Source organism: Achromobacter sp. UBA4530, assembly GCF_002388205.1.
GTDB lineage: Bacteria > Pseudomonadota > Gammaproteobacteria > Burkholderiales > Burkholderiaceae_B > Achromobacter > Achromobacter animicus.
This window is the reverse complement of the sequence record NZ_DGMA01000003.1, coordinates 1-89,781: the sequence shown is the minus strand read 5'-3', so window position 1 is coordinate 89,781 and position 89,781 is coordinate 1. Positions and strand designations below refer to the sequence as shown.

84 protein-coding genes and 3 tRNA genes are annotated in these 89,781 nt (G+C 66.1%); 54 read left to right on the top strand and 33 right to left on the bottom strand.

Annotated features, from left to right (window positions below; translation table 11 throughout):
• The first annotated feature begins 135 nt into the window (after positions 1–135).
• From B2W22_RS02375 to B2W22_RS02310, 14 genes are all read left to right on the top strand, one after another.
• The gene (locus tag B2W22_RS02375; RefSeq protein ID WP_175122095.1) at positions 136–1,305 is read left to right on the top strand and encodes a fumarylacetoacetate hydrolase family protein; all 1,170 of its coding nucleotides are present in this window, start codon (positions 136–138) and stop codon (positions 1,303–1,305) included.
• A gap of 181 nt (positions 1,306–1,486) precedes the next feature.
• The gene (gene ispB, locus B2W22_RS02370; RefSeq protein ID WP_063952160.1) at positions 1,487–2,452 is read left to right on the top strand and encodes an octaprenyl diphosphate synthase; all 966 of its coding nucleotides are present in this window, start codon (positions 1,487–1,489) and stop codon (positions 2,450–2,452) included.
• A 141-nt stretch (positions 2,453–2,593) separates the two neighbouring features.
• Positions 2,594–2,670, top strand: a tRNA-Pro gene (locus B2W22_RS02365).
• Between the two features lie 4 nt (positions 2,671–2,674).
• Positions 2,675–3,001: a hypothetical protein gene (locus tag B2W22_RS02360; RefSeq protein WP_175122097.1), complete on the top strand. Its 327-nt coding sequence runs from the start codon at positions 2,675–2,677 to the stop codon at positions 2,999–3,001.
• 401 nt (positions 3,002–3,402) lie between these two features.
• Positions 3,403–4,662, top strand: coding sequence for a nucleotide sugar dehydrogenase (locus tag B2W22_RS02355; protein WP_175122098.1), 1,260 nt, complete (start codon positions 3,403–3,405; stop codon positions 4,660–4,662).
• Between the two features lie 38 nt (positions 4,663–4,700).
• Positions 4,701–7,178, top strand: coding sequence for a hypothetical protein (locus B2W22_RS02350; RefSeq protein WP_286936065.1), 2,478 nt, complete (start codon positions 4,701–4,703; stop codon positions 7,176–7,178).
• Positions 7,175–9,232 (top strand): glycosyltransferase, encoded by a 2,058-nt coding sequence (locus B2W22_RS02345; RefSeq protein WP_286936064.1) that lies wholly within the window; start codon positions 7,175–7,177, stop codon positions 9,230–9,232. The genes B2W22_RS02350 and B2W22_RS02345 overlap by 4 nt, the downstream gene beginning before the upstream one ends.
• 43 nt (positions 9,233–9,275) lie before the next feature.
• On the top strand, positions 9,276–10,433 hold the full coding sequence (locus B2W22_RS02340) for a polysaccharide biosynthesis/export family protein (RefSeq protein WP_175122101.1): 1,158 nt from the start codon (positions 9,276–9,278) through the stop codon (positions 10,431–10,433).
• Between the two features lie 7 nt (positions 10,434–10,440).
• A complete protein-coding gene (locus tag B2W22_RS02335; protein WP_286936063.1) occupies positions 10,441–11,778 on the top strand; it encodes an ABC transporter permease in 1,338 nt (445 codons plus the stop codon).
• A 9-nt stretch (positions 11,779–11,787) separates the two neighbouring features.
• Entirely contained in the window at positions 11,788–12,504 is a 717-nt protein-coding gene (locus tag B2W22_RS02330; RefSeq protein WP_056559922.1) for a hypothetical protein, read from the top strand.
• Positions 12,505–12,625: 121 nt separating this feature from the next.
• The gene (locus B2W22_RS02325; RefSeq protein ID WP_175122775.1) at positions 12,626–13,657 is read left to right on the top strand and encodes a sugar ABC transporter; all 1,032 of its coding nucleotides are present in this window, start codon (positions 12,626–12,628) and stop codon (positions 13,655–13,657) included.
• Complete coding sequence (locus B2W22_RS02320; RefSeq protein ID WP_286936062.1) at positions 13,650–15,563, top strand: tetratricopeptide repeat protein; 1,914 nt, start codon at positions 13,650–13,652, stop codon at positions 15,561–15,563. The genes B2W22_RS02325 and B2W22_RS02320 overlap by 8 nt, the downstream gene beginning before the upstream one ends.
• A 20-nt stretch (positions 15,564–15,583) precedes the next feature.
• Entirely contained in the window at positions 15,584–16,792 is a 1,209-nt protein-coding gene (locus B2W22_RS02315; RefSeq protein WP_175122104.1) for a pectate lyase family protein, read from the top strand.
• Positions 16,793–16,889: 97 nt separating this feature from the next.
• The gene (locus B2W22_RS02310; RefSeq protein WP_175122105.1) at positions 16,890–17,822 is read left to right on the top strand and encodes a glycosyltransferase family 9 protein; all 933 of its coding nucleotides are present in this window, start codon (positions 16,890–16,892) and stop codon (positions 17,820–17,822) included.
• A gap of 99 nt (positions 17,823–17,921) precedes the next feature.
• On the opposite strand, the gene B2W22_RS02305 is transcribed toward B2W22_RS02310, so the two are convergent.
• Both B2W22_RS02305 and B2W22_RS02300 read right to left on the bottom strand, forming a co-directional pair.
• A complete protein-coding gene (locus B2W22_RS02305) occupies positions 17,922–20,018 on the bottom strand; it encodes a PhoX family protein (RefSeq protein ID WP_286936060.1) in 2,097 nt (698 codons plus the stop codon).
• Between the two features lie 174 nt (positions 20,019–20,192).
• Positions 20,193–20,588, bottom strand: a complete 396-nt coding sequence (locus B2W22_RS02300) for a SecDF P1 head subdomain-containing protein (protein WP_175139495.1) — start codon at positions 20,586–20,588, stop codon at positions 20,193–20,195.
• A 127-nt stretch (positions 20,589–20,715) separates the two neighbouring features.
• Between B2W22_RS02300 and B2W22_RS02295 the strand changes: the two genes are divergently transcribed.
• From B2W22_RS02295 to otnK, 13 genes are all read left to right on the top strand, one after another.
• The gene (locus tag B2W22_RS02295; protein ID WP_286936059.1) at positions 20,716–21,162 is read left to right on the top strand and encodes a hypothetical protein; all 447 of its coding nucleotides are present in this window, start codon (positions 20,716–20,718) and stop codon (positions 21,160–21,162) included.
• Positions 21,163–21,307: 145 nt separating this feature from the next.
• Positions 21,308–21,745, top strand: coding sequence for a carboxymuconolactone decarboxylase family protein (locus tag B2W22_RS02290; protein ID WP_175139497.1), 438 nt, complete (start codon positions 21,308–21,310; stop codon positions 21,743–21,745).
• Between the two features lie 301 nt (positions 21,746–22,046).
• Positions 22,047–22,670 carry an HAD family hydrolase gene (locus B2W22_RS02285; protein WP_175122110.1) on the top strand — a complete coding sequence of 208 codons (624 nt, stop codon included), beginning with the start codon at positions 22,047–22,049 and terminating at the stop codon, positions 22,668–22,670.
• Positions 22,667–23,548 carry a decaprenyl-phosphate phosphoribosyltransferase gene (locus B2W22_RS02280; protein ID WP_286936058.1) on the top strand — a complete coding sequence of 294 codons (882 nt, stop codon included), beginning with the start codon at positions 22,667–22,669 and terminating at the stop codon, positions 23,546–23,548. Before B2W22_RS02285 ends, B2W22_RS02280 begins: the two co-directional genes overlap by 4 nt.
• A 2-nt stretch (positions 23,549–23,550) precedes the next feature.
• The gene (locus B2W22_RS02275; RefSeq protein WP_286936057.1) at positions 23,551–23,889 is read left to right on the top strand and encodes a DMT family transporter; all 339 of its coding nucleotides are present in this window, start codon (positions 23,551–23,553) and stop codon (positions 23,887–23,889) included.
• 8 nt (positions 23,890–23,897) lie between these two features.
• Positions 23,898–25,037, top strand: a complete 1,140-nt coding sequence (locus tag B2W22_RS02270) for a hypothetical protein (protein WP_286936056.1) — start codon at positions 23,898–23,900, stop codon at positions 25,035–25,037.
• On the top strand, positions 25,034–26,185 hold the full coding sequence (locus B2W22_RS02265) for a hypothetical protein (protein WP_286936055.1): 1,152 nt from the start codon (positions 25,034–25,036) through the stop codon (positions 26,183–26,185). Before B2W22_RS02270 ends, B2W22_RS02265 begins: the two co-directional genes overlap by 4 nt.
• Before the next feature lie 146 nt (positions 26,186–26,331).
• Positions 26,332–26,970 (top strand): aldolase, encoded by a 639-nt coding sequence (locus tag B2W22_RS02260; RefSeq protein ID WP_218342639.1) that lies wholly within the window; start codon positions 26,332–26,334, stop codon positions 26,968–26,970.
• Positions 26,971–27,053: 83 nt separating this feature from the next.
• On the top strand, positions 27,054–28,376 hold the full coding sequence (locus B2W22_RS02255; protein WP_370633006.1) for an MFS transporter: 1,323 nt from the start codon (positions 27,054–27,056) through the stop codon (positions 28,374–28,376).
• Positions 28,377–28,415: 39 nt separating this feature from the next.
• The gene (gene otnI, locus B2W22_RS02250) at positions 28,416–29,201 is read left to right on the top strand and encodes a 2-oxo-tetronate isomerase (RefSeq protein WP_286936054.1); all 786 of its coding nucleotides are present in this window, start codon (positions 28,416–28,418) and stop codon (positions 29,199–29,201) included.
• Between the two features lie 10 nt (positions 29,202–29,211).
• A complete protein-coding gene (denD, locus tag B2W22_RS02245; protein ID WP_175122118.1) occupies positions 29,212–30,183 on the top strand; it encodes a D-erythronate dehydrogenase in 972 nt (323 codons plus the stop codon).
• Between the two features lie 46 nt (positions 30,184–30,229).
• Positions 30,230–31,138 carry an L-threonate dehydrogenase gene (gene ltnD / locus B2W22_RS02240; protein ID WP_286936053.1) on the top strand — a complete coding sequence of 303 codons (909 nt, stop codon included), beginning with the start codon at positions 30,230–30,232 and terminating at the stop codon, positions 31,136–31,138.
• Positions 31,135–32,388: a 3-oxo-tetronate kinase gene (gene otnK, locus B2W22_RS02235; protein WP_286936052.1), complete on the top strand. Its 1,254-nt coding sequence runs from the start codon at positions 31,135–31,137 to the stop codon at positions 32,386–32,388. The genes ltnD and otnK overlap by 4 nt, the downstream gene beginning before the upstream one ends.
• A 66-nt stretch (positions 32,389–32,454) precedes the next feature.
• Here otnK and B2W22_RS02230 read toward each other — a convergent pair whose 3' ends face one another.
• Positions 32,455–33,162, bottom strand: coding sequence for a FadR/GntR family transcriptional regulator (locus tag B2W22_RS02230; RefSeq protein WP_175139503.1), 708 nt, complete (start codon positions 33,160–33,162; stop codon positions 32,455–32,457).
• Positions 33,163–33,254: 92 nt separating this feature from the next.
• On the bottom strand, positions 33,255–34,157 hold the full coding sequence (locus B2W22_RS02225) for a LysR substrate-binding domain-containing protein (RefSeq protein WP_286936051.1): 903 nt from the start codon (positions 34,155–34,157) through the stop codon (positions 33,255–33,257).
• 172 nt (positions 34,158–34,329) lie between these two features.
• Between B2W22_RS02225 and B2W22_RS02220 the strand changes: the two genes are divergently transcribed.
• From B2W22_RS02220 to B2W22_RS02160, 13 genes are all read left to right on the top strand, one after another.
• Positions 34,330–35,655, top strand: a complete 1,326-nt coding sequence (locus B2W22_RS02220; RefSeq protein WP_286936049.1) for an MFS transporter — start codon at positions 34,330–34,332, stop codon at positions 35,653–35,655.
• Between the two features lies 1 nt (position 35,656).
• Positions 35,657–36,751: a M14 family metallopeptidase gene (locus B2W22_RS02215; RefSeq protein WP_286936048.1), complete on the top strand. Its 1,095-nt coding sequence runs from the start codon at positions 35,657–35,659 to the stop codon at positions 36,749–36,751.
• A gap of 277 nt (positions 36,752–37,028) precedes the next feature.
• Positions 37,029–37,838, top strand: a complete 810-nt coding sequence (locus tag B2W22_RS02210; RefSeq protein ID WP_175122125.1) for an ABC transporter permease — start codon at positions 37,029–37,031, stop codon at positions 37,836–37,838.
• A 3-nt stretch (positions 37,839–37,841) separates the two neighbouring features.
• Positions 37,842–38,888 carry an ABC transporter ATP-binding protein gene (locus B2W22_RS02205; protein WP_175122126.1) on the top strand — a complete coding sequence of 349 codons (1,047 nt, stop codon included), beginning with the start codon at positions 37,842–37,844 and terminating at the stop codon, positions 38,886–38,888.
• 8 nt (positions 38,889–38,896) lie between these two features.
• Complete coding sequence (locus B2W22_RS02200) at positions 38,897–39,778, top strand: ABC transporter permease (RefSeq protein WP_286936047.1); 882 nt, start codon at positions 38,897–38,899, stop codon at positions 39,776–39,778.
• A gap of 27 nt (positions 39,779–39,805) precedes the next feature.
• Positions 39,806–41,053: a metal-dependent hydrolase family protein gene (locus tag B2W22_RS02195; protein ID WP_286936046.1), complete on the top strand. Its 1,248-nt coding sequence runs from the start codon at positions 39,806–39,808 to the stop codon at positions 41,051–41,053.
• A 5-nt stretch (positions 41,054–41,058) separates the two neighbouring features.
• Entirely contained in the window at positions 41,059–42,717 is a 1,659-nt protein-coding gene (locus tag B2W22_RS02190; protein WP_286936045.1) for an amidohydrolase family protein, read from the top strand.
• Entirely contained in the window at positions 42,717–43,700 is a 984-nt protein-coding gene (locus tag B2W22_RS02185) for a CobW family GTP-binding protein (protein ID WP_286936044.1), read from the top strand. The genes B2W22_RS02190 and B2W22_RS02185 overlap by 1 nt, the downstream gene beginning before the upstream one ends.
• A 90-nt stretch (positions 43,701–43,790) precedes the next feature.
• A complete protein-coding gene (locus B2W22_RS02180) occupies positions 43,791–44,840 on the top strand; it encodes an ABC transporter substrate-binding protein (protein WP_175122131.1) in 1,050 nt (349 codons plus the stop codon).
• A gap of 191 nt (positions 44,841–45,031) precedes the next feature.
• Positions 45,032–47,128 carry a TonB-dependent receptor domain-containing protein gene (locus B2W22_RS02175; protein WP_414631296.1) on the top strand — a complete coding sequence of 699 codons (2,097 nt, stop codon included), beginning with the start codon at positions 45,032–45,034 and terminating at the stop codon, positions 47,126–47,128.
• 81 nt (positions 47,129–47,209) lie between these two features.
• Entirely contained in the window at positions 47,210–47,995 is a 786-nt protein-coding gene (gene otnI, locus B2W22_RS02170) for a 2-oxo-tetronate isomerase (RefSeq protein WP_175122132.1), read from the top strand.
• Between the two features lie 43 nt (positions 47,996–48,038).
• A complete protein-coding gene (locus B2W22_RS02165; RefSeq protein ID WP_286936042.1) occupies positions 48,039–49,010 on the top strand; it encodes a Bug family tripartite tricarboxylate transporter substrate binding protein in 972 nt (323 codons plus the stop codon).
• 184 nt (positions 49,011–49,194) lie between these two features.
• A complete protein-coding gene (locus B2W22_RS02160; protein WP_175122134.1) occupies positions 49,195–49,770 on the top strand; it encodes a hypothetical protein in 576 nt (191 codons plus the stop codon).
• Positions 49,771–49,777: 7 nt separating this feature from the next.
• Here the strand turns inward: B2W22_RS02160 and B2W22_RS02155 are convergent, their stop codons facing one another.
• Entirely contained in the window at positions 49,778–50,683 is a 906-nt protein-coding gene (locus B2W22_RS02155; protein ID WP_175122135.1) for an EamA family transporter, read from the bottom strand.
• Positions 50,684–50,735: 52 nt separating this feature from the next.
• Positions 50,736–51,380, bottom strand: coding sequence for a LysE family translocator (locus tag B2W22_RS02150; RefSeq protein ID WP_175122136.1), 645 nt, complete (start codon positions 51,378–51,380; stop codon positions 50,736–50,738).
• 203 nt (positions 51,381–51,583) lie between these two features.
• On the opposite strand from B2W22_RS02150, the gene B2W22_RS02145 reads away from it, so the two are divergent.
• A complete protein-coding gene (locus tag B2W22_RS02145) occupies positions 51,584–52,054 on the top strand; it encodes an Lrp/AsnC family transcriptional regulator (RefSeq protein ID WP_286936040.1) in 471 nt (156 codons plus the stop codon).
• Positions 52,055–52,104: 50 nt separating this feature from the next.
• On the opposite strand, the gene B2W22_RS02140 is transcribed toward B2W22_RS02145, so the two are convergent.
• The 3 genes from B2W22_RS02140 to B2W22_RS02130 form a co-directional block, all read right to left on the bottom strand.
• Positions 52,105–54,603 (bottom strand): mechanosensitive ion channel family protein, encoded by a 2,499-nt coding sequence (locus B2W22_RS02140; protein ID WP_286936039.1) that lies wholly within the window; start codon positions 54,601–54,603, stop codon positions 52,105–52,107.
• A gap of 263 nt (positions 54,604–54,866) precedes the next feature.
• A tRNA-Phe gene (locus B2W22_RS02135) sits at positions 54,867–54,942 on the bottom strand.
• 122 nt (positions 54,943–55,064) lie between these two features.
• Positions 55,065–55,140: transfer RNA gene (locus tag B2W22_RS02130), tRNA-Phe, on the bottom strand.
• Between the two features lie 334 nt (positions 55,141–55,474).
• Here B2W22_RS02130 and hemA point away from each other — a divergent pair.
• From hemA to B2W22_RS02105, 5 genes are all read left to right on the top strand, one after another.
• The gene (gene hemA, locus B2W22_RS02125) at positions 55,475–56,749 is read left to right on the top strand and encodes a glutamyl-tRNA reductase (RefSeq protein WP_056559840.1); all 1,275 of its coding nucleotides are present in this window, start codon (positions 55,475–55,477) and stop codon (positions 56,747–56,749) included.
• Positions 56,750–56,834: 85 nt separating this feature from the next.
• Positions 56,835–57,917, top strand: a complete 1,083-nt coding sequence (prfA, locus tag B2W22_RS02120) for a peptide chain release factor 1 (RefSeq protein ID WP_286936038.1) — start codon at positions 56,835–56,837, stop codon at positions 57,915–57,917.
• Positions 57,918–57,927: 10 nt separating this feature from the next.
• On the top strand, positions 57,928–58,761 hold the full coding sequence (prmC, locus tag B2W22_RS02115; protein ID WP_286936037.1) for a peptide chain release factor N(5)-glutamine methyltransferase: 834 nt from the start codon (positions 57,928–57,930) through the stop codon (positions 58,759–58,761).
• A 130-nt stretch (positions 58,762–58,891) separates the two neighbouring features.
• On the top strand, positions 58,892–59,218 hold the full coding sequence (gene grxD, locus B2W22_RS02110; RefSeq protein WP_056319914.1) for a Grx4 family monothiol glutaredoxin: 327 nt from the start codon (positions 58,892–58,894) through the stop codon (positions 59,216–59,218).
• A 7-nt stretch (positions 59,219–59,225) separates the two neighbouring features.
• Entirely contained in the window at positions 59,226–59,786 is a 561-nt protein-coding gene (locus tag B2W22_RS02105) for a UbiX family flavin prenyltransferase (RefSeq protein ID WP_175139516.1), read from the top strand.
• A 104-nt stretch (positions 59,787–59,890) separates the two neighbouring features.
• Here the strand turns inward: B2W22_RS02105 and B2W22_RS02100 are convergent, their stop codons facing one another.
• The gene (locus B2W22_RS02100) at positions 59,891–60,964 is read right to left on the bottom strand and encodes a DUF6817 domain-containing protein (RefSeq protein ID WP_286936036.1); all 1,074 of its coding nucleotides are present in this window, start codon (positions 60,962–60,964) and stop codon (positions 59,891–59,893) included.
• Between the two features lie 189 nt (positions 60,965–61,153).
• Here B2W22_RS02100 and B2W22_RS02095 point away from each other — a divergent pair, with 189 nt between their 5' ends.
• Positions 61,154–61,948 (top strand): MetQ/NlpA family ABC transporter substrate-binding protein, encoded by a 795-nt coding sequence (locus B2W22_RS02095; RefSeq protein ID WP_286936035.1) that lies wholly within the window; start codon positions 61,154–61,156, stop codon positions 61,946–61,948.
• Between the two features lie 48 nt (positions 61,949–61,996).
• Here B2W22_RS02095 and B2W22_RS02090 read toward each other — a convergent pair whose 3' ends face one another.
• On the bottom strand, positions 61,997–62,908 hold the full coding sequence (locus B2W22_RS02090; protein ID WP_286936034.1) for a LysR family transcriptional regulator: 912 nt from the start codon (positions 62,906–62,908) through the stop codon (positions 61,997–61,999).
• Positions 62,909–63,008: 100 nt separating this feature from the next.
• On the opposite strand from B2W22_RS02090, the gene B2W22_RS02085 reads away from it, so the two are divergent.
• Complete coding sequence (locus tag B2W22_RS02085) at positions 63,009–64,106, top strand: mandelate racemase/muconate lactonizing enzyme family protein (protein ID WP_286936033.1); 1,098 nt, start codon at positions 63,009–63,011, stop codon at positions 64,104–64,106.
• An 89-nt stretch (positions 64,107–64,195) separates the two neighbouring features.
• Positions 64,196–65,188 (top strand): Bug family tripartite tricarboxylate transporter substrate binding protein, encoded by a 993-nt coding sequence (locus tag B2W22_RS02080; RefSeq protein WP_286936032.1) that lies wholly within the window; start codon positions 64,196–64,198, stop codon positions 65,186–65,188.
• 11 nt (positions 65,189–65,199) lie between these two features.
• On the opposite strand, the gene B2W22_RS02075 is transcribed toward B2W22_RS02080, so the two are convergent.
• From B2W22_RS02075 to B2W22_RS02060, 4 genes are all read right to left on the bottom strand, one after another.
• Entirely contained in the window at positions 65,200–66,003 is an 804-nt protein-coding gene (locus B2W22_RS02075; RefSeq protein ID WP_286898427.1) for an SDR family NAD(P)-dependent oxidoreductase, read from the bottom strand.
• A gap of 65 nt (positions 66,004–66,068) precedes the next feature.
• Positions 66,069–66,857: a citryl-CoA lyase gene (locus B2W22_RS02070; RefSeq protein ID WP_175122148.1), complete on the bottom strand. Its 789-nt coding sequence runs from the start codon at positions 66,855–66,857 to the stop codon at positions 66,069–66,071.
• Positions 66,854–68,359 carry a class I adenylate-forming enzyme family protein gene (locus B2W22_RS02065; protein ID WP_286936031.1) on the bottom strand — a complete coding sequence of 502 codons (1,506 nt, stop codon included), beginning with the start codon at positions 68,357–68,359 and terminating at the stop codon, positions 66,854–66,856. Before B2W22_RS02065 ends, B2W22_RS02070 begins: the two co-directional genes overlap by 4 nt.
• Before the next feature lie 17 nt (positions 68,360–68,376).
• The gene (locus tag B2W22_RS02060) at positions 68,377–69,366 is read right to left on the bottom strand and encodes a Bug family tripartite tricarboxylate transporter substrate binding protein (protein WP_175139524.1); all 990 of its coding nucleotides are present in this window, start codon (positions 69,364–69,366) and stop codon (positions 68,377–68,379) included.
• 102 nt (positions 69,367–69,468) lie between these two features.
• On the opposite strand from B2W22_RS02060, the gene B2W22_RS02055 reads away from it, so the two are divergent.
• The gene (locus B2W22_RS02055; RefSeq protein WP_175122151.1) at positions 69,469–70,257 is read left to right on the top strand and encodes an IclR family transcriptional regulator; all 789 of its coding nucleotides are present in this window, start codon (positions 69,469–69,471) and stop codon (positions 70,255–70,257) included.
• A gap of 45 nt (positions 70,258–70,302) precedes the next feature.
• On the opposite strand, the gene B2W22_RS02050 is transcribed toward B2W22_RS02055, so the two are convergent.
• The 4 genes from B2W22_RS02050 to B2W22_RS02035 all read right to left on the bottom strand — a co-directional run bounded on the left by B2W22_RS02050 (position 70,303) and on the right by B2W22_RS02035 (position 74,073).
• Complete coding sequence (locus B2W22_RS02050; protein WP_175122152.1) at positions 70,303–70,848, bottom strand: DUF934 domain-containing protein; 546 nt, start codon at positions 70,846–70,848, stop codon at positions 70,303–70,305.
• Positions 70,841–72,583: a nitrite/sulfite reductase gene (locus tag B2W22_RS02045; protein WP_175122153.1), complete on the bottom strand. Its 1,743-nt coding sequence runs from the start codon at positions 72,581–72,583 to the stop codon at positions 70,841–70,843. Before B2W22_RS02045 ends, B2W22_RS02050 begins: the two co-directional genes overlap by 8 nt.
• 289 nt (positions 72,584–72,872) lie before the next feature.
• Positions 72,873–73,064 carry a DUF2970 domain-containing protein gene (locus B2W22_RS02040; RefSeq protein WP_056559812.1) on the bottom strand — a complete coding sequence of 64 codons (192 nt, stop codon included), beginning with the start codon at positions 73,062–73,064 and terminating at the stop codon, positions 72,873–72,875.
• A 73-nt stretch (positions 73,065–73,137) separates the two neighbouring features.
• Entirely contained in the window at positions 73,138–74,073 is a 936-nt protein-coding gene (locus B2W22_RS02035; protein WP_175122154.1) for a LysR family transcriptional regulator, read from the bottom strand.
• Between the two features lie 380 nt (positions 74,074–74,453).
• On the opposite strand from B2W22_RS02035, the gene B2W22_RS02030 reads away from it, so the two are divergent.
• Positions 74,454–75,788, top strand: coding sequence for a DUF3100 domain-containing protein (locus B2W22_RS02030; protein WP_175122155.1), 1,335 nt, complete (start codon positions 74,454–74,456; stop codon positions 75,786–75,788).
• A 161-nt stretch (positions 75,789–75,949) separates the two neighbouring features.
• On the opposite strand, the gene B2W22_RS02025 is transcribed toward B2W22_RS02030, so the two are convergent.
• Complete coding sequence (locus B2W22_RS02025; protein WP_286936030.1) at positions 75,950–76,531, bottom strand: hypothetical protein; 582 nt, start codon at positions 76,529–76,531, stop codon at positions 75,950–75,952.
• A gap of 87 nt (positions 76,532–76,618) precedes the next feature.
• A complete protein-coding gene (locus B2W22_RS02020; RefSeq protein WP_286936029.1) occupies positions 76,619–77,452 on the bottom strand; it encodes an oxidoreductase in 834 nt (277 codons plus the stop codon).
• A 151-nt stretch (positions 77,453–77,603) separates the two neighbouring features.
• On the opposite strand from B2W22_RS02020, the gene B2W22_RS02015 reads away from it, so the two are divergent.
• Entirely contained in the window at positions 77,604–78,512 is a 909-nt protein-coding gene (locus B2W22_RS02015) for an AraC family transcriptional regulator (RefSeq protein WP_239215003.1), read from the top strand.
• A 27-nt stretch (positions 78,513–78,539) separates the two neighbouring features.
• On the opposite strand, the gene B2W22_RS02010 is transcribed toward B2W22_RS02015, so the two are convergent.
• The 3 genes from B2W22_RS02010 to B2W22_RS02000 form a co-directional block, all read right to left on the bottom strand.
• On the bottom strand, positions 78,540–79,139 hold the full coding sequence (locus B2W22_RS02010) for a glutathione S-transferase (RefSeq protein ID WP_191578264.1): 600 nt from the start codon (positions 79,137–79,139) through the stop codon (positions 78,540–78,542).
• Positions 79,140–79,372: 233 nt separating this feature from the next.
• The gene (locus B2W22_RS02005) at positions 79,373–80,023 is read right to left on the bottom strand and encodes a carbonic anhydrase (RefSeq protein WP_105241734.1); all 651 of its coding nucleotides are present in this window, start codon (positions 80,021–80,023) and stop codon (positions 79,373–79,375) included.
• Positions 80,024–80,208: 185 nt separating this feature from the next.
• Positions 80,209–80,550, bottom strand: coding sequence for an FxLYD domain-containing protein (locus tag B2W22_RS02000; RefSeq protein ID WP_175122163.1), 342 nt, complete (start codon positions 80,548–80,550; stop codon positions 80,209–80,211).
• A 245-nt stretch (positions 80,551–80,795) separates the two neighbouring features.
• On the opposite strand from B2W22_RS02000, the gene B2W22_RS01995 reads away from it, so the two are divergent.
• Positions 80,796–81,122: a PsiF family protein gene (locus B2W22_RS01995; protein WP_175139528.1), complete on the top strand. Its 327-nt coding sequence runs from the start codon at positions 80,796–80,798 to the stop codon at positions 81,120–81,122.
• Positions 81,123–81,267: 145 nt separating this feature from the next.
• On the opposite strand, the gene B2W22_RS01990 is transcribed toward B2W22_RS01995, so the two are convergent.
• The 6 genes from B2W22_RS01990 to B2W22_RS01965 are packed head-to-tail and all read right to left on the bottom strand — an operon-like array spanning position 81,268 to position 85,123.
• A complete protein-coding gene (locus B2W22_RS01990; protein WP_175122165.1) occupies positions 81,268–82,308 on the bottom strand; it encodes a cyclase family protein in 1,041 nt (346 codons plus the stop codon).
• Positions 82,309–82,313: 5 nt separating this feature from the next.
• Positions 82,314–83,093: a 3-oxoadipate enol-lactonase gene (gene pcaD, locus B2W22_RS01985; protein WP_175122166.1), complete on the bottom strand. Its 780-nt coding sequence runs from the start codon at positions 83,091–83,093 to the stop codon at positions 82,314–82,316.
• 54 nt (positions 83,094–83,147) lie between these two features.
• Positions 83,148–83,444 (bottom strand): YciI family protein, encoded by a 297-nt coding sequence (locus tag B2W22_RS01980; protein ID WP_105240952.1) that lies wholly within the window; start codon positions 83,442–83,444, stop codon positions 83,148–83,150.
• Positions 83,445–83,456: 12 nt separating this feature from the next.
• The gene (gene catC, locus B2W22_RS01975; protein ID WP_056559790.1) at positions 83,457–83,732 is read right to left on the bottom strand and encodes a muconolactone Delta-isomerase; all 276 of its coding nucleotides are present in this window, start codon (positions 83,730–83,732) and stop codon (positions 83,457–83,459) included.
• A 60-nt stretch (positions 83,733–83,792) separates the two neighbouring features.
• On the bottom strand, positions 83,793–84,437 hold the full coding sequence (locus B2W22_RS01970) for a 3-oxoacid CoA-transferase subunit B (protein WP_175122167.1): 645 nt from the start codon (positions 84,435–84,437) through the stop codon (positions 83,793–83,795).
• On the bottom strand, positions 84,434–85,123 hold the full coding sequence (locus tag B2W22_RS01965) for a 3-oxoacid CoA-transferase subunit A (protein ID WP_056559787.1): 690 nt from the start codon (positions 85,121–85,123) through the stop codon (positions 84,434–84,436). Before B2W22_RS01965 ends, B2W22_RS01970 begins: the two co-directional genes overlap by 4 nt.
• A 193-nt stretch (positions 85,124–85,316) precedes the next feature.
• Here B2W22_RS01965 and B2W22_RS01960 point away from each other — a divergent pair, with 193 nt between their 5' ends.
• On the top strand, positions 85,317–86,099 hold the full coding sequence (locus tag B2W22_RS01960; RefSeq protein ID WP_056559785.1) for an IclR family transcriptional regulator: 783 nt from the start codon (positions 85,317–85,319) through the stop codon (positions 86,097–86,099).
• 53 nt (positions 86,100–86,152) lie between these two features.
• On the opposite strand, the gene B2W22_RS01955 is transcribed toward B2W22_RS01960, so the two are convergent.
• The 3 genes from B2W22_RS01955 to B2W22_RS01945 all read right to left on the bottom strand — a co-directional run bounded on the left by B2W22_RS01955 (position 86,153) and on the right by B2W22_RS01945 (position 89,355).
• Positions 86,153–86,881, bottom strand: coding sequence for an SDR family NAD(P)-dependent oxidoreductase (locus B2W22_RS01955; protein ID WP_286936027.1), 729 nt, complete (start codon positions 86,879–86,881; stop codon positions 86,153–86,155).
• A 27-nt stretch (positions 86,882–86,908) separates the two neighbouring features.
• Positions 86,909–88,249, bottom strand: a complete 1,341-nt coding sequence (locus B2W22_RS01950; RefSeq protein WP_175122169.1) for a short-chain fatty acid transporter — start codon at positions 88,247–88,249, stop codon at positions 86,909–86,911.
• A gap of 170 nt (positions 88,250–88,419) precedes the next feature.
• A complete protein-coding gene (locus B2W22_RS01945; protein WP_286936026.1) occupies positions 88,420–89,355 on the bottom strand; it encodes a 3-hydroxyacyl-CoA dehydrogenase family protein in 936 nt (311 codons plus the stop codon).
• Positions 89,356–89,781 lie beyond the last annotated feature (426 nt).

The window sequence follows — 89,781 nt, the reverse complement described above, 5'->3', positions numbered from 1 at the left end:
CATGGATTGCGCGTGTCGGGCATGGCAGCCCGACACGCGCAATCCATGCGACCGTGCCACCGACGCCCGGGCGGTGACCCGGCGCAAAACAATCACGCGCCCGCCGCCCGGACGGGCATCACGCGAGGAGACACCATGAACGACAACACCCTGCTGCCCGCCGACCTGCCCGACGCCCTGTTGGTGGGCCGCGTCTGGCGCCCCGATCCTGCCGGCGGACCCAGCGTGGTCGTTGTCCGTGCGGGCGAGGTGATCGATATCACCGCCACGGCGCCGACCGTATCCGACCTGCTGGACCATCCCGACCGCGTGGCCGTGGCGCGCGAGGCCAAGGGTGAGTCCCTGGGCGACGCGCACGCCCTCATGGCGGCCACGCTGCAAGGCGCCGACGGCCCGCGCCTGCTGGCGCCGTGCGATCTGCAGCCCGTAAAGGCGGCGGGCGTCACCTTTGCCATCAGTCTGCTGGAACGCCTGATCGAGGAAGAGGCGGGCGGCGACGCCGGCCGCGCGGAGGAAATCCGCGTGCGGATGCAGGCGCTGATCGGCTCGGATCTGTCCCGGCTGCGCCCGGGATCGCCCGAAGCCATCCGCCTGAAAGCCGAAATGATCGAGCGCGGCCAGTGGTCGCAATATCTGGAAGTGGGCATTGGCCCCGACGCTGAAGTCTTTTCCAAGACACCGCCCATGGCCTCGGTGGGATTCGGCGCGCGGATCGGCGTGCTGCCGGAATCGCAGTGGAACAACCCCGAGCCGGAGATCGTGCTGGCGGTCGACAGCCGGGGCGAAGTGGTGGGCGCCACCTTGGGCAACGACGTGAACCTGCGCGACATCGAAGGCCGCAGCGCGCTGCTCCTGACCAAGGCCAAGGACAACAACGGGTCCTGCGCCATCGGTCCGTTCATCCGGCTGTTCGATGGCGGCTTCACGCTGGACAGCGTGCGCGATGCCGACGTCTCGCTGCGCATCGAAGGCCCCGACGGGTTCGAGCTGGACGGCGTCAGCCACATGCGCGAAATCAGCCGCGATCCGCTGGACCTGGTGCGCCAGACTTTTGGTGCGCACCATCAGTATCCCGACGGCTTCATGCTGTTCCTGGGCACCATGTTTTCGCCCTCCAAGGACCGCAAGGGGCCGGGCACCGGCTTCACCCACGTGACCGGCGACCGGGTCGTCATCGCCTCGGAGCGCCTGGGCGCGCTGGTCAATGAAGTGCAACTAGCCACCGAAATCCCGCCCTGGACGTTTGGCGTGCGCGCGCTTTACGCCAACCTGGCCGCGCGGGGGCTGCTGCCGTACGGGCGCTGAGCCCGCCGCTGGATCCGACCCGGGGCAGGGCCCGCGGCGCCGGGCCTTGCCGCTTGCGGCATGCGCGCCCGGAATTCCCGCGCACTCCCCGTATAATCCACGGTCGAATCCCCCGCCGACCGCTGGCGGGCCCAGCGGTAAGAGCCGTCACGCGGCTCGCTTCACACTTGTCGGATACGTCTTGAATCTCCCCGCGCTCATTGCCCCCATAGCTGACGATATGAAAGCCGTCGATGCGGTTATCCGCGAGCGGCTGAATTCCGATGTGGTTCTGATCCGCACGATCGGCGACTACATCATTGGAGCGGGCGGCAAGCGCATGCGCCCGGCCATGGTGCTGATGGTGGCGCGCGCCCTGGGCTACGAAGGCACCCATCACCAACTGCTGGCCGCCGTAGTGGAATTCATCCACACGGCCACGCTGCTGCACGACGACGTGGTGGACGAGTCCGACCTGCGCCGCGGGCGCGAAACCGCCAACGCCGTGTTCGGCAACGCGGCCAGTGTCCTGGTGGGCGACTACCTGTATTCGCGGTCGTTCGAGATGATGGTCGAGGCCGACTCGATGCGCATCATGAGCATCCTGTCCGAAGCCACCACCGTGATCGCCGAGGGTGAGGTGCTGCAGCTTCTGAACGTGCATGACCCGGACGTCTCGCAAGAGCGCTACCTGCAGGTGGTGCGCTACAAGACCGCCAAGCTGTTCGAAGCCGCCGCCCAGGTGGGCGCCGTGCTGGCGGGCGCCACGCCCGAGCAGGAGGCCGCCGCGGCCGCCTATGGCCGCCACGTGGGCACCGCGTTCCAGCTGGTCGACGACGTCCTGGACTACAGCGGCGACGCCGCCGCGCTGGGCAAGAACGTTGGCGACGACCTGCGCGAAGGCAAGCCCACGCTGCCGCTGATCCGTGTCATGGAAGTGGGTACGCCTGAACAACAGCAACTGATCCGCGACGCCATCAAGACGGGCGACGCCGACTTCGCTGCCGTGGCCGCCGCCATCCAGGCCACGGACGCGCTGGAACACGCCCGCCTGGCCGCCGTGGCCGAGGCAGATCGGGCCCGTGAAGCCCTTTCGATCTACCCCATTTCCCCTTTTCAAAATTCTCTGTTAGAATTCTGCGCTTTCGCGGTGAATAGAGATCGCTAGCAAAAAAGGCGGTTGGAAATTCACTGAGGTTGTACCAACCGGGTGGTCTGAGTGATCAGGCAGCCTGTAGCGAAAAAGCAGTAAAGAAAGTGCGGTGAAACGTTTAGTGGGTCTGAGCACCGCTAAATGAGTAGTCAAGATCGGGGCGTAGCTCAGCCTGGTAGAGTACTGCGTTCGGGACGCAGGAGTCGGAGGTTCGAATCCTCTCGCCCCGACCACTTCATGTGGTCGAGAATTCAAGAAGGTGTTTCCCGACACCTTCTGGCTGAAAGCCGGTATCGCGCAAGCGCTGCCGGCTTTTTTGCATTTGCGCGGATTGTTTTTACAAGAAGTGCAATGCAAGAGGTGCATTGCAAGAAGCGCATTGCAAGAAGCGCATTGCAAGAAGCGCCGCGTATCGCACAACCACCTGTTGTCTGCCATGTTGTCCACGGCCCGGCCATTTATTACCGGGCGATGAAAACCCAGGCATGTCTCGTGCTGATAATGGTGCGTGCTGATCCAGTTTGGTGCATCTTTTTTATATTGCCTGACGCAATTACTAAATAAGCTACCGATCTGGATAATGATTTTTCAGTTTGGTTAAACCAGACTAAGAAAAACGTCTTTTCATATTTGATTACATGAAACGACCGTCTCATGTTGCGGTTTGTGTAATGAATGTAATTTTTCTAGGGATTTCCCGGGTTTATTACGGGTTGTCCTGATTTATTTCCGCAGCAATAAAAATATTTAGCAAAAAGTTTGCTGCGCGACCCCTCTACGATGCCCAGGCTCGCCAACCGGATAGTTAACCGGGTACCGAGCCAAATTCATTTTTAGCAATACGTCCGCCCCTATACGGCAAGGGTATTTCGATTTCATGTCGAAGTGCTCGCTTCGGGGCGTCGATTTCTAGTGTCTGCGACACGACGAAAACAGTGAGGTCCCCCGTGGTAAAGAGAATCGCAGTGTGTGGCCTTGGATATGTCGGCCTGCCCGTGGCAGTGGCATTTTCCAGGCGCTTTGATGTCATCGGCTTCGACGTGGACAAGCGGAGAATCGCACGGCTGAAAGAGGGTGATGACTGGACTGGCGAGATCGAACGCGACGTATTGCTTGCCTCCCCCATGCAGTTCACCGACCAGTTGTCCGAACTGGAAGGCTGCGACTTTTTCGTAGTGGCTGTCCCGACGCCCGTCGACGAGAAAAACAATCCCGACTTTTCCCTGCTGGTTCGGGCGTGCCAGGCCATCGGCCCCGTGCTGCGCCCCGGCTGCATCGTGGTCTTCGAGTCGACCGTCCACCCCGGCGCCACCGAGGAAATCTGCGGCCCGGAACTTGAGAAGGCATCCGGCCTGCGCGCCGGCGTCGACTTCAAGCTGGGCTACAGCCCCGAGCGCATCAACCCGGGAGACCGGGAGCATCCGCTGGAGAAGATCGTCAAGATCGTGTCCGGCCAGGACGAGCAATCGCTGGAAGTGATTGCCGGCGTGTACGAGCAGATCATCGACGCGGGCGTGCATCGCGCCTCCTCGATCAAGGTGGCCGAAGCGGCCAAGGTGCTCGAGAACACGCAGCGCGACATCAACATCGCGCTCATGAACGAGATGTCCAAGATCTGCGATCTGGTCGGCATCCGCACCTCGGAGGTCCTGGCGGCCGCCGGCACCAAGTGGAACTTCCTGAAGTTCACGCCCGGACTGGTGGGCGGCCACTGCATTGGTGTCGACCCGTACTACCTCACGTCCAAGGCCCAGGAACTGGGCTATCACCCTGAAGTCATCCTGTCCGGCCGCCGCATCAACGACGGCATGGCCGCGCACGTCGCCTCGCGCCTGGTGCAGCAGCTTGCACGCAACGGCCGCCTGAATGCGACCACCCGCGTCGGCATCCTGGGCATGACCTTCAAGGAAAACGTGCCCGACATCCGCAACTCGAAGATCGTCGATCTGTACCACGCGCTTGGCCAGTACGGCATCACGCCGGTTGCGTGCGATCCGATGGTCGATCCGGAGCAGATGGAGCACGAGTACGGGATCAAGCTCGTCGACCGCGGCGACTTCCGCGACATGGACGTCCTGATCCTGGCGGTGCCGCACCGCGAAACCATGGAAACCATCTGGGAAGACCTGCCGCAGCTCGTCAAGAACGGCGGCATGGTCTGCGACTTGAAGTCGGTGCTGGATGCCAAGCGCCTCCCGGCCGACCTTTTGTACTGGACTCTCTAGTTCAGGCTCGTAATCCATCAATACAGGAGAGACCCTGAATGACCGCATTTACCATCGCTCCCATCGGAACCTGCCGCATCCACACGCCCCTGCGTGATGCCGTGGGCCGCTACCCGATCAAACTTCAGCTCGGCCGCAACTACGGATTCGTGCACACGGCCGCCGAAGCCCTCCAGCAGGCGCGCTTCATGTTCAGCCAGAGCGACATCCCGGCTGACGTGCAGCGCCTGATCTTCCGTCCGTCCAATGGCGAGCAGGCTCGCCAAGGCACGCACAAGCCGGCTGACCTGTACATGGTCGAGCTGTCCTCGCGCAAGCTGCTGACGATCGACGGCCATCCCATCCAGTCGAATTACCTGGTCCGCTACTTCAGCGAGTTCTTTGCCGACCGCACCCGCACCCGCGCGTTCTGGTCGATGGCCGTGGCCGACCGCCTGGCCGAGCGTCGCGCGCAGCTGGATCAGGATCCGGTCTTCAAGAGCCTGAACAATGAAGACCGGGACCTGCTCGCCCGCGTCGTCAAGCGCGACCAGACGGACGAGGAGATCGAGCAGGAGATGCGCCAGCTCGTCGAGCTGCTGGGCCGCGACAAGGTCGTGTTCGTCACCCACGTCAACGCCCACACCCCGGACAACGTGCCGATCGAACAGCGTCAGCAGCTGATCGCCGCCATCTCCGCCGCCGCGCAGCGCATCGGCGTGCCGTGCTATGACCCGACCCCGCTGATGAACAAGCTGGGCCAGGCCGACGCCATGGAAGACGGCGGGCTGGACCTGACCCACTACACGCCGGCCTTCGCCGAGCGCCTGTACACCGACTGGTACAAGAACTTCATCCGTCCGCGCATGAGCTCCTCGACCCCGCAGGTCTCGGTGCCCAAGCTGGGCGCGGAAGAAAGCGTCGAACGCATCGAGAAGCTGTGGGACTCGGGCGAGCTGCGCGAAGCCTCGCGCCGCGTGCGCGATGTGCTGCGCCGCTACCCCAGCCTGCCGGATCACGTCGTGCTCTTCGCGCGCATTCAGGAAGAACTGGGCGACTACGAGGGGTCGTTGGCCCTTCTGGGCAGCGCCGATGCGCTGTCCTCGGGCAGCAAGGCCGAGCAGATCCTGATGCGCAACCAGTTCAAGCTGGGCCGCTACGACGTGGCGTACTCGCTGGCCGCAGGCCTGCTGGGTGACGAGATCGAAACGCCGGAAATCGTCCGCATCGCGGCGGTGTCCGCCGGCCACCTGGGCTATGTGGACGAAAGCCTGGGCAACTGGAAGCAGCTGTTCCGCATCTCCGAACCGACCGACACGATGGCGGTGGAAGCGGCCGACACGGTGCTGTCCCTGCTGCAGACGGGCGGCGACATGGAAGCGGCGATCCGCTGGGTGCACGAAGTGCGCGCGGCGATCCCGAACTACGGCCGCGGCTTTGCCGTGCTGTGGCGCGACCGCCTGCTGGCAGGCGACCGCGACGCGCTGCGCGACCTGGCGGGCGAACAGCCCAAGCTGGAAGAGGGCGACGCGCTGGAGCTGGTCAAGGAAGCCTCGTGGCGCGGTTGCATCATGGCCGCGGCAACGCTGGCAGCCTCTTGCGGCCTGGCCAAGAGCGAGAACGAAGAGATCAGCGCATGGCTGCAATCGCAGTCCGCGACGTGGGCCGAGGAAGGCAACCGCGCCCTGGAAGAAGGACGTCTGCGCGACGCCGCCGAACGCATCTGCGCGCACCGCCTGCTCAATCCCGACGCGCTGGCCGGCGCCCGTGCACAGCGCGCCTTCGAACGCGCCATGCGCCTGGGCGTGCGTGCCGCGCTGGTGGCCGGCAACCACAAGGAAGTGATCGACCTGACCAACCTGGCCATCGACACCAACGTGGACTTCCCCGAACTGCACGCCATGCGTGGCCGCGCGGCTGACGCGCTGGGCGACAAGAAGACGGCGATGCGTCACCTGGAAGTGGCCGCCTCCGGCGATGCCGCTCCGTTCAGCGCCAAGCTGCACTTTGCCCGCGTTGCCTTCAATGGCGGCTGGTTCGGTGAAGCGATCGACGCGTACAAGGATGTGCTGGGTCATTCGGGCGCCGATCAAAGCGCCAAGGACGAAGCCGAACGCCAACTCGGCCGGCTCGGCCCGCGCGCCATCCGTGGCGCTCGCGAGATCCTGTCGAACGGCGATCATCAGGCCGCTTGGAAGCTGCTGGACCGCGTCGCGCAATCGTGGCCCGGCATGCCGGAAGTGGACCACGAAAAGCGCCGCATCCTGGCCTATCTGTACGCCGAAGCGCGCGCGCTGGAACCGTCCAGCACGACCGAGCGCCTGGCGCTGGGCGAACGCATCGTGTCGCTGGTGCCGGATGATCCCATCGGCCTGCGCCTGGCCGCGGTCGGCGCCATGCGTCTGCACCGCTTCGAACAGGCCCTGCCGTACTGGAAGCAGTTGCAGGAACGTTCCGAGAACCCGGCGCAGTACGACCACTACATCGAGCGCTGCCTTGTCTGGATCGAGAAGATCAACCGGAGAAAGGCAGCATGAATCCCCCTCTGATAACCGAGCGAGTGGACGCCAAGTCCGATCTTCAGCAAGTTCAAGCGCAGTTGGAGGAAATCGTTGCGGCATCGGGGCGGGTTCAAGTCGCTCAGGACAACCTGGCGCGGGCCAAGCAGCTTGCCCGCGATTACATGGAAGACTCGAAGGTCCGCTTCCTCCTGCTCCGCCTGCAGGAGTCGGCGGGCCTGAACGAGGGCATGGCCGAGCAGTGGGCCACGCTGCTCGAGGAGTGCCCGGATGACCTGCAGATCGTGCGCTACTGCGCGACGCGGCTGGTGAAGGAACGGCACCTGGACGAAGCCATGGCGCTGGTCGACCGTCACCTGCCGGCCGAGACGACGAATCCGGACCGCCTGTTTGCGCGGGCGAAGCTGCTGAGCGACATCCGCGCGCACGAGCAGTCGGACGCGCTGTTCCGGCGCCTGATCTCGCAGCACACGGATCGCAACATGCGCGTGGAGTTCGCCAAGCGCCTGCGCAAGCGCGGCCTGCTGGCCGACGCGTGGGACGCGATCGCGCCCGTGGCCAAGCACCTGACGCCCGGCAGCAAGGCGGCCGAACTGGCCGAGGGGCTGGCCAGCGACTACGCGTTCTATCAGCGCTTCGAAACCGAAGAGGGGCTGGTGGGCAAGGATGTGCGCATCGTGTCGATGAAGCACGCGATCCTGCACTTTCGCAACCGCAAGATTGCGGAAAGTACGCCGGACAAGCCCGTGTCGGTGGCGCTGGTCACCGGCAGCCTGGGACCGGGCGGCGCCGAGCGCCAGCTGACCCGTCTGGCGGGCGAGCTGACCCGCCTGGCCGCGTCCCCGGAACTGCAGCCGCCCGACATCCTGATGCGGCCCAAGAAGGTCGAGGTGCTGGTCAAGCAGCACACCGAGCCGTCCGGGTCGCCCAAGAAACAGGACGACTTCTTCCTGCCGGTGCTCATCAAGGCGCAGATTCCGGTCACGGAGATCAATCGCCTGCCGGCCATCTCGGTGGCGCACCAATCAGTGCCCGAAGGCAACCTGGGCCGCCTGCTGGAACAGCTGCCTCCGCCGGTGCACTACGGCGTGACGCGCCTGGCGCCGGTGCTGCGCGCCAACCGCTTCGACGTGGTGAGCCTGTGGCAGGACGGCACGTGCCTCTTTGGCGCCCTGGCGGCGCTGTTGGCCGGCACGCCGACGATCCACCTGGTGTTCCGCGGCCTGCCGCCGAACATCCGCAAAGACCGTTTCCGCGAAGAGTATCCCGAGCTGTTTCAGGCGCTGGCCCTCGTGCCGGGCGTGGTGTTCGTGAGCAACAGCCGCAAGGCCGCGGAAGCGTACGCCGAGTGGCTGGACCTGCCGCTGGAACGCTTCCACATCCTCTACAACGGCGTGCCGGATCTGGCGACCGATGCCTCGGACGCCGACAAGGCCAAGTGGGAAGCCTTCCACGAGCGCACCAAGGACGCCACCGAGACGATCGGCGGCGTGTTCCGCCTGGAGCCGGACAAGCGTCCGCAGCTCTTCATCAAGTTGGCGGCGCTTTACCTGAAGGAGCGGCCGCAAGCGCGCTTTTTCCTCGTGGGCGACGGACGCCTGCGCGAGAACATCGAGGCGCTGGCGCTGGAGCACGACGTGCTGGAGCGCCTGTTGCTGGTGGGGCTGTCGAATCACGTGGGCTTCTGGTATTCGAAGATGGACGCCAGCGTGCTGTTGTCGCGCTACGAAGGCCTGCCGAATGTGCTGATCGAGGCCCAGTTGTTGGGCGTGCCGGTGATTTCCACGCCGGCCGGCGGCGCGGAAGAGTGCTTTGTCGAGGACGAGACGGGCCACCTGCTCAGCTGCGTGGATCATCCCGACATGCACGAGGCCTGCGAGAAGGTCCTGAACATGGTGGACCAGGTGCGCAGCAATGCGGACATGCGGGCAAATAGCCGCCAGCGGGCGCAGAAGCTGTTCTCGCTGGACGCGATGCTCACGAAGTTCATGAGCATCTGCATGCCCGCCATGACCGAGTCCGAGAACGACGAGCGCATTGACGTTGCGCCCAAGCGCCTGATGCAGGCGTGACGGGTAGTTGCTCTTTTTAAAAGTGCTGAAGTTGAAGGAACCTATGCTAATGAACGTCCCGGCCCTGGGCGCGCGGCGCCATGCGACGCTTGCCATGCTGCTGCTTGCAGCGCTGACACTCACGGGTTGCCAGCTCCCACGGTCCGGCCCGATGCTTAGCGAAATGACAGGGGCTCACGATGACAAGGACGTCATCGTGATGCCCGTGTCGCGCGAACTCGCGCGAAAGAGCCGGGTGCCTGATGTGGCGGACTTTCCGGTGCGCTACCGCGATCTGACGCAGGCGGGTTTCGACAAGCTGGTGCCGGGTGACGGCATCAACGTGAAAGTGTGGGAACGCGGCGGTCTCGGCGTGTTCGCCGCGGACCCGTCGGGCGTCAGTGATCTGGGTAACCAGGACATCGACAGTGCCGGCAACGTTACGTTTCCCATCATCGGGAAGTTCCGCGCCGAGGGCCTGACGCTCGGCAAGTTGCATGACGCCATCGTGGCGCGCCTGAGCAAGCTCGTGGTCGGCGCCGACGTCAGCGTCACGCGCGCGGCCGATGCGCGCGGGCAGATGGTGACGGTGCAGGGCAACCTGACCAAGCCCGGTATGTATCCCATCACGCAGACCGCCCAGCGCCTGAGCAGCGCGCTGGCGCAGGCCGCGCCCGTGCAGACCAATCCCGAACAGCTCATCATCAGCCTGCGCCGCGACAGCCAGGTGGCCTCGGTGCGGCTGGCCGACATCTACCGCAACCAGAACAACGACATCCTGTTGCGCTCGGGCGATGTGATCACCGCCTACGACGCCAAGGAATTCCTGACCGTGCTCGGCGCGGCCGGCCAGCAGGGCCGCGTGGAAATCAGCAAGCGCAATTACAGCGTGCTGGACGCGCTGGCGGACTCGCGCGGCCTGGACGACAAGCTGGCCGATCCGCGTTCAGTGTTCCTGTTCACGCCCGCGCAAGCGGGGGCTGAAGGCAAGCCGGACTTGCTGCCCGTCGTGTACCAGTTCGACCTCACGCGGCCGGAGCAGGTGGCGCTGGCCCGCGAGTTCACGGTGCATGAAGGACAGGCCATCTACATCTCGGATGCGCCGTTCACGCAGGTGCAGAAGGTGCTGTCGGCCTTCCGCGTCACGATGAGCGCCGGCTTCAGCGCCACGCGAGCCATCGACAGCGATTCGGGCGGCGGTTCGACCGGCGTTGCCCAATAACGCGTCCATGAGCAACGAGGATCGGATAAAGGGCTGGCGCTCGCGCCGGAAGGACAACAGCTACACGGTGGGGTCTGGCGTCGCCAACTGGCGGCTGGATCCGGCCGCGCTGTTCGAAGCCAAGGCCCCGCCGGGCGTGCTGTTCAAGCCGCTGCTAGCCCGCCTGCAGGGCGAGCCGCACGACTCCGTCGCGGCGCGGCGGGCGGTGTACGAGGCCGTGCAGGCGGAGCTGGACGCCGAGATCGTGCGCAGCCAGGTCGACGAGACCCTGGCGGACTTCTCCCGGCGGCGCCTGCGCATCATCGTGCGCCTGCTGGAGCAGGACATCCGCGCGGGCGTCGAGGTGTTTGCGCCGGGCTACATGCCGGTCAAGCTGGTGGCCGAGGATGAGCGGCTGGCGGTCGCGCATGCCCGCCGCGTGGAACGTCGCAAGCAGGAAGAGGCGCGTGAAGCGCGCCGCCATGCGTCACGCAACGACATCGCGCTGGAGATCGAGGTTGCGCAGAGCGAAGCGGGTGATCTCGCGATCCTGCGCGACCGGCTGCGCTCCCTGCATAAGGGGCATTCGGAGGACACCGCCGGCCATCGGCCGATCGGCCGCACGCTGATGGCGATGTTCATCTACCAGCTGCGCGTGATGCACGGCGAAAGCCGCATCGCGCTGGTGTGGGCGCTGGTCGGCCCTGTCGTGCTGCTGACCCTGATTTCGTCGCTGTACATCCTGATGGGCACGCACTACATCCTGGGAATGGACGTGCAGACGTTCTCGCTGTTGGGCGCGACGACCTGGATCATGTTCCGTCAGATCGCGTTCCGCAGCAGTACGGCGTATGTCTCGGCACGCGGCCTGCTGAATTTCCAGGGCGTCACGCCGCTGATGTGCGCGCTGGTGCAGGCCATGATCTACGTATCGGTGTATGTGGTGGTGTTTGGGGTGCTGATCACCGCGGGCCATGCGATCGGGCTCATCACGCTGCCCAAGAGCTGGGCCGGCTTCATTCTTTTTGTGGTCCTGATGGGCGTGGCGGGCGCGGCGATGGGGGTGCTGTTCGGGTCGATTGCGACCTACTGGCACTTCTTCCTGCGGCTGGCGCCGATCATCGAGCGCTTCCTGCAGATTTTCGCGGCGGTGTTCTTCGTGTCGGAGCAGTTTCCCGAGCAATTGCGGCCGTGGATGCTGTGGTCGCCTCTGGCGCACGGCATGCAGTTGCTGCGCTCGGCGTACTTCCATGCGTACGAGTCGCACGATGCCAGCCTGGGTTACTTCCTGACCTCGCTGGTGTTCATGATGGTGATCGCGCTGGTGGCAGAGCGCCTGGCCCGTCCCAACGTTCAGCCAATGTGAGGGTGAAAGATGATCCATCTCAATGGCGTAACCGACGAACCCTATTCCTTCGGCAGCAGGCAGCCGCTGCTGGCCAACGCTACGCTCGACATCCCGGCGGGGCGCTATGCGCTGCTGTCGCCCGCGCCGGAGATGCACCGCCAGCTGGTGGACGTGCTGTGCTGTCTGCGTCCGCCGCGGCAGGGCTTCGTCAAGCACGACGGCAATGTGTCGTGGGCGATCGGCCGGCAGGGCTTCATCCGCGGCAAGGCCAGCGGGCTGTCCATGATCGATTTCGTCAGCGAAATGTACGAGATCGACCCCGACGCCACGTATGAACTGGTCGCGGACCTGATCAGCGATCCGAAGATGCTGGCCAAGCCCATGGAGCATTGGCCGCTTTATGTGCGGCAGGAGTTTTCGTTCGCGCTGGCGCTGGCGCCCGCGTTCGATGTCTACGTGATCGAAGGGAGCATCCCCTTCGAGCCCTGCCGTTTCACCCGGCTCTGGCTGGCGCTTTTTGAAGAGCGCCTGGTCGGCCGGACACTCATTTTTTCCAGTTATCGCCAGAATCAGTTGGCGGATTATTGCTTCAAAGGCTTGATCTATGAACGAAGCGCGCTCAGCATCGACGACGACCTCGACCAGTGCCTCCGCAGGTATCCCCCGCGACGATCACGGAGCGACTCCGGCACAGGCGACGACGTCCTCGGAGGCGGCTTCGACGAAGGCCAACTCGGGTTCTGACGGCGGCTCCGAGATCGAACGCCGCCGCCGCGAACGGCAGTCGGCCCTGCGCGAGCGCCGCCGCCATCGCTGGATCAACGCGGTGATCGTACTGGTGCCGGTGGTGCTGGCGGTGATCTACCTGTTGATCGTCGCCACGCCGCGCTATGAGGCGGAGTCGCGGTTTTTCGTGCAGTCGGCGTCCGGCCAGCAGGGCGGTGGCGGCGCAGCCGCCAGTCTGCTCACGACGGGCAACTCGGGCGGCATGCTCGGCGGATTTGTCGATGGCTGGGCAGTTGCGGACTTTCTGAAGTCGCGCGACAGCATGCAGCAGCTGGACAAGAAGGTCGGTCTGCGCCGCTATCTGATGAACGATGGGCTGGACCCGTTCAACCGCCTGGCCGAGGATTCCAGCGAAGACGATCTGTACCGCGCCTATCAGGCGTCGGTGCACGTGTCGTTCAACGCGCTGGAGCAGATCGACGTGCTGCGCGTCAGCGCGTTCTCGTCGGAAGACGCGGCCACGCTGTCCCGGGAGCTGATCGGCCTGGCCGAGCAGTTCGTCAGTTCGATGAACGAGAAGGGCGTGGCGGACAAGCTGAAGGTGAGCGAAGAGTCGGTCAAGTTTGCCGAGGAAAAGGCGCTGGCGGCGCGCGATGCGCTGACGACGTGGCGCACCAAGCACGGCAACATCGACCCCAGCGCGACGGTGTCGATGCTGCTGAACCTGTCCAGCCAGCTTGAAGGCGAGCTGAGCACCGCGCAGATCAATCTGGACAAGATCCGCGCGCTGGATAACAAGGACCATTTCATGCTCAAGCCTGCGCAGATGCAGGTGACGGCCCTGAAAAAGCGGCTGGCATCCGTGCGTCAGCGCCTGAGCGGCGACGGCAACACGGAAGCCAAGCAACTGAAGGAATATGAGGCGCTGCGCAATGCCCAGGTGTTTGCGGATTCCAACCTGACGCTGGCGCAGCAGTCGTACCAGCAGGCGATGACGGACGCGCTGCGCCTGCAGCGGTATCTGTCGATCATCGCGCAGCCGGTGCCGACGGATCGGCCCAGCAGCCCGCGCACCGGCATCCTGCTGTTGCAAGCGCTGGCACTGGGATTTGTGCTCATGTTCATCGCTCGCGTCGCGATGGCTTTGTTGAGGGGGCTGCGTCATGGTTGATACGGTCATCGAAAGCCGCCGGCCGGACGCCGGCGCCGAACCGCAGGACGCCACGGCGCGCCTGCGCGAGGTCATCGGACAGATCCGCGCGTCGGCAGACCCGGCGAGCGGCATGGCCGCGCTGGAACCGGCGCTGCGCCCGGCCAAGGACGGCTGGCGCGAGGTCCGGCGGCTGCTGGTCTCGCCCGACGTGAAGGAGGGCAAGCTGGCCTCTGCCATCGCGGCGCTGGAAACGCTTGTTGCGGTGTATCCCGCGCGGGTGGACGACAGGCGCCTGCTCGCCAGTCTGCTCGGCCGCCTGGAGCAGTGGGACAGGGCGATCGCCGAAGCCGATGCCGCCGCCGGCATCGAGCCCGGCAATGCGTCGCTGCATGCCGCGCGCATCCAGATGCGTGTGCAGGCGGGACGCGTGCCCGAGGCGGCGGAAGTCGCCCGCACGACCCTCCCGCTGGCGCAGAGCGCGCCCGAAGACGCTTATGCGTGGATGATGGCCTTCGTGCGCAATGGGGACGTCGCCGAAGCCTCTGGCATCGCGGCGTCGCTGGATCCGGACAAGCTGCCCAATGAACGCGTGGCGACGATGGCGGTACGCGCATTGCTGGCCGACGGCCGCACTGCGGCTGCAATCCGTCTGGGCGACGGCGCGCTGCGCGCGGGCCAGGATTGCGCGGCGCTGCGATCGTCGCTGGGGCTGGCGCATCTGCGGCGCGGCACCGAAGACGATCGCAAGACCCATGCGCTGACGCACTTCGAGGCCGGCCTGCAGGCCGCGCCCGACGATGTGCGGCTGCTGACGCTGCACGGCGAAACCCTGCTGCGCGCCGGACGCTACAAGGATTCCGTGGCGCCCTTGGCGCGCGCCATCGAACTGGCGCCGGATCTTGAGCAGACGCGGGGCCTGTACGCCCGCGCACTGCGCTACACCTTGCAGTACGACGCGGCGGCCGAGCAGATGATGTTCCTGCTGAAGAAGTCGCCGGACAACTTGCTGTGGCAGCGGTCCGCCATTGGCGCGCTGTCGCAGGCCGGGCGCAAGGAAGAGGCCGAGGCGCTGTTCGAGCAATACGTCGCCAAGCGTGGCGCGCGGCTGCCGGAGACCTTCCAGGAAGCGTTGGCGCGCATGGAAGAACAGCTCGACACCGCGCCGATTCCGCAGGCGCGGCTGGACTGGGCCTGGTCGATGCGCGGCGACACCAGCATCGATCGCGCCACGTGGGAACGCCGCGCGCGTTGGGGCCACATGATCGACCATCTGCTGTTCGACTGGCTCGAATGCCGCGAGGAGCGCGTCGAAGAAGCGATGGCCATGCTGGGTGAGCTCGATACCGGCGAGCGCTTCTTCGCGCCGCTGCTTGCCGCCGGCCGCGGCGTCGTGGTCGCCACCGCCCACGTCGGGCCGATGTATGCGGGCCTGATGGCGCTGGAACTGGTCGGCATTCCGTCGCGCTGGCTGGCGTCGGCGCCCAGCATCGCCCGCAGCAGTTACGCCGAGGCGCTGATCTCGACGGCCGACCAGACCGAGGCGCAGGTCGCCAAGGCCTGCATGCGCGCGATCAACTCGGGCTTTGTGCTGTGCCTGGCCATCGACGGCGCGGCGAATCCCGCCGCGCCGCGCACGACCTTCGAAGGCCAGGACGTCACGTATTCCGGATTCGCGGCGCATCTGGCGCACCGGATGGGTGTGCCGTCGGTGTTCTACGCGCCCCGCTGGGAGAACGGGCAGGTGGCCTACACGCTGGAAATGCTGCCGGCCGCCAATCCCGGCGAGGACGCGGACGCGTACGCGCTGCGCTGGCAAAAGGCGTACTTTGAACGGCTGCGCGAGCATCTTGCCGGCCCGCCGGAGAACCTGCGGTTAAGCGGCGGCATCTGGCGCCATGTGACGGCGGCGGATCCGTCCGCGTGAAATTTGAGGGAGCGGTTGCGATGCGACTTCGAAAGACAGTGATGGTGTGGCTGCTGACGCTGACCGGCTTGTATGGCGGGGCAGCGGCAGCAAGCGGGCAATGCGCGGCGCCCGATGAACACTGCCCGTTCGTAGCCAGCTTGCTGGCGCAGCGCGAAGGATATGGCGCCAAAGCCACGGGCGGTCTGGGCGGCAAGTTCATCGAGGTGACCTCGGACCAGGACGCCGGACCCGGTACGCTGCGCGCCGCGCTGGCACAGGCCCGCAAGGGACCGGCATGGATACGCTTCGCGTCCGACATGACGATCGTCCTGAAAACCCAGTTGCGTGTTCCGTCCAACACGACCATTGACGGCCGCGGCAAGCGTGTCGCCCTGATCGACGACGGCCTGGGCGTGTACGGCGCGAAGAACGTCATCCTGACGCATCTGACAATCGACGGGCGGCTCACGCGGCTTACGCAGGCCGTGAATGTGGCCAATGACAGCCGCGATGTGTGGGTCGACCACATGGACCTGTCGCGGATGTCGGACCGCCTGCTGAACGTGAAGAACGGCTCGACCGACGTGACGATCTCGTGGACGAAGTTCCACAACTCGAACAAGGTCATGCTGCTGAACAACATCACGTCCAAGAATCTCTTCCAGAACTACGAGCGCGATTCGATTGCGCGCGTGACGCTGCATCACAACTATTTCTTCAACACCGTGCAGCGCAATCCGCGCGCGCAGTTCGGCACCTTCCACCTGTTCAACAACCTGCTCGAAAACTGGGACTTCTACGGCATGAGTTTCAGCCTGGAGGCCAAGGCGCTGGTCGAAGGCAACATCTTCAACAACGACGCGCAGCGCAAGTGCGTCGAGCCCGAGTTCTACCCTACGGTGGAAGGCATCAACGTCAACTACTGCCGCTACATCCCGATTGCGCCGGCACGCAGCGCACTGGACAACGGCGACTCCGATCGCGGCGCCTATGAAAAGCGCAAGGCGGATCACGGCTACACCCGCGATTTCAAGGCCTTTCTGCGGTTGAAGGACAACCTGTATCTGGGCGATGCCAAGCCGGTGCTCAAGGACTATCGCCCCGAGTCGGCGCCGACGCCGTCTTACTGCTACGGCTACGAGAAAGCGACGCCCGAGCTGGCCGAGAAGATTCGCAAATTTGCCGGTAATACGTCGGGCGATACACCCTTGCCGGCAACGCGCACCGGCGCGGGTTGCCCGGGCTGAGGTATGCTCGTCCCCGCGCTGATTTTGTAGTTTTCTGATTGTGCGCATTTCCACAAGAAATCAGGATTTCTTGCGTGATTTCATCAGGTGAGGAACCATGTCCGACATCGTCGTATTCGTTCGTAACAAAGCACGCTTTGGCGACCAGATTGTGGCGTTTCCTGCGCTGTACCAGGTCAAGAAACTGTGGCCGGACAAGCGTGTCCGCGTTGTCTCGCGGTTTGACGTGGAGGCCTTCTATACGCAGCTGCCATGGGTGGATCAGTTCGTCCGCGCAGAAGCATTCGGCGATCAGGTCAAGGCGCTGCCCCCACGCGCCAGCGCGTCGTTGACGCTGCATCATTCCAGCGAGCGCTTTGCGCTCATCAACCTGCTGCGCCGGCCCAAGTTGCGGCTGGGCTTCAGCAACCGCCGGCTCGGCGACTGCGTCTGGACGCACTCCCACGCCAAGGACATCCGCGAATACATCGGCCTGGCAAACCTGCGGCTGCTGTCCACGCTGCAGGAACACGATCCCGAAGCGATTGCGCGCCAGTGCTTCGTCGAAATCGGCCGACCCTGTGCGGGCAAGGTGCAGCCGGCCGACATCGTCCTGATTCCGGGCGGCGGCGCCGGGCAGTTCAAGCGGTGGTCGCTGGATCATTATGTTGCGCTGGCCGACCTGCTGCAGGCGCGGCTGGGCGGCACCGCCAATTTCACGTTTGTCCTGGGTCCGGCCGAAGCGGCCGAGCGCCAGCGCCTGAAAGACATGAATCGGCCGGACTTCCGCCTGGAATGCTCCCGCTCCGTGGCCGAGCTGGTCGCACTGATGCAGGACGCGCGGCTGATCGTCTCCAACGACTGCGGCCCTTCGCATATCGCGCAGGGGCTTTGCGTGCCCTACGTGGGCGTGTTCAACGAATCGAATCCCGAATGGTTCTGGGCGCGCGATTACACCCGCGACGTCGTGCCGGAAGCAGGATCGAAAGCGATCAATTCGATTCATCCGGGGCGCGTGTTCGAGGCGTGCATGGCGGTGCTGGCCCGGTAGCGGTCTGACGCGGCCCGCCAATGAAAAGCAGCCACCCGATCCGGGTGGCTGTTGTCTTTCGGCGTTCAGGGTGAGCGGGTCACCCCGGACGTCATGTCATCACACCCCGATCGGACCGCCGTCGGCACGACGGATCACCACCGTCGACGAACGCGGGCGGACGACGCCCGTGGTGGCGGTGGTTGCATCTTCCGTGTCGTAGGCCGGCCAGTTCACCGGGTGCTGGATGTTCAGGAAGATGCTGGTGTAGTCCGGCGTGAAGGCAAAGCCCGTGACTTCGGCTTCGTTCGGGCCGACAAAGAAGCGGCGCAGGTCGGCCTGGTTGGTCGCGTTGATGGCCGGGCCCGTGCCGGTGCTGTCGGCCAGCGCGCCGGGGATCACGGCCAGCATCTGGTCGTTGGTCGCCTTGGCCACGTTGTTGTTGCGGCCGCCGTCGATGCCGTTGTCGGTCTGGATCCACAGGATGCCGCGCGGGTCGATGCCGATGCCGTCCGGGCTGGCCAGCTGGTTCAGCGTGGTCAGGCCGGAACGGTTGGTGTCGGCGTCGGCGCCGGCGTCGGAGCCAAACACGAAGATGTCCCACTTGAACTTGGTCGAGCCCGGCTCGTCGTGCCAGCGCACGATGTGACCGTTGACGTTGTTCAGGCGCGGATTGGCCGGGTTGGTGCCGCGGCTGGCGTTGCGGCTGGAGTTGTTCGTCAGCGTCAGGTAGATGTCGCCGTTGGTCGGGTGCGTGGCCGTCCATTCCGGGCGGTCCATCGGCGTGGCGCCGACGAAGTCCGCGGCGCCGCGGGTGTTGATGATGATGTTTTCGAGGCTGCCGAACTCATCGGCCAGCGTGCGGCCGCCGGCGCCCACGGTCGTGCCGGTGAGCGCGATCCATTGGCCCGTGCCATCGGCGTCAAAGCGCGCGACGTACAGCGTGCCCTTGTCCAGGTACTTCGCGCCCACCGCGAGACGGTCGGTGCGCTCGGCGTCCTTCGGATCCCACACGGCTTCCGACACGAAGCGATAGATGTATTCAAAGCGCGAATCGTCGCCGCTGTAGAAGGCGAGCGGCTTGCCGGCTTCGGGCAGGCCGTAGGCGCAGCCCTCGTGCGCGAAGCGGCCCAGCGCGGTGCGCTTGGTGGCGATGCTGTTCTCGTTGTAGGGATCGATTTCGACCAGGTAGCCGAAGCCGTTGATCTCGTTGCGATAGTCCTGCGTGAAGTCGGCGCCGGTCTCGGTGATGTTGAAGCGCGCGAACTCGCCCTGGACTTCCAGCGGGTCGTTGGCGCCCGTTTCCCATTCGTAGCGGCCCTTGTCGTTCGGCACGCCGACGCGCTGCTGGTGCGCGGGACGCGTGCCGGTGTTCACGAAGCACGCGGCCCAGTTTTCTTCGGCCGTGATGTACGTGCCCCACGGGGTGTAGCCGTTGCCGCAGTTGTTGTTGGTGCCGCGCACCATCGTGCCGTTGGGCGAGTACGGGGTCTTGACCCAGTCCGTGCCGCCGACGGGGCCGGCCAGTTTCATCGGCGTGGCCGACGTGAAGCGGCGGTTGTAGCGCGAGTTGTGAACGATGGTCCAGCGGCCGTTCTCAAGGCGCACGTGCAGGATTGCGACGCCGTGCGCGTTGATTTCCTTGCGGATTTCCTCGATGGGGCGCTTGCCGGCGAGGGTGGTCGCGCCGTTCGGGTGCAGCGCCTTCTGGTCGATGTATTCGTGGTTGACCGCCAGCAGGCCCTCGGTGGAGCTGCCGTTGATCGGGAAGAAGTGCATGCCGTCGTGGTGCATGCCGGTGGAGTTCAGCAAGTCAGTCGAGCTGTTGTTGCCGTTGCGGTCCCACGGATTCGCGTTGTCGTTGAACGGCGTGCCCCACGGTGCGAACACATGGGCGATGTAGCCGGCCGGCACGACACAGGCGTCGGTCATGGAGGTGGGCAGGGACTCGAAGCCCAGCTTGACCGGGGCCGGCGCCGGAGGCGTCTCCGTGCCGGGCTGTTCCGGCGCGGGGTTCTGGCCACCGTTGCCGGCATCGTCGTCATCGTCGTCGCTGCCATTACAGCCGGCAAGACCGAGGCTGGTCATCGTCGCGAACGCAGCGGCGATACCGCCGCGCATCACCATGCGGCGGGACATGTTCTTTTCGAGAATCTCGCTGAACGGGGTGCTCTTGCTGGGATTGCGGACGGTCTTGTCGGAGATGGACTTGCTCATTTGAACTCCTGGCTTTGGGTCTGATGCCCGATGGGGACGAGCAATACTAGAAGTCCGAAATGAAAGGTTAATGACAGATGACTGAAACCTGTTGCGCCTGCGCCATCTTGTCCAAAACAAAAGGCTGACGCCGCGTGCGCGGGCGTCAGCCTGTGGATGCAAGGGCGGGCGTGCTTACCGGTTTTCGTCGTCCATCGTCAGCGCGCCGTCCTTCATGATGCCCTGCGCGATTTCCTCGGCGGACTTGCCCGCAAAGCCATGCTCGCCTGCGGTGATGCGCAGGCTATCGCCGTCCAGCGGGCTCATCAGCGTGGCCGAGGACAGCAGAATGCCGTTCGCGCGAAACTGCACGCGCTGGCCCACGCGCTCGCGCGTGAAGTTTGCCAGCGTCTTGACGCTGTCAGGCTTGAGCTTGATGTCGACGACGCGCGCGTTCGTGTGCGGATCGGCGCCGGGCGTGACCTGCTCGACCTGCAGCGTGACGGACTCGGCGTGGGCGGCGAAGGGCAGGGCGGCGGCGAGCGCCGCGGCTAGTGCGCTGGCCAGAACAGGATGTCGCATTGATGGCATGGGGACGCTCCTTCTGATGGACGACGCTCCATCCTATACGGATCGCGGCAGACGGGGATGACCGTCTGATATATTCCTGACGAAATTTTGCCGGCGTGCGCCACGCTGGCGCCGGTGAGGAGTGACCATGATTGCACGCGCCACCTGTCTGTTGTCCATCGTCCTGCTGGCCAGTACTGCGCAGGCCGGCTCCGCGCCCGCATCGCTGTCGTGCATATCAGAGAGCGGCAAGGTGGCGTTGAAGGGCGACATTCCTTCGCCGTCTTCCGAAGAACTGGCGCTGACGCTGACCTATGCGACGGCCACGCTGTCGTTCACGTCGGATGAGGCGCCCGGTTATGTTGTCGCCAATTTCCCGCAGTCAGTGTTCACGCTGGTCGCGCCGACGGATGGACAGGCGCTGACGCTGTATGCGTTACCGTCCACCGTGGCTGTGAAAAAGACGGCTGATGGCGACATGGCCGGCACGTTCCAGGCCCGGCTGCTGGGTCCGCGTCCCGGCGGCAACGCGGCCAGCGGTTATCCGGCGCCCCTGCAAGCCACGTTGAACTGCGACTACCGGTATTCGCTGTAAACCGCGCGCCGGCGTCATCAACCCTTCCTCGTTTTGCGTGAAGCTGCCGGATTTGACGGGCGGGATGCCGCACGCCCACAATCGGCCGAACGACCACCCGCAGGCGGATCTTCGATTTCCGCCGCCCATCCCGGAGGAACATCCCATGGCAGACGCTGACCCCAAAACCCAGACACCAACCCAAGCGGAAACCCAGGCGCTGTTCGACCAAGGTCTGGAACTGCGCCGCGAAGTGCTCGGCGCCGACTATGTGGATGGCTCGATCGCGCGCGCCAACGATTTCATGATGGCGTTCCAGCACATCACGACCGAATGGTGCTGGGGCTACACCTGGGGCCGCCCCGGGCTTGAGAAGAAGACGCGCAGCATGCTCAATCTGGCCATGCTGACGGCGCTGAACCGGCCCGCCGAGATCAAGCTGCACGTCAAAGGTGCGCTGAACAACGGTGTGACGGTCGAGGAAATCAAGGAGATCCTGCTGCAGGCCACGGTCTACTGCGGCATTCCCGCGGGCCTGGACGCGTTCAAGGTGGCCAACCAGGTGCTGGAAGAGGAAGGCGCGTTCAAGGCGCAGCAGGGATGACTCGCCCCGGCACTGGGCCGGCGCGCCCTTGAAGCTGGGGAAAAACTGAAAGCGGCGGGAAGAACGGCGGATTTCACGCGGTTCTTTCCTGCTTGCCCGCATCGGGAGCGGGCTATGATGACTTGTAATCCGATGTGTTACAACTACAAAAATTTTGAAATAACCGGCACATGTTTCGCTGCGGGCTTGCGCGCGCGGCGAGACTGCGTCTGACATCACGCGTTTGCGCCTTGGGCGCTGACGCATTTTCCGGCATAGTTTGTGACGGCAAGGCCCGGCCGGGTTCCGTCGCGATAGCAGTATGGCTACACAAACGCAGTTTCCCGCTCCCACGCGCGTGATCGCTGCCTTCGACTTCGACGGCACGCTCACTCAGCGCGACACATTCATTCCCTTCCTGGCCCACCTGTCGTGGGTCGGCTTGCTGGCGGCGTTCGTGCGGACCGCGCCGGCGCTGACGGCGTTCGCGCTGCGTCTGCGCAGCAACGAAGACGCCAAGCAGTCGCTCTGCCGCGCCGCGCTGCGCGGGCGCTCGCGCACCGAGCTGGCCCGCATCGCCCGCGCGTGGGTGCACACCATTCCGCTGCGGCCCGCGCTCATCGAGCGGCTGCGCTGGCACCAGCAGCGCGGCGACCGCTGCGTGCTGGTCAGCGCCTCGCCCGACATCTACCTCGACGACGTGGCCCGCTACCTCGGGTTCGACGACCTCATCTGCACGCGAATGGCGGTTGATGCGCAGGGCCGTCTGACCGGCGACTTTGACGGACACAACTGCTGGGGCCCTGAAAAGTTGCGGCGCCTGACCGAGCGCTACGGCGGTCCGGACCAATATGAACTGCACGCCTACGGCGACAGCCGCGGCGACCAGTGGCTCATCGACGCGGCCCAACATGCCTGGTACCGCGGGCAGGCGGTCAAGCCATGAGGGCGCTGATTTCCCTGCTGCGTCCGCAGCAATGGCTGAAAAACGGCTTCGTGCTGATCGGCCTGATCTTCAGCCACGGATGGACGAACCCCGCGCTGGTGTTTGCCGTGGGCGTGGGCTTTGTCGCGTTCTGCCTCGCGTCCAGCGCGGTCTATGTCCTGAACGACTATCACGACCGCGCCGCCGATGCGGCGCATCCCAAGAAGCGGCTGCGCGCCATTGCCAGCGGACGGGTCGGCCTGCCCGCTGCCCGCGCGCTGATCGTCGTGCTGTTTGGCTCGGCGCTCGGCCTGCCGCTCGTGTGCGGGCTCTGGCCCGTGGCGCTGGCCGTGGCCGGCTATCTGACCCTGAACATCGCCTACACCCTGAGCCTCAAGCACAAGGTGCTGGTCGATGTGTTCTGTATTGCTGCGGGCTTCATGATCCGCCTGGCTTGCGGCACCTTTGCGGTGGGCATCATCCCGTCGCGCTGGATGCTGCTGTGCAGTTTCATGCTGACCCTGTTCCTGGGTTTTGCCAAACGGCGTGCCGAGATCGCGTCGGCGCCTCTCGATGCCCCGGCATCGCAAGGCAGCACGCGCACCGTGCTGCGCCACTATTCGCCGCAGCTGCTGGACATCCTGGTGGGCATCACCGCCAGCACGACGCTGCTGGCGTATGGCCTCTATACGGTGGACGACATCACCGCCGCGTTGCACGGCACGCAGCATCTGATCGTCACGCTGCCCATCGTCACCTTCGGCGTCTTCCGGTATATCTACTTGCTGTACAAGGGCGGATCGGGCGAAGAGCCGGGCCGCGATCTGCTCGCCGACAACCAGATCCGCCTTGCGGTGCTGGCCTGGGTGGCGGTGGTGGTTTTGCTGGTAAGGACGTAGACATGGCATATCTTTGGCTGATCCTCAGCGGGGCCTGCAGCGTGGTGGCCAGCGTGGCGCTCAAGGCGGCGGGGGCCGCCGCAGCCCACGGACCCACACCGTCCTTGCTGACGCAGGCGCTGCCCTATGCGGGCGCCATCGGCGCGTACGGCCTGGGCTTTGGTTTCTACGCGCTGGCGCTGCGCCAGCTCGATCTGACGCTGGCGTATCCGTTGATGGTGGCCTGCGCGATTGCGGGCGTGTTCGTCTACGGCCTGCTGTCCGGCACGGAGACCATCACGGCCATGCGGATGGCGGGCGCGGCGTTCATCGCCGTCGGCGTCTTCCTGGTCTCGAAGTAGGCGCAGCCATGCAACGCCTGTTTCAAAGCGCGTGGTATCGCGGGTTCCTGCTGTGCTGCGCCTACGTCGTCGTGGCGGCCGCCGTGATGAACGGGTTCTACACCAAGTGGCGGCTCAACGACGGCCATGCGGCGCTCGGGCTGTCGCAGATGGTCGAGGGCACGGCCCACCGTCCGTATGTGTATCGGCAGTTCGTGCCCGCGCTGGCCAACGGCATCCAGGCGTTGCTGCCGCCGGCCACCGTGGCGCGCCTGTCCGAGCGTCTGGCCGAACCTCGGCGCGTGAACAGCCGTTCGGGTCTGGCGATGCGCTATCCGGCGTCCGAGGCCCTGCTGCCGGCAGTCACCTTGCGCTACCACCTCGTCTACTACCTGACGTTTGCCGCGCTGTTGGCTTCGCTGTTCGTCATGCGCCGCGTGGCGCAGCAGGCGGGGGCGGGTGCGGTGGCCGCGACGGCAGCGCCTGCGGTCCTGGCGATGATGGTGCCGTTCTTTTTGACCGAGGGCGGCTACTTCTACGATTTCGTCGAACTGCTGTTCATCATGAGCGCCGTGCTGCTGGCGCTGGGCGCCTCGCGCCAGACGCCGGTCCGGCTTTGCGCGCTGGTGGCGCTGGCGGGGCTGGCGACGTGGAACAAGGAAGCCTTCTTCTTTTTCACGCCCGCCCTGTACCCGCTCTTGCGGCGCAACCTGCCGCGCCTGCCGGCGGCGGGCGTCGTGGCGGTGCTGCTGCTGGTGAGCGGTTGCGTCTATCTGGCGCTGCGCATGCGTTACGCGGGCAATCCCGGATCCACCGTGGATTTCCAGCTGTGGGACAACCTGCGCTACTACGTTGACCCCCGCAACTGGCTGCTTACCGAGAACACCTATGGCGTTCTGCTGCCGCGCGGCTTCAGTCTCTTCAGCATCCTGGCCTTCGCGGGCATCGCCATCAATGGCTGGCCGCGGCTGCCGGATGCCCTGCGCGGGCACGCGAAGCTGGCGCTGGCCATCAACGTGCCGCTGTTCCTGCTGTTTTGTTCGCCCGGCGAAATGCGCAATCTGAGCATGCTGTATCCGGCGCTGCTGTGCCTGCTGGCGCTGGCGCTGGCAAAGTGGCTGGGGCCGCAGACCGCGCCCCAACCGGCCGTCTCCCTGGAAGTCCGATGATCCGTTTTTTCAATAGCGTGGGCTACCGCCGATTCCTGTTGGCGATGCTCTATGTCATGGTCGCCGCGGCGGCCTTCAATGGTTTCTATACCAAGTGGCGCCTGAACGACGGGCACGGCCCGCATTCGCTGGCGTCCATGGTCGACGGCACCGCGTACCGGCCTTACGTGTACCGCCAGTTCGCGCCGGCCATCGCCAATGGCATTCAAGACCTGATGCCGGCCGCGACCGTCGAGCGCCTGTCCGAGCGGCTGACCGACCCGCGCCGCGTGAACAGCCGGTCAGGACTGGCCATGCGTTTTCCCGCGTCGGAAGCGATGCAGGCGCCTGTGACGCTGCGCTATCACATCGTCTATTACCTGACCTTCCTGGCGCTGCTCGGCTCGCTGTTCGCCATGCGGTCGGTGTGCCTGCGGGCGGGCGCCAGCGCAGCCGCTGCCACCGCGGCGCCGCTCGTCATTGCGTTGCTGCTGCCGTTCTTTCTGACCGAAGGCGGCTTCTTCTACGACTTCTTCGAAGTGCTGTTCATGGCGTGCGCCATTCTGCTTGCCTGGCGCATTCCGGTCGAACGCCCCGTGCGCGCGGCCGGGCGGCTGGGCCTGCTGACCGTCGTTGCCGCGATGGCGACCTGGAACAAGGAGGCGTTCTTCTTCTATGTCGTCACGCTGTATCCCATTCTTCGGCTAAGCCTGCCGCGCCTCAAGGCTGCAACCGTCGTGGCGGGGCTGGTGTTCGTCTGCGGCTGCGTGTATCTGGCCCTGCGCGTGCGCTACGCGGGCAACCCGGGCGGTGCGGTGAGTTTCCAGCCGGGCGCGAATTTCTTCTACTTCCTGGACCCCGGCAACTGGTTCCGCACCGAAAGCACCTACGGCGTCGCGCTGCCCAAAGGGCTGAGCGCCGTGATGGTGTTAATGATCGTGGGCGTGGCCGTCACCGGCTGGCGCCTGCTGCCCGCGCCGTTCCGGCTGCACGTGCTGATGGCGCTGGCGGTCAACGTGCCGCTCTTTCTGCTGTTCGCCGCCGAGGGCGAGGCGCGCAACTTGAGCATGCTGTATCCATCGCTGCTGGTGCTGATGGCAATGGCCTTGACGGCCTGGATTAACACCGCCGCGCCGACCGCGGCGGGCGTTGATCGCGCGCAAGCGTAATCGGCGGTGCGCGGGTTTACCCCATACCCGCTCATCGCCAAAATTTGTATGATGACCCGATAACTTCTATTCAAGAGACATCGTCGTCATGCCTGCTTCGCCGCGTCTGCTGTTCGTTGCCCGTCCCTGCCGCCCGGGGACATTCCATGACTGAAGAAGCCCGCATCCGCGAAGAAATCTGCACCATCGGCGCAAGCCTCTATGCGCGTGGCTATACCGTCGGCGCGGCCGGAAACATCAGCGCCCGGCTGGACGACGGATGGCTCATCACACCCACCGACGCCTGCCTGGGCCGGCTGGATCCCGCCGAGCTGGCCAAGGTCGATCTGGACGGCAACTGGGTCGCCGGCGGCAAGCCGTCTAAGACGTTGCTGCTGCATCAGGGCATCTACCGCGCCAGCCCGGATTCCCGCGGCATCGTGCATACGCACTCTACCCATCTGGTCGCGCTGACGCTCGCGGGCGTGTGGCGTCCGGACGAGGTATTGCCGCCGATCACGCCCTACCAGGTCATGAAGGTGGGTCGCATCCCGTTGATCGGCTATCGCCGTCCGGGCGACCCGCAGGCGGCAGCCGAAGTCGCCGCCGTGGCGGGGCAGGTGCGCGGCGCCTTGTTCGAGCGGCTGGGCCCGGTGGTCTGGGAAAAGTCGGTGTCCCACGCGTCATTTGCGCTCGAGGAACTGGAAGAAACCGCCCGCCTGTGGCTGATGACTCAGCCGCGTCCCGAGCCGCTGACGGACGAGGCCATCGAGACCCTGCGCGCCACGTTCGGCGCCCGCTACTGATCCGCTTTTTCGTACAAAGCCTGCCGGCCGCGACAGCGCGGATCAAGGCGGCGCATTCTTGATGGAGACTGGTAATGCCCCCGATGGAACTGGCGTCCCATGCCGCGCCTGCGGCTTCGTCGCCGCCCGAGTCCCGCGAAACCGCTCGCGCGTATGCCAAGGTGTTCTGGCGGCTGGTGCCGTTCCTGATGCTTTGCTATGTCATCGCCTACCTGGACCGCGTCAACGTCGGCTTCGCCAAGCTGCAGATGTCGCAGGACCTGGGCTTCAGTGAAACCGTCTTTGGCCTGGGCGCCGGCGTCTTCTTCATTGGCTACTTCCTGTTCGAAGTGCCCAGCAATCTGCTGATGCACCGGCTGGGGGCGCGCATCTGGATCGCGCGCATCATGATCACCTGGGGCATTCTGTCGGGCATGTTCATGTTCGTCGAAACCCCGACGGGCTTCTACATCCTGCGCTTCCTGTTGGGGCTGGCCGAAGCCGGGTTCTATCCCGGCGTGATCCTGTACCTGACCTACTGGTACCCGGCCCACCGCCGCGCAAAGATCATCGCGCTGTTCATGTCGGCCATCCCCGTGGCGGGGATCTTCGGCAATCCGCTGTCCGGCTGGATCATGGAGGCCTTTCATGGCATGCACGGCTTGCAGGGCTGGCAATGGATGTTCCTGATCGAGGCCGTGCCGGCGCTGGTGATCGGCGTGGTCACGGTGATGTATCTGGACAATGGCATCGCCAGCGCAAAATGGCTGAGCGACGACGAAAAGAAGCTGCTGACGCGCGAGATCGAACAGGACCAGAAGGAGACAGGCACGCAGAAGCATTCGCTGCGCGCGGTGTTCGCCGACAAGCGCGTATGGTGGATGTGCCTGATCTACTTTGCCTTCGTCGCCGGCCAGTATGGCTTGACGTTCTGGATGCCCACGCTGATCAAGTCCACGGGCGTGACGGGGGCGTTCAACATCGGCCTGCTCAGCGCCATCCCCTTCCTGTGCGCCATCGTCGTGATGAACCTGCTGGGCCATTCCGCGGACCGCCGGCGCGAGCGCCGCTGGCACCTGATCGTGCCGGCGCTGGCGGGCGCCGTGGGCTTCTCGGCGGCGGCTTCTTTCGCCGACAACACCGTGGTGTCGCTGGTGTTCCTGTCCATGGCGGCCGCGGGCGTGCTGACCTGCGCGCCGCTGTTCTGGTCGCTGCCGACCGCGTTCCTGTCCGGCACGGCCGCGGCCGCCGGCATCGCCATCGTCAACTCCGTGGGCAACCTGGCCGGCTTTGCCAGCCCCTACATGATCGGCTACCTGAAGGACCTGACCAGTTCCACTGCGTCCGGCATGTACGTGCTGGCGGGCGTGCTGGTCATTGGCGCCATCGCGGTCTGGTTTACGCCGGCCAAGCTGGTCAACCGCTAGCGCGGCGTCCGCAATCACCTCTGCATCAAAGGAACCGACATGCCGCGCCTGGCCGCAAACCTCAGCATGATGTACACGGAACATCCCTTCCTGGAGCGCTTCGCCGCCGCGGCGCATGACGGGTTCACGGGGGTGGAATTCCTGTTTCCCTACGATTTCACGGCGGCCGAGATCCGATCGCGCCTGGATGCGCACGGCCTGACGCAGGCCCTGTTCAATGCGCCGCCGGGTGACTGGGCGGCGGGGGAGCGCGGCATCGCATCGCTGCCTGGACGCGAAGACGAGTTCAAGCGCGGACTGGACCAGGCGTTGGAATACGCAGCGGTGCTGGGCAACCGCCATCTGCATGTGATGGCAGGCCTGATCCGTCCCGGCCAGGACCACGCGGCGCACCGGGATGTCTACGTCAGGAACCTGGCGCTTGCCGCGCGCACGGCCGCCACCGCTGGCGTGACCGTGGTGATCGAACCCATCAACACGCGCGATATTCCCGGCTTTTTCCTGAACCGGCAGGACGACGCGCAGGCCATTCGCCACGACGTGGGCGCGGACAACCTGAAGGTGCAGTTCGACATCTACCACTGCCAGATCGTCGAAGGCGACATCGCCGTGAAGCTCGAACGCGATATGGCCGGCGTTGGCCACATCCAGATTGCGGGCGTGCCAGACCGTCACGAACCCGATCTGGGCGAACTGAACTACCCCTACCTGTTCCAGCGTATCGACGCGTTGGGCTATCAAGGCTGGATCGGCTGCGAATATCGCCCGCGCGCCGGAACGTCCGAAGGCCTGGGCTGGGCCCAACCCTATCTCACCCATCGTTGAGCATCCCATCATGAAGATACTGATCACCGGCGGCGCCGGATTCCTGGGCCAGCGGCTGGCGCGCAAACTGCTCGAGCGCGGCACGCTGGCGCTGGAAGGCGGCAAGCCCCAGACCATTACGCAAATCGATTTGCTGGACGTCGTGAAGGCGGATCTGCAGGACCCGCGCGTACGGTCGCTGGAAGGCGACATTGCCGACCCGGCGGTGCTGCGGCAAGCCATCGATACCGAGACGCGCGCCATTTTTCATCTGGCCGCCATTGTCAGCGGACAGGCGGAGGCAGACTTCGACCTGGGCATGCGCATCAATCTGGACGCCTCGCGCGCGTTGCTGGAAACCTGCCGCGCGCTGGGCCACAAGCCGCGCGTCATTTTCACCAGCTCCGTGGCGGTGTATGGCGGCAATCTGCCCGACACCGTGCGCGACGACACTGCGCTCAATCCGCAATCGTCCTACGGCACGCAGAAGGCCATCGCCGAACTGCTGCTGGCCGACTACACGCGGCGCGGGTTCGTCGATGGCCGTGTGCTGCGCCTGCCGACCATCAGCGTGCGTCCCGGCCGGCCGAATGCGGCGGCGTCGTCGTTCGCCAGCGGCATCATCCGCGAACCCCTGAATGGCGAACCGGCCGTGTGCCCGGTTGGCGCGGACACGCGGCTGTGGCTGCTGTCGCCGCGCGGCGCGATCGCTGCCTTGATCGCAGGCTGCGAGCTGGATGCCGAGGCGATGGCGGACCGGACGCCGATCAACCTGCCTGGCGTGTCAGTCACGGCGGCCGAGATGGCGCAGGCCTTGCGCGAGGTCGCGGGCGACGAGGTTGCCGACCGCATCAGCTGGCAGGCGGACGCGCGTGTCGAGCGCATCGTCGGCAGTTGGCCGGGGCGTTGGGACACGTCGCGCGCCACCCGCCTGGGCCTGACGGGCGATGGCAGTTTTGCCGACATCGTCCGCGCCTACATGGCCGACGACCTGAAGCGTTGAGTCGCCGCCTTTCCCTTTTGCATCCCGCTCCCGGACAACGAACGACATGATCAATTCCACAGAAACACCGCGCCGCGTTGGCGTCATCGGCCTGGGCGCGATGGGCGCGGGCATTGCCCAAAGCCTGCGCCGCGCCGGGCACGCGGTCCACGTGTACGACATTCGCGCCGACGCCGCGGCGGCCTTCGCGGCGCAGGGCGGCGTGGCCTGCGCCAGCCTGGCGGACATGGCGCAGGCCTGCGAGATCGTCGTCAGCGTGGTCGTCAACGCGCAGCAGACCGAGTCGGTGCTGTTTGGCGACGGCGGCCTTGCCGCCGCGCTGCGGCCCGGATCGGTATTCGTCATGTGCTCTACCGTGGACCCCAACTGGTCCGTGGCACTGGAAGGGCGCCTGGCCGAGCAGGGAATCCTGTATCTGGACGCGCCCATCTCCGGCGGCGCGGCCAAGGCGGCTGCCGGCCAGATGACCATGATGACCGCCGGCAGCGCGGCCGCCTACGAGGCTTGCGGGTCAGTGCTGGAGTCGATGGCGGGAAAGGTCTATCGGCTGGGCGACCGCGCGGGCGCGGGAAGCAAGGTCAAGATCATCAACCAGTTGCTGGCCGGCGTGCACATCGCGGCCGCCGCCGAGGCCATGGCCCTGGGCCTGCGCGAAGGCGTGGACGCCGATGCGTTGTATGAGGTCATCACGCACAGCGCGGGCAACAGCTGGATGTTCGAGAACCGCATGCCCCACGTGCTGGCGGGCGACTACACGCCGTTGTCCGCAGTGGACATCTTCGTGAAAGACCTGGGCTTGGTGCTGGATACCGCAAGACACACCCGGTTCCCGCTGCCGCTGGCATCCACCGCGCACCAGATGTTCATGCAGGCGTCGTCGGCCGGCCATGGCCGGGAAGACGACAGCGCCGTGATCAAGATTTTCCCGGGCATTTCCCTGCCGGAGGCCAAATGACGATCAAGCTGGGCTGCATCGCCGACGATTTCACGGGTGCCACCGATCTGGCGAACAATCTGGTCCGCGCGGGCATGCGCACGGTGCAGACCATCGGTACGCCGGGCGAGCCGCTGCGGGGCGACGCGGACGCTGTGGTGGTCGCGTTGAAGACCCGCACGCTGCCGCCCGACGAGGCCATCGCGCAATCGCTCGCAGCGCTGCAGTGGCTGCGTGCGCAAGGGGCCGAACAGATCTACTTCAAGTACTGCTCCACGTTCGACAGCACACCGCAGGGCAATATCGGGCCGGTCACGGATGCGCTGATGACGAACCTGGATACCGCTTTCACCATCGCGACGCCGGCGTTTCCCGACAACAAGCGCACGGTGTTCAAGGGCTATCTGTTCGCGGGCGACGTGCTGCTCAACGAATCCGGCATGCAGCATCACCCGCTGACGCCGATGACCGACCCCAACCTCGTGCGGGTGCTGGCGGCGCAAACGTCGCGCAAGGTGGGCTTGATCGATTACAGCGTGGTCGCGCGCGGCACCGCCGCCATTCGTGAACGCATCCAGGAACTGATGTCGCAAGGCATCGAGATCGCCATCGTCGACGCCGTTTCCAACGACGACCTGCTGGCGCTGGGCCCGGCGCTGCAAGGCATGCCGTTGGTGACGGCGGGCTCCGGCGTGGCCATTGGCCTGCCGGGCAACTGGGGGCTGGCGGCCACGGGTTCTGCCGGCGTGGCCCGCGCGCAAGGCTTGCAGGCGGTGGTGGCGGGCAGTTGCTCCGCCGCGACGAACGCGCAGGTGGCGGCCTTCATTGAAAGCGGCCGGCCCGCGCTGGCGCTGGATCCCATGAAGCTGGCCGCCGGCGAGGACGTGGCGGGGCAGGCGCTGGCCTGGGCCGAGCCGCGCATGCAGGACGGCCCGGTGCTCATCTATTCCACGGCGCAGCCTGACGCCGTCAGGCAAACCCAGGGCGCGCTCGGCGCGAGCCAGGCGGGCTCCATGATCGAAGCGGCAATCGCGCGCATCGCAGCCGGATTGGTGGCGCGCGGTGTGCGGCAATTGATCGTGGCCGGCGGCGAGACCTCGGGCGCGGTGGTGCAGGCGTTGGGCCTGGAGCAGATCACGATCGGCGACCAGATCGATCCGGGCGTGCCGTGGTGCGCCGGTTATGCGCCGGTTGCGCAGGCCGACATCAGCATCGCGCTGAAGTCCGGCAACTTCGGCAGCCGGGATTTTTTCACGAAGGCGTTTCGCTAGCGGCCTGTGCAGGCCGGGGCGGTGCAGTCCGCGGCGGTGTAGTCCGTTATAGCGCTTCAGTCCGGCTCAGCGGTGCGCCTGGCTCAACCGCTTGGCGGCATTGACCATGTGAATGCGGGCGGCTTCCCGGGCGCCGTCCACATCCTTGCGCCGGATGGCTTCGACGATGGCGATGTGTTCCTGCAATACGTCGCGCATCAGGTTTGCATGGCGCGCCTCGTTGCCGCGGGTGACGCGTGTGGCGGCTTCCAGGAACTGGCTGACGAACGCAAGGGTGGTCAGAAAGTACGGGTTGCCGGTGGCGCGCGCGATGCTGCGGTGAAAGGCCACATCTTCCTTCACACCATCTCCGCCGTTGTCCACGGCCTGCGAGATCGCAGCCAGCGCCGCGTCGATCTCCACCATGTCCTGCTTCTTGCGGCTGGCGGCGGCTTGCGCCGCCACTTCGGTTTCCAGGGCCCGGCGCAAATCCACGATGTGCAGCACGGCCTCCAGTGACGAGAGCTCGGCTGCGTCGATCCGCAGCGCCCGGTTGCCAGTGTGCCCGGTGACGAAGACGCCGCTGCCTTGCCGCGCTTCGACCACGCCATCCTGGCGCAGCCGCGACACGGCTTCGCGGATCACCGTGCGGCTGACGCCAAACTGTTCGGCCAGCGCGGATTCCGTGGGCAGCTTTTCACCGGGCAGCACGCGTCCTTCGTCGATCTCGGCGAGCAGACGTTTGGCGACCGTGTCGGTCAGGGTGGGAACAGCGGGAAGTCGGGGAAACGCCATGGACGGGGAGTGGGGGGAGAAACAAAAAGGCCCGTCTCGACGTCATCGGCGGGGCCATCGGCAATAGTAACCCGGTCTATCGGTGCGTTCGCCTAGGTGCCGTCGGCATGCGCTGCCTGCGCGTCCAGGAGGCAATGCATGAAGCATTGCGCCGCTGGCGTGGGGGGCGAGTCGGCACGCGTCAGGACCGACACGCGCGCCGCGGGCAGCGGATGATCCAGACGGATCATGCGTAACCCGCGCGGCAGCAACTGATGATCGAAAAGATTGCGCACGAAGATGCCCAGCGCGTCGCTCTCCGCAATGATAGCCAGCGCCACCGCGATGGACTGGCAGGGAATCACGTCGCGCGGGGGCGGCAACCCATGCGCATCGAACGCCAGCCGCAGCAGGTTCGCGGGGGCTTGAATATTGCCCGGCAGCAGCCATAGCGCATCGTGCAGCTCGGCCAGCGTGCGCGCACCGCGCAGCGGATGGCCCGCGCGTGCGCCCACCGCCAGCGGCAGCGTGAACAGCGTGGTCCGCGCAAACCCGTCGTCGATGTCGCCGTCGTATTCGGTCTGCACCAGGAAGTCGTAGCGGCCGGATTCCAGCTGCTCGTGGCTGTAGGGCGGCGCGACCTCGTTGAAGGCCACCGAGACGCGCGGCATGCGTGCGCGAAACGCGGCCAGCGCGGCGGGCAGGACCGTCAGCGCCGCGGAACTGATGGCCAGGTTCAGCGTGCCGCCCTCGCCGTCGCGCATTTGGCCGATCTCCTCTTGCGCCTTGCGGGCTTCCTGCAGGATCAGCACGGCGCGCTTGTACAGCGCTTCCCCGTACGGGGTCAGTTCCACGCCCTTGACGCTGCGGCGCACCAGCTCCGCGCCTACGCTCTGCTCCAGCTCCCGCAGGCTGCGGGTGGCGGCAGGTTGGGTGACAAAGAGCGCCCGCGCCGCGGCACGGATGCTGCGATGCTCGGCAATCAGCACAAAGGCGCGGAGTTGGCGCAGGTTCATGGGCAAGTCGTTCCGGATTGGGCGGGCAGGGCTATAAGCAAAAGTGCTCATCGCGACAAAAATACTGTCTTTTGCTTATCGTGTGCCATCCGTATATTCACGGCGGTGGGGCGCGCAAAGCGATCCGGACGCACGGACCGGCGGCCCTGCACCGGACATCAAGGGGAAAACAATGTCTATTGCCATCGCCGCAGGCGGCCCGGGGTTGTACACGCCGTCGATGCGCCGCCGCGTCATTGCCGGCACCACCATCGGCAACGCGCTCGAGTTCTTCGACTTCACCGTCTTCACGTTCCTGATGCTGGTCATCGGGCCGCTCTTCTTTCCCGCGGCATCCGGCTACGGCCAGTTGCTGCTGACCACCGCCACCTTCGGCGTGGGCTTTCTGATGCGGCCCGTGGGCGGCATGCTGATCGGCTCGTACGCGGACCGGCACGGCCGCCGCGCGGCCATGACGCTGACGCTGTGGCTGATGGGCCTGGGCTGTGCGCTCATCGCCCTGGCGCCGACCCACGCGCAGATGGGCGTGCTGGGACCCGTGCTGATGGTGCTGGCACGGCTGATCCAGGGCTTTGCGGCGGGCGGCGAGGTCGGCGCCTCGACCACGCTGCTGGTGGAACACGCGCCGCCCGGCAAACGCGGCTTCTATTCGAGCTGGCAGTTCGGCAGCCAGTCGCTCGGCGTGATGCTGGGCGCGCTGACCGTGGCGATCCTGACGGCGGCGCTGACTAAGGAAGAAATGCAGGCCTGGGGCTGGCGGGTGCCGTTCGTGATCGGCATTCTGACGGTGCCGGTGGGCGCCTACATCCGCCGCAATCTGGAGGAAACGCTGGAACCCGCGCCTACCGCCGGCGCCAGAACGGCCGCCGCCGGCCACCAGCCGCTGCGGCGCGTCTTCGCCGACCACAAGCTCACGATCGTCAAGGGCATCCTGCTCGTGATCGGCGGCATGGTGTGCGCGCAGATCATCGGCTTCTACATGCCGGCTTACGCCACCAAGGAACTCGGCCTTCCGGCCACGTCCACGCTGTTTGCCAGTGTCGTGCTGGGCGCGATCGGTTTCGCGCTGGCGCCGTTCGTCGGCATGCTGGCGGACCGCGTGGGGCGCAAGCGGGTGATCTTCTGGTCGCGAGCCGTCACGGTCTGCGTGCTGCTGCCGTGCTTCCAATGGCTGGTGTCGGCGCCCAGCACCGGGCGGCTGATGACGGTCATCGCCCTGCTGGCCGTGCTGCTGGCGCTGCAGACCGCGCCCGTCATCACGATGCTGCCCGAACTGTTTCCGAAGGCCGTGCGCACCACGGGCATGTCCGTGGTGTACGGTCTGGGCATCTCGGTCTTTGGCGGCTTTGCGCAATTCTTCGTGACCTGGCTGCTGCACGTGACCGGCAACCCGATGGCGCCCGCGTGGTACCTGATGGTCACCGTGACGCTTTCCACCGTGGTGCTGTTCTGGATTCAGGACCGCACCGGCCATGACATCGACAGCCAGGAGCCCTGACATGCAATCCGTTGACCGCTACTTTTCCAGCAGCTACGCCCAGGCGCGCGAACGCTTCCTGGTGGCCGCCGCGCCGCTGGCTACGCAGGTTGCGTCGTACGGCATCGCGGCCGTGGGCAGCCAGGGCGAGCCGCTGGCCACCGACGTGGCGCTGATCGGCGATGCCGACGCCCAGCGGCTCCTGATCGTGACGTCGGCCACGCACGGCGTGGAGGGCTTCTGCGGATCAGGTTGCCAGCTTGCGCTGCTGGATGACGCGCCGATGCTGGAACGCGCGCGGCAGGCGGGCGTGGCGCTGCTGCTGGTGCACGCCGTGAACCCGTACGGCTTTTCGTGGATCGCTCGCACCGACCAGGGCAACGTCGACCTGAACCGCAATGCCCAGCCCTTCGACGGCCGCGCGCTCCCGGCCAATCCAGGCTATGGCGAGATCCACGATCTGCTGTTGCCGCAGGAATGGCCGCCCACGGAGCAGAACCGCCAGGCCATCGCCCGCCATATCGAAACGCACGGCCTGGCCGCCACGACGCAGGCCGTGTCGCGCGGGCAGTACACGCATCCGGATGGCCTGTTCTATGGCGGCGCGGGGCATTCGCCGTCGCTGCTGACCCTGCGCGACATCCTGCGGACCCACGCCAGCCGCCACGCGCACATCGGCTGGATCGACGTGCACACGGGCCTGGGGCCGCGTGGTCACGGCGAGAAGATCTACGCCGGCCGGCGTGACGACACGGAAGTGGCGCGCGCGCGGCAGTGGTGGGGCAGCGATATCGCCGTGCCGTATCAAGGCAGCTCGGCCTCGGTGGACATCACGGGCCATCTCGCGGGTCTCATCTACGACGCCTGCCCTGCGTCGGAACCGACATTGATGGCGCTGGAGTTCGGCACCAAGCCTTGGGACGAGGTGGTGCACGCGCTGCGGGGACGCAATTGGCTGCGCGCGCATCCCGACGCCCGCGATGCCTTGCAACAGGACATCCTGCAGGCCACACGCGACGCGTTTTACTGCGGGCAGGAAGATTGGCAAGGCATGGTGCTGGGCCAGAGCCGCGTGGCGGTGCTGCAAGCGGTGTGCGGCCTGCAGGCTGCCGGGTAGCAGCGCGCCGGGTGACGGGTAGCACCTGCGGCAGCGTTGCGCCGCAGTGGGTTGCACCGTCATCGGAGCTACCGCAGGGATAACCCGCGAGTTTTGGCGCGACGTGGGTTATCCCTACTTGAGCGGTGCAGCAACCCGTCGATATGCTTTGGTTAACCGTAGAGACCGCAGAGTCTTCGGAGGAGTTTCAAACCAAGCCGGCAGTTGCTGAAAGGAACCGGATTTGCATAGTGCGCCTCCTTTGGACTCAGCCGTCGCAGCCTCGCGGGAAAAGCCATTGCGCGTGATCCCGTGGGCCACGTGGCTGCACCGCGTTTTCGTGGTTCTCATGTATGCGTTCATGCTCAGCCCCATCGTGCTGGTGGTCTGGCTGAGCTTCTTCAAGGACGCCATCCTCTATTTCCCGCCATCGGGCTACACGCTCTCCTGGTACGTCAAGGCGTGGGAAAACCCCGCGTTCGCCAACGGCTTCATCTTCAGCCTGCAAGTGTCGCTGGTGGCTGCGTTCATCGGCGTGACGATGGGCGTGCTGGCCGCGGTCGCGATTGCGCGCTACCGCTTCAGTGGCAGCAAGGGTGTCAACACGCTGCTGCTGTCGCCGCTGCTGATCCCCGGCATCGTCGCGGGCGTGGCCGTCTATCTCTTTTACCTGCGCGCTGAAAACGTGCTGGATCAGGACCTCGTCGGCACCTTCGGCGGCCTGGTCATTGCGCACGTGTGCCTCACCATCCCGTGGACCGTGCGGCTTGTGACGGCGGGCATGGCCGGGCTGGACGGCTCCATCGAGGAAGCCGCTCGCAACCTGGGCGCAAGCGCGCCCAAGGCATTCATGCGCGTGACACTGCCGATGCTGCGGCCGTCCATCGTCGCCGCGGCGCTGTTCAGTTTTGTCGTGTCATTCGAGAACCTGGAGCTGTCCCTGTCGCTGGTCGGCCCGGGGCGCACCACGCTGCCCATCGCGATCATGCAGTACCTCGAATTCAACCTGGACCCGACCATCGCGTCGGTGGCCTCGGTGCAAATCCTGCTGTTGGGCATCATCATGCTTGTGACCGACCGCTACGTGAAACTCAGTCAGGTGGTGTAAGAAATGGCGAAGGTCTCAATCGAAAACATCCGCAAGCAGTTCGGCGCGGCGGTCGCGGTGTCGGATTTTTCCCTGGAGATTGCCGAAGGCGAACTGGTCACCTTTCTGGGACCCAGCGGCTGCGGCAAGACGACCACGCTGCGCATGATTGCCGGCTTCATCACGCCCACGGCAGGGCGCATCCGCATCGGTGAAACCGACGTCACGCGGCTGCCGGTGCACAAGCGCGACACCGGCATGGTGTTCCAGCGCTACGCGCTGTTTCCGCACATGACGGTGGCGGAAAACGTGGCGTTCGGCCTGGAAATGCACAAGGTGCCCAAAGCCGATCGCGATGCAAAGATCCGGCGCGTGCTGGACATGGTGCGCATGACGGAACTGCGCGACCGCTATCCGCGCCAGTTGTCCGGCGGCCAGCAGCAGCGCGTGGCGATTGCGCGGGCGCTGGCGATCGAACCCAAGGTGTTCCTGCTGGACGAACCGTTGTCGAATCTGGACGCCAAGCTGCGCCTGGAAGTGCGCGAGGAAATCCGCGCGTTGCAACGGCGCTTGGGCCTGACCACCGTGTTCGTGACCCACGATCAGGAAGAAGCGCTGGCGATTGCCGACCGCATGGCCATCATGCACGACGGCATCGTGCAGCAGGTGGGCGCGCCCGACACGCTGTACGAGCGGCCCGCCAATCTGTTCGTCGCGGACTTCCTGGGCAAGATGAATGTCTTTACGGGACGCGGCCAAGCCGACGACCAGTTCGAAACCAAAGCCGGACAGCGCATCGCCGCGCCGGGCGGCGGCAATGCCACGCATGTGGGCGTGCGGCCGGAACGTGTACGCCTGCAAGCGCAGCCGTCGGGCGGCAATGCGTTGCCCGGCGTCATCGAATCGTCGTTGTACCTGGGTTCGGTGCTGGAGGTGCGGGTGCAGCTTGATGGCGGCGACCGCCTGATCAGCCAGATCGTCAATGCCGGCACGCGCGCCGCGCCGCCCGCCGCCGGCGAGCGCGTGTATGCGTGCTTCGAACCCGACGACTGCGTCGCCTTCACGCAATAGGAGGCGCGATGACGACCGCAACGCAGGACGGACACCCCAGCCGCTGGCTGGGCCCGGGGCTGGCCTTTCCGGCCTCGCTGGTGGTGCTGGTGATCATCATGATCCCCATCCTTCAGCTGGCGCGCTACAGCTTCAATCATTTCGACCCGGTCGAGATGATGCAGACCGCCTTCACGTTCGAGAACTACGCCAAGTTCTTTGGCGACCCGTACTACCGCGACATCTTCTTCACCACGCTGGGCATCGCGGCGCTGTGCACGGTGCTGGCGCTGGTGCTGGGCTTTCCGGTGGCGTACTTCCTGGCGCGCACGCAAAGCCGCTACAAGAGCCTGTTCGTGATCCTGCTGGTGTTTCCGCTGATGGTGGGCAACGTGGTGCGCGCGGCCGGCTGGATGGTGGCGCTGGGCAATGCGGGCGTGGTCAACGCCGTGTTGCAGGGGCTGGGCATCATCGATAAGCCGCTGACGCTGATGTACACGCCAACGGCGGTGGTGATCGGCACCACTGCGGTGGTCATGCCGTATCTGATCCTGACGCTGCAAAGCGTGCTGGAAGGCATGGACCTGTCGGTGGAAGAGGCCGCGCGCAATGTGGGCGCCAGCTTCTTCACCACCTTCCGCCGCATCGTGCTGCCGATCGCCGCGCCAGGCGTGGCCGCGGGCACGATGCTGGTGTTCATCCTGTGCATGAATGCGTACGCCACGCCGGTGCTGCTGGGCGGTTCCGGACTGACCATGATGGCGCCGGCGCTATACGACCAGATCACCAAGGCCTCGAACTGGCCGTTCGGCGCGGCGCTCGCAGTCATATTGGTGTGCGGCACGCTTGTCATTGCCCTCTTTTCGAACTGGCTGATTCACCGGCGCTATATCAAGACGATGGCGTCCTGACCTGGATACCCCGATAAGGAAATTCTCATGTCTGCTGTGCTGTTCAAGAATGCGAACCTGCTCGATCCCCTGCAGTCCGACCTGCTGGAGGGGCACCATGTGCTGGTCGAGGATGGCGTCATCAAGGAAGTGTCGGACAAGCCGATCAGCGCTTCCTCGGCGCGCGTGATCGACGCCGCGGGCCGCACGCTGATGCCGGGTCTGATCGACCTGCACGTGCACGTGCTGGCCACGCAGTTGAACCTGAGTACGCAGGGCGTCCTGCCGGACGCGCTGGTGATGATGCGCGCGGTGCCCATCATGGCCGCCATGCTGCGCCGGGGCTTCACCACCGTGCGCGACGCGGGCGGCGCTGGCTGGGGCCTGAAGTGCGCGGTCAACGAAGGCACGGTCAAGGGACCGCGCCTGTTCATCTCGGGCCGCGCCATCAGCCAGACCGGCGGCCACGGCGATCCGCGTCCGCGCTCCGATCACCTGCGTCCCATGAGCTTTTGCGGCTGCTGCTTCCGTGCGGGCGATATCGGTCGCGTCGCCGACGGCATCGACGACGTGCGCAAGGCCGTGCGCCAGGAACTGCAGATGGGTGCGGACCAGATCAAGATGATGGCTTCGGGCGGCGTGGCCTCGCCCACCGATCCCATCGCATCCTTCGGTTATTCGGAAGAAGAGATCCGCGTCATCGTCGACGAGGCGGCCAGCCGCCAGACCTACGTGATGGCGCATTCCTATACTGCCGACGCCATCGAGCGCGCCATCCGCAACGGCGTGCGCACCATCGAGCACGGCAATCTGGTCGACGAACGCGTGGCGCGCTTCATGGCCGAGAAGGGCGCGTTCGTGGTGCCGACGCTGGTGACCTACGAGGCCCTGGCAAACGAAGGCGCCGATTACGGCCTGCCGGCGGACTCTGTCGCCAAGATCGCGACGGTGCGCACCGCGGGCCTGCATTCGCTTGAGATCTACAAGAAGGCGGGCGTGAAGATCGGCTACGGGTCGGATCTGCTGGGCCCGTCCCAGCGCCTGCAGAGCGACGAATTCCGCATCCGCCGCGAGGTGCTGTCCGCTCAGGAGGTCATCCAGTGCGCCACCACGACCGCCGCCGAAGTGCTGAACCAGGTCGGCCAGCTGGGCCGCATCCAGGAAGGGGCGCTGGCGGACGTGCTGCTGGTGGACGGCGATCCGTACCGGGACCTGTCGTGCTTGCTGGGGCAGGGCGAGCACATCGGCCTGATCATGAAGGGCGGCGTCATCGAACACAACGAGCTGGGAGTCTAGGAGCCATGAGCGATCCCACGTTTTCGCAGTCGGAAGTCGGCGAAGAGTCGCGCGACGTCAACGCGGCCAAGGGCTGGCATCCGCCTTCGGCGCCCGCGCCGCGCGACCGCGGCCTGGGACCGTTTCCGCGGCTGATCCTGCGCGGGGCCACGATCATCGACGGTACCGGCGCGCCGCCCTGGGGGCCGGTGGACATCGTGATCGAGAACGATCGCATCACGGCGCTGGTCAACGTGGGCACGCCGCACAAGGCCATCGATCCCACGCGCCGGCCCGGTCCGGGCGACCACGAGATCGACTGCCACGGCAAGTTCGTCACGCCGGGCTTTGTGGACGCGCACGCGCACATCGGCACGCCGTATCACGCCATGAGCGGCATCGTGCCGCCCGCCGACTACATCTACAAGCTGTGGCTGGCGCACGGCGTCACCACCGTGCGCGAGATGGGCGCGATGGGCGGCCTGGGCTGGACGATGGAGCAGCGCGAGCTGTCCGCCGCGAACCAGATCGCCGCGCCGCGCATGATCGTGCATTCCGTGTTCCCGGCGGTGAACGATCGCGTCAAGACCATCCACACGCCCGAACAGGGCCGCGAATGGGTGCGCAAGCTGGCCGCGCGCGGCGCGGACGGCATCAAGTTCTTCGGCGCCCCGCCCGCCATCATGGAAGCGGCGCTGGACGAGGCGGCCAAGGTGGGCCTGCGCTCGGGCTGCCATCACGCGCAGATGGCAGTGACGCGCGTGAACGCGATGAAGTCCGCGCGCTGGGGGCTGACCAGTTCCGAACACTATTACGGCCTGCCCGAGGCGCTGTTCGAAGACCGCGTCGTGCAGTCGTTTCCGACGGACTACAACTACAGCGACGAGTATTACCGCTTTGCGGTGGCCGGCCAGACCTTCATGCAGGCCGCGCAGCCGGGGTCGGCCAAGTGGCGGCAGGTCATGGACGAGTTCCTGGAACTGGGCCACACCTTCGTGCCCACCTTCAACATCTACGACGCCAACCGCGACCTGATGCGCGCGCGCCGCGCCGACTGGCACGACGAATACACGTGGAAGGCGGTGTGGCGCTACTTCCAGCCGCAGCGCGGCGGCCACGGCGCCTACTGGTATCGCTGGAGCACCACCAACGAGATCGAATGGAAGCAGAACTACCGGCTGTGGATGCAGTTCATCAACGAATACAAGAACCTGGGCGGACGCGTCTGCGCGGGCAGCGATTCGGGCTTCATCTACCAGATCTATGGATTCGGCTTCGTCCGCGAACTTGAGCTGCTGCAGGAAGCGGGCTTTCATCCCATCGAGGTCTTGCGCGCGGCCACGTCGCACAGCGCGGCGCTGCTGGGCATCGATGACGACACCGGCTCCATCGACGTGCAAAAGCGCGCCGACCTGCTGATCCACGACCAGAACCCGCTGACCGACTTCAAGCTGCTGTTTGGCACGGGCGCCATGCGGCTGAACGACGACACCGCCAAGGTCGAATGGCAGCGCTGCCTGCAGACCACCATCAAGTCGGGCGTGGTGTACGACACCGCCGAGCTGCTGGCCGACGTGCGCGCGATGGTCCGCGACAGCTGGGCCGACGATCCGGACGGCGAGCGTCCGCCGGCCGGCGGCGCACCGTCGGGATCGCCGTGCGACACGGGCGAGGACGCACCCTGATGGCCGTCGACCTGTTCCTGTTGTGCGGGTTTCTGGGCAGCGGCAAGACCACGCTGCTGGTGGACTACCTGCGCGATCCGGAATCGCGTGACACCGGCGTGATCGTCAACGAGGCCGGCGAGGTCGGCGTGGACGGGGCCATCGTGGCCAATGACAGCGACAACGTGCCGATGACCTTGATGGCCAACGGCTGCGTGTGCTGCTCGCTGCGCAGCGACCTGGTCTACACGCTGAGCGCGCTGCTGGACGCGCCCCGCCCCGAAGGCGAAGGCCCCTTGCAACGCGTCATCCTGGAATGCAGCGGGCTGTCGCGGCCCGGCCCGATCATCGCGTCGCTCGCGGATCCCGAGCTGGCCAGCCGCGGCCTGCGGCTGACGGTGGTCTGCACCGACGATTGCGCGCGCGATCCTGATGCGCTGGCCGAGATGGACGAGGCCATGGCGCAGTTCGGGGCGGCGCATCGCATCGTGCTGACCAAGACCGATCTGCTGCCGGCCGTGCCCGGTGCGCTGGGCGCTCGTGCCGCGCGCGCCGAGGCGCTGAATCCGCTGGCCGCAGTTGTCGCGGAACCGGATCGCACCCGCGCCGTGCGGGCCGCGTTCGCGCCGTCGCAAGGCACTTCCGACCTGGCGGGGCTGGCGGCGCGGATGCTATCGGCAGGCGGGCAGGGCGCGGCGCATCCGCGCATCCGCGTCATGGCGGCGCGCGCGCAGCCCGGCATCAGCTGGACCGATTTTTCCGAATGGCTGGACAACCTGGCCGGGCTCTGCGGCGACCGCCTGCTGCGGGTGAAGGCCGTGGTGCGCGTCAGCGATTGCGAAGAACCCATCCTGATCCAGTCGGTCGGATCGACCTTCAGCCTGCCGCAGCGGCTGACGCGGCAGCCGGATGCGCGCGACGCGATCATCGTGATTGCGCGCGACATCGAGGCTGAGGAAATCCGTGCCTCCGCGCCGCATGCGCCGGTCGACATGCTGGTCTGAACACCGTTGAATCCAAGGCCGCGCGGCCAGACTGGCGTGCCGCGCGGTGCTTCGTAGCTAGTCGTCAGTTCTTTTCGATACGAGGTTGTCATGCAAGAGAAAAACCTGAATCGCCGTGGCTTCATCAAGACCGCCTCCGGCCTGGCGCTTGCGCCCGCCCTGGGCTGGCTGCCCGGCATGGCCCACGCCGCCGAAAAGGAAATCGTGGTCGGCACCTGGGGCGGCGACTACCAGAACCTGCTGCAGCAGATCATCAATCCCATCGTCGCCAAGCAGGACGTTAAGGTGGTCTACGACACGGGTAACGCCGTGGGCCGCGTCACCAAGCTGCGCGCCGAAAAGAACTCGCGCCGCGGCAGCATGGACGTGGCGCTGCTGGGTGAAGTCGACATGTACGACGCCGAGCGCTCCGGCACGCTGGAGCCCCTGGACGTCAAGAAGCTGCCCAACCTGGCAAACGCGATCGACACGCTGAAGACGCCGTACTCGATTCCGCACATCTTCAGCGCGATGACGCTGGTCTACAACACCGAGAAATTCCCGACGCCGCCCGATTCGCTGCAGGTGCTGCTGGATCCCAAGTGGAAGGGCCAGGTCGGCTTCTCCGACATTCTTTATCTCTACAACTCGGTCTTCGTGGGACTGGGCGCGGACGGCACCACCAAGGACTACGAGGGCGGCAAGCGGTTCCTGGCCAAGCTCAAGCCGAACGCGCCGCGCATCTACCCGTCCAATGAAGCCGTCGCGGCCGCCTTCAAGTCCGGCGAAATCGCGATCGCCGTCATGTGGAAGGCGCGTGCGCTGCAATGGAAGGACAGCGGACTGCCACTGGGCTTCGTGATTCCGAAGGAAGGATCGGTGCCGGTGTCGTTTGAAGCCGCCGTCGCCAAGAACAGCCGCAACAAGGACGCGGCGTGGGCGTACCTGAACGCCATGTTGGATCCGCAGGGCCAGATCGGCTTTGCGGAAAAGATGGGCTATGCGCCCACCGTCACCAACGCGTCGCTGCCCGAGGCATTGAAGCGCGTGGGCTTCTCGGATGCCGAGGTCAAGCTGCTGCACGCGTACGACCTGAAGGGATTGACCGAGAAGAAGGCGGAGATGCTGGAGTTCTGGAACAAGGAGTTCAAGGCGGGTTGATAGGGGCGCGGGGCGTCGTTCCCCGCGTTTGCGCCACTGACCGCTTCATCGAAGCGCGATTCCTGCAGGGGAATCGCGCTTTTTCGTTTCCGGACGCCGCGGCATGCGTAGTGAAATGTTATATCATTGGCCTGCTGGTTTGTAATGATATAACATCCGAGAGAGTAAAGATGAACGGTAAGAAGCTGGGGATGGGGAAAGCGCGCGGCAAAGCATCGCGCGTTCGAGCGGTTGGCCGGGCGCCCTTGAAGCCGCTGGTGTGCTCGCTGATGCTGATGGCGCCCGTCGCCCAGGCGCAGACCGAAGGCGAGACCCGCACGCAGACCGTGGCGCCGATCACGGTCTCCGCGAATCCGCTGGGGCTGGACCTGAACAGCACCACGCTGCCGGCCTCGGTGCTGGAAGGCGATGCGTTGATCGAGCAGCGCAACGGCACGCTGGGCGAAACGCTCAAGAACCTGCCGGGCGTCAACAGCGACACGTTCGGCGGCGGCGCCAGCCGTCCGGTGATCCGCGGACAGACCGCGCCGCGCGTGAAGGTGCTGTCCGATGGGTCCGAAGTGATGGATGCCTCGGCCATCTCGCCCGACCATGCGGTGACCGTCGAGCCGCTGCTGGCCGACCGCATCGAAGTGCTGCGCGGCCCGGCCACGCTGCTGTACGGCGGCGGCGCGATCGGCGGCGTGGTGAACGTGATCGACAAGAAGATTCCGACCGAAGTGCCGGAAAAGGGCATCGCGGCCGAAGCGGAACTGCGCGGCGCCACCGGCACCAAGGAACGCGCCGGCGCGGTGGGCATCACGGCGGGCGAAGGCCAGTTCGCGGTGCGCGTCGAAGGCATGAAGCGCCGCACCAGCGACTACGACGTGCCGGACTGGCCCGGCGGCAAGCTGGAAGGCTCGTACAGCGAGTCGACGCAGGGCTCGGTCGGCATGTCGTGGATCACGCCGCGCGGCTACGTGGGCGTGGCGTTCACGCACCTGCAAAGCGAATACGGCCTGCCCGGCCACAACCACGAATACGAAGGCTGCCATCCGCACGGCACGCATCTGCATTGCGGCGGCCATGACCACGACCATGGGGACGAAGGCGAGGAAGGTCACGACCACGACCATGATCACGAACATGGCGGCGTGCCCTACGTGAAGCTGCGCAGCAACCGGATGGACCTGCGCGCCGAATACCAGGATCCGTTCGCAGGCTTCGAGAAGATCCGATTCCGCGGTGGCCTGACGGATTACCAGCACGACGAGATCGAGGGCGGCGAGGTCGGCACGCGTTTCAAGAACAAGGGCTACGACATGCGGGTGGAACTGCAGCACAAGCCCATCGCCGGCTGGCGCGGCGTGATCGGCCTGCAGAACGCATACAGCGATTTCAGCGCCGAAGGCGAAGAAGCATTCCTGCCGCCGAGCAAGACGCGTTCGAACGGCGTGTTCCTGCTGGAGGAATACCAGTTGAACGACTGGCGCTTCGAGCTGGGCGCGCGTCAGGACTGGCAGCGCGTGTCGCCGTCGGGCGGCGCGCCGCGCAGCAGCCTGTCGGGCACGTCGCTGTCGGCCGCCGCGATCTGGGACTTTGCGCCGCAGTATTCCGTGGCGCTGTCGCTGTCGCGTTCGCAACGCCTGCCCAACGCGCAAGAGCTGTATGCGGATGGCATCCACATCGCCACCAATACGTATGAACTGGGCAATCCGGACCTGACGCGCGAAACGTCGCACAACATCGACTTGACGCTGCGCAAGCATTCGGGCGACACGACGTTCTCGGCCAGCGTGTTCCACAACCGCGTGAAGAACTACATCTACGCCAACACGCTGGATCGCTACGAGGACTTCCGCCTGATCGAATACACGCAGCAGGATGCGGAATTCACGGGCGTGGAAGGCGAACTGCGGCACCAGTTCACGCCGATCTTCTCGGCGGCGGTGTTCGGCGACTACGTGCGCGGCAAGCTCACGGGCGGCGACGGCAATCTGCCGCGCATTCCGGCCGGACGCGCGGGCGTGCGCGGCAACTTCAAGTGGCAAGAGTGGTCGGGCGGCGTCGAATACGCACGCGTGTTCGCGCAGAAGGACATTGCGGCCTATGAAGACACCACGCCGGGCTACAACATGGTCAACGCGGTGGTGGCCTATCGCGGCCAGTACGGCGCCACGGGCTACGAGGTCTTCCTGCGCGGCACCAACCTGCTGAACAAGCTGGCTTACAACCACGCCTCGTTCATCTCGACGGTTGCGCCGCTGCCCGGCCGCAGCGTGCTGCTGGGCGTGCGCATGACGTACTGACCCGGTTGGGTGCGGCGGCGGGCTGTGCTATTTTCGGCGGGTGCCGCTGTCCGCGGCGGCATCCTGCGCCAGGAGCCCGCCATGCTGAAGTTCGCCGCCAATCTGTCGATGATGTACACGGAACATGCGTTCCTGGACCGCTATGCGGCGGCCGCCGCCGACGGCTACGCGGGCGTGGAGTGCATGTTTCCCTATGAAGCGCCCGCCGCGTTCGTGCGCGAGCGCATGGACGCCGCCGGGGTGGCGCAGGTGCTGTTCAATGCGCCGCCCGGCATCACCGCGCAAGGCGATCGCGGGCTGGCGGCCCTGCCGGGCCGGCAGGCCGAGTTCCAGGCCGGCATCGAGCAGGCGCTTTCGTATGCCACGGCGTTGTCTTGTTCCAACGTGCATGTGATGGCGGGCGTGGCGCCGCCTGATGCCTCGCGCGAGGCGATGCTGGACTACTATCACGCCAATCTCGACTGGGCCGCGCGCGAGGCGCGCTCGGCCGGCGTCACGCTGCTGATCGAGCCGATCAACACGCGCGACATCCCCGGCTATTTCCTGAACCGCCAGGAGGACGCGCACGCCGTCGTGCAGGCGGTCAATGCGCCCAACCTGAAAGTGCAGATGGACCTGTACCACTGCCAGATCGTCGAGGGCGATGTCACCGCCAAGCTGCGCGAGTACCTGCCCACCGGGCGCGTGGGTCACCTGCAGATTGCCGGCGTGCCGCTGCGCCAGGAGCCGGACCGGGGCGAGCTCGATTACGGCTGGGTTTTCGGCGTGCTGCGCGAGTTGCAGTACACCGGCTGGATCGGCTGCGAGTACCGTCCTGCAGGTTCCACGTCGGCCGGACTGCGCTGGCTGAGCGCCGCGCGCGCCTGATCGGCAACAATCCCGCATTTGAAGTTCAAAAGGAGTGAGCGTCATGTTCCAGGGCGTGCTGCGCATGCTGTTTTCGGCGGTGCTGGCCGCGGCCATGCCGGCTGCGTCGTGGGCGGCCGATTATCCCGATCGGCCCATCCGGTGGCTGGTGCCGTTCAGCGCGGGAGGCGGCAGCGATCTGGCGACCCGCATCGTGGCCCGGCATGTCGGCCAGACGCTGGGGCAGCCGGTGGTGGTGGAGAACCGCCCGGGCGCCGCCACCATCGTCGCCGCGCAGGAGGCCGCGCGCGCCCAGCCGGACGGCTACACGGTGCTGACCGCGGGCATGAGCACGCTGGCGCTCAACCCGTGGCTGTACGACGATCTGCCCTACGATCCGCAGCAGCAACTGACGCCGGTGTCCACGCTGGTGGCGCTGCCCATCGTGCTGGTCGCGGCGCCTGATTCGGGCCTGCACACGCTGGACGACGTGAAGACCTATCTGAAGCGCGAGCCGCAGGGCAGCTATGCGTCGCTGGGCGTGGGCAGTCCGCATCATCTGGCGATGGAACTGTTCATGGAAACCGTCGGCGGCCGCGCGACGGCGGTGCCGTACAAAGGCTCGCCGCCCGCGCTGCAGGACGTCGCCGCGGGCGTGGTGCCGCTGATGATGGCGGACCTGGCCGCCGCCCGGCCGCTGATCCAGGCGGGCAGGCTGCGCGCGATTGCCGTGCCGTCCGCCAAACGGTCTGCGCAACTGCCGGGCGTACCGACGTTTGCCGAGGCCGGCGGGCCGATCTTCGAGGCGGCGGCCTGGCAGGGCGTGGTCGCGCCGGCCGGCACGCCTGCGCCCATCGTGGAAAAGCTCAGTCAGGCGATCCGGCAGGCGCTGACATCGCCGGATGTCGTCAGGCAGTTGACGCTGCAGGGGTTGGAGCCGACCGGCAGCACGCCCGATGCCTTTCGCGCGTACGCGCGGCAAGAGCACGAACGCTGGGGCGCGGTCATTCAGGGCAAGGGGCTTTCCGCGGAATAAGGGGCCGGGGTGACGCGATGCCGGGCAAGGCGTAAACGGGACTCGGCGCTGGGTGAGAAGGGTTCGGGTAGCGAAGGGCCGGGTAACAGCCGCCGCAAGGTGTAACGCCGGCGTGCACGGCGGCGGCGCGGGCGTACGATGAAACGATGCGCATCCGGCCCGGACCGCGGGCGAGGAGACTGCCATGTCTTTGATCGTAGCTGCCCGCTTCGAGGGCTTTGAAGCCGCCAAGGCCGCCGCCAGCCGCCTTGCCACCAGCGGCTTTCCCGACTGGGATATCCATACCTTCTACGTCAATCCCGCCGGCGAGCACGGCCGCTTTCCCTATGGCGGCGACCGGCGTTCCGACCCCGACGCGGGGCGCGCCGACATGGGCGCCTATCTGGGCGCGGGCGGCGTGGGGGCCGTGTTTGCGGTGTTCGGCGGATTCGTCGCGGCAGAACTCAGCGACTCCACTGCCGCAATACTGGCCGCGGCGGGTGTGGGCGCGTACCTCGGGTCGCTGTTCGGCGCGCTTTGGGTGACGGGGCACGGCACCACGCAGCACGGCCACTTCAATCCCGACTCTCATGCCGAGATCCGTCAGGCCGGGGTCATGGTCGCCGTGCGGGTCAGGCCGCAGCGCGAGATCCTGGCATGCCGCATTCTGCGCGATGCCGGTGGCGCCGACGTGGAGCACGCCAACGGCCGCTGGCGCAACAACCATTGGGAAGACTTCGACCCGCTATCGCTGCCGCAGCGCGAGCCGGGTTTTGGTTGATGGCGGATCAATCCGGCGCGGGGATCGGCGCCTTGCGGCTGCGCTGCGCCGTCGCGGCGCAGCCGGCGGAGGCGATGATGATGCCGCCGATCGCCAGCCATTGCGTCTGCGACAGGTGTTCGTTCAGCACGACGACCCCGGCCAGCGCGCCCATCGCGGGTTCCATGCTCAGCAGCACGCCGAACGTCTTTTGCGGCAGCCGCCGCAGCGCCACCATTTCCAGCGAATAGGGCAAAGCGCTGGACAGGATGCCGACGGCCACGCCCGCCAGAATCAGTTTGGGATCCAGCAGCGCCATGCCCGCGTGCGCCGCGCCGACGGGCAGGGCGACCATCGCGGCCGCCAGCAGACCCAGCGATGTCGCCTGGCCGCCATGCACGTTGCCGGCCATCTTGCCGAAGATGATGTACAGCGCCCAGCACACCGCTGCCCCCAGCGCGTACGCGATGCCTTGCGGATCGAGGTCGTGGACGGACTGGCCGGTGGGAATGAGCAGGATCAGGCCGGCCAGCGCGCAGGCGATCCACACAAAGTCGATGGCGCGCCGTGACAGCACCACAGCCAGCGTCAGCGGTCCTGTGAATTCGATGGCGATGGCAATGCCCAGCGGCAGCGTTTTCAGCGCCATGTAGAACAGCAGGTTCATGCACGCCAGCGTCACGCCGTACAGGGCGATCTTCGCGGCGTTGACGCGCGTCAGCGGAAAGCGCCACGGCCGCCAGAAGGCCAGCAGGATGATGGCGCCGATGACGATGCGATACGCGGTGGTGCCTTGTGCGCCCACTTCCGGAAACAGCGATTTCGCGAACGACGTGCCCACGCATAGCGAGGCCATGGCGCCGATCAGCGACAGGGTGGGGAGCAGGGTGGACGTGGCGCTGTGGTGTCCGTTGTTCAAGGTGGCGGCGGTCATGGAAGGCGGGGTTTGTGCAAAAACGCTTGTGTCAGGGATGTGGCGTGGACGGTCAGGGCTGCGGATTCATCGCCGTGGAAACCAGCACGTAGATCGCCAGCCCCAGCATGATCGCGCCCAGAATGCCCTGCTGCGCGCGCAGGAACCACGGATTGCGCGCGACCCAGCCGCGGATGCGCGACGCGCCGTACGCAAAGCAGCTGCCATAGGGCAGGCTGAGCGCCTTCATCGTGATGCCCAGCACCAGCATCTGGATCCAGACCGGCCCATTGTCCGGCGAGGTGAACTGCGGCAGGAAGGCGATCATGAAGAGCAGCACCTTCGGATTGAGCAGGTTGGTGATGAAGCCCTGCCAGAAGGCGTCGCGCGCGTCGCCCGGCCGGGCCGCCAGCGATACCTCGGCGGCGTTCGCGCACCGGATCATCGCCTTGATGCCCAGGTACCCCAGATACAGGCCGCCCGCCGCCTTGATGCCGACGAAAAGCGTGGGAAAGGTCCGCAGCACGGAAGCCAGGCCCAGCACCACGGCCGGAACCTGGATGAATCCGGCGGCCACGTTGCCCAGCACGCTATGGAAGGCGGGCCGAAACCCTTGCGTCATGCCGCGCGATAGCGTGAGGGCCATGTCGGGGCCGGGCGTGAGCTTCAAGGCCGCGTCGGCGGCCAGGAAAAGCAGGAAAAGCTGGAGTGACGGCATTGCAGGGTGCAGCGTGGAATTCCCGGCGGCGCGGGCGGAGGGCTCCCAGTGTAAGCAAGCGGCTTGAATAATTCCTGCGTCCGGCGGGCGCGAAATGAAGTTTCCCGTCGAATTCTCGATGGTTTGCGTCGCGGCCACGATTAGAATCGGCCGATAGCCGCATCCCGCCCGATGTTTCACCTGAAAAGCGTTCCGAGCGCCCCATGGAACTAGACGATTTCGACCTGCAGATCCTGCAAAGCCTGCAAGAAGATAACCAACGAACCAGCCAGGAGGTCGCGCAACTTGTGAACCTGTCGCCGGTGTCCTGCCTGCGCCGCATGAAGCGGCTGCGCGACTCCAAGGTGGTGACGGCGGACGTGTCCGTCGTGGACCCCGCCGCCGTGGGACGCGGGATCACGATGGTGGTGCTGGTGTCGCTGGAAAGCGAGCGCGCCGACAAGCTCGACCAGTTCAAGCGCGCCATGCAGACCGCGCCCGAGATCATGCAATGCCTGTCGGTGACGGGTGAGGTCGATTTCGTGCTGACGCTCACCATGCGCGACATGGCGGAATATGAGGTGTTCGCGCAGCGCCATTTCTGGGGCAATCCCAACGTGAAGCGGTTTTCGACGCTGGTGGTGATGAGCCGGGTGAAGAATGGGCTGACGGTGCCGGTGATGGCTGGGGAGTGAACCGGCGCGCCGAGCGGCATGGGCGCTCATGCGTGCGCGCAACCGGCCGCTCAAGCCCCTGACGGCTGGCCGCCGTCCCGGCTGCCGGTTCGCGCGGGGCCAGGCTTGTGCGGGTCGGCCGGCCAGGCCGCGTGGAGCGCACGGCCAGCTTCTTCCGAAACACTGCGCAAATGCAGGTCCCGCTGCGGAAAGGGGATCTGGATGCCCGCGTCCCGCAGCGCGTCGTACATCCGCGCCAGCATGTCGCTGCGGATCTCGATCCACCGGTCAAAGTCGTAGGTCCACGCGCGCAGGCTGAAATCCAGCGTGCTGGCGCCAAAGCCCATGAAGAGCACCATGGGCGCAGGCTCCGTGACCACGCCCGGCGTCTGCCGCGCGACGTCGTCCAGCAGCGCGAGCACCTGCCGCGGGTCGGTGCCGTAGGCCAGCCCGATGCTGATCTCGATCCTGCGGCTGCGGTCCAGCATCGTCCAGTTGGTCAGCTTGTCGGACAGCAGCGTGCCGTTCGGGACGATCACGTCGGCGCCGTCGAACGTCTTGATGCGGGTGGCGCGCATGCCGATATCCCGCACCTGGCCAGACGTGCCGCCGATCTCCACGACATCGCCGGGCTGGATCGGCCGTTCGAACATCAGGATCAGGCCCGACACGAAGTTGTTCACCACGCCTTGCAGGCCAAAGCCGATGCCCACGCCCAGGGCGCCGAACACGATGGTGAGCTGGCTGGTCTGGAAACCCGCGGCCGACAGGGCGATGCCCAAACCCAGCAGCAGCACCAGGTAGTACGACAGCGAGGCGATGCTGTTGCCGACGCCACGCGGCAGCGACATGCGGGTCAGGACCTCGTCGTGCAGGACGAGGCGCACCGCGCGCGCGGCCCAGAAGGCAATCACGACCGAGATCGCGAAGACCAGGATGTTGCCCAGGCTGATCGAGACCTCGCCGACTTCCAGCGTGTAGGACAGCACCTGCGTCACGAAGGCGTATGTGGCGCGCAGAACGCGGAAGCGGTCCATGGTGTAGACCGCCCAGCCCACGATCGCGGCGGCGCTGACAAGGCGGATCAGCAGCAGCACCAGCGGCGGCGCGTGTTCGCGCGCCAGCCGGAAGCGCGAAATGCCCTGACGGGCCAGCAGAAGCTGCAGCAGCGTGATGATGACGGTCACGCCCGCATACAGCACCAGCCCGAAGTAGCCGCTGCCGATGATGCCGCTGGTCAGCATCTCGGACAACGACACATTGCCGATGAGGTTCGCGCCCAGCGACACGCACAACAGGGCTGCCGCGCACCAGGCGACGGCGCGCAAGGCGCGCACCAGCCGCTCGGAACCGGGCGGATAGGTCTGGCGCCGTCCGCGCGCCAGCAGCCATAGAATGGCCGTCAGGGCCGCCACCGCCGCCGCTACGGTCGACACACGATAGAAGAGGGTATTGGCCAGGAACAGGAAGCCCAGCCGCTCGGCCAGGAAGAGCGCGGTGATGACGCGCGGCCAATGATCCAGATGCCGTCGGCTGGCGGGTGGAAGCAGGCGCAGTACCGGCACCGCCGCCAGCACCAGGGCGATCTGCTGCACCATCAACGGCGCGTCCGGCTCCAGGGCCAGCACGCCCATCATCGACAACAGGACCCACGTGGAGATGGGCCGCCCGAGCACACCGGCAGCGGTTTCGCTCATGACGCCGGTGCGGATGGCGTTGCGGCTTTTTCTGGCCAGCCAGATCAGCAGCGGCAGCAGCAGCAGTTGCAACGTGTGCAGCGCGCGCTGATTGCTGGCGCCGGCGGCGCCGTAGTCGCGCGCGAAGCGGACCTCGATGTCCAGACCTTGGCGCAAAAGGGTCATGGTGTCCTGGTCGGATCGTCCGGACCAGTCCAACGCCCAGAGCGGCGGCGAATCCACCCGCAGGAGCCGCGCGTCGACATAGCTGATCGCCTCCATCACCTGGCGCTGGCCCGCCTTGATCTGTTCCTCGATCGCGTTGGCCCGCTGTTCCAGTTCCACCTGGCGTGACAGCGGCACGGACAGCGCCTGGCTGGCCGCCAGCAACTGCGCGATCACCACGTCGACGCGGTCGGCCAATGCCGCCGGCAGCCCCGCCGCGCCCGGCGCGTCCTTGATCGCCTGCCAGGCCGTGCGCCGGCGCAGCAGCTCGGCGGCGTCGCTGGCGTACCAGGCGGTCGCCTGCCGCATGTCGGTCCGCCAGCGCGCCAGCCGCCGCACGTCAAAGAGCCAGTGCCGCTCCAGGCTTTCCAGCCGCATGATGGGAAAGTTGCGCAGCTGGGCCGGCTGGAATTCGTAGAGCTTTTCGTCCGCGGACTTGGCGATGGCATCGAGCGGCGGCATCAGCGCGCTCAACGGATCCGCCGTCGCCGCGCGCTGCAACACGCCCTCGGCGTATCGCAAATCCGTGTCCGCCCGCAGCGGAATCTCGGCCATCTGGATCGCGACGGGCGGCGCGGCAGGCGCCGGCGTTTCCGCTGCAAGCGCCACGCGTGCCCATCCCAGTACCAGGCCAAATAGCCAGAAGAGGATTCGTGCGCGTGCGCGCATGTTGCGACTCCGTGGTGGGGGACGGATTTGCGGTTGCTTGGGATCGACTGCGAAACGGCGGCATGTCACGATATCGCGAAATGCGGCGGGCCAGAAGGGCAATATGGATGTCGCCATTCGCAATTCGCGAATGACGAATGGCGCATGTGCTGCGAGCGCTGCCGGCGCGGGGAGTTGCCGCAAGCGTGTCTGGCGATTGGCGCGCCAGAAAGCAAAAACCCCGCCGCAGTAAATACCGGGCGGGGCTGAATGCTTGAATCTTTTGGTGGCCTGGGGCGGAATCGAACCACCGACACAAGGATTTTCAATCCTCTGCTCTACCGACTGAGCTACCAGGCCAACGAAGCCCGCCACTATACACAAAATGTCGGGACACGTGGCGGCGTGTAGCGCCGCCATCAACAAAAAACCCAGCGCAAGGCTGGGCTTTTTGTGGGAACCGAAGCTCCCGGAAATTCTTTTGGTGGCCTGGGGCGGAATCGAACCACCGACACAAGGATTTTCAATCCTCTGCTCTACCGACTGAGCTACCAGGCCAACGAAGTCCGCAACTATACACAATTTTTTGGCGTTGTGCCAGCCGGGCGGGGGAAGCGTCGCTTTTTTTCGTGACCCGGCACGCGATGTCGCCGTACAGGGGCAGCAATGCAGCCAACTGTTGCCTACAAGGCACGGTTGGGCGCCAACTGTCCGCGATTGGGGACGGGAATGGCCTGGGGATAACCCGCAGGAGTATAATCGTCAGCGGTTTTGCTGTTACAGCCGGATGCTTTCCCGCCTTTGACGCGCGACAAGCGGGCTGCGACGCATTGTTCTTATAGTGGCAGTACTTAACGCTTAGCCGCGGGTGGCTTTCCGCCATCCCTCACACATGTCGGTAGCTGTCCTTGCCTTCGGTCTGAATCACACGTCCGCGCCGGTGTCGGTCCGCGAACGCGTGTCCATGCCCGTTGATCTGGTCAAGCCCGCCCTAGAAGGCTTGCGTTCGGCATTCGGCGGCTCCGTCCGCGAAGCCGCCATCCTGTCCACCTGTAATCGCACCGAGATCTACTGCGCGGCCGACGGCCACGTGGCGGATCAGTTGCCCGCCTGGCTGGCTGAACACAACCGCCTGGACGCCGGCACGCTGCGCCCGCACCTCTATCGCCATCATCAAGACGACGCCGTGCGTCACGCCTTCCGCGTGGCAAGCGGCCTCGATTCCATGGTGCTGGGCGAAACCCAGATCGTGGGCCAGATGAAGGACGCGGTGCGCGCCGCCGGCGAAGCCGGATCCCTCGGCACGCTGCTGCACCAGATGTTCCAGCGCACCTTTTCGGTCGCCAAGGAAGTCCGGTCGCAAACCGCCATCGGCGCCGAATCCGTGTCCATGGCCGCCGCCGCGGTGCGTCTTGCCGAGCGCGTGTTCGGCAACCTGGACCAGGCCCGCACGCTGTTCATCGGCGCGGGCGAAATGATCGAATTGTGCGCCACGCACTTTGCCGCGCAACGTCCGCGCAGCATGGTGGTGGCCAACCGCACGGCCGAACGCGCCGAACTGCTGGCCAACCGCTTCTCGGCCAGCACGATGAAGCTGTCCGACCTGACCGAGCGGCTGTCCGAGTTCGACGTCATCGTTTCCTGTACGGCAAGCTCCCTGCCCATCCTCGGCCTGGGGATGGTTGAACGGGCTACGCGCCTGCGCCGTCACCGCCCGATGGTCATGATCGATCTGGCCGTGCCGCGCGACATCGAACCCGAAGTCGGCCGTCTGGACGACGTCTATCTGTACTCGGTGGATGACCTGGGCCGGCTGGTGCAGACCGGCACCGACGCGCGCCGCGCCGCGGTGGTGCAGGCCGAAGCCATCATCGAAACCCGCGTCCAGGGCTTCATGCACTGGATGCAATCCCGCGAAGTGGTGCCTGTCATCCGCGACCTGCACCAGGCCGCCGAAGACGTCCGCGCCGCCGAACTGGAACGCGCCCGCCGCCTGCTGGCGCGGGGCGAATCGCCCGAAGCCGTGCTCGAGCAGCTGGCCCACGGCCTCACGCAAAAGTACCTGCACGGCCCGCTTGCGGCGCTGAACCGCAGCGAAGGCGACGACCGCAAGCAACTGCTTGCCTGGATGCCGCGCCTCTTCCCCGGCCGCGACTCCCGCCGTTAGCGGCTCTGCCCCACGTCCCGCCTCCTGGCGGGCGTTCGCTTTGTAGGCGCCCGCTTTCTCTGTTTTCTCTTTTGGTCCTCCCCTCATGAAATCTTCCATGCGCAGCCGGCTGGAGCATCTGTGCCATCGCCTGATCGAGGTCGATGCTCTGCTTGCCGAACCGGAAACCGCGTCCGACATGGACCGCTTCCGCAAGCTTTCGCGCGAGCGCGCCGAACTGGAACCGGTGGTCGAAGCCTTTACCGCGTTCGCCCGTACCGAGGAAGACATCGCGACCGCGCAGGAGATGCTGTCCGAGCCCGACATGAAGGCCATGGCCGAAGAAGAGATCAAGACCGGGCGCGTCAAGCTGGAGTCGCTGGAAACGGCGCTGCAGCTTCTGCTGCTGCCGCGCGACCCCAACGACGGGCGCAGCGTGTTCCTGGAAATCCGCGCGGGCACGGGCGGCGACGAGAGCGCGCTGTTCTCGGGCGACCTCTTGCGCATGTACACGCGCTACGCGGAACAGCGTGGCTGGCGCGTGGAACTGATGTCGGAAAGCCCGTCCGAGCTGGGCGGCTACAAGGAAGTGATCGCGCGCATCGACGGCGACGGCGCGTATGGCCGTTTGAAGTTCGAGTCGGGGGCGCACCGCGTGCAGCGCGTGCCGGCGACCGAGGCCCAAGGCCGCATCCACACGTCGGCTTGCACGGTGGCCATCATGGCCGAAGCCGATGCCATGTCCGAGATCGTCATCAATCCCAGCGACCTGCGCATCGACACCTTTCGCGCCAGCGGCGCAGGCGGCCAGCACATCAACAAGACCGATTCGGCCGTGCGCATCACCCACTTGCCGACCGGGCTGGTGGTGGAATGCCAGGACGACCGTTCGCAGCACCGCAACAAGGACAAGGCCATGCAGGTGCTGGCCGCGCGCCTGAAGGACAAGGAAGAGCGCGAGCGCCAGAGCAAGGAAGCGGCCGAGCGCAAGAGCCTGATCGGCACGGGCGACCGGTCCGAGCGCATCCGCACCTACAACTATCCGCAGGGCCGCGTGACCGATCACCGTATCAACCTGACGCTGTACAAGCTGCAGCAGATCATGGAAGGCGACCTCGAAGAGCTGACCGGCGCGCTGATCGCCGAGCATCAGGCCGAGCAGCTCGCCGCGCTGGGCGACGATATTTAAGGCCGACGCGATGACCGCGCCCCAGATCAAGAGTCTGCTGCTCGACGCGCGGCTGCCGCGCCTGGAAGTGCGCATGCTGCTGGAGCACGTGCTGAACAAGCCCCGCGCGTGGCTGCTGGCGCACGACACCGATCCGCTGTTGCCCGAGGTGGCGGCGGCGTACGAGGCGCTCGCGCAGCGCCGGTTGGCCGGGGAGCCCATGGCCTACCTGCTGGGCCATCGCGAATTCATGGGACACCGGTTCCGCGTGACTCCCGACGTGCTGATTCCCCGCCCCGATACGGAAGTCCTGGTGGAAACCGCGCTGGAATGCATCGATGGCATCACCGGGCCGATGGTGCTGGACCTGGGCACGGGCAGCGGCGCGATCGCGGTGTCGATCGCCCTGGCGCGCCGTGACGCGCGGGTGATGGCGTCGGACGTCAGCGCGGCCGCACTGGCGGTGGCTGCCGGCAACGCGTGGGATTTGACGGCCGCGGTGCGCTTCGTGGAAGGAAGCTGGTACGACGCGGTGCCGGCCGGCGAAGGATTTGATCTGATCGTGTCGAATCCACCCTATGTGGCCAGCGACGATCCGCATCTGGATCAGGGCGACCTGCGCTTTGAGCCGCGGGGGGCGCTGACTGATGGCGCGGGCGGACTGGAAGATCTGGCGCGTATCGTCCAAGGCGCGGGCGCCCATCTGAAACCCGGCGGCTCGCTCTGGATGGAGCATGGCTGGGATCAGGCGGAGCAGGTACGGGACATGCTCCGCCAGGCGGGGTTCGCAGATGTGCACAGCCGCCAGGACCTGGCGGGGATCGAGCGGATCTCGGGCGGGCGTTTGCCGGTCGCAGGTGCCTGAGCGCAGCGCACGGCCCGACATTTGCTGTTGCATCTGCCGGATATACCGGCGCCGCGCCGGGGTAATCGGGCGGTTTTCCCGGCTGTACCTATAATTGACCCATTCCGTTTTGCCTGTCCAAGAGACCACCATGAGCGACGTTCAAGAATTCATCCGTGAAACCGTTACCCAGCACCCCGTCGTGCTGTTCATGAAGGGCACCGCCCAGTTCCCGCAATGCGGGTTCTCCGGCAAGGCCATTCAAATCCTGAAGGGCTGTGGCGTGAAGAAGCTCGTTACGGTCAATGTGCTGGAGGACGACGAAGTCCGCCAGGGCATCAAGGAATTCTCCAGCTGGCCCACCATTCCGCAGCTGTACGTGTCCGGCGAGTTCATCGGCGGCTCGGACATCATGAATGAAATGAACGAGTCCGGCGAACTGAAGACGCTGCTGGAGCAATCCGGCGCCACGGCTTAACGCCATCATGCGGCGGCTCGTCGTCGGCATCACGGGCGCCACCGGCGCGCTCTACGCGGTGCGCATGCTGCAGGCGCTGCGCAACGTCGAAGACGTCGAGTCGCATCTGGTGGTGTCCGCTTCTGGCGTGCTGAACATCAAGCATGAACTCGATGTCAGCCGCCAGGACGTCTATGCGCTGGCCGACCACGTACACAGCATTCGCGACGTGGGCGCCACGCTGGCCAGCGGCGCGTTCCAGACCGCGGGCATGGTGATCGTGCCGTGCTCGATGCGCACGCTGGCGGCGGTGGCGCATGGCCTATCCGATAACCTCATCACGCGCGCCGCCGACGTCACGCTCAAAGAGCGCCGCCGCCTGGTGATGATGGTGCGCGAGACGCCGTTCAATCTGGCGCACCTGCGCAACATGACGGCCGTGACCGAAATGGGCGGCATCGTGTTCCCGCCGCTGCCGGCGTTTTATCACCGGCCCAAGTCCATCGATGAAATGGTGGACCACACCGTGGCCCGCGTCCTGGAAATGTTCGACATCGTCGTGCCCGGTCCGCACTGGGAAGGCACTTAGCAGGTTCTCGCCTTTGCCTTGCCGCAAGGCTTGCGTTTGATGCGCGTCGTGCAACGATCACCGGCGGCCCCGCTTGAGCGGGGCCGTCTGCATCAGGGCGGTTCTTATTCCACCAGCCCCATTCCATTCAGCGCGGCCAGATTCTCCGGCCATTTGCGCGCCCGCGCATTTTGCAGTTCGATGCGCGCCCAGGCCATCCATCCGGCCCATTCAATCCGTTTATCCCACGCGGTGCCCCACGCCTGAAGCGCGGCCAGCCCAGCGGCGGCGTGCTGTTCCGCGACCTCGAATTCTCCGGCCGTCAGCGCCAGTTGCGCGAGCAGCAGGCGCGGCTCGCCCACCCAGGGGTTGTGTTCGACCGCGGCTTCCAGCATGTGCCGCGCGCTGTCCATTTCGGTCAGCGGGTGCATGCGCGTGATGACCTGCCAGTACAGCGCGCTGGCCGCCGCTTCGTCGCGCGGGCTGAGCGTGGCGCGGCAGTGGTCGAACGCGGGCGGGATGGGAATGCCGGTGTCCTGCGGCATGCGCGATAGCGGCGCCAGCAGATGGGACAGCATCGACAGGATGTTCGACGGCGGCTTGAGCGGGCCGGGCCACAGCGACGAGGCCCAGTTCGTTTTCAGGTCGCGGCGCTGCTGCTGCGGATAGCCCGCGAAGATCTCGTCCTGCCAGCTGTGCCATTGCTCGCCGATGTCGGCGGCGGACACGACGGTGAACGCCGCGACCTGGCGCGGCGTGAAGGTGAAGACCTGTCCATCGGCGCCTTCCAGCGTCAGGCCTTCCGGTCCCTTGCCCTGGCCTTGCAGGATGGCCTGCACGAAGCGCGTGCGCGGCATGGCGCAAAAGAGATTGACCCATTCCTCGGCTTCGGTGCCCAGCACGTCGCGCAGCGTGTTGCGCTCGCGTTCGCGGTCAAACAGGGTGAGGTCTACGTATTCGTTGCCGTAGACGCTGTGGAACAGGCCCAGGAGGCGCACTTCGCGCGGCTGGTTCCAGAGCGCCAGCGTGCGGTAGACGCCCAGCAGATGATGCTTGAAGGTGCCGGCCTTGTGCCAGTCTTCGCCCGCGCTGCGTGCAAACAGCAGGTCGAGCAGGACGGGCAGGTCGGCGTCGACGGCGGCGTAGTGGTCGGCCAGCAGCGCGCGCGCGTGCGGATGGAGTTCGGGGGTGGTGGACATGGTTGGCGGGTTGGTTGGATGAAAGCAGGCTCTATTGTGTCCGCATGCGCCAGCGCTGTCATCGCGGTGTTTATATCGAAATCCGCATATCAATATGAATATTCATCGCTTCCGGTTTTGAAGCGCGCTCACTAGAATCCGGGGTCATTGTTCCAATCCTCAATCGTTGAAACCTCTAGAGACTTTCCCATGCGCCTTCGCCATTCCCTCGCCGTTTTTGCCACCATTCTCGGTTTTGCCGGCACCTCGGCGATGGCGCAGGACGCCGAGCTGAAAGTGGGCGTCACCGTCGGCCCGCACGCGCAGATCGGCGAAGTCGTGCAGCAGGTCGCCGCCAAGCAGGGCCTGAAGGTCAAGCTGATCGAGTTCAGCGACTTCATCCAGCCCAACGCCGCGCTGGACGCCAAGGAGCTGGACGTGAACATCTACCAGCACAAGCCTTTCCTGGAATCGCAGAACAAGGCGCGCGGCTACAAGCTGGTGCCGGTGGCGACCGCGGTGGTGCAGCAGATGGGCATCTATTCCAAGCGCCTGAAGTCGCTGGACGATCTGCCGCAAGGCGGCAAGGTGGCCATCCCGAACGATCCGACCAACGGCGCCCGCGCGCTGCTCGTGCTGCAGGCCGCCAAGCTCATCAAGCTGAAGGACGGCGTGACGGTGACGGCGTCGATCTTCGATATCGCCGAGAACCCCAAGAACCTGAAGTTCGTCGAGATCGAGGCCGCGCAACTGCCGCACTCGCTCAAGGACGTGGACGCCGCGGCCGTGAACTCGGCGTACGCCATCCCCGCCGGCCTGTCGCCCGCCAAGGACGCGCTGGTGCTGGAAAGCAAGGACGCGCCGTTCGCGCCCGTCGTCATCGCCGCGCGCGAAGACAACAAGAACGATCCGCGCATCGCGCGCTTCATCAAGGCCTACCAGTCCGACGAGGTGAAGGCCTTTGTCGCCAAGCAGTTCCCGGGCGCCTACACGACCTCCTGGTAAACAGGCTATCGAGACTTGCGAAGCCGGGCGCGCGACGTCCGGCTTCCGTCAGCCTTCGCGTCCGCGCGCCAGCCACGTCTGCACCTCTTTCTCCAATCCTTCCTGCAGCACCTGCGCCGGCGCGCTCATGGCGCGGTCGCGCGACCACACCACCGCCAGCACCGGATCCTCCAGCGCCAGCAGTTGGCGTGTCACCAGACCCTGACGCTCGGCGTAATGCGCGCCCAGGCTTTCCACGATGGCGACACCCAATCCCTGCGCCGCCAGCGCGCAGGCGGCCGACGACTGCGCCGCCTCGATGATGGGGCGATAGGGCAGTCCGCGCGCCTCCAGTGCCTGGCGCGTCGCGCGGCCGGCGGGTAGGGCGGGGGCGAGGACAATCGGTCCCGCCTCGGCCACCTCGTCCAGCGTCAGATCGGTTCGCTTCGCCCATGGATGGTCCTGAGGCATCACTGCGTGCAGTCCCAACGGCGCGAGCCGCAGGCTGGACACCCGGTCGATGTCCGGCGGCGAGCCGATGATGATGCCCAGGTCGATGCGGTGATCCACCGCCATCTCGATGATTTCCAGCGCGGTGCCGGCGCGCACGGTCACGGCAACCGCCGGATGTGCGCGGCGTACGCCGGCCAGGGCAGGAGGCAGCAGGCTGGAGGCGGCGATAGCGACGGCGCCCACGTCCAGCCGCGCCAACGCGCCCTGGCGGATGTCGACGGCCAGCCGGTCGACGGCCTCGATGCCGGCCAGCGCATTGAGCACTTCGGGAATCAGCGCGCGGCCCTGGCTGGTCAGGTGCAGCCGGCGGTTCTCGCGGCTGAACAGCGCAAAGCCCAACCGCGTTTCCATGTCGCGCAGGAGTGCGCTGGCGGCGGGCTGCGTCATGTTGACCGAGGCGGCTGCGGCGGTGACGGTATCGAGCCGGTACATGGCGCGCAGCAGCAGGAGTTCTCGCCGATTGAACATATGAAGTTCATATGGAAATAGTCAATTCATCTATTTGACCATATGAACTGGCGGCCGCCAGAATAGCCCATCGAATTCCACATCTCGACGCCTCACTGCCATGCCCGCCAACACCATTGTTTCCGTCACCTGCATTCCTTTGCGCCTGCCGTTCCATCACTGGAGCCCGTCGCCGCTGTTCGCGGGCCGTCCGCGCGACAAGCTCGACAGCGCGCTGGTGCGGGTGCAGACCGAAGACGGCACGGTGGCCTGGGGCGAGTCGTATTGCGTGGAGCCACGCGCGTTGCCCGCAATCTTCGAAACCCTGATCGCACCGCTGGCCTGCGGGCGCGACGCGGACGACGACACGCTGCTGCCGGGCATGCAGCGCACGCTGCACAACCTGGGCCGGTCTGGTCCCGTGGTGCACGCGCTGGCCGGGCTGGACATCGCGCTGTGGGACCTGCGCGCCAAGCGCGCCGGCGTGCCGTTGTACGCGCTGCTGGGCGGCAAGCGCCGCGAGCGGGTCCGTGTGTATGCATCGCTGCTGCAGTATTACGGCAACGCCGAGCGCCTGGACGCCGTGACCACGCAGGCCCTGAACGAAGGCTATACCGAGATCAAGCTGCACGAGCGCACCGCCGACGCGCTGGCCGCCGTGCGCCGCAGCACGGGTCCCGGCGTGCCGATCATGGTCGATACGAACTGCGCGTGGCTGCCGGGCGAAGCCGAAGCCGCCATCGAGGCCATGCGCCCGCATGATCCGTTCTGGATCGAAGAACCCTTGTGGCCGCCGGAAGACGATCGCGCGCTGGCACGCCTGAAGCAGGCCTGCGGCATCCCGCTGGCCGTTGGCGAGAACGCCAGCAGCGCCACCGATCTGGAGCGCGTGGTGGACACGGAAGCCGCGCAGTACGTGCAGCCCAGCGTCATCAAACTGGGCCTGACCGCCGCGTGGCGGATTGCGCAGAAGTGCGCGGACTCAAGCGTCATCTGCGCGCCGCAGGTCGCATTTTTTGGCCCCGGCTATCTTGCCAGCCTGCATCTGATTGCCGCGCAGCAGACCGAGGTGTCGCTGGAACGCCTGTACGTCGAACTGGGGCACGTGCCGTACGGACGCACCGTGCCCATCGAGAACGGCTGGGTCAACGTGCCGGACGCACCGGGGCTGGGCGCGGATCCGGAAGCGGTACTTGCCGAGGGCCAGTACAGCGCCTGAACCCTGACCCGTAAAAAGCCAAACGCCAGACCGCCAAGAATCCACAGGCCCGCAGAGGCCGCAAAGAACACGAACCCGGAGACAAAGACATGCACCCATCGCGCAGAACCTTCCTGATCAACAGCGCCGCTATGGCAGCGGGCGCCGCCGTGTTGCCGTGGTCCTTCGCGGCACGGGCCGCGCAGTACCCGGACAAGGCGGTCCGCCTGTACATCCCGTACCCGCCGGGCGCGGCGACCGACACGCTGGGCCGCATGGCGGGTCAGGTGTACGCCGAGGCGCTGGGCCAGCCCTTCGTCGTGGAAAACCGCGGCGGCGGCGGCACCACGATCGGCACGCGCGCGCTGGCGGTGTCCGCGCCGGACGGCTACACCATCGGCATGGTCGACTCCACGTTCACCATCAATCCCGCGCTGCTGGGCGACCGTCAGCCGTACGACGCCATCAAGGATTTCGCGCCGATCTCGCTGATGGCGACGGCGCCCTTCGTCATGGTGGTGCACCCGTCGGTCAAGGCGACCGACATTGCGTCGTTCCTGGCGCTGGCCAAGTCGCAGCCCGGCACGTTGTCGTTCGGGTCGGCGGGCGTGGGCAGCGGGCCGCATCTGGCTGGTGAGCAACTGCGCCAGCAGGCAGGCGTGGACGTGTTGCATGTGCCTTACCGCGGCGGCGGCACCGTGATCACCGACCTCCTGGGCGGCCAGGTGCAGTTCGGCTTTGCCACCGTCCCGACGCTGCTTGAACACATCAAGGGCGGCAAGCTGCGCGCGCTGGCGGTCACCAGCCCGCAACGCACAAGCCAGTTGCCCGACGTGCCCACGTTTGCCGAGGCCGGTCTGCCGGGTGTGGATATCTCGCCGCTGTTCGGCGTGATTGCGCCGGCCGGCGTGCCGGAGCCGATCATCGAGCGCCTGTCGCAGACGCTGGGCGAATCCGTGCGCAAGGGCGCGCTGCGCGACAAGCTGGCCGGGCTGGGCTTTCAGCCGGTCGGCAGCACGCCGGCGGAATTCGCGAAGCGCATCCGCGACGACGTGGCCAAGTGGACCGCCGTGGTCCAGCGCGGCAACATCAAGGCCGAATAAGTCGCGCCGGCTCAGGCGTACTTGCCTGTCAGGCCGCCATCCACGAGCAGTTCGGTGCCGGTGATGTAGGACGCCTCGTCCGACGCCAGGAAGGCCACCGCATTGGCGACCTCCCATGGCGTGCCCATGCGTCCCATCGGCACCTGCTTGTCGCGCGCCGCGCGCGCGGCGTCCAGGTCGTTCGCATCGAACATCTTTGCGACATTGGCGGTGACGCGGGGGGTGTCGATCAGACCGGGTATGACCGTGTTCACACGGATGCCGTCGGCGGCGTACTGCTGCGCGGCCATGCGCGCAAAGTGGATGACCGCAGCCTTGCTGACGCTGTAGGCCAGATGCGGATAGCCGGTGTACCGGATGCCCGCAATGGAAGAGACGGCCACGATGGCGCCGCCGCCCTGCACACGCATGACGGGCGCCAGCAGGCGCGTGGCGATCAGCAGGCTGGTCACGTTCACCTGCTGGATGCGATCCCAGTCCGCGATCGAGATGTCTTCGGGGCCGCCGACCTTGCCGATGCCCGCGTTGGCCTGCAGGATGTCGATGCGGCCAAAGCGGCGCAACGCCGCGTCGACCGCCGCTTGCATCGCGTCCGGATCGGCCACGTCGGCCTGCACAGGCAGCGCGCTGCCGCCTGCCGCTTCGGCCTCATGCGCGGCCTCTTCGGCGGCGGTCAGGTTGGCGTCCAGGGCGATGATGGCCGCACCTTGGCGCGCCAGCGTCACGCAGCTTGCCTTGCCGATGCTCCAGCCGGGCGCGGACGTGCCTGCGCCTGCGACCAGCGCAACCTTGCCGGCCAGGCGCGCGCCGGACAGCGCGGCAGCGTGAAGGGGCGTACCGGCAACGGGCGTACCGGCATCGGGCGTACCGGACCCCGCGCTCACGATTGCCCGCCGTCTTGCTGATGGCTCTTGCCCTTGCCCACGTACGGAATGGCGTGGTCGATGGTTTCCCAGATGTACCGCCCGGACGGGCTCTGCTGCTCTTCTGCCACGTGCGACACCAGGCCCGCCGCGCGCGAGATCACGGCAAAGCCGCGCATCAGATCGGTAGGCACGCCGATCTCGCTGAGCAGCGCGGCCACGGCGCCGGTTGCATTGATGGTGATGTGCTTGCCGTAGGTCTCGTCGATGGCGCTGGCCAGCCAGCGCAGCGCCTGAACCGACTCGCCGCTCAGTTCGCTTTCCGCCTCGGCCAGCGCCAGCAGCTTGATCGCGCGCGGGTCGTCCGGCTTGTGCAGGTGATGGCCGAAGCCGGGCAGCGGGCTGCGCGACGCGCGGTGTTCGCGGGCAATCGCCAATGCTTCCGCGGGACCGTCGGGTGCCTGACGGATGCGGTCAAGCAGGCGCGAGCAGTTTTCCATGGTGCCCACGAACTGGCTGCCCACGGCCATCAGCCCGGACGCCACGGCGCCCTGCAGATTCTCGGGTGCGCTCATGTAGATCAGGCGCGTGGCGATCGCGCTGGGCGTCATGCCGTGCTCCATCAGCGTGACCAGCACCGCGTCCACGATGCGCATGTCCACGGGACGCGCGTCGCGGCCGAGGATCTGCATGATCATGACTTCGGTAAACGACTTCTTGCCGATCAGGTCTTCGACCAGATCGACGTCGCGATACGACATGCCGGTCAGGTGATGGGCGCAGAGGCGGGTTTCGGGCTTGTTCATGGCGTTTCCTTCATTGCGGCGTCGCGCACCGCGTTCTTCAGCACCTTGCCCACGCTCGAGCGCGGCAGGCTGTCGTGGAAATGGATGTGTTTGGGCGTGGCGACCGGACCCAGCAGCGCGCGCACGTGCGCCTTGAGTTCGTCGCCGTCGGCCTCGGCGCCCGCCTGAAGCTGGACGGCGGCGTGGACCGCTTCGCCCCACTTGTCGTCAGGCACGCCGAACACCGAGCATTCGTAGACGGCGGGATGCGCGGACAAGGCGTTTTCGACGTCCACCGGATAGATGTTGAACCCGCCGGTGATGATGACGTCGCGCAGGCGGTCCTTCAGGAACAGATAGCCGCGCGTGTCGATGAGGCCCGTGTCGCCGGTGTGCAGCCAGCCGTCGACTATGGTTTCAGCGGTCTTCTCGGGCAGGCGCCAGTAGCCGGTCATCACCAGGTCGCCCTGGACCACGACTTCGCCGATTTCGCCGCGCGGCAGCAGCGTGCCGTCGGGCGCCATGATTGCCACGTCGGACAGCGGTGTGACCCGGCCGACGGACGCGCGATTTTCGGGCGCTTCGAGATCGTCGGGGCGCAGCACCGTGACGATCTGAGGCGCCTCGGTCTGGCCGTAAGTCGTGCCCAGCACCGGGCCGAAGAAGGCGCGCGCGCGCTCGATCTTTTCCACGGGCATGGGCGCGCCGCCGTAGATGAGGTTGCGCAGATGCGGGAAGTCCGCGCGCGAGACGCCGGGCTGCGCCATGATCATGTAGATCAGCGTGGGCGGCATGAAGCTCAGCGTGCCGCCGCGCTCGCGAAACGCCTCGGTAATGGTGGCGGGCGACACACTGTCCAGCAGCAGATGCGCGCCGCCCTGCGCCAGCACCGGCAACAGATAGGTGCCGGTGCCGTGCGTGATGGGTGCGGACACGACGTAGCGGTCTTCGGCGGTGAGGCCCCAGTTGAGGATCTGGTTGACGATGCCGGCGTTCCACGCGTGATACGGCTGCATCACGCCCTTGGGCAGGCCGGTGGTGCCGCCCGTGAACTTGATGGCCTGCGTGGCGTCGCGCGGCAAGGCGTGACGCGCCGGAACGTGGTCGGCAAAACGCGCGAGCAGCGCGTCCAGCGCCAGGTCAGCGGCCGCGTCGTCCAGCACGATGCGTCGTGCTGAACCCGCGGGCACGAGCGGCGCGCCTACGTCGTCGACGATGACGATGGTCGGCTCGGTCGCATCCAGGATGCGGCCGATCTCGCGCGCGGTGCTGCGGTAGTTCAGCGGCACCCAGACCTTGCCGCTGGCCAGCACCGCGAGCAGCGCCAGGATGTGGCGCGCCGAGTTGCCGGCGCAGATGGCCACGCGCGTCTGCGGCTCGGGGTCCAGATCCTGCAGGGCGGCCGCCAGCGCACGCGTGTCCGCCGCCAGCCGCGCGTAAGTCACCTGCCCATCGGGACCGTCGAGCGCCACGCGGTCCGGGTACTGCTCGGCGGCGCGGAAGAAGAAATCAATCGGGTACACCTATGCTCCTTGGATGCTTAATTGGCCTTGAGGTTGGCGCTTTTCACCACCGCGCCCCATTTGTCGATCTCGCTGGCGATCTTCTTGGCGAAGGTCTCCGGCGTGTTCGGCGCTTGGGGCGGGAAGAAGCCGCCTTGCTTGTAGGAGGTTTGCAGGGCTGGCGTCGCGAGCGCCTTGTTCAGCGCCTGGTTCAGGCGGTCGATGACGGGCCGGGGCGTGCCGGCCGGCGCCACCAGGCCAAACCATGATTCCACGTCGAAGTCAGGCAGGCCGGACTCCGCCAAGGTGGGCACATCGGGCGTGGCCGGCAGGCGCTGGGGCGAGGTGACGCCGATGGCGCGCAGCTTGCCCGCCTGCACGTGGGGCAGGGACGAGGGCAGGTTGTCGAACATGGAGTCCACCTGACCGCCCAGCAGGTCCGCCACGGCGGGACCGCTGCCGCGATACGGTACGTGCAGGATGTCGGTGCCGGTCTTCATCTTGAAGAGCTCGCAGGATAGGTGAATGGACGAACCGCTGCCGGACGACGCGCACGTCAGCTTGCCGGGATGCTGCTTGGCATAGGCGATGTATTCCTGCACCGTCTTGATCGGCAGCTTGGGATTGACCACCAGGATGTTCGGAATGGTCGCCAGCAACCCGACGGGTTCGAAGCCTTTGACGAAGTCGTAATTGAGCTGGCTGTACAGCGTGCGGTTGATGGTGTTGGCGATCGACCCGACATACAGCGTGTACCCGTCGGGCGCGGCACGCGAGACGATCTCGGCGCCGATGTTGCTGTTGGCCCCGGTCTTGTTCTCGACCACGACGGTCTGGCCCAATTCTTCCGCCAGGGACTTGGCCATCAGGCGCGCCACGATGTCGGTTGCGCCGCCGGCCGCATAGCCGACGACAAGGGTGATGGGGCGATCGGGATAGGGTTTGGCCGCCCAGGCCGGGGCGGCGGTCATCAGCGCCCCGCTCAAGGCCACCGCCGCAGCGGTCCAGCGCTTGCCGAATGTCTTCATTGTTGTCTCCGTCCTGTTTGTCTAATAATTGGACAGCTCTTCGTCTGTCCGCCTTCATATTCGGCTTTGATGGAGGCCCTATCAACGCAAGGTGTCCAGAAATTGAACAAACCGGATTCCGAGGGTTCCGGTCCGCGCATCCTGCGGCGCGGGCTGAAGGTGCTGGGCGTGCTGCGCCAGGCCGGCGCGGCCGGCATGCACGTGGTGGACATCGCGCGGGCCGCGGGCATGCAGCGGTCCACGGTGTATCGCTACCTGGATGTGCTGGTCGAGGAGGGCTACGCGCTGCGGGAATCGGGCGCGCCGCGCTGGCGCGTTGCTGAACTGGGCGTGATGATGGCCGGCGATCCGCACGCGCAGGCCGTGCGCAGTCTTCGGCCATTGCTGCGCCAGATCAGCGACGTCAGCGGCGATTCGGCGTTTCTCATTTGCCGCGCTGCGAATGATTCGCTGTGCCTGCATCGCGAGGTCGGCAATTACCCGGTGCAGGTGCTGGCCGTGACGGTCGGGCACCGCCAGCCGTTGGGCGTGGGCGCGGCCGGGTTGGCGCTGCTGGGCGCCTTGCCGGCCGCGGAAGCCGACGAGGTGGTGATGCAGAACGAGCAGGCGCTACGCGCCTACGGCGGGATGACGGTGGCGCAGATGCGGCGGCTGGTGGAGAACACGCGCGGGCGCGGCTGGGCCGTGGTGGGCAACGCGGCGGTGCCGGGCGTGTTGGGTGTGGGCATGGCGCTGTGCGATGCGGGCGGCTATCCGCGGCTGGCGGTCAGCGTGTCCAGCCTCATCAGCCGGATGCAGGCGCCGCGCCAGCGCAGCATTGCCGAACTGATCCGCGCGCAGGTGTCGCAGAGCGGATTCGGCATGCCGCACGGGGCGGGCGAGGGGGATTGAGGCCCGCCGCGATGCCGTTCCGGCGGCGGGTGGGGGCCGTTTCGTTCAGGCCGCGGCCGGCGTCGGCACGCGGTACGTCTTCTGGTAATGCACCGTGAACGTCTTGAAGGCGTCCAGCGCCTTGTGCGGGTCGTGTCCCGGCTTGACGAGGAAGCTGTCAAAGCCCACGCGCGCCTGGTAGTGGATGGTGTCGATCATCACGTCACCGACCGCGCGCAGCTCGCCCTGCCAGTCGTAGCGCGTGCGCAGCAGCTGCGCCAGCGAATAACCGCGGCCATCGGTGTAGACCGGAAAGTCCACGGCGATGAACGCGATGCCCTCGGGATGCAGCACGCCATCGGCGTCCGCCAGGTCCGTCAGGTCGGCGTCGGGGTTGAGCAGCACGGCCACGGGATGCTTGTGGCGGCGCAGCGTGTTGCGCGAAGTCTTCCAGACGGCCAGCGGCACGATCCAGCCGGGTTCGTCGGACGGGACCTGGCCTTCGGCGGGCACTTCGGGTTCGGGGACGAACGGACGCGATGTGTCGGCCTCGAGTTTGCCGTTGCGGATGAGATGCGGGCCGGGGGCGTCGTGGGCGTAGATCTCAGACATGGGCGGGCTCCGCTTGCTGCGTGGGTTTGGCGAAGGCAGGGTCCGCGTACACGTCCTGCTTGAAGGGATCGATGCCGACGCGGTCCACCACGTCGATGAAGCGTTCGGCGTCGCTGTCGCGCAAACCCAGATACGTGCGGATCAACCGGTCCACCACGCCCGGCACCTGATGGCGCGCGAACGACGGGCCGATGATGCGGCCGATGGCCGCGCCGCCGCCATGCGTGGATTCGAGATCGGGCAGCGGCTTGGCGGCGCCGTTCTGGCGGCCGCCCACCGTGACCTGATACCACTCCTCGCCGGCCTTATCGACGCCAAGAATGCCGATGTGGCCCACATGGTGATGGCCGCAGGAGTTGATGCAGCCCGAGATGTTCAGATCGAGTTCGCCGATCTCGAACAGGTAATCCAGGTTGTCGAACTGGCGCTGGATGGCTTCGGCCACGGGAATGGAGACGGCGTTGGCCAGCGCGCAGAAGTCTCCGCCCGGACAGGCGATGATGTTGGTGAGCAGACCGACGTTGGGCGTGGCGAGGTTCAGGGCCTCGAGCTTTTGCCACAACTCGTGCAGCCGCGCGCGGCGCACGTCGGCCAGGATCAGGTTCTGTTCGTGCGACACGCGCAGTTCGCCATAACCGAAGTCGTCGGCCAGGTCGGCCACCGCATCCATCTGGTCCGCGGTGATGTCGCCCGGCGGCACGCCGGTGGGTTTGAGCGACACGGTCACGGCGGCGTAGCCGGCAACCTTGTGCGCATGCACGTTGGTGCGCAGCCAGCGCGCGAAGCGCTTGTCGCCCGCGGCCAGCGCGTCGGTGTTGTCGATGTCGGACGCGGCGGCGGCGTCGTGCTGCGGCCAGACGAAGCGCGCCTTGATGCGGTCCACGAATTCCTGCGTGATGGTGTCGGGGCCGCCCTTGATGCGCTGCCACTCTTCATCGACCTGCTGCGCGTAGACCTCGGGCGTCAGGTCTTTGACCAGGATCTTGATGCGCGCCTTGTACTTGTTGTCGCGGCGGCCATGCAGGTTGTAGACCCGCAGCGCGGCCTGCAGATAGGTCAGCAGGTGCTGCCATTCGACGAACGGATTGATGAGCTTGCCGACGATGGGCGTGCGGCCCAGGCCGCCGCCGATCCACACGCGAAAGCCCAGCTTGCCATCGCGCTCGACGGCCTGCAGGCCGATGTCGTGCACGCCCACGGCCGCGCGGTCTTCCACGGCGCCGCTGACAGCAATCTTGAACTTGCGCGGCAGGAAGGCGAACTCGGGATGCAGCGTGGACCACTGGCGGATGATCTCGCACCAGATCAGCGGATCCACGAGTTCGTCCGGCGCGACGCCGGCAAAGTGGTCGGTGGTGGTGTTGCGGATGCAGTTGCCGCTGGTCTGGATGGCGTGCATCTGCACCGTGGCGAGTTCCGCCAGGATGTCTGGCACGTCTTCCAGCTTGGGCCAGTTGAACTGGATGTTCTGGCGCGTGCTGAAGTGTCCGTAGCCGCGGTCCCACTTGCGCGCGATGTGCGCCAGGGTGCGCAACTGGCGGGACGCCAGCAGGCCATACGGAATGGCGACGCGCAGCATGGGGGCGTGGCGCTGGATGTACAGGCCGTTCTGCAGGCGCAGGACGCGGAAATCGTCCTCGGTTAGCTGGCCGTCGAGAAAGCGGCGCGTCTGATCGGCAAACTGCGCGACACGCTGCTCGACAAGCTGTTGGTCGACGGGGTCATACACGTACATGTCTACTGCCCTTGGAAGTCTTTTCGGTCTGAACCCCGGGGGCGGGGTCGGGCGCACGGCGCCGGCAAAACGGGATTCATAACCGTAACAGCGACCCGCGAACACCGTCTAAGTCATTCTGGTAATAAAGAAATAAGGGCCCCCACGCTGCGCGCGCCAGCTGCCCCCCGAGGGGGCTGCCCGCCTCCGGGCGGCCGGGCGGCCATTTTTGCGGAGGTCGTCGAAACCAGCCGCGAGCGTACGCGCATATATGAATATGCGGCTTGTCGTAGAACAAGCCCCTAAACCCCTACAACGCCGCATTCACCGCCCAGCGGGCCACGAACACCAGAATGATCACCAGGCAGGCCGCGAGTAGCAGGCCGGTGGCGATGAGGGGGCCGGGCTTGTTGTGGGCGATGTCGGCATCGTAGCCGCGGCCGCGGCGTACGCCGAAGAAGGCCCACAGCACGGAGCGGACCGTGCGCAGGAAACCGAGCATATGCGCCTCCGGGCGGATTATTGACGGCCCACTGTAGACGCTGGCGTGTCCGGCAGACAGATGCAGATTCGCGTCAGCCGACCGTATCAGATGGCGCGGCGGCGTGTGCGCCGATGCCGCGCACGATGTGTTCCAGCAGCTCGCGCGCGGCCGGCGAGATGTGGCGGCCGGCGCGGCTCAGGACGTGCAGGCTGCCCTGGTTCAGGATGGGATTGGCCAGCGGCAGGCTCGCGAGGCGCTGGGCCTGCATGTCGGCGGTGACGGCGATGGGGGGCGTGAGCGCGTAGCCGATGCCGGCCGCCGCGAACTGCCATAGCGCCTTGAACGACGAGGTGGTCAGCACGTTGTGCAGCCGGACCTGCTCGCTGATCTCGGCGGCCTGGATGTGCTGGCGCACGCCAAACCCTTCCTGCATGGACGCGCCGGGGTAGTCGGCCAGATCGGTCAGCAAGAGGGGCCGGCGCAGGCGCGTCAGCGGGTGGTCCTGACGCACGATGGCCCGTATCGGCTCGGGCCGCGAGTAATGCGTGCGCAGCCGGGCATCGTTGGGCGGCTGGAACACCAGCCCGATGTAAGCGCGGTCGTCGACGATGCGCTGGACGATTTCGGACGTGCGGGCCACGTCGATGTCCAGCGTGACTTCGGGATGGCTGCGCCAGTAGCCCGGCAGCACGCGGTCGAACATCAGCTCCACAAAGCCTTCGCCCAGCACCAGGTCGATGTGGCCGCGTTCGGCTTTGCGCAGGCTGTCGATTTCGGAGAAGAAGCTCTCCTGGATGTCCTGCTGCCGTTTTACATAGCGCGCCAGGATGTGGCCGGCATCGGTGGGCACGAGGCCACGTCCCCGGCGTTCGAACAGCGCCATGCCGCAGTCGCGCTCCAGGGCGGCGATCGCGCGGCTGACGGCGGACGGGTCCATTTCCAGGGCCTCGGCCGCGCCGCGCACGGATCCCCGGCTCATGACCTGCATGAAGTAATGGGTGCGGCGCGCGTCGAGTTGTTCGTCCATGGCGGCTGGCTCCGGGCGGAATGCGGCTGATTTTCCACGAAAGGGCTTAAGGGTTTACCCTTATTTCGATTTGTCTCGTGCAAAATTTTCCGAGGAAAGGCGAATTCGTTGCATTTTACGCAACGTTTCTCGGCGGCCCGTGTCATGGTTGCCCGCCAGAGGGGTGAGCGAAAATTGCGCAGTCCGAATCGGCCGCCCGCTGCGCGCGCCGTTCGCGCTGTATTGGCCGTTTGAATCGACAGAGCCGCTCTTCAAGCGCCGTCGCCCGAACCTTCCGAATTCGCTTGCCCCGCCGGCTCTGCCTGGACGTCCGGGCGCCGGTTTCCGGGTTCGTCCGGCCCGCCGCCACGATCACTATTCACGTCATCAGGGGAAAACCAATGTCTCATGCCAGCGCAAGCCTGGCTTCGCCTTCCATGCCGCTATCGGGGCGCGTGCGCATGCTCGCCGCCATCCTGCTGGTGGTGGTCATTTCCGAAGCGATCGGCAGCGTCACCTTCTCGGTCGGTCCGGGCAAGATCATCCTGCAGCCCATGTTGTGGGCGATTTTCATCGGCGCGGTGGTTGCGGCGTTCGGCCAGCGGCTGCCGGCAGGCGCCGGCATCGACAAGGCGATGCAGACCCGCATCAGCGGCTACCTGCAATACGCGCTGCTGCCGTTCCTGGCCAAGCTGGGTCTGATGGTGGGCGGCGCGTTGCCGCAGGTGCGCGAGGCCGGCTGGGCGCTGGTGTTCCAGGAGTTCGGCCACTTCTTCGGCACCATGGCCATCGGCCTGCCGCTGGCGCTGCTGCTCGGCATCAAGCGTGAAGCGATTGGCGCGACGTTCTCGGTGGGCCGCGAGCCCAGCCTGGCGATCATCGGCGAGCGCTACGGCATGAACTCGCCGGAAGGCCGCGGCGTCATGGCCGAATACATCACCGGCACCGTGATCGGCGCGCTGTTCGTGGCGCTGATGGCGGGCTTCATCACCAGCCTGAACATCTTCGATCCGCGCTCGCTCGCCATGGGCGCCGGCGTGGGCTCGGGCAGCATGATGGCCGCAGGCGTGGGCGCGATCGCTTCGCAGCAGACGCCCGAAATGGCGCATCAGGTCGCTGCGCTGGCTGCGGCCGCCAACCTGCTGACGACGGTGGTTGGCGTGTACTTCACCCTGTTCATTTCGCTGCCCACGACGATCTTCCTGTACGGCAAGCTCGAGCCCGTGCTGGGCCGCTTCTCGCGTGGCAAGAACGAGGCCGTGGTCGACGACAGCGTGTCGGAAGACGTGCCCGCGCACGGCTCGAAGATGGGCTTCGGCGACCGCCTGACCGCCTACGTCATCTGTGGCCTGTTCGCGCTGGTGGGCAACCGTCTGGGCTACAACGTGCCGTTCGCGGACGCACTGCCGGGCATGGCCATCATCGTGCTGCTGGTCGTCATCACCGACCTGATCCTGCGCGTCGTGCCCAAGCTGCCGGCCGTGTTCGTGCTGTCGGTGATCGCCATGACCGCCGGCTGCCCGGGCGTGCTGCCGTATTCGGATCAGATCATTGCAATGGTCGGCAAGGTCAACTTTCTGCCGTTCACGACGGTGATCCTGGCGATGGCCGGACTGTCGATCCTGAAGGACCTGCCTGCGTTCCGCAAGCTGGGCTGGAAGATCGTGGTGGTGTCGCTGGCGGCGAACGCCGGCACGTTCATGGGCGCCACGATGATCGCGGAATTCTTTCACTGATCGGCGCTAGCGTCATGAAAAAGCCGCCTGTTGTACAGGCGGCTTTTTTTGTGGGCTTGCTTGGGGCGGTGTCAGACACCCAGGGGAGATAGCCGTCGGCTTGAAACGGCGTCTCAACGGGTGTTGGACACCTAGGGCAACGGGTGTCTGACACCCAGGAATCAGGCGGCGGCGCCGGGCCGGTAGCGCGCGTTGTCGGTCACGTTTTCAGTGGGGCCGATATTCGCCACCGGGGGGATCCCGACCCCAGCGGCCTTCAATGCGACAGCCGCCTGCAATTCCACCTGCGGATTGCCCATGGCGACGCGATAGGGTTGCAGCGGCGCCAGGCCTTCGATGGTGCCCCAGTCGTTAGCGATGTCGGCGCGTTGCGCCACCGGGTCCGGCCGCGCGGCAAAGTCCTCGACCGCGCGCCGCATCCGGGCGTCCGCGTACAGGTCGCGCAATTCATCGATATTGATGGCGGGCGCGGTGAGGGCAAGGGGCGCGACGGCAGGGTCGGCTTTGTGTCTGACAGGCGGGGCGTCTGGTTCCGCCCTTGCCAACCTGTCGGCCTGGGCGCGTTCCACGCGCTGGGCGTCGCGGGCGGCCTGGGCTTGCGCGGTGCGCTGGGCCTGCCGGGCGGCGAAGTTCTGCGCGGCGCGTTCGGCTTCCCAGGCAGGGCGGTTCTCATCCAGCATCGAAACGCGCGCCGGATAAGGCGCGGCGACGTGGGGGATGGCGGAGATCGCAGAAATGGCCATGCGGGGGCTCCTTGTCGTGATTGACCTTTGGGTTGGTCTGTCCGGGGAGATGCAAGTTCACTGTAGCAAAGGCCCCGGCGAAAGGCTTTACCCATCTGTGGATTTCGTAACCGTCTCCCACGCCGTCAATTCCTCCTGCAAGGCGGCCAGCTTGCCCCGCACCAACCCGAGCGCATCGCTGCCGAGCAGCAGGTGCGCGGGAGGACGATCGGCGTCGATGACCGCCAGCATGGCGCGCGCCGCCTTGCGTGGATCCCCCAGCTGACGGCCGTTTTTCTCTTCGCGGGCCTTGCGGATAGGGTCGAAGATGGCGTCGTAGTCCGCAATGGTGCGGGGCGTGCGCGTCATGGATCGGCCCGCCCAGTCGGTGCGGAACGACCCCGGCGCCACCGCCGTCACGGCGATGCCCAGCGGCTGCACTTCCTTGCCCAGCGCTTCGGAAATCCCCTCCAGCGCGAACTTGCTGCCGCAGTAGTACGCGATGCCCGGCATGGTGATGTGGCCACCCATGGAAGTGATGTTCAGGATGTGGCCGCGCCGGCGCTGGCGCATGAAGGGCAGGACTGCCTTCATCATCGCGACCGCGCCAAACACGTTCACGTCGAACTGGCGGCGCATTTCCGGCAGGGGCGACTCTTCCATCACGCCTTCATGGCCGTAGCCCGCGTTGTTGACCAGCACGTCGATGGCGCCGACGCTGGCCTCGATATCGGCCACCACGCCGTCAATGGCGTCGAAGTCGGTGACGTCCAACACGCGACCGATGGCAGCGCCGGGAGACAGGCTTTCAAACGCGAGGCGGGCCGGTTCGGCGCGCACCGTGCCGACGACGCGGTGGCCTGCGGCCAGGGCTTCCTCGGCCAGGGCGCGGCCGAAGCCGCTGCTGACGCCCGTGATGAGCAGGGTTTTGGGGGAGGTCATGGAGGGGGCTCTGAACTCATTGGAGAATGCATGGTAGTCTTGCCAAACTGCGCGGATAAGCCGTATTCCGCTGCTTATCTTGCACAAAGCTATGAACACCAACGCCACGGCCCCCGACGACGCGGTGGGCGCCGATCCTGCCGAAAGCCGCATGGCCGCGCTGCTGCGCGGCCTGGCGCCTGATGAGGGCTACAACCTGACCGCGTTGCCCAGCGTGCGCGTGCTGCGCGCCAACCGGGCGCTGGCGCGCACGCCGGTGCTGTATGACCCGGGCATCGTGATCGTCTGTCAGGGCCGCAAGCGCGGCTACTTCGGCGATCGGCTGTACCTGTACGACGAGCAGCATTACCTGGCCGTGTCCGTCCCGGTGCCCTTCAGCATGGAGACCGACGCAACGCCCGAGCGCCCGCTGCTGGCGCTGTACCTGCACCTGGATTTCGCGCTGGCCGCGGAACTGGCGTCTCAGATCGACGCCGCCGGCGCCGCGGCGGCAGCCCAGCCGCCGCAGAGCATGTTGTCGACGCCGATGGATGACGCGATGCGCACGTCGGTGCTGCGATTCATCGAGGCCATGTCCCGGCCGCTTGAAGCCGCCGTGCTGGGACCGGGGCTGTTGCGTGAGCTTTATTTCCGCGTGCTGACCGGCCCGCAGGGCGGTTCGATGCGGGAAGCGTTGTCCTTGCGCGGGCAGTTCGGCCGGATCGGCAGATCCCTGCGCCTCATTCACGCGGAATACGCCCGGCCGCTTGACGTGACGCGGCTGGCCAACGAGGCGGGCATGAGCGTCCCCAGCTTTCACAGCCATTTCAAGGCGGTGACGCAGGTCTCTCCCATGCAGTACGTGAAATCGACGCGCCTGCACCAGGCGCGTCTCTTGATGGTGCGGCAGGACCTGACGGCCGAGTCGGCGAGTCAGGCGGTGGGCTACACAAGCCCGTCCCAGTTCAGCCGCGAGTTCAAGCGTCTGTTTGGCCTGACGCCGGCGGCGGAGGCGCGACGCATGCGCGAAGGCTTCGCTTTGCCGGCATTCGCGGACGCCACCTACGTGTCGTCACACTGAATCGGCGGCTGCCCGCCGACGGTTCGTTCAAGGCTTGGTGGCCTGCATCGACGGACGCTGGCTGAACCCTTCGAACCACTTGGCCGTGGCGGGATGCGACGCGCGCCAGTCCAGATCCGGGAAGCGGAAGTCCAGGTAGCCCAATGCGCAACCGATGGTGATGGTGCCGATGTCCAGCCGGCCTTCAAGGCCTGCGGCGTTCTTCTCGATGAGCGCGAGACCGTCGCGCACCTTGCCAAGCTGTCCTTCAACCCAGCCATCCCAGCGCAACGCCTCCGGGCGCAGCACGGTCTCATAGCGCGCCAGCAGCGCCGCACCCAGCATGCCGTCGGCCATCGCCTGCTCGGCCAGCACCGGCCAGCGGGCCTTGCCGGCGGGGAAGAACGTGCCGCCGCCCAGATCGTTCAGATACTCGCAGACGACGCGGCTGTCGAACAGCGCCTGGCCGTCATCGGTGATGAACGTGGGCACCTGGCCCAGCGGGTTGCTCGGGATGATGGTCTGGTCGCGGGCGACGGGACCGGCGGCGCTGGGCAGCTTTTCAATGCGGTCGACCAGGCCGAGTTCATGGGCGATGACCATGCACTTGCGTACGAAGGGCGAAGCAGGCGAGAAGAAGATTTTCATGGGGTTCCCTGTCGGTGAGAGGCGTCAGTGTTGCGCAGGGGGCGAACGCTGTCCAGCCTGCGTGCGGATGACCGGCGGGGACACATGAAGGGGGAATGGATGCGCTGCGCAAGGCGGCGCGAACGCTGGCATGAAGGCGATGGCGCGCGTCGGGCGACGCGCACTTTGCATGCAGACCGCGCCGGAACCGTTGCGGTCCGGCGCGCGCCGCGTATCAGCGGCTTATCCGCTGCTTATTCCGTAATACCCGTTTCCAGGCAGGGCTTGAATTCGCCGGTGTCCGGATCGCGCAGGAACAGGACGCCGGTGGCTACGCCGAAGTACGCGCCGTGCAGTTCCAGTTCGCCCTTTTCGACGCGGCGGCGGATGGACGGGAACGTCATCAGGTTGTTCAGGCTGTGCGCGACGGTGGCCAGTTCCAGACGCTTCAGGTTGGCCTGGCGGTCGCCGGTATCCGGCGACATGCCCTTGGCCACGGGTTCGATCTGCGACATCCACTTGCCGATGAAATCGCTCTTGCTCAGCGGCGTGGCGTCGTCGAAGAAGAAACGGATGCCGCCGCAGGACGCGTGGCCCAGCACGACGATGTGCTTGACGTTCAGGCCGTTGACCGCGAATTCGATGGCGGCGCTGGTGCCGTGGTACGACGATTCCGAGTCCGGGTCACAGGGCGGCACAAGGTTGGCCACGTTGCGCACGACGAACATCTCGCCGGGGCCGGCGTCGAAGATCGCTTCGGGCGACACGCGCGAGTCGCAGCATCCGATGATCAGGATTTCCGGGCTTTGGCCGATTTCGGCCAGCTTTTGATAGCGGCTGCTTTCAGTCTGGAAGCGGCCGTCCAGGAAAGATTGATAGCCTTCGGAGAGTCTTTTGGGAAACATGATCTTCACTTCCTAGTATCGAGGCCAGGCTTGCTGGCGCGCCGGCATACGCAATAAGGGGCTTCGTTTGGAAGCCCCTGTTATCGAGTCGGCAGACGCGATTTTCCCATAACTGGCCTGATAGCCACCTGTCTAAACCCTGATCACAAAAGGGTTTTTGGCGGCTGGCCGGGCGGCGGTCTGACCTAGCGTGCGGCGACGTCCAGCGCATTCACCCGGGCGAATTCCAGCGGCGTGATCGCCTTGACCACCTTGATCTGGCCGGGCGCGAACGGGCCGACGACATCTTCGCTGACCCTGCCGATCTCGCGGTTCTGCGCGTCGTACAGGACGTAAGTCAGCAGGACGCTGTTGACGTTGCGCTCCGACTGGTTGGCGAGAAAGCCCGTAATGGTGGAGACGTTGCGGGTGCTGTCGCGCACGGCCTGGACGTTGCCCAGGGTGATGCCGTAGGCAAGGCTTTGCGCGGCAGCGGCGCCGGACAGGCCGGCCAGCACGACGAGCGCGGCAAGGACGAGTTTTTTCATGGTTGTCTCCTGATACGGCCCGCGGCGGCGACGGCAGTACGGCATCGCGGCGGGGATCAGGCGTATCTCACTCCTTTCTGCCACGAGAGACAACGGGCCAGAAGGATGAATGGGTAACAGGTTGCGGCGGATGTTGCCAATGCTGGGGCTTTGTTCGATGATTGCCAAGCCGGCGCCTTGGCCGGCGGACCGTGCCGCCCGCGTCGCGCGTGCCATTGCGCGAGGGGCGCTCAAGGGAGGAACTCATGCTTTCCCGTACCAGCCAGCTGGCTTCGGCCATCCTGTTGTCCGCATGTTTTGCCGGCGCGCAGGCGCAGACCCCCGCCGCTCCCTCAACCGCCAAGACGCCCACGCCGCAGCAGCAGCGCATGTCTGACTGCAACAAGGCCGCCGAAGGCAAGAAGGGCGACGACCGCAAGACGTTCATGAGCAGTTGCCTGAAGGGCGAGGAGCCGGCCAAGCAACTCACGCCGCAGCAGCAAAAGATGAAGGACTGCAACGCGAAGGCCGCGGAACAGAAACTGGCCGGCGACGCGCGCAAGACGTTCATGAGCACGTGTTTGAAGGGGTGAACAACCGGCAAGAAAAAACGCCAGACGATGTCTGGCGTTTTTTTTTGGACCGCTGACCGATGCTGTTGGGTGTCAGACACCCAAGACGCTCAGGTGCAGCTTCAAGGCCGTCTTGTACGGGTGCCAGACACCGGCGCTCCGCGCGTCACGCCGTCGCAATCGGCGTGACCGGCGATCCGATCGCATGCGGCAGGCGCAGCGGCGGCGCAGTCAGCATGAAGTGGTGGCGGCCATTGGCAAACAGGAACTCCGCCAGGTCCTTCAAATACCAAAGCTCCGCCAGCGGCAGTCCCAGCTTGAACAGGCAGTGATGATGCAGCGGCAGCATCGGACGCGCGCCGGACTTTTCGCGGGCGGGGTAGGCCTCGACCGCGTAGTTGTCGGCGCAGATGGCGGCGATGCCGCTGTCGGTGATCCATTGCAGCAGCGCGTCGTCGGTGCCGTCCAGCGCGGCGCCGTAGGTGTGCAGCACCTCGGGGTCGGGCGTGCCGTTCATCGCGACCACGGCTTCGGCGTAGCCGGTGCGCAGCACCAGCATGTCGCCGCGCTCAATCGTGATGCCATCCGTTGCCAGCACGTGCATCAGTTCGGCGTGGCCGATCAGCGTGCGGCCCGGGCCGTAATGGCGGAACAGGTCGACCAGCACGCCGCGGCCCTGCATGCCTTTCTGCGCCAGGTTTTCAACGCCCAGCTTCAGCGCGGCAGACGGGCCACCGCTGTTGCAACCGCAGCCGGTGTGATCGCCATCATTGGGTCCCACAACGTCCACGCCCGCCTGAAAGCCGTTGTAGTAGCGCAGCTCGGGTGTGCCGTCGCCATCGGCATCGAACAATGCGCCCACATGCGCCAGCGCGTCCCATTGCGTCGAATACTGCATGGACAGCAGCACCTGGTCGTCGCTCAACACGTCGAGCGCGTCAGGGTTGACGTTTTTCAACGGGAAGTTCAGGTACGGGGTGTCCTTGAGCTTCGTGGGGCTCAATTGCGGCGGGTGGCGCCGCGGGTTGAGCACGTTGCCGCCGGGCAGGTCCAGCGGCAGGGACAGGCAGAAGGTCTTGCCGGCGCGGATCTCGCGTGCGCCCTTCAGGACTTGTTCTTCGGTGATGAGATTCAGGCGGCCGAGTTGGTCGTCGGGCCCGAAGTCGCCCCAGTTGGAGCCTTCGGGCCGATGCTTCCAGCGTTGCATGCGGCTTACTCCGTCAGGAAGTCGACGACCGCGCGGGTGAAGGCTTCCGGTTGCTCCCAGTTCGAGATGTGGGAGGTGTTCAATTCCACGTAGCGCGCGCCGGGAATGGCGGCCGCAAGTTCCTGGCCTTGCGCGGGCGTGGCAGCCAGGTCGTGCGTGCTGCTGATGACCAGCGTGGGGGCGGTGATGGACGACACCTGCTCGCGGAAGTCGGCGTCGCGCAGCGCGGCGCAGTTGCCCGAGTAGCCGGCGTCCGGCGTGCGGCGCAGCATGTCGATCAGCACCTGCGTCAGGCCCGGCTCGGCGGCGCGATAGCCGTCGGTCAGCCAGCGTTCGACCAGCGTGGGCGCCATCTTTTCGAGCGTCTGCTCGGCCACGGCGGCGATGCGGGTGCTCCAGCCTTCAGCCGAGCCGATGCGCGCGGCGGTGTTGCACAGGACCAGCTTGCCGACGAGTTCGGGTCGCGCCAGCGCCAGCCACAGGCCGGTCGGGCCGCCCATCGACAGGCCGCAGAAATGCGCGCGCTTGATATCCAGGTGGGCCAGCAATTCGGCGACGTCGTTGCCCAGCTGCTCGAAGCTGTATTCGCCTTCGGGGACCGACGACTTGCCGTGGCCGCGGGTGTCGTAGCGCAGCACGCGAAAGTGGCGGGTCAGTTCAGGGATCTGGCGGGCCCACATGTCGGCGTTGGTGCCCAGCGAATTGGAGAGCACGAGCACCGGCGCGTCGGCGGGGCCATCGATGACGTAGAACAGCCGTGCCTGGCTGAGATCGGCGTAAGCCATGTGGAATTCCTTTGGGGAGGGCGGCGGCCGCGCAAGCAGGCGGCCGCGCGGGTATTACAGGTGGCAGACGCCGTCGACGTAGGCTTTGCGCCAGCGGGTGATGGTTACGCGGTCGAACAGGTCGGCCTGCGCAAACGGATCGGCGTCGATGAACTGCTGCGCGGCTTCGCGCGTGTCGACGTCGACGATGTACAGCCCGCCGCCCGCATCCTTGCCGTCATCCTGCAGCTTGGCGCCGCACGCCAGCAGCAGCTGCTTGTTGGCGTCCAGGTATTCCAGGTGCTTGGCGCGGTGCTGCTGGCGCATTTCCTGGTGATTGGGCTTGTCGAAGGTTTCGATGATGTAGGGCATGCGAGGCTCCTGTCAGATCGCCGAGGGATGGCGCGCGAGCGCGGTGACTTCGATATCCATGTACGGGAAAAGCGGCAGCGACGACAGCAGCGTGTGCAGCTCGTCGTTGTTTTCGACGTCGAAGATGCTGACGTTGGCGTAGCGGCCGACGACGCGCCACAGGCTCTTCCACTTGCCGTCGCGCTGCAGCTGCTGCGCCAGGGCCTTTTCGTCAGCCTTCAGTTTGTCCGCGCGTTCGGCGGGCATGTCGACGGGCAGATTGACCTGCATTTGAACCATGAACAACATGATGGACTCTCCATGATGCCGCCCCGGCGCGCGGGGCGGTGTAGCGGCAATTTAGGGAATTCAGTTCGAAAATTTAAGCGGCAGGCCGGTCAGGCGCAGCAGCTCATCGGCGGTCATGTCGCCAAAGATATCGGTGACCGTCACCCCATCCTTGTTGATGTCGAACACGGCCACATCCGTGTACACGCGCGACACGCAGCGCACGCCGGTCAGCGGATACGTGCAGGCCTCGACCAGCTTGCTCTGGCCTTCGCGGGTCTGCAGTTCCATCATCACGAAGACGTCCTTGGCGCCGATGGCCAGGTCCATCGCGCCGCCGACGGCGGGGATGGCATCGGGCGCGCCCGTGTGCCAGTTGGCCAGGTCGCCATGCTGCGAGACCTGAAAGGCGCCCAGCACGCAGATGTCCAGATGGCCGCCGCGCATCATCGCGAACGAATCGGCGTGATGGAAGAACGAGCAGCCGGGCAGTTCGGTGACGGGCTGCTTGCCGGCGTTGATGAGGTCGTAGTCTTCCTCGCCCTTGGCGGGCGCGGGGCCCATGCCCAGCATGCCGTTTTCGGTGTGCAGGATGACCTCGCGGCCGGCGGGCAGGTGGTTGGCGACGAGCGTGGGCAGGCCGATGCCCAGGTTGACGTAGGCGCCTTCAGGAATGTCCTGCGCGACGCGGGCGGCGATCTGGTCGCGGGTCAGTTTGGTGCTCATTGCTGCTCCTTGGCGGCCTGCTGGCCTGCGATCTGCACGACGCGCTTGACGAAGATGCCGGGGGTGACGACGGTTTCGGGGTCGAGCTCGCCCAGTTCGACGATCTCGCGGACCTGGGCCACGGCCACGCGCGCGGCGCTGGCCATGATGGGGCCGAAGTTGCGGGCGGTCTTGCGATAGACCAGGTTGCCCCAGCGGTCGCCGCGCTCGGCCTTGATCAGCGCGTAGTCGGCGTGCAGCGGATACTCCAGCACGTACTGGCGGCCGTTGATCTCGCGGGTTTCCTTGCCGTCGGCCAGCGGGGTGCCGTAGCCGGTGGGCGTGAAGAACGCGCCGATGCCGGCGCCGGCGGCGCGGATGCGCTCGGCCAGATTGCCTTGGGGCACCAGTTCCAGTTCCAGCTTGCCGCTGCGGTACAGGCCGTCAAAGATCTGCGAGTCCGCCTGGCGCGGGAACGAGCAGATGATCTTGCGCACGCGGTTGGCGCCCAAGAGGGCGGCGAGGCCCGTGGTGCCGTTGCCGGCGTTGTTGTTGATGATGACCAGGTCCTTGGCGCCCTGTTCAAGCAGGGCGTCGATCAGTTCCATGGGCTGGCCGGCGGTGCCGAAGCCGCCGATCATGACGGTGGCGCCATCGGGGACGTCCGCCAGGGCGGCGGCAGCGCTTGCAACAGTCTTAGAGATCATGATGTTCGCTCATAGGTGGCGTGTCATAATTTGTTCTTCTTTCGAACTTTCGTTCTTCTGAAGAACATCGTTTCATGGGGAATGCGAAGGCGTCAAGGCAAGCCCGCACGCCGCACTCTCCATCGTTCGGAGTCGCCCGCAAGGGGCAACGCAGGCTCGCCGCGGCGGGCCTTTTACTCGTGGAACCAGACGGATGGCCGAGCAAGATCCCCAGCAACCCAGCGACAGTTACGTGCAGTCCTTCGCGCGCGGCCTGTCGGTGATCCGGGCCTTCGGCCCCGACCGTTCGCAGATGACGTTGTCCGAGGTGGCCGCGGTGACGGGGCTGACCCGCGCCGGCGCGCGCCGCATCCTGCTGACGCTGGAACACCTGGGCTACGTCACGGCCGACGACCGCAAGTTCTCGCTGACCCCGCGCATCCTGGAACTGGGCTACGCGTATCTGTCGGGCACGCCGCTGTGGAACCTGGCACTGCCCTACATGGAAGAAGTCGCCGAGCTGACGCGCGAGTCCTGCTCCGTGTCGGTGCTGGAAGGCGCCGACATCGTGTACATCCTGCGCCTGTCGACGCATAAGGTGATGACGATCAATCTGGCCGTGGGCAGCCGCTTGCCGGCATGGGTAACGTCGATGGGCCGCGTGCTGCTGGCGGGCCTGCCCGAAGCCGAGCTGGACCGGGTGCTGGCGATGAGCCAGATCCAGACCTACACGGCGGAAACCGTCACCGACATCGCCGAACTGAAGCGCGTGCTGGCCGGCGTGCGTGCCGACGGCTATGCCTGCGTGGCGCAGGAACTGGAACCCGGCCTGCAATCCGTGGCGGTGCCCATCATCGACCGCAGCGGCCGCGTGATCGCCGCGATGAACGTCAGCGGTCACGCCAACCGGTTTTCGCGCGAGGCGATGCTGGAAGCGTTTTTGCCGCCGCTGCGCCGCGCCGCCGACCAGATCAACCACGCGCTGCTGCGCCGCTAGGCCAAGCCTGGGGGCGGCAGAGGGATGGGTCCGGACGGACATGGCGGCCGCGCTCAGATGGGCGCGACGCCGAGCGTCGTGCCGCCGCAGACATACAGCATCTGGCCGGTGACAAACCCGTTGTCGGGCGACAGGAAGAACATCGCGGCGCGCGCGACGTCTTCGGGCGTGCCCAGGCGCTTGACGACGATGCTGTTGATGATGCGCTCGGTCTGCGGGGCCCCGGCCGGATTGCTCTTGATGAAGAGGTCGGTGGCGATGGGGCCCGGGCCGATGGCGTTGACGGTGATGCCGTCGCCGCCCAGTTCCATGGCCAGCGTGCGCGTCAGGCCCACAAGCCCGGCCTTGGTGGCCGAATAGACCACGCGATCCGGCTTGCCCAGCGCGGCGCGCGACGACATGTTGACGATGCGGCCAAAGCCGGCTTCGCGCATGGCGGGCAGCGCGGCCTGCACCAGGATGAGCGCGGTGCGCAGATGCAGATTGACGACGTAGTCCAGGTCCGCCAGCGTGGCGGTGTCGGCCGTGCCGGGCCGCGTGGCGCCGGCGTTGTTCACGAGACCGACGATGTTGAACGCGCTGGTGACTTCGCGCGCGACTTCCTGCGTGCGCGCCTCGTCGGTCAGATCGGCCTGATACGAGACCAGACCCGCCGGCGGATTCTCGGGCAGCTTGTAGTCGATGTTGACGACCTTGTGGCCGGCATCGAGCAGCATGCGGATGATGGCGGCGCCGATCCCGGCGCTGCCGCCGGTGACGAGATATGCGGTGGGTTTGGTCATATCGGTTTCCGTTCAGTGTTCAAGAACTCAATGGGTCAGGTAGCCCCAGGCGAGGACGGCGGTGATGTGGATCACGCCGACCCACAGCATCATGATGACGGTATAGCCCATCACGTCGCGCAGCTTGAGCTTGGACAGGGCCAGCGCGGGCAGGATCCAGAAGGGCTGCACCAGATCGTTCCAGGCGTTGCCCAGCATGACGGCCATGGTCGTCTGGTTGAGCGCGCTGCCGATTTCCTTGGCGGCGTCGATCATGAACGGACCCTGGATGACCCAGTGGCCGCCGGCGGACGGCGCGAAGAAGTTGATGACGAACGAGCTGATCAGGCCCCAGAACGGCAGCGTTTCGGGCGTGGCGACGTCGACGAAGACCGCGGAGATCGTGGTGACCAGACCCGAGGCGGCCATGATGGCCATGATGCCGGCGTAGAACGGGTACTGCAGGATGATCCCGGAGATGGTCTTGATGCCTTCGGTCAGCTTGGCGACGTAGGCGGCGGGCGTGCCGAGCAAGATGATGCCCAGGAACAGGATGATGAAGTTGATGAGGTTCAGGTCGAGCGAGCCGCCGTCCATGAAGTGAAAGACGACGTAGGCCACGCCGAGCGCGCCGATCAGCATGCTGAGCAGGCGGCTGTTGTTGAGCTTGGAGGCGATGGTGCCCTTTTCGAGCATGTCTTCGGCGGCGTTGGACGCGTTGGCGTCGCGGTCGATGTTGGGGTCGACTTCGACGATGGCCTCACCCTTCTTGGGGTGCAGCCAGGCGTTGAGCAGCGGCAGGGTGATGATGATGACCAGGCTGGTGAGCAGCATGGGCACGGAGAAGATGGTTTCCGACAGGGGAATCGTGCCCATCTGCGCGGCGGTGGGGTGGCCGGGCGTGGCGACGAGAACGGGGATGCTGGCGGACAGGCCCAGACCGTACATGGTGAAGCCGCTGTAGGCGGCGGCGATGATCAGGGGGTAGTGAACACCCTTGACCTTCAAGGCCAGCTTCTTGGCGACGATGCCGCCGATGACAAGACCAAAGCCCCAGTTCAGGTAGCTGCCGACGCCGCCGACGAGGGTGGCGACGATGATGGCGGTGTGCGGCTTGTGGACGTGGCTGACGATGCGGTTGAGCAGGCGGTCGGTGAGCGGTGCGGTGGCCAGCACGTAGCCCATTGCCAGGATGACGGCCATCTGGGTGGTGAAGGCCAGGAGGCTCCAGAAGCCTTTGCCCCAGGCGCGGGTGATGTCGCCGATGCCCTGGCCTTCGATGCCCATGGCCAGCAGCACGGTGAGCAAGGTGAGCGCGATCGCAAAGACAAAGGGATCGGGCAGATACTTGCGCATCAGCTCGGTAAAGAATGAAGCCAATTTATTCATGGTGCCTCCAACAACTCCGTAAGGCGGTTCTCTGATGTCCGGTGGCGCGAGTCATCGGGTGACGATGCGGGCGTGCCGGACGATTGCTTTTCTTTGTGTGGGTGGGCTCGTGGCCCGATGGCGCGGTCGGTCATGGCCGCCGCGCTTTTTGTGGATGCTTGAGAACGGACTCAGGAGCCGCTGGCTTTGCCGTTCAACCAGGCGGCCAGTTCGCCGAGGGCGGCGCTTTTCTCGCGCAGGACGCGTTCGCGGCGTTCGGGGCTCCAGGTGTAGAAGCCCTGGCCGCTTTTGGCGCCGATGTGCCCGCTGTCGACTTTGCTTTTGAGCAGGTCGGAGGGTTCGGTGCGGTTTTCGAGATCTTTGTACAGGTAGCTGGCGATGGCGTAGTGAACGTCAATGCCGTTCATGTCGCGCTGTTCGAGGGGGCCGGACAGGGCGAGGCGGATGCCCAGGCTCCATTTGACGACTTCGTCAATATCCTCTGCGCTGGCGACGCCTTTCTCCAGCAGGGAGATGGCTTCGCGGGCGAGGGCGTGCTGGATGCGGTTGGCGATGAAGCCGGGGATGTCCTGACGCACGAGAACGGGGCGCTTGCCGCCGAAGCGCAGGGTGGCCATGACTTTGGCGACGGTGTCCTCGGAGGTGTCGTCGTTGCGGACGACTTCGACGAGGGGGATGACGTCGGCGGGGGTGAAGAAGTGGGTGCCGACAAAGCGGTCGCGGCGCTGGACGGCGCTGGCGATGGCGTTAATCGACAACCCGGAGGTGTTGGTGGCGAAGAGGGTGTGCGCGGGGCACAGGGTGTCGAGCTTGGCGAAGATGCCGCGCTTGAGATCGAGGTTTTCGGGGACGGCTTCGATGACGAGGTCGCTGGTGGCGGCGGCTTCGAGGCCTGGTTCGAGGCGGATGCGCTGGATGGCTTGCTGGACTTGGCCGGGGGCGTAGACGTTTAGCTGGCGTTCGATGGTCTTCAACGCGCGCTCGAGGGCGCCTTCGACGGGGTCAATCAAAACGACGTCGAGTCCCTTCGAGGCGAACAGCGCGGCAATGCCGCTGCCCATGGCGCCTGCGCCGATGACGGCGAGATTCTTGAGGGGAGTGTCCATGATGGCTCGCTTGGTGCTTGCGGCTGCTGCTTGCAGGCGGACACGCGGGGACCAGGGGTGATGCTGTCTCGTCCGGGGTGCCTTTCTGTGCGCGGCTTGGCCAGAAAAATCTTTGTGTTCTATATACGAACATTTGTGCGTGTATAGAATTTCTGTGGGGATAGTACTAAAAGTTGCTGGGGGTGGACAAATGGGGGGTTGGGGGTGTTCGGTGGGTGGACGGTGGGTGTGCCTGAGTGTTTCGCTGGCTGCGGGCTTGCGGTGGACGGCGTTCTTTTGACGCCCGGCACGTCGTCGGCCTGGGGTGCGCGGGGCTACGATTGCGGTCCGGAGCCTTCGCTCCGGACTTCGCGTTCGTCATCTTCGTCCGCCTTCGGCTCCCTTCAGATTCCCTCGTGCTGATCGACGCGCCCCGCACCCCGCGCC

What these genes read in the sequence shown, in the direction of transcription:
- B2W22_RS02375 (WP_175122095.1), top strand. Translation starts at nt 136, where the DNA reads ATGAACGACAACACCCTGCTGCCCGCCGACCTGCCCGACGCCCTGTTG.
- B2W22_RS02360 (WP_175122097.1), top strand. Translation starts at nt 2,675, where the DNA reads ATGTGGTCGAGAATTCAAGAAGGTGTTTCCCGACACCTTCTGGCTGAA.
- B2W22_RS02350 (WP_286936065.1), top strand. Translation starts at nt 4,701, where the DNA reads ATGACCGCATTTACCATCGCTCCCATCGGAACCTGCCGCATCCACACG.
- B2W22_RS02345 (WP_286936064.1), top strand. Translation starts at nt 7,175, where the DNA reads ATGAATCCCCCTCTGATAACCGAGCGAGTGGACGCCAAGTCCGATCTT.
- B2W22_RS02340 (WP_175122101.1), top strand. Translation starts at nt 9,276, where the DNA reads ATGCTAATGAACGTCCCGGCCCTGGGCGCGCGGCGCCATGCGACGCTT.
- B2W22_RS02335 (WP_286936063.1), top strand. Translation starts at nt 10,441, where the DNA reads ATGAGCAACGAGGATCGGATAAAGGGCTGGCGCTCGCGCCGGAAGGAC.
- B2W22_RS02330 (WP_056559922.1), top strand. Translation starts at nt 11,788, where the DNA reads ATGATCCATCTCAATGGCGTAACCGACGAACCCTATTCCTTCGGCAGC.
- B2W22_RS02320 (WP_286936062.1), top strand. Translation starts at nt 13,650, where the DNA reads ATGGTTGATACGGTCATCGAAAGCCGCCGGCCGGACGCCGGCGCCGAA.
- B2W22_RS02315 (WP_175122104.1), top strand. Translation starts at nt 15,584, where the DNA reads ATGCGACTTCGAAAGACAGTGATGGTGTGGCTGCTGACGCTGACCGGC.
- B2W22_RS02310 (WP_175122105.1), top strand. Translation starts at nt 16,890, where the DNA reads ATGTCCGACATCGTCGTATTCGTTCGTAACAAAGCACGCTTTGGCGAC.
- B2W22_RS02305 (WP_286936060.1), bottom strand. Translation starts at nt 20,018, where the DNA reads ATGAGCAAGTCCATCTCCGACAAGACCGTCCGCAATCCCAGCAAGAGC.
- B2W22_RS02300 (WP_175139495.1), bottom strand. Translation starts at nt 20,588, where the DNA reads ATGCCATCAATGCGACATCCTGTTCTGGCCAGCGCACTAGCCGCGGCG.
- B2W22_RS02295 (WP_286936059.1), top strand. Translation starts at nt 20,716, where the DNA reads ATGATTGCACGCGCCACCTGTCTGTTGTCCATCGTCCTGCTGGCCAGT.
- B2W22_RS02290 (WP_175139497.1), top strand. Translation starts at nt 21,308, where the DNA reads ATGGCAGACGCTGACCCCAAAACCCAGACACCAACCCAAGCGGAAACC.
- B2W22_RS02285 (WP_175122110.1), top strand. Translation starts at nt 22,047, where the DNA reads ATGGCTACACAAACGCAGTTTCCCGCTCCCACGCGCGTGATCGCTGCC.
- B2W22_RS02280 (WP_286936058.1), top strand. Translation starts at nt 22,667, where the DNA reads ATGAGGGCGCTGATTTCCCTGCTGCGTCCGCAGCAATGGCTGAAAAAC.
- B2W22_RS02275 (WP_286936057.1), top strand. Translation starts at nt 23,551, where the DNA reads ATGGCATATCTTTGGCTGATCCTCAGCGGGGCCTGCAGCGTGGTGGCC.
- B2W22_RS02270 (WP_286936056.1), top strand. Translation starts at nt 23,898, where the DNA reads ATGCAACGCCTGTTTCAAAGCGCGTGGTATCGCGGGTTCCTGCTGTGC.
- B2W22_RS02265 (WP_286936055.1), top strand. Translation starts at nt 25,034, where the DNA reads ATGATCCGTTTTTTCAATAGCGTGGGCTACCGCCGATTCCTGTTGGCG.
- B2W22_RS02260 (WP_218342639.1), top strand. Translation starts at nt 26,332, where the DNA reads ATGACTGAAGAAGCCCGCATCCGCGAAGAAATCTGCACCATCGGCGCA.
- B2W22_RS02255 (WP_370633006.1), top strand. Translation starts at nt 27,054, where the DNA reads ATGGAACTGGCGTCCCATGCCGCGCCTGCGGCTTCGTCGCCGCCCGAG.
- otnI (WP_286936054.1), top strand. Translation starts at nt 28,416, where the DNA reads ATGCCGCGCCTGGCCGCAAACCTCAGCATGATGTACACGGAACATCCC.
- denD (WP_175122118.1), top strand. Translation starts at nt 29,212, where the DNA reads ATGAAGATACTGATCACCGGCGGCGCCGGATTCCTGGGCCAGCGGCTG.
- ltnD (WP_286936053.1), top strand. Translation starts at nt 30,230, where the DNA reads ATGATCAATTCCACAGAAACACCGCGCCGCGTTGGCGTCATCGGCCTG.
- otnK (WP_286936052.1), top strand. Translation starts at nt 31,135, where the DNA reads ATGACGATCAAGCTGGGCTGCATCGCCGACGATTTCACGGGTGCCACC.
- B2W22_RS02230 (WP_175139503.1), bottom strand. Translation starts at nt 33,162, where the DNA reads ATGGCGTTTCCCCGACTTCCCGCTGTTCCCACCCTGACCGACACGGTC.
- B2W22_RS02225 (WP_286936051.1), bottom strand. Translation starts at nt 34,157, where the DNA reads ATGAACCTGCGCCAACTCCGCGCCTTTGTGCTGATTGCCGAGCATCGC.
- B2W22_RS02220 (WP_286936049.1), top strand. Translation starts at nt 34,330, where the DNA reads ATGTCTATTGCCATCGCCGCAGGCGGCCCGGGGTTGTACACGCCGTCG.
- B2W22_RS02215 (WP_286936048.1), top strand. Translation starts at nt 35,657, where the DNA reads ATGCAATCCGTTGACCGCTACTTTTCCAGCAGCTACGCCCAGGCGCGC.
- B2W22_RS02205 (WP_175122126.1), top strand. Translation starts at nt 37,842, where the DNA reads ATGGCGAAGGTCTCAATCGAAAACATCCGCAAGCAGTTCGGCGCGGCG.
- B2W22_RS02200 (WP_286936047.1), top strand. Translation starts at nt 38,897, where the DNA reads ATGACGACCGCAACGCAGGACGGACACCCCAGCCGCTGGCTGGGCCCG.
- B2W22_RS02195 (WP_286936046.1), top strand. Translation starts at nt 39,806, where the DNA reads ATGTCTGCTGTGCTGTTCAAGAATGCGAACCTGCTCGATCCCCTGCAG.
- B2W22_RS02190 (WP_286936045.1), top strand. Translation starts at nt 41,059, where the DNA reads ATGAGCGATCCCACGTTTTCGCAGTCGGAAGTCGGCGAAGAGTCGCGC.
- B2W22_RS02185 (WP_286936044.1), top strand. Translation starts at nt 42,717, where the DNA reads ATGGCCGTCGACCTGTTCCTGTTGTGCGGGTTTCTGGGCAGCGGCAAG.
- B2W22_RS02180 (WP_175122131.1), top strand. Translation starts at nt 43,791, where the DNA reads ATGCAAGAGAAAAACCTGAATCGCCGTGGCTTCATCAAGACCGCCTCC.
- B2W22_RS02175 (WP_414631296.1), top strand. Translation starts at nt 45,032, where the DNA reads ATGGGGAAAGCGCGCGGCAAAGCATCGCGCGTTCGAGCGGTTGGCCGG.
- otnI (WP_175122132.1), top strand. Translation starts at nt 47,210, where the DNA reads ATGCTGAAGTTCGCCGCCAATCTGTCGATGATGTACACGGAACATGCG.
- B2W22_RS02165 (WP_286936042.1), top strand. Translation starts at nt 48,039, where the DNA reads ATGTTCCAGGGCGTGCTGCGCATGCTGTTTTCGGCGGTGCTGGCCGCG.
- B2W22_RS02160 (WP_175122134.1), top strand. Translation starts at nt 49,195, where the DNA reads ATGTCTTTGATCGTAGCTGCCCGCTTCGAGGGCTTTGAAGCCGCCAAG.
- B2W22_RS02155 (WP_175122135.1), bottom strand. Translation starts at nt 50,683, where the DNA reads ATGACCGCCGCCACCTTGAACAACGGACACCACAGCGCCACGTCCACC.
- B2W22_RS02150 (WP_175122136.1), bottom strand. Translation starts at nt 51,380, where the DNA reads ATGCCGTCACTCCAGCTTTTCCTGCTTTTCCTGGCCGCCGACGCGGCC.
- B2W22_RS02145 (WP_286936040.1), top strand. Translation starts at nt 51,584, where the DNA reads ATGGAACTAGACGATTTCGACCTGCAGATCCTGCAAAGCCTGCAAGAA.
- B2W22_RS02140 (WP_286936039.1), bottom strand. Translation starts at nt 54,603, where the DNA reads ATGCGCGCACGCGCACGAATCCTCTTCTGGCTATTTGGCCTGGTACTG.
- hemA (WP_056559840.1), top strand. Translation starts at nt 55,475, where the DNA reads ATGTCGGTAGCTGTCCTTGCCTTCGGTCTGAATCACACGTCCGCGCCG.
- prfA (WP_286936038.1), top strand. Translation starts at nt 56,835, where the DNA reads ATGAAATCTTCCATGCGCAGCCGGCTGGAGCATCTGTGCCATCGCCTG.
- prmC (WP_286936037.1), top strand. Translation starts at nt 57,928, where the DNA reads ATGACCGCGCCCCAGATCAAGAGTCTGCTGCTCGACGCGCGGCTGCCG.
- grxD (WP_056319914.1), top strand. Translation starts at nt 58,892, where the DNA reads ATGAGCGACGTTCAAGAATTCATCCGTGAAACCGTTACCCAGCACCCC.
- B2W22_RS02105 (WP_175139516.1), top strand. Translation starts at nt 59,226, where the DNA reads ATGCGGCGGCTCGTCGTCGGCATCACGGGCGCCACCGGCGCGCTCTAC.
- B2W22_RS02100 (WP_286936036.1), bottom strand. Translation starts at nt 60,964, where the DNA reads ATGTCCACCACCCCCGAACTCCATCCGCACGCGCGCGCGCTGCTGGCC.
- B2W22_RS02095 (WP_286936035.1), top strand. Translation starts at nt 61,154, where the DNA reads ATGCGCCTTCGCCATTCCCTCGCCGTTTTTGCCACCATTCTCGGTTTT.
- B2W22_RS02090 (WP_286936034.1), bottom strand. Translation starts at nt 62,908, where the DNA reads ATGTTCAATCGGCGAGAACTCCTGCTGCTGCGCGCCATGTACCGGCTC.
- B2W22_RS02085 (WP_286936033.1), top strand. Translation starts at nt 63,009, where the DNA reads ATGCCCGCCAACACCATTGTTTCCGTCACCTGCATTCCTTTGCGCCTG.
- B2W22_RS02080 (WP_286936032.1), top strand. Translation starts at nt 64,196, where the DNA reads ATGCACCCATCGCGCAGAACCTTCCTGATCAACAGCGCCGCTATGGCA.
- B2W22_RS02070 (WP_175122148.1), bottom strand. Translation starts at nt 66,857, where the DNA reads ATGAACAAGCCCGAAACCCGCCTCTGCGCCCATCACCTGACCGGCATG.
- B2W22_RS02060 (WP_175139524.1), bottom strand. Translation starts at nt 69,366, where the DNA reads ATGAAGACATTCGGCAAGCGCTGGACCGCTGCGGCGGTGGCCTTGAGC.
- B2W22_RS02050 (WP_175122152.1), bottom strand. Translation starts at nt 70,848, where the DNA reads ATGTCTGAGATCTACGCCCACGACGCCCCCGGCCCGCATCTCATCCGC.
- B2W22_RS02045 (WP_175122153.1), bottom strand. Translation starts at nt 72,583, where the DNA reads ATGTACGTGTATGACCCCGTCGACCAACAGCTTGTCGAGCAGCGTGTC.
- B2W22_RS02040 (WP_056559812.1), bottom strand. Translation starts at nt 73,064, where the DNA reads ATGCTCGGTTTCCTGCGCACGGTCCGCTCCGTGCTGTGGGCCTTCTTC.
- B2W22_RS02035 (WP_175122154.1), bottom strand. Translation starts at nt 74,073, where the DNA reads ATGGACGAACAACTCGACGCGCGCCGCACCCATTACTTCATGCAGGTC.
- B2W22_RS02030 (WP_175122155.1), top strand. Translation starts at nt 74,454, where the DNA reads ATGTCTCATGCCAGCGCAAGCCTGGCTTCGCCTTCCATGCCGCTATCG.
- B2W22_RS02025 (WP_286936030.1), bottom strand. Translation starts at nt 76,531, where the DNA reads ATGGCCATTTCTGCGATCTCCGCCATCCCCCACGTCGCCGCGCCTTAT.
- B2W22_RS02020 (WP_286936029.1), bottom strand. Translation starts at nt 77,452, where the DNA reads ATGACCTCCCCCAAAACCCTGCTCATCACGGGCGTCAGCAGCGGCTTC.
- B2W22_RS02015 (WP_239215003.1), top strand. Translation starts at nt 77,604, where the DNA reads ATGGCCGCGCTGCTGCGCGGCCTGGCGCCTGATGAGGGCTACAACCTG.
- B2W22_RS02010 (WP_191578264.1), bottom strand. Translation starts at nt 79,139, where the DNA reads ATGAAAATCTTCTTCTCGCCTGCTTCGCCCTTCGTACGCAAGTGCATG.
- B2W22_RS02005 (WP_105241734.1), bottom strand. Translation starts at nt 80,023, where the DNA reads ATGTTTCCCAAAAGACTCTCCGAAGGCTATCAATCTTTCCTGGACGGC.
- B2W22_RS02000 (WP_175122163.1), bottom strand. Translation starts at nt 80,550, where the DNA reads ATGAAAAAACTCGTCCTTGCCGCGCTCGTCGTGCTGGCCGGCCTGTCC.
- B2W22_RS01995 (WP_175139528.1), top strand. Translation starts at nt 80,796, where the DNA reads ATGCTTTCCCGTACCAGCCAGCTGGCTTCGGCCATCCTGTTGTCCGCA.
- B2W22_RS01990 (WP_175122165.1), bottom strand. Translation starts at nt 82,308, where the DNA reads ATGCAACGCTGGAAGCATCGGCCCGAAGGCTCCAACTGGGGCGACTTC.
- pcaD (WP_175122166.1), bottom strand. Translation starts at nt 83,093, where the DNA reads ATGGCTTACGCCGATCTCAGCCAGGCACGGCTGTTCTACGTCATCGAT.
- B2W22_RS01980 (WP_105240952.1), bottom strand. Translation starts at nt 83,444, where the DNA reads ATGCCCTACATCATCGAAACCTTCGACAAGCCCAATCACCAGGAAATG.
- catC (WP_056559790.1), bottom strand. Translation starts at nt 83,732, where the DNA reads ATGTTGTTCATGGTTCAAATGCAGGTCAATCTGCCCGTCGACATGCCC.
- B2W22_RS01970 (WP_175122167.1), bottom strand. Translation starts at nt 84,437, where the DNA reads ATGAGCACCAAACTGACCCGCGACCAGATCGCCGCCCGCGTCGCGCAG.
- B2W22_RS01965 (WP_056559787.1), bottom strand. Translation starts at nt 85,123, where the DNA reads ATGATCTCTAAGACTGTTGCAAGCGCTGCCGCCGCCCTGGCGGACGTC.
- B2W22_RS01960 (WP_056559785.1), top strand. Translation starts at nt 85,317, where the DNA reads ATGGCCGAGCAAGATCCCCAGCAACCCAGCGACAGTTACGTGCAGTCC.
- B2W22_RS01955 (WP_286936027.1), bottom strand. Translation starts at nt 86,881, where the DNA reads ATGACCAAACCCACCGCATATCTCGTCACCGGCGGCAGCGCCGGGATC.
- B2W22_RS01950 (WP_175122169.1), bottom strand. Translation starts at nt 88,249, where the DNA reads ATGAATAAATTGGCTTCATTCTTTACCGAGCTGATGCGCAAGTATCTG.
- B2W22_RS01945 (WP_286936026.1), bottom strand. Translation starts at nt 89,355, where the DNA reads ATGGACACTCCCCTCAAGAATCTCGCCGTCATCGGCGCAGGCGCCATG.